Origin of the sequence: Streptomyces sp. DH41, from assembly GCF_029813785.1 — a bacterium.
Classification (GTDB): domain Bacteria; phylum Actinomycetota; class Actinomycetes; order Streptomycetales; family Streptomycetaceae; genus Streptomyces.
Genome location: NZ_JARVKY010000011.1, coordinates 115,343 through 228,806, shown reverse-complemented (window position 1 = coordinate 228,806; position 113,464 = coordinate 115,343). Strand labels below are relative to the sequence as shown.

Genomic DNA, 113,464 nt, shown 5'->3' with positions numbered 1-113,464 from the left:
CGCGGGCATCCGCTGGGCGCTGACTCCGCCGCGCGAGGAGGCGTAGCCCCGGGTTCGCCGCCGGCGTCGGACCGGCCTGCCCGACGGGCCCGTCAGGCGCCCGGCCCCGGGTCCGGCCGTACCGGCGTGCGGATGCCCGCCCGGGCCGCTTCCAGCTGGGCGGCGAACGCGATGCCGAGGAAGAGCGCCACGGCGGTGAGGTTCGCCCACAGCAGCAGCGCGATGAAGGCGGTGAGCGGACCGTAGACGCTGCCGAAGGCGCCGCTTCGACCGATGTACAGGGCGAGCAGCCAGGTCGCCGAGACCCACAGTACGAGGTGGACCGCCGAGCCGAAGGCCAGCCAGGTGTAGCCGGGCTGGTCGCGGCGGGGCGACCAGCGCAGGATCACCGCCGAGGCGACCCAGGCCAGCAGCAGTCCCGCCGGTACCTGCAGCATCCCCCACCACCCGGCACCGCCGTCCCGGTCGCCCACGGAGCGGGCCACGGCGTCCCCGACGGCCTCGCCCGCGACGAGTACGAGGAAGCCCAGCACCATGGGCAGGCCGGCGGTGAGCGCCAGCACCAGCGCCCTCGCGTACTTGCGGGGGAAGGGACGGTCGCGCTCGATGCCGTAGATGCGGTTGGCGCCCCGCTCGATCTGTCCCATGGCGGAAGCGAGGTTCAGCACGGCGAACGCCAGGCCCAGCCACAGCGCGAGCGTGCTCCACGCGTCGCTGCCGGCGCTGCGCCGGGTGCCCTCGAACGCCTGCTCCACGACGTCGGCACTGGCGCCCGGCACGATCCGGCCGAGGGTGAGCTCGATGACCCGGCCCACGCCCTCGGTGTGCACCGACGTGGCGAGGCCCACGAGCGCGATGGTGAACGGCACCAGGCCGATCACCACCTGGAAGGCGAGGGCCCGCGCGTTGGTGAAGCCGTCCGCGTAGCGGAACCGGGCGAAGGAGTCGGTCAGCAGCCGCAGGCCGCCGTACCGGCGCAGGGCGGTCAGGGCTTCGTCGCCGGAGAGTTCTTCTCCGAGCATGTCCCGGGTCTGCGGGACGTGGACGGCGGTTCCCACGGTGCGGCTGCTCCTCGGGGCGGGGCGGACGAGGTCGGGGGCTTCCACTCAAGCGCATGCCCGGGAACGGGCCGGGCAGCGCGGCGCGGACGACTTTCGGCGTTCGCGGCGGCGTCCGGACCCGCTCGCCGTGTTGACCGGGGTAACCCGTGGGCGTGTATGTGTGCCGCGCACCGCCGGATCCCGTTTTCCGCGGCCGGCGGCTGGGCAGTCCCCCGGCGGGGGAGCCGAGGGGCGGTCCCGGACGTTCCGAACGCCGATACGTCCGGGGCCGCCCTCGCGGCCTTCCCGCGCGGCGCGGGAGGGACTACGCGCCGGTCCGCCCCTTGTCCCGGCCGGCGAGTTCCTGCAGCCGGGCCAGTTCGGCGGCGTGCTCGCTCACCCGCACACCGATGAGTCCGTAGGTGAAGAGCGCCGCGCCCGCCACGGACAGGGGCACCGAGAGGCCGAGCAGCGTCAGCGCCTCGGGCCAGTCCCGTTCGTCGCCGCAGGGGTCCTTGGTCGGTCCCTCGTTCGCGGTCCCGTCGTCGGTGAAGAGGCGGGACTCGCACTCAGTGGGGGAGGTCGAGTACTCGCGCTCGATCTCGTAAGGGGTGGCGAGCAGCACGCCGCACCACACCCACAGCACGCTCGCGACGGCCAGCAGGCCGAAACCGATGCTTCTTGTCCGGCGGCCGCGTTCACGGAAGCGCATGTCGAATACTTGTGGATGCACGAGGGTCGAACCTAGCAGCCGCACCGCGGAGGCCAGGCGGAACCCGCCCCCGCTCGAAACGGCCGAAGAGGCACGCGTCAGGCCGGGTTGGGGGCGTGCTCCTTCAGGAAGGCTCCCGCGTGGGCCGCGGCCTCCTCCTTCGTCGCGTACCAGGAGCCGGGGTCGGCCGCCCCGTGCGTCCCGTCCGCGCCTTCCCCGGTCCACCGCCAGCCCCCGGACGAGGGCTCCCGCGTCAGCTCGGCCGTTCCGCCGCACAGTTCGAGCGTGCCGCCGGCCGGCGCCGCCGTGCGGTCGACGGCTCCCGGCCACTTCTTGCGGGCGCCCTGCCGGGTGATGCCCCAGACGACGCCCATCTGTTGGTAGCTCGCGCCGTAGGACCCGGCGGTGTCCGCCGCGATCGCCGTCAGCCGTTCGACCTCCGCGTCGACCACCTTCCAGGCGGCCAGAACGGACAGCGTCACCTCAAGGGGGTCCGCCTCCCACATGCGGTCCTCCGGCAGTCCCGACGTCCGGGACCGCACGGCCGACGCGAGCGGGCCGAGTGCGTCGTAGAGAGCCTTGTCGAGCTCTGCCTGTTCTTCGGGAGTGATCTGAAACGAAGCCATGTGACAACCGTAGTTACCGCGTCGGGCGATGTAAACCTTTGTTGTCGATGATGGTGTCCAGGAAGGGCGGAATCTCAACTCCGCGTGCGCCGACCCGAGTAGGCGGACCAGCGGCCGTCGCGCCGGGCCACCGTGATGTCACGGCCGAAGCACGCGGTCAGGAGGGAGTCGGTCAGGACGTCGTCCACGGTTCCCCGGGACAGGGTCCGGCCCTCGCGCAGCAGCAGGGCGTGACCGACGGCCGGGAACAGCTCCTCCAAGTGGTGGGTGACCGTCACGGTGGCCAGCCGCGGGCGGCCCTCGGCCAGTTGGTGCATGGCCTCGACGAGGTCCTCGCGGGACGGCAGGTCCAGGGCGTTGAAGGGCTCGTCCAGGAGCAGCAGGGCCGGGTCGGCCATCAGCGCCCTGGCGATGAGGACGCGCGCCCGCTGCCCGCCCGAGCAGACGCCGTACGGCCGGTCGGACAGGTCCTTGACGTCGAGTTCGGTCAGGAGTTCGTGGGCCCGGAGACGGACCTCGTCGTCGTACGTCCGCCACAGGGGCTGCACGGTGCCGCTGTGGCCGGTGAGGACGACCGTGTGGGCGGTGAGGTCCTGCGGCACCCGCTGGGCGGAGGTGACATGGCCGATGCGTGCGCGCAGCTCGCGGACGTCGACCCGGCCGAGCCGGCTGCCGAGGACGTCGACGGTACCGGCCGTGGGGTGCATGAGCGCGCCGAGCAGCCGCAGCAGGGTGGTCTTCCCGGCGCCGTTGGCCCCCAGCAGGGCCCAGTGTTCTCCCGGCCGGACCGTCCAGTCGATCCCGTCGAGGATCAGCTGGTCCGTCGTGTGGCGGCGCACGCTCACGTCCTGGAGCCGCAGTACGGCCGCCTCGTGTTCGTTCGACGGGGATGTGGCTGACTGCCCGGCCATACCGGAGCTCCTTCGCGCGGGACGCCGATCGTTCACGCCGAACGCTAGGTGTAATCACCACGCGCTTGCCGGGCCGTCCGCTTCCTGGACGCCGGGCACCGGGGTTCGCCGGTCCTCCGGCCGCCACTGGTGACGGCCCGGGCCCCGCGCGCCTGCCTCCGCCGGGACGGAGGCAGGCAGGAGTCGGGCAGGAGCCCGGTTCGGTCGTCGGGGCGGGACGGGTCAGACGCCCGCGACGGACTGGATCCACGAGCGGTAGGCGGTCACGTTCGTGTACGCCGTGGTGGTCTGCCGGTCGCTGGTCGAGGCGACGCCCACCTGGACGCCGCCGGCCATCATCGGGCCGCCGGAGTCACCGCCCGCGGTGATGCCGTCGCCGGGGCGGGCGCAGATCGCCGAACCGTAGTAGGCGTCGTAACACCCACGTGTCACGCTGAGGTTCGCGACCTTCAGGCGCTGGGACTGGCAGTTGATCTCCGAGCCGCACCGGGAGGTGGCGCCCCAGCCGTAGACCTGCACGGTCTGGCCGACCCGTACCGTGCCCGGCTGCCCGAGCCGCGCGTAGGTGGCGGAGACGGAGCGGTCGAGCCGGACCAGCGCGAGGTCCGACGAGGCGTGCGTGACGGTCTGGACGCCGTTCGCCACGGTGCCGCCGGAGCTCTGGTCGAGGCTGCCGATGCGGAAGGAGAGGCCTCCGCCGCTCACGCAGTGCTTGGCGGTCAGGATCCAGGTGGGGGAGATGATGGTCGAGGAGCAGGTCTGGGCTCCGTTGGAGAACAGCCGGGCGGCCCAGGGGGCGTTCTGTGCGTAGCCGCCGCCGATGATCGGCTGGGGGCCGCCGTCACCGGGCCGGGGCTCCGCCGCCCAGGCGCTCGGCGCGAGTGTGAGGGCGGACAGCAGCGCTGCCATGAGAGCGGCCATCAAGGTGGGGACGAGTCTGGATATGCGCAAGGCTCCTCGATTCCGACGACACGCGTGGGGGCGCGTGTGGCTGTGTGGGGCGCCGCTCAGCATGTCCGGCGCGGATCCGGGGCCACCAATCCCGACTTCTCATAACGCGCCGTTATGCCGAAGGCCCGGGCCGGCCGGCGGAGCCCGCGGACCGGCCCGGCACGTCGGTTCAGCGGGTGGACGGGGCCGCGGTGTCCCTTCTGTCGCGTACGGTCATCAGCAGGGTCCGGGGCCGCACGGTGGCCGCGGCGACGGGCCGTACCGTCTGGCCGGGGGCGAGTTCCAGCCGTACCCGCCGGGTGATCGTGGCGACGGCGGTGACGAGCTCGGTGAGGGCGAAGCGGTCGCCGATGCACTTGTGCTTGCCCGCGCCGAAGGGCAGGAACGCGTGCGTGGGGCGTGGCTGCTCGCTGTCCAGCCAGCGGTCGGGGTCGAAGCTCAGTGGGTCCGTGAACAGTTCCGGGTCGCGGTGCAGAGCGTGCTGGCAGTAGGCGAGTTCGGTCCCGGCGGGCACGGTCCAGGGACCGAGCCGGGTCTCGGTGACGGTGCGGCGGGTGACGAGCCATCCGGTGTGGTGCAGTCGCAGGGTCTCGTCGACGACCCGGCCGAGGTAGGGCAGCCGGCCCAGGTCGTCGAACGTGACCGGTCGGTCGCCGAGGACGTCGTCCAGTTCCTCCAGGACCCGCGCCTCGATGCCGGGGTTCCGGGCGAGTTCGTACAGCACCCAGGACAGCACCGACGCGGTGGTCTCGGTGCCGGCCACGGCCAGGGTGAGGATCTCGGAGGAGATCTGGTGCCCGGTCAGCGGCCGTCCGGTCTCCTCGTCGGTGGTGCGCAGGAGCAGGGACAGCATGTCGCCGGTGTCGTGGCCGGAGGTCTGGAGGTCGGTGACCGCCCGGTCGATGGTGGCCCGTACGGCGTCGCGCGCCGCGGTGAAGCGGCGGTTGACGGGCAGCGGCAGCCGCTCGACCCAGTCGGGCAGCATGACGCGGGCGCCCACGCCGTTCATCACCACCGACAGGTCCGCGCGCAGCCGGCGGAAGGTGTCCTCGTCGAGACTGCCGGAGAACACCGTCTTGGCGAGCATGTTCAGGCTGAGCCCGACCATGGCCTCGCGCACGTCGAGTCTCCGTCCCGGGGCCCAGCCGTCGAGGGCGGCCTCGGTCTCGCCGCGCATGGTGTCGACGTAGCGGGCGATCCGGTCGCGGGCGAAGGCCGGTTGCAGCTGGCGTCGTTTGCGCACGTGGACCTGGCCGGCGGCGGTGACGACGGAGTCGCCCAGCAACTGGCCCATCTTCTCGAAGAACCGGCCCTTGTCGAGGCTCGGTCCGAGGTCGGTCAGCATGGTGCGGATGAGTTCGGGGTCCTGGACGACCAGGGTGCGGGTGCCGGGCTGGAGGGTGATCTCGACGAGCGGTCCGTAGGCGGTGCGCAGCGAGGCGATGAAGCCGAGGTTGTCGCGCAGGAGCTGTATCGCGTGACCCAGAAACGGGAGCGAGCCCGCTGCCCTGGGTATGGGGGGAGGCGCTACGAGCGTCACGAGGGCGTGTCCCTTCGAGTCGATCTTGGGCGCCTCCATGGCTTCCCTGATCACTCCCCGGGGCAATCCGCGCCACGGCGTGGTGTATGCCACGCGCCCCGCGGGCGCGGGAAGGGTTGGGAGGGGGAGCGGTGGGGCAGATGCCGCCCTCGGGCGCCCTTCAACCGATGGCGGCCGCCCTGCGGCCGGCGGTCCGCGAGAGCCGCGGCCCGGCCGCCGGGTCAGCGCAGCAGCAGCTGTACGAGGGCGAAGGTGCCGACCGTCACGACCAGGATCCGCAGGACCGGAGGGCTGAAGCGGCGGCCCACCTTGGCTCCGGCGTAACCACCGAGGGCCGAGCCGACCGCGATGAGCGCGACGGCCGTCCAGTCGAAGTCCGCGGCGAAGAGGAAGAAGAGCGCGGCGACGGTGTTGACGAGGGCGGAGAGCACGTTCTTGACGGCGTTGAGGCGTTGCAGGGACTCGTCGAGGAGCATGCCCATCAGGGACAGGTAGATGATCCCCTGCGCGGCGGCGAAGTAGCCGCCGTAGACGCTGGCGAGCGTCAGTCCGGTGAACAGCAGCGGGCCGCCGTCACGACGGGGGGAGGCGCCGGTGCGTTCCCGGCGGCGCTGGACCAGCCTGCCGAGCTGGGGCTGGAGTGCCACCAGGACCAGGGCCAGACCCACCAGGGCCGGCACGATCGTCTCGAACGCGTCGGCCGGCAGGGCCAGCAGCAGCGTGGCGCCGACGAGACCGCCCGCCAGCGCGCCCACGCCCAGTTTCAGGACGCGGGAGCGCTGGCCGCTCAGTTCCTTCCGGTAGCCGATGGCCCCACTGACGGAACCGGGGATGAGGCCGAGCGCGTTGGAGACCGTGGCGGTGACGGGCGACAGTCCCGTGGCCAGCAGGACCGGAAAGGTGATCAGCGTTCCGGAGCCGACGACGCTGTTGATCGCGCCGGCCCCGAAGCCCGCCGTGAACACCGCGGCCATGGCCTCCGGCGTCACGCCGTTCCGTCCCGCGCCGGCCCCGGGCCCGGCCGGAAGGTGTCTTGTGCGTCTTTCACGGGGCCGACTGTACCCATCGTTCACGACCCGCCGAGAGCCGGTCTCCAACCGGTCCCGGCTGGGCACTTCTTGACGTGAATTCACCTGATCATGCGGTGATACGATCACCGCGTTTGCGGAGCGGGCGGATGGGTCAAAGGACGCCATTCCCGACTTCAGGGACAGCCCGGGCGGCAAGGCCGGTGCGGGCAGTCCACCGGACCGCCCGCGTAGACGGGAACTCAGCAAGCCGGCCTTCAGTCGCCTGAAGAGAGTCTTATGACGGAATACATGGGGAACCCCTTGCTCTGGGTCGCCCTCGTCGCCCTCGTCGCCGCCGTCGCGCTCATCAGCCGCCAGCGCAGGGCGGCGCGAGCTTTGCGACAACAGGTCCAGGGGCTCAGGGATCACTACACAGAGCTGGAGAACGATTACGGCAAGTCCGTGCGGGCGGCTCAGGAGCGGGCCGAGGACGAGACGAAGACCGTCCTGAAATCGGCCATGCGGACCCTTCAGGGCCTCGCCGCCGAACAGCAGCTGGTGCTCTCACGGCTCCAGACCAAGTACGGCGACTCGGCACTCCTCCAGGACCTGCTGGAGATCGACCACACCAACTCGCAGTTCGGCCGGCGTGCCCAGTCCATCGCGGTCCTGTGCGACGGCTGGCTCGGTGGCCGGCGTGACACCGCCTCGGTGTACGACGTGGTGCGCAGCGCGCAGGGGCGCATCCGGCACTTCCGCCGGGTGGAGATCCTCTCCCAGGTCGACTTCGGCATCACCAGCCGGGCGGTCGAACCCGTCGCCCTGGCCCTCGCCGAGCTGTTCGACAACGCCACCAGCTACTCCAGCCCGGACACCGTCGTCGAGATCAACATCCGGACCGTGCCCAAGGGCATCTGCGTCGTCGTCGACGACGCGGGTGTCGGTATGAGTGACGAGGAGCGCACCCGCGCCGACAGGCTGCTCGCCACCGAGCGGGCCTCGGGCGTGGCGGGCCTCGGCAATCCGCCGCAGTTCGGCTTCGCCGTCATCGGCCTGCTGTGCGAGCGATTCGGCTTCGAGGTGTCGGTGGACTCCTCTTCCCCCTACGGAGGTGTACGCGCGGTGGTGCTGTTGCCGCACGAACTGCTCACCGCCATGCCGGAGAAGAAGGCACCCGCCCCGGCCGCCCGTGCCACGCCCCGGGCCGGCCAGGACGGCGGACCGGAAGCCGCGCTCACCTCGTCGCAGACCGACGACGGTCTGCCCCGGCGGCGCCGCAAGCGCCCGATGGCCATCGTGCCCGGCAGCGCGTCCACCCCGCGCTCCGCCGGCCGCTCCGACTCCGAGCAGGCGCAGATCATGGCCGCCTTCCAGCGGGGCACGCAGACCGGCCGTGTCACCCGGCCCGAGGAGACGGACCGGACGAGCAGAACACCCGGTGCAAGAAGCGAAGGACATGAGGACTCGTGAACGACGATCTGTCATGGATGCTGGACAGCGCCCTGGAGATTCCCGGGGCCCTGCACGCCGTCCTGATATCCGCCGACGGACTGCTGATGGCCCGGACGCAGGACTTCGACAAGGACGACGCCGACCGGGTCGCCGCCGCGATGAGCGGTGTGCAGTCGCTCAGCCGCACTCTCGCCTTCTTCTGTGAGGACCCGAACCAGGCGTGGCGGCAGACCCTGGTCGAGTTCGACGGCGGCTGGGTCTTCCTGATCTCCGCCGGCGAGGGCGCCTACCTCGGCGTCTCCGCCTCCCCCGAGGTCGACATGGCGGACATCACCTTCCGGATGCAGCAGCTCGTGGCCCAGCTCGGCAAGCGGCTGACGACACCGCCGCGCGAGAACCTCGGCAACCGCTCATGAACGGCCACGACGGCTGGGAGCCCGAGGCCGCCGAATTAGTGCGGCCGTACGTCATCACCAAGGGCCGCGGCCTGCCCGACGAGGAGCACCTCTCCCTCATCACCCTGGTCACCGCCTCCGCCGAGGACACACGACGGCCGGTCCGGCTGTCCCCCGAGGAGCGGAGCCTGCTGGATCTCTGCTCCGCCGGCTACCTCTCGGTCGCCGAGATCGCCGGTTACACCCACTTCCCGCTCGGCGTGGTGCGGATCCTGCTGGCGTCGCTCATGGAGGGCGGCCATCTCACGACCCGCCCGCCCGTGGCCCGTGCACGCCTGGCCGACAAGGAAATCCTGGAGGAGGTGCTCAATGGTCTCCGCGCCAAGTTTGGATGAGCAGGACTACGTACGCGGCGGGGCGACCCAGACCGCGGTGAAGATCCTCGTCGTCGGCCACTTCGCGGTGGGCAAGACCACGCTCATCGGCTCCATCTCCGAGATCGAGCCGCTCTCCACCGAGGAGACGATGACGCAGGCCGCCGAGGCGGTCGACGACCTCAAGGGCGTCCAGGGCAAGACCACCACCACGGTCGCCATGGACTTCGGCCGCCTCACCATCAGCGACCGCGTCGTGCTCTACCTGTTCGGCACGCCCGGCCAGCAGCGCTTCGTCCAGATGTGGGAGGACATGGCCCGCGGCGCGCTGGGCGCCCTGGTACTGGTCGACCCCGAGCGGCTGGCCGACTCGTTCCCCGTGATCGACCTCATCGAGCACTACGGACTCGACTACGCCATCGCCGTCAACCACTTCGACGGCGTACCGCTGCGCGACGAGCGGGCGCTGCGCGAAGCACTGGACCTGCTCGACGACACCCCCGTCGTCACCTGCGACGCCCGCGACGAGAAGTCCTCCGCCGCCGCACTGACCACCCTCGTCCGCTACTTGCTGGACCGCACCCGCTAGGAGCTGGGAGCAGACATGAACGCCCACGACACCGCCCCGGTGCCGCCGCCCGGGTGCCCGGCCCACGGCTCCGGGGCCCGGGTGCCGCTGCACGGGCCGGAGTTCGCCGCCCACCCGCAGGCGTACTACGAGTATCTGCGCCACTACGGCGCCGCAGCGCCCGTCGAACTGGCCCCCGGCGTCGAGGCGACGCTGGTCACGGACTACGCCGCCGCGCTCCAGCTGCTGCAGGACTCCGGTTCCTTCCGCAAGGACGCGCGTCGCTGGCGGGCCTTCAACGAGGGCAAGGTGGGCCCGGACAGCCCCGTCGCGCCGCTGCTGGCCTATCGGCCCAACTGCATGTTCGCCGACGGCGCCGACCACCTGCGCCTGCGGCAGGCGGTCACCGACAGCATGGCGCGGGTGGACAGCCGCCGGCTGAGCCGGAGCACCGAGCAGATCTCCGGCTACCTCATCTCCCAGTTCGGCGGCCGCGGCTCGGCCGACCTGCTCGGCGACTACGCCAGGCAGCTGCCGCTGTTCGTGTTCAACGAACTCTTCGGCTGCCCCGCAGACATCGGCGACCGGGTGCTGTTCGGCATCTCCGGCATGTTCGACGGAGTCAACGCCGACAAGGCCACCGCGGTGCTGTTCCAGGCGGTGGAGGAGCTGGTCGCGCTCAAGCGGAGCAAGCCCGGTGACGACGTCACCTCCTGGCTGATGCGGCACGAGGCGCGGCTGACCGACGAGGAGATGGTCCACCAGCTCGCGCTGCTGCTGGGCGCGGGCGCCGAACCGCTGCGCAACCTCATCGGCAACACCCTGCACCGGCTGCTCACCCACGAGCGGTACGCCCGTGAGGGCGGCCTGATCGACGAGGCCCTCGACGACACGCTGTGGGAGAACCCTCCCATGTCGAACTACGCGCCGCACTACCCGGCCGCCGACACGGAACTGGCCGGACAGCACCTGCGGGCGGGCGATCTGGTCCTGGTCAGCTTCGCCGCGGCCAACACCGGCCCGGCCCTGAAGGCATCGCGCCAGGCGGGCAGCAACCGCGCGCACCTGGCCTGGAGCGCGGGTCCGCACGCCTGCCCGTCCAAGGAACCGGCCCGGCACATCACCGTCACCGCCATCGAGCACCTGTTCAACGAGCTGCCCGACGTCGAACTCGCCGTTCCCGAGGACAGCCTGACGTGGCGTCCGGGTCCTTTCAACCGGGCTCTGGCCACGCTCCCGGCCCGCTTCACCCCGGTGCGGTCCGGACGGCGCGGCGACCAGGAGTCGGGCACCGGGGCAGCCGCCCGGGAGGACGCGGCGAGCCCGGCCCGCCCGGCCGAACGCAGCGGCATGTGGAGCCAGTTCCTCAACTGGCTCACCAGGTGACGTGCGTAACACCCTTCACCTCTGCCCCTCCCGCATGAAGATCCAACGGCACGGGTAGTGAGCAACGCGGCATTCAAGTTGCTTACGAGTAAAAGGAGGTGTCGTGGACCACATATCCACGAACGCCGCTTACCCGCCGCCGCACCCCCCGATACCCGCCTCCCCAGGCGGGTATCACTTTGTGCGGCTGCGACGGGGGCCGGGCAGGTGACCGCCAGAGCGACGGGCGACGGACTGCGAGGCACACCGACGCTCGGAGCCTTCACGGGCGGTCAGTTGCGAAGACTCGGCGCGGTCGCCGGCCTGTCGGAGGCCGACGCCGAGACCTACGCCCGGGTCCTGACGGACACCCTGGGCGCGGTGGCCGAGCGACCGCTGAACCTGCCGCCGCCCACCCGCAGCTTCCTGTCCGACGACCACACCCCCGTCGAGTTCTCCCTCTCCTTCCAGCCGGACGCGGCTCCCGCCCTGCGGGTGCTCCTGGAACCGGGCTGCGGCGCAGACAGCCTGGCCCACAACGGCCGCGTCGGACTCGAGGCGATCAGGGCGATGGCGCGGCGCTGGCACTTCTCCACCGGCCCGCTCGACGACCTGCGGGACCTCTTCCTGCCGCCCGCACCGCAAGGTCCCCTGGCCCTGTGGTGCGCCCTGGAACTGAGGCCCGGCGGTGTGCCCAAGGTCAAGGTCTATCTCAACCCGGCCGCGAACGGGGCGGACCGTTCCGCCGCGACGGTGCGCGAGGCGCTGCACCGGCTGGGCCACCGGCGGGCCTTCGCCGGCCTGCCGCAGGGAGTCGGATACCCGTTCCTGGCCCTGGACCTGGGGGACTGGTCCGAACCCCGGGTGAAGGTCTACGTGCGCCACGACAACCTCACGGCCGGTCAGGCCGGGCGGCTGTCCCGCATGGAAGCGGGTCCGGGCCCCGCGGGCATCGAGGGCTTCTACCGCACGGCCGCGGGCCTCGGCCCCGACATGACGGGGCTCAGCAGGCGGCCGGGCCTGTCCTGCCACTCCTTCACCGACACCGCCACCGGGCGGCCGAGTGGCTTCACCTTGCACATCCCGGTCAGGGACTACGCCCGGCACGACGGCGAGGCCCTGGCGCGGGGTGAGCGGGTGATGCGCCACCACGGCATGGACGCCTCGGTGCTCGGCCGCGCCCTGGCCGCCGTCACCGAGCGGCGGCCCCAGGACGGCGTGGGGCTGATCGCCTACCTGGCGCTGGCCCATCAGCAGGACCGCCCGCCGCGGGTGACGGCCTACCTCTCCTCGGAGGCGTACGCGGTCAGGCCGCCGGTCGCTCAGGCCGTCCCGCATCCGGTGGCGGTGCGCTGAACCGACCGTCCGGACACCGCAGGGCTCCCGGTGGAACGCACCGGGAGCCCTGGTCGTGAACGTGGTGGCCGGGCGCCGGCGCCCGGCGGGCGGTCACACGGGCAGCGACTCCCGGAACTCCGCCAGATACGGGCCGACGTCCACCTGGATCGAGGCGCCCCGCGTCCGGCCGTAGCGCTGGACGATGCCGGCCAGATACGTGCCGATCTCCTCGCGCATCTCGTCCGCCGCGGGCAGCTCGGCCTCCCCGCCGATGATCCGCGCCACCCACCGCGCCTGGGCCTCCACCAGCCGGGTGATCGCGCCCACGGGCCGGACGAGCCCGACGAAGTACAGGCCCGGCCGGTCGGCCGGGACGACCCGTCTGTACAGCTCGACCGAGCCGTCCGCCGCCACCGGACAGCCGGCGGGCAGGAAGGGGAAGGTCATGTGGAAACCGGTGCAGTACACGACCGCGTCCGCCGCCACCCGGGTGCCGTCGGTGAACACGACCCGGTCGCCGTCGAAGGAGGCGATCGCGGGCTTCGGCGTCACCGCGCCGTGCCGGATCCGGCTGAGGATCTCGTCCGAGAGGGTCGTGGCGGAGGAGAAGAGCGGATGGTCGGGCTCGGGCAGGCCGTAGTCCGCCAGCCTGCCGCGCGCGACGAGCAGGGCCTCCTCGGCCCACTTGCGCCGCTCGGCGAAGGACATCTCGTTCCACCAGGGCGCTTCGGCGATCTCGTCGAGCGACTGCCCGTACAGCTGCTTGGGCACGATGTGCAGACCCCGGCGCACCGAGAGGACGGTCTCGGCGGCGTGCCGGGACAGGTCCGCGGCGATGTCCACCGCCGAGGCTCCGAGGCCCACCACGACGACGCGCTGTCCGGCGAAGTCGCCGCCGTCGCGGTAGTCGAGGGAGTGCAGGATCCTTCCGGCGAAGGTCTCGGAACCCGCCGGGAGCGTGTCGGGCAGTGCGGGGTCGGTGTGGTGTCCCGACGCGACGATCACGCGCTCGAACCGCCGCGACGTCGTCGCGCCGTCCGCGTCCCGGCTGACGACGGTCCACATGCCGTCCGCGTCCTGTGCCACGGACACGACCTCGGTCCGCAGCTCGACGTTCTCGCGGATGCCCGCCCACTCGGCGAAGGACCGCAGATAGGCGGCGACCTGGCTGTGCCGGGGGTAGAGCGGGTACGAGTCCGGCATCGGGAAGCCGGCGTAACCGGTCAGCTGCTTGGCGGTGTTGAGGTGCAGCGACTGGTATCCCGGGCCCCGCTCGCCGGCCTCCGGCTGACGCCAGATCCCGCCCACGTCGGCAGCCCTCTCCAGGCAGACGAACCCGATGCCCCGCTCCTTGAGGGCATGGGCCACAGCCAGCCCCGACAGACCTGCACCGATCACACACACACGCACGGGATTTACCCCCAGGACGTACTCAATCTCCCCCGATCATGCATTCACTGCCCATCCGTATCGCCGCGCACACCAGTCCGAGGGGCGAACAGACGTGTCGGTGCTCACGTTTCTCCCCTCTGCGGGCCGAAGGGTCAGGCCCGGCGCAGGTCCCTGACCCTGCGGAGCTTGCCGAGTGAGCGCTCCAGGGTCTCCGGGCCGACGATCTCCACCTCCACGGTGACGCCCACGCCGTCCTTGACGCCCTGGCCGATCGCCCTGGCGGCGGCCTCGCGCTGCTCGGGACCGGCGTCGGGGCGGGCTTCGACCCGCACGGTCATGTGGTCCATCCGGCCGCGCTCGGTGAGCAGGATCTGGAAGTGCGGGGCGACGCCGGGGGTGCGCAGCACGATCTCCTCGATCTGGGTGGGGAAGACGTTCACCCCGCGCAGGATGATCATGTCGTCGCAGCGGCCGGTGACCTTCCGCATCCGGCGGAAGGCGGGCCGGGCGGTACCGGGCAGCAGCCGCGACAGGTCGCGCGTGCGGTACCGGATGACCGGGAGCGCCTCCTTGGTGAGCGAGGTGAAGACCACCTCGCCCTCCTCGCCCTCGGCCAGCACGGCGTCCGTGAGCGGGTCGACCACCTCCGGGTAGAAGTGGTCCTCCCACACGTGCAGCCCGTCCTTGGTCTCGGCGCACTCCTGCGCCACGCCGGGGCCGATCACCTCGGACAGCCCGTATATGTCGACGGCGTGGATGTCCATGCGCTCCTCGATCTCGCGGCGCATCTCCTCGGTCCACGGCTCGGCGCCGAAGATGCCGACCTCCAGTGAGGTGGTGCGTGGATCGACGCCCTGCCGCTCGAACTCGTCGAGCAGGGTGAGCATGTAGGACGGGGTGACCATGATGATCTCGGGCCGGAAGTCCTGGATGATCTGCACCTGCCGCGCCGTCATGCCGCCGGATGCCGGGATCACCGTGCACCCGGCGCGTTCGGCGCCGTAGTGCGCGCCGAGGCCTCCGGTGAACAGGCCGTAGCCGTAGGAGATGTGCACCTTGTGGCCCGGCCGGCCGCCCGCCGCCCGGATGGAGCGGGCGACGACGTCCGCCCACATCGAAAGGTCGTTGTCCGTGTAACCGACGACGGTGGCACGGCCGGTGGTGCCGCTGGAGGCGTGCACGCGCCGCACGTCGGCCATCGGGACGGCGAACATGCCGAAGGGGTAGGTGTCCCGCAGGTCGGCCTTGGTGGTGAAGGGGAACCGGGCCAGGTCCGCCAGGCCGCGGCAGTCCTCGGGCGTCACCCCGGCGGCGTCGAACTTCTTCCGGTACAGCTCCACGTTCTCGTAGGCGTGCCGCAGCGTCGCGCGCAGCCGGTCGAGCTGCAACTCCCGCAGCCCCTCTCGGGACAGCCGCTCGGCCTCGTCCAGCAGGTCGTGGGGGAGGGGCTCTCCCAGGCGGGGTGCCGGGGACGCCCCGGCGGTCGGCTCGCTGCTCATCGCGACTCCTTCGTCGTGCCCGGCGTCTCGCGCGCCGTAGTGTCCCGCACACTGCGGCTGCGTCCGCGGAACTCCGCGATCACCTCTCCGGCGCGCCGCACGGTCACGTCGTAGACACCGCTGCGGCCGAACCGGGCGCGCTCCTCTGCGCGCGCCACGAGCACGTCGCCCGCGCGGGCCGGCGCGACGAACACGATGTCGGCCCCCGCCGCCACGGTCACGGGGCCGTGGCTGTTGCACGCGCAGGCGAAGGCGGTGTCGGCGAGCAGGAACAGGTAGCCGCCGTGGGCGATCCGGTGCCCGTTCACCATCGCCGGGGTCACGGTCATACGGAGCACGGCGGTCCCCTCACCGTGCTCGACCAGCTCGATGCCCAGTCGCCGGGACGCCTCGTCCGCGGCGAACATCACCTCCGTGGGCGTCGGCTCAGCGGCCTGCGACACCTTTCCCACCACGTGGTCCCACCACCTTGTTTCCCGACCGATCATTCGGTCAGCTCGCGGCAGGGCCCAGTAATCCAGCCGTGCGGTCGCCGTGTCAAGTGTGCGGTCGGTGTGCGTGCGGGTCTTGCCCGGCACCGGGAAACGCGTCACACTGATACCGAACGAATGGTCGGTTGGGAAGCTGGTGACGATGACCACGACACACGCCGCCGAGGCGCCGCCCCCGGACGGGCTGCAGGAGCACTTCGACGCGACGATCGCGCGCGACCAGCGCGTCGAACCGCGCGACTGGATGCCGGACGGCTACCGGAAGACGCTGATCCGGCAGATCGCCCAGCACGCCCACTCGGAGATCATCGGCATGCAGCCCGAAGGCGAGTGGATCACCCGGGCGCCGTCGCTGCGCCGCAAGGCGATCCTGTTCGCCAAGGTCCAGGACGAGGCCGGCCACGGGCTGTACCTGTACTCGGCGGCCGAGACGCTCGGCGCGGACCGCGACGACCTCACCGAGCGGCTCATCGAGGGGCGCCAGAAATACTCGTCGATCTTCAACTACCCGACCCCGAGCTTCGCCGACGTCGGTGTGATCGGCTGGTTCGTGGACGGCGCCGCGATCTGCAACCAGGTACCGCTGTGCCGCAGCTCCTACGGGCCGTACGCGCGCGCGATGGTGCGCATCTGCAAGGAGGAATCCTTCCACCAGCGGCAGGGCTACGAGCTGCTGATGACGATGATGCGCGGCACCGACGCCCAGCGAGAGATGGTCCAGGACGCGGTGGACCGCTGGTGGTGGCCGTCCCTGATGATGTTCGGCCCGCCCGACGACGCCTCGCCCAACTCCGCGCGGTCGATGGCCTGGAAGATCAAGCGGCACAGCAACGACGAACTGCGCCGCCGCTTCGTCGACATGACCGTCCCGCAGGCCGAGAAGCTCGGCGTCACCCTGCCCGACCCTCAGCTGCGCTGGAACGAGGAGACGGGGCACCACGACTTCGGCACTCCGGACTGGGACGAGCTGACGCGCGTCATCAAGGGCGACGGCCCGTGCAACGAGCAGCGGATCCAGCGGCGGCGGACCGCCCACGAGGAGGGCGCCTGGGTGCGCGAGGCGGCCACCGCCCACGCGGCCAAGCAGGCGGCCCGTACGGAGAAGGGAGCGGCGGCATGAGCGCCGAGAAGCAGGGCTGGCCGCTGTACGAGGTGTTCGTGCGCGGCAAGCGCGGCCTCAACCACGTCCACGTCGGCTCGCTGCACGCCGCCGACGACGCCATGGCCCTCACCCACGCCCGCGACCTCTACACCCGGCGCAACGAGGGCGTGAGCATCTGGGTCGTGCGCTCCGAGCACATCGCCGCCTCCACCCGCGACGAGAAGGACCCCTTCTTCGCCCCCAGCGCCGACAAGGTCTACCGCCACCCGACCTTCTACGACATCCCCGACGACGTCCCCCACATCTAGGAGCAGGGCATGAGTGACGACCACGTCTACCTGACCCTGGCCGAGGGACACGAGGACGACACCCGCTGGGCCTACGGCACCGGCTTCGAGGACCCGCTGCACGGCGTCGACACCACCGTGCCCGAGGGCGTCGACGCCGGTGGACTGGCCGCGGACTGTGTGGCGCTGGCCGACGACGCCCTGGTCCTGGCGCAGCGGCTCGCCGAGTGGGTCACGCGTGCGCCGGAGCTGGAGGAGGAGGTGGCGCTGGCCAACATCGGCCTCGACCTCCTCGGCCAGGCCCGCCTGCTCTACTCCCGCGCGGGTCAGGTCGACGGCACCGGCCGCGACGAGGACGCCTACGCCTACTTCCGGGACGCCGGTGACTTCCGCAACGTGACCCTGGCCGAACTACCCGGCGGCGACTTCGCGTTCGCGATCGTGCGGCTGCTGGTGCTCTCCAGCTGGCGCCTGGCCCACTTCCAGCGTCTTCAGGCCCACCCCGACCCCGTCCTCGCGGCGGTCGCGGCCAAGGGCGTCAAGGAGCTGACGTACCACCGGCAGTACGCCGCCGAGTGGGCCGTGCGTCTCGGCGACGGCACGGACGAGTCGCACCGCAGGATGCGCGCGGCGCTGGAACAGGTCGCCCCGTACCTCGGCGAACTGCACACGGCGTACGACGTCCGGGACGAGGTCGCCGACGTCCTGCGCCAGGTCACCGAGGCGGCAGGGCTGACCCTGCCGGTGTACCGCCCGCTGCCCGGCTCCGGCCGCGCCGGCGAGCACACCGAGCATCTGGCCCCGCTCCTGGCCGAGTTGCAGAGCGTCGCACGCGCCCACCCGGAGGCGACATGGTGACCGGTGGCCTGGGGCCCTTGGAAGCCCACCGCGCCCGGCACGTCGCCGAGCAGGTGCCCGACCCCGAGCTGCCCATGCTGACCCTCGCCGACCTCGGCGTGCTGCGCGGCGTCGAGGTGACCGGGGACGGCACCGTGGTCGCGAGCCTCACCCCCACCTACTCGGGGTGCCCGGCCATGGCCGAGATGCGGGCGGGCGTCGCCGCGCGCCTGCGGGACGCGGGCTACGCGCGCGTGGAGATCCGTACGGTCCTCGACCCGCCCTGGACCAGCGACTGGATCACCGAGGCCGGCCGCCGCAAGCTCGCCGAGCACGGCATCGCCCCGCCCGGTGCCGCGCCCCGCGGCCCGGTCTCCCTCGTCCTGTCGCCCGTCCGGCCCGCGGTGCCCTGCCCCCGGTGCGGCTCGGCGGACACCGAGGAGACCTCCCGCTTCGCCGCCACGTCCTGCAAGGCGCTGTGGCGCTGCCGGGCCTGCCGCGAGCCGTTCGAGTACGTCAAGGAGATCTGATGGCCCCGACCGCCCCCGCCTCGGCGACCGCCTCCGGCCCGGCACCGGCGCGTGCCCGCCGCCGTCCCGCCTTCCACCGCCTGCGCGTCGCCGCCGTGCAGCGGCTGTGCGCGGACGCGGCGGCCGTGAGCTTCGAGATCCCGGACGAACTGGCCGGGGAGTTCGCCTTCGCGCCGGGTCAGTCGCTCACCCTGCGGCGTGAGGTCGACGGCCGGGACGAGCGCCGCTCGTACTCGATCTGCGCACCGGCCGGCACGGACCCGCGCATCGGTGTCCGGGTGGTGCCGGGCGGTGTCTTCTCGTCGTGGCTGGTGAACGAGGTGCGTCCCGGCGACACAGTCGAGGTGATGGCCCCCACCGGCCTCTTCACACCCGACCTGACCACCCCCGGCCACCATGTGCTGATCGCCGCCGGCTCGGGTATCACGCCCATGGTGTCCATCGCCGAGTCGGTGCTGGCCGCCGACGACCGCTCGGCCGTCACCCTCTTCTACGGCAACCGCCGCACCGACACGGTGATGTTCGCCGACGAACTGGCCGACCTGAAGGACCTCCACCCGGCCCGTTTCCACCTGGCCCATGTGCTCTCCCGCGAACCCCGCGAGGCCGAGGTGCTCTCCGGCCGCCTGGACGCCGGACGGCTCGCGGCGCTCATCGACTCCCTGGTGGACGTCGAGAGCGCGGACCACTGGTGGCTGTGCGGCCCGCAGGGCATGGTCGCCGACGCGCAGCAGGTCCTGACCGGCCTCGGCGTCCCGGCGGGCCGAGTCCACCGGGAGCTGTTCTACGCCGAGGACGAGCCCGTGCGCGAAGTCCACCACGAGGAGGCCGGCCCGCGGGGGCCCGTCAGCGAGGTCGTCATCACCCTGGACGGCCGCTCCACGACCTCCGCCCTCTCCCGGGAGCGGTCCGTCCTCGACGGAGCCCAGCAGACCCGGCCCGACCTGCCCTTCGCCTGCAAGGGCGGAGTCTGCGGCACCTGCCGCGCCCTGGTGACCGACGGCAGGGTCGACATGCGCCGCAACTACGCCCTCGAAGCGGCGGAAGTGGAGGCCGGCTACGTCCTGACCTGCCAGTCGTACCCGGTCTCGGAGAAGCTGACCGTGGACTACGACAGCTGAGCGGACGGCACCCGCCTTCGGCCGGCGCGCCGGGGCGGCGCTGTCACCGCCGGTGAGGGCGCGAGCCGGCTTCAGGCCCTTGCCGTACGCCGGGCCCTTGCCGTACGCCGGGCCGTCCGGGCGGGGGCGACGCTCAGTCGTCCTCCTCCAGCACCGCCCGGATCACATGACGGGCGTTGCCGGCCATCGCGGGATTGGTCTCCCGGTAGTACGGCAGCGCGATCAGCGCCTGGGAGAGCGTCCGTCCCCGGCCACGCCGCCAGGCCGCGTCGTCCACTCCGAGCGCCTCCCGGAAGACCCCCCGCGCACCGGCCGGCAGCAGGTTCCACGCCGGGAAGAGATCGCAGGCCGGGTCGCCCACCCCCATGCACCCGAAGTCGATCACCGAGGACAGTCTGCCCCCGTCCACCAGCAGGTTGCCGGGCATCAGGTCGGCGTGCAGCCAGACCGGCGGGCCGTCCCGGTCCGGGGCCCGCAGCGCGTCCTGCCACACGGCGGCCGCGGCATCGCAGTCGATGCCTTCCTGGGGGAGGCCGCGCAGCTCCCCGATCGCGGCCCGGGTCGCCGCGTCGAGGGTGGCGAGCGGTCCGCCGCGATGGGCATTGGGCGCTCCCGGCAGAGTGATGCCCCGCATCGCTGCCACGAACCCGGCCAGATCCCGGGCCAGCAGCCCGGGCTCGGTCAGTGCTCCGGCCACCGGGACCTCGCCGGGCAGCCACCGGTACACCGACCACGGCCACGGATATCCCTCGGCGGGTTCACCGGCCCCGAGCACCTCGGGGACGGCGGTGGGCAGCAGGGGCGACAGGCGGGGCAACCACTCCCGCTCCGCCAGCACGTCCCCGGCCCCGCCCTTGACCAGCGGCAGCCGTACGACCATGTCGTCGCCCAGCCGGTACATCGCGTTGACCGTGCCCCCGGACGGGAAGCGCTCGACGGGCAGTCCCGCCCACTGCGGGAACTGCCCGGCGACCAGGCGCCGTACGAGACGGTCGTCGAGAGGTTGGAGGCCCGGATGCATCGGCTGCCCTGAACTCATGGACGTCATCCGATCCTTCGGCGCCGACGGCCGTCAAGCGCGTTTCCGTCCGCGGGACGGGCCAGGGATCAGACGCCGAACTCCGAGGGAGACACGCCGAGAGCGGTGCACGCCTCGCGGATCGCGTACTGCTCGGACGGCTCGAAGACGCCGTCGGCCCCGGCGATGACCATGCCGGTCTGGATGACCGCGCGGGCCTCCGCGGGCTTCTTGGCGGCCTTGGCGATCACCTGCAGGGCCTCGCTCTTGCCCAGCTCGAAGTTGCCGACGAGCCGGTCCACATGCTGGTTGAACCGCTGACGAAGCTGGTCCGCCGGGAAGTTCTGCAGGACTTCGTTGGAAACGATCAGCTCTTCCACGCGCTGTCGCTCCGCCGGCTCAACCTGCCCGTCGGCCGCGGCGACCAGCGCGCACATGGCCATGCTGGCGTCCCGGTAGGCGCCGCTCTTGAGTTCGGTCTTGACCGATGCGAGCTGGGTCTTGAACATCCCGATCAGCTGGGCCTTGGAGCCGCCGGAGGACGAGCCCGGCTGGCCGGACCCCTGGTGCGCCTGATGTCCCTGCGGTCCCTGATACCCCTGCGGTCCCTGCCCGGTCCCGCTCGCTCCCCGAGTGCCCTGGGACTGCTGGAAGGTCTTGGCCTGGTCCTTGATCTTGTCCCACATCGCCACTCGTGCCACCTCGGCTTCTGTTGCTGCTGCTTGTCCGTCTTGATCTGTCTTGACCCTCGGTCGCGATCTCTCGCGGCTACCAGGATGAACGCACCCGACGGCCGCGCGGTTCCCGCAAGGCAAAGACCAGGCAAAGTGTCTCACGGTGGCGTAGTAGGCTGCGCGGAATTCCAGCAGTTGACGATCGGTCGGTCGGCCGGGTGGGAGCGTGGCGCGTGGCTCGGCTGAAGGCGTCATCGGCCGCGGCCGGGCCCGGCGAGCCGCTCGGCGCTTCGACCGCTCCCTCCACACGGCGCACGATGTGGTCGCGGGAGGTCGGCTGGTTCGTCGCGATCGGCGTCGTGTCGACGGCCGGGCAGGCACTGCTGTACTGGGCGCTGCGCCTGTGGTGGCCCCCGGCCGCCGCCAATCTGGTCTCCCTGTTGGTGCTGACCGTGCTGAACACCGAAGCGAACCGGCGACTGACGTTCCGGCACGCGGCCGCGGGGCCGGCCCGGGCCCACCTGGGAGCCGGTGGCCTCTTCCTGCTCGGCTATCTGTTCACGTCCGGTGCGGTGCTGTGGTTCAAGCACGCGCAGCCCGCCGCCTCGCCGGCCGCCGAGACCGGGGTCCTCGCCGCCACGTCGGTCGCCGTCACCGTCGTACGCTTCGTCGTCCTGCGGCTGGCGGTCTTTGGCAGCCCCGCTCGCCGGCGAGGCTGACCCGCTCGCCGCCCGCGCCGGACCGCGCGCCGTCCGTCAGGCGCCGAAGCTGCGCCGGGAGGCCTCGATGTGGCCCAGGTACCGGTGGGTCCAGTCGCACATGTAGTGCGTCGTCTTCAGCAGTCCCCGGCCCGGTTCCGTGAGGGTGTACTCGACCCGCGGCGGCACGGTGGGGTGCACGCACCGCTCCACCAGCCCGTTGCGCTCCAGCATGCGCAGGTTCTGCGTGAGCATCTTGTGGCTGACCCCCTCGATCTCGGCGCGCAACTCGCTGAAGCGCAGGGTGCGGTCGCCCAGCGTCTCGATGATCAGAAGCGCCCACTTGTTGGCGATGTCCGAGAAGATCTCCCGAGCCAGGGAGTCCGCGCGGGTCAGGTCCGCGTCGTCGAGCGAGCCGGTGTACTGCTTGGTCACCATCGGGTTCCCCAGTTACTGAAAAGTGCGTTCTTCCATGTCAGCGGTCACTCTCTTACGGTTCCCGAGTAACCACAAGAGAGCGAACGGGCAAGGAGACAGAAGTCATGGCCATCACCCTGATGAACCCCGCCGGACTGCCGGAAGTCGACGTCTACCGGCAGGTGTCGATCGCCTCCGGATCGAAGCTGGTCTTCATCGCGGGCCAGGTCGCCTGGGACGCCGACGGAAACCCGGTCGGCGGAGGCGATCTGGCGGCGCAGGCCGAACAGTGCTACCTCAACGTCGGCATCGCTCTGGCCGAGGCCGGTGCCTCCTTCGACGACGTGGCGAAGGTGACCGTTTACGTCGTCGACTGGACCCCCGACAAGATGCCCCTGCTGCTGGAGGGGATCGCCCGGGGGACCGCGAAGCTGGGGGTCACCGCGGCGCCGCCGGCCACCCTGCTCGGCGTCGCCGCACTGGACGTGCCCGAGCACCTGATCGAGGTCGAGGCCACCGCGGTCGTCGACTGAACAGCCGTACCGTGGCCCGACCACACGCTCCGAGCGGCTCAGCCCTGGGCCGGCAGGGGGAGTGTCAGGCGGAAGCGTGCGCCCTCGCCGACCCCTGTCTCCAACTCGATGTCGCCGCCGTGTGCCCGGGCGAGGGAACGGGCGATGGCGAGACCGAGCCCGGCGTTGGTGCCGTCCGAGCGGCTCCGGGAACGGTCGGCCCGGTAGAAGCGGTCGAAAACGCGATCCGCCTGCTCGGCCGTCAACCCCGGGCCCTCGTCGGCTACTTCGAGCACGCCGCGACCACCCTCCGTGCCGACGCCGATCCTGACCGGTGTGCCCGGCGGGGTGTGGGCCACGGCGTTCCCCACCAGGTTGGTGACGACCTGCCGCAGCCGGGCCTCGTCGGCGTGGACGGGGGCCGGGCCGGGCGGGCCGACGCCTCCCGGCCCGGTGAGTTCCACCGGTCGGGACGGGTCGAGGGCGCGTAGGTCGTGGCGGGCGCCGCCCGCGAGAGTGCGCAGGTCCATCGGGGCCGGGTCGAGCTGTCCCTCGGGCGCCTCGTCGAGCTGGGCGAGCAGCAGCAGGTCCTCGGTGAGGGCGGTGAGCCGGGTGGCCTCCCGCTGGATGCGGTGCATCGCCTCGTCGACGTCGGACCGCTCCGGCACCGCGCCCATCCGGTAGAGCTCGGTCGTCCCCTTGATGCCGAAGAGCGGGGTGCGCAGCTCGTGACTGACGTCCGCGACGAAGGCACGCATCCGCGCCTCGGAAGCGGCCCGGTCGGCGAAGGCTCGCTCGAGCTGGCCGAGCATCGTGTTGAGCGACGCCGCGAGGTGGCCGATCTCCGTACCGGGCGGAGCGAGCCCGGGCACGCGCCGGGTGAGGTCCCCGTCGGCGATCGCGGCCGCTGTGTGCTCGATGCGGCGCAACGGACCCAGGCCTCGGCCGAGCGCGAACCAGCCGACTCCCGTCAGCAGCACGAGCAGGACGGCACCGCTGATCACGCTGCTGGTGCGGAGCCGGTCGATGGTGGCGTCGGCCTCCGCGAGCGGCGCCGCCGCGACCACCGTTGCGTCCCTCGCGTCGGTCGGCCGGGCGACGGCCCGCCAGCGTTCCGAGCCGTTCGCGGACCGGAGATCGACGGCCGTGGCGTCGGTGGGGACCGTGCGCAGCTCGTCGGACGGCGGCAGGAACGAGCTGTCCAGTCCCGGCGTGTGGACGCGCCGCGTCACCTCGCCGTCCGCGTCCAGGAACACCAGGTACGGGGCGCCGAGCAGGTCGAGGCCGGGGCCGAGTAGTTCGGGGCGGGAGGCGGGGTCCTCGATCTCGGACGGCCCGATGGCGGAACTTCGCTGGACGAGCGCGGTGAGCGAGCGCAACTGGCTGTCGAGCCGGTCGAGTTGGTAGTCCTGCAAACGGTCGGAGACGGCCGCGCTGATCAGGCTCAGTCCGGTCAGCAGCAGCCCGGCGGTGAGCAGCAGCAGCCTGGCCCGCAGCGAGAACCGGCTCAGCAGGCGCCTCATCGCCGGGGCTCCCGCATCACGTAGCCGACACCGTGCACGGTGTGGATGAGCTTCGGCTCCTCGGTGTCGACCTTGCGGCGCAGATACGAGATGTAGGTGTCGACGATGCTGGCGTCCCCGCCGAAGTCGTAACGCCACACCCGGTCGAGGATCTGTGCCTTGGACACCACACGCCCGGCGTTCTCCATCAGATACCGCAGCAGCCGGAACTCCGTGGCGGAGACGCGGACGGGCAGCCCCGCCCGCGTCACCTGGTGCCCCTCGGCGTCGAGCGTCAGCGTGCCCACCGTCAGCACATCGGTCTGGTGGCCCGTGGTACGGCGGAGGATCGCGCGGATCCGGGCGATCAGCTCCTCCAGGTCGAACGGCTTCGTCACGTAGTCGTCGGCGCCGAGGGAGAGCCCGGTGACCTTGTCCGCCTGCCGGTCCCGGGCGGTCAGGAAGAGGACGGGCACCGGTCCGCCACGGCCGGCCGGGCGCTGGTCGCGCAGCCGCCGGACCACCTCGAAGCCGTCCATGTCCGGCAGCATGACGTCGAGCAGCACCAGGTCCGGGGGCTCCTCGGTGGCCGCGGCGACCGCCTCGGTGCCGGTCGCCGCGGAGGTCACCCGGAATCCGGCGAAACGCAGTGCCGCGCAGAGCAGCTCCCGGACGGTGGCCTCGTCGTCCACCACCAGCAGCTGCTCGGTACCCCCTCGGGGCGTCACCGTCCCACCCGACCGTTCCATGCCGGCCAGGATACGGAGGCCCGGCCGCGGAACCCGTACCCTCGTGGCGCCGCGGTCCCGGTCACCCCGGCCATCCCCGGCGTCACACGTCGCGGCGTCGGAAGACGACGAACGCGGAGACCAGCACGGCGGCCACTCCCAGGCACATTCCGCCCAGGTTCAGCCAAGGGTGCGGAAAGTCGGGGTTCGGGACCGTCTCCAGGACCGCCGCCGCGCCCGCGGTCGGCCAGAAGTCGACCAGGCCCTGGAACGCCGAGGGGAAGAGGCCGGCCATGCCGGGGACCAGGAAGACGATCCCCACCAGGGTGGCGAGGGCTCCCGCCGTGGCCCGCATGATCGTGCCGAGACCTACGGCGAGCAGTGCGATGGCCGAGAGATAGAGGCCGCCGCCCGCCACGGCGGAGATCACACCGGGGTCGCCCAGCCGTGCGTACGGCACGTCCTGCGTGGTGAGGAGGGCCTGTCCCAGGAGGAAGGCGGCGAACATCAGCGCCTGACCCGCCACCAGGGTGACGGCCGCGGCCAGCACCACCTTGGCCGCCAGCAGCCGATGCCTGCGGGGCGTGGCGGTGAGCGACGTCTGCATCAGGCCGGTCGCGTACTCGGAGGTGACGACCACGATGCCCAGCACGCCGATGATCAACTGGGCGACGATGTACGTCGTCAGGCTGAGGCTGGTCGGATCCCAGGTCTGCCGTTCCGCGGCCGTCGCGGTCTTGTACTCCTGACCGGCGGAGCTCATGGACACGGCCGTGATGCCGAGTCCGACCAGGAAGAGACAGGCCAGTGTGTACCAGGTGGAGCGCAGGCTGCGGAGTTTGATCCACTCTGCGCGGAAGGTGTGGGCGAAGGTCACCCCGGACGGGGTCGGCGCGCTCATGCCGCGGTCGCCCCCTCGTATTCGAGGCTGTCCTTGGTCAGTTCCATGAAGACGTCCTCCAAAGAGGGGCGCTGCGGGGCGAGTTCGCTGAGCGCGACACCGTGGTGGACGGCGAGCCTGCCGATGTCCTCACTGGTCATGCCGGAGACGACGAGCGAGGACTCGCGGCCGTCCCGAACGGTGGCCCCGGCGGCGGTCAGTTGTCGTGCGAACGCGCCGGGTTCGAGCGTGCGGACGAGTACGCTGCTCACCCCGTTGGTCCGCAGGAACTCGCTCATGCCGGTGTCGGCGATGATCCGGCCCCGGCCGATGACGACCAGATGGTCGGCGGTCTGCGCCATCTCGCTCATCAGATGGCTGGAGACCAGTACCGCCCGGCCCTCGCGGGCGAGGGAACGCATGAAGTCCCGGATCCAGCGGATGCCTTCGGGGTCCAGTCCGTTCACCGGCTCGTCGAAGATCAGCACCTGTGGGTCGCCCAGCAGCGTGGCCGCGATACCGAGCCGCTGACGCATACCGAGCGAGAACCCGCCGACCCGCTTGCCGGCCACACCCTCCAGCCCGGTCCGGGCGAGCACCTCACCGACCTGGCCACGGGAGAGGCCGTTGCTCACCGCGAGGGACAGCAGATGGTCGTACGCCTTCCGGCTGCCGTGGACGGCGCCGGCGTCGAGCAGCGCGCCCACCTCCGTCAGCGGCACGGGAAGGTCGCGGTAGCCACGACCGCCGATGGTGACCGAGCCCCGGGTGGGGGCTGCCAGACCCATGATCATCTTCATGGTGGTGGACTTGCCCGCGCCGTTCGGGCCGAGGAAGCCGGTCACCTGCCCGGGTTCCACGGTGAACGACAGGTCGTCCACCACGGTGTCGGGCCCGTACCGCTTGGTCAGTCCCTGTACGTCGATCCTTGTCATGGGCGAGATCCTGACGGGCCGGGCCGACCGGTTCCTGGGAGCTTCTGGGAGAACTCTGGGAATCCGGCGCTCCCGCGGCGTACCGCCCGCCGGCCATCCACGGCCGGGGCACCTCACTCACAGGAAACGCCAAGTGCGGCCGACTGGGATCCAGGTTGCACGCCACGCCAGGAATGACGGCACCGCGCGCCCCGGCCTTCCTGGACCCGGCGTGTGTCCAGGACGGCCCTCGGCGGCATCCAGGCCGTTGCCCGGCCGGCTCTGCTCTCCCGCGGCCTCCGACGTGACGTGTTTGAGTGCCTGAGCTCGGGACATCCGAATGCCGGGCGCCGCCGGACGGTGGCGCCGACCGTGCGTGCGATCGTGTGGAGGCCAGATGGCGGAGAGGAACGGAACGGGGAGCGGACCGCTCGACCGTCCGGCGATGCCCCAGGAGGAGGCGGAGCTCTCTCCGCCCTACCGATTCCAGCGCCAGCAGCGCCCCGGGCTGGAAGAGCGGATGGAAGTGCGCCCGCGCTACCTCGCCCCCAACTACCGGGGCTCCGGAAAGCTCGCCGGGAAGGTCGCGCTGATCACCGGGGGAGACTCGGGGATCGGCCGTTCGGTCGCTGTCCTCTACGCCCGCGAAGGGGCCGACGTCGCCATCGTCTACCTGCCCGAGGAGCAGAGAGATGCCGACGAGACCCGCAAGGCGGTCGAGAACGAGGGCCGCACCTGTCTGCTGCTGCCGGGCGACCTGTGCGAACCGGCCTTCTGCGCGGATGTCGTCGAACGCACCGTCGCGGAGCTGGGCGGCCTGAACGTCCTGGTCAGCAACGCCGCCTACCTCAACAGCCAGAACAGCCTCTCCGACCTGACCGCCGAGGACTTCGACCGGGTCTTCAAGACGAACGTCTACGCCTACTTCCACCTGGTGATGGCGGCCCTGCCACACCTCTCCCACGGCGACGCCGTCATCGCCACCGCGTCCGAGGAGGCGCTCAAGGGCAGCGAGATGATGATGGACTACGCCGCCTCGAAGGCGGCTCTGGTCGTCTTCACCAAGTCCATCGCCTCCCACCTCGCCGAGCGCGGCATCCGCGCCAACATCGTCTCCCCGGGGCCGACCTGGACGGTGCTCAACCTGGCCGGCCAGCGGTTCCCCGACGACTATCTGACCGACCTGGGAAGCTCGGCTCCCATGGGGCGGGTGGCCCAGCCGGAGGAGGTGGCTCCCGCGTACGTGTACCTGGCCTCCGACGCGGACTCCAGCTTCACCGTCGGTGAGGTCATCGCCGTCACCGGCGGTCTGACGGACACCCGCTGACGCGGCACCGGGGCGCCCGGCCGAGCCCCGCTGTGCGTCGAGCGAGGTCGGTCTGCCGGAGCGGGTGGCCGTCGCGAAGTCGTGGCGCAGGACGGCCGGCACTCCTCGTGGTCGGTGCCGGCCGTGTCGTGGACCAGCGGGTGGGACCCACCGCGGTGAACGGCCGGACGGGCCCACCCGTTGTACGCCGTCGTCGGCGCGGCCGAGGGGAGGACCGGGCAGCGGTTCACCTCCGCCGCCGGGTCCGCCGGCCTCTCGGGCGGCCGACGGTCCTACTGCGGAGTCGTGCCGGCCCGGTCCTCCCACGAAGCACCGGCGTACCGTCGGCAGCCCGCGTCGTGCCGTGCGCCCAGAGACGTCCACCACCGCTCGCAGCAGTCGTCCCGGAGGGGGACGCGCGCGGCGGCGGGGCGGGTGCACTTCGGGCCGTGCACGGCGCCGTCGGACTGCTGCCAGAACGCGCAGCACGGTGCGAGGACGACGAGCGGCCGCTGCCGGCGGGGGCGTGCCAGCCGCTCGGCGCGCTGTGCCCGCGCGAGACGCAGCCGGTGCTCCGTCCGAGCTCGGGCGGCGCACCAGGCGAACACCGCGGCGGCGTACAGGCCGGGCAGGGCGAGCCAGGGGTGGTGGGTGGCCGCGTAGCCGGCGGCGGCGAGGAGGAGGGCGGCGGCGGCACGGCACGCGCGGGCGGTGCGCAGGCTCGGCGTCACAGGGAACTCCCGTTGGTCGGCGACGGAGAGGGCCTCGGGACATCCGTATGCCCCCGGTTCGCCGTCCTACGTGCCCGGATCGGCGCCGGCATCACGACGGGGCCGCACGCGGGTGCCGCGGCCGGCGGAAAACCCGTTGCGGCAACCCACCGGCACCCACAACCCTGCATCCATGTCCCCTGCTGAGCCGCGTTCGGCCACCCTTGCCGACGCCCCCGCCATCACCGAACTCCTCAATGAGATCGACCGGATCGAGATCGGCCGGCCCGAGACCGACCAGCACACCGTCGAAGCCGACCTGAAGCATCCGCGGACGGACCTGGAGCGGGACTCGTGGCTGGCCTTCGACGGCGGCCGGCTGGTGGTGTACGGGCTGCTGTGGGACGAGTCCGGCGGGGAGCGCGTCGACATCGACCACTACGTGCTCCCCGACCACCAGCGGACCGGGCTGCGCGTGCTGGCGGCCATGGAGGCCCGCGCCCTGGACCGGGCACGGGCCAACGGAGCCGCGCGGGCCGTCGTCCACCTGCACCTCGCCGCCCGGCCCACGACCGACACCGAACTCCTGACCGCCCGGGGATGGAGCATCGTCCGGCGTCACCAGGTGCTGCGCCGAGCCGTGGACCCGACGCGTGACCTCCCGCCCGACGTCCCGGCGGGAGTGCGGCTGCGGGCCTGCGCCACGGAGGCGGACCGGGTCCGGGTGTACGAGCTGTACCAGAAGGCGTTCGCGGACCACTTCGACTTCCAGCCGCGCGACTACCGGCTCTGGCTGAACGACATCCACGCCGAGCGGCTGGACTGGTCCCTGGTGTGGATCGCCGGCACCGACGACGCTGGGGACGCCGGCTTCCTGCTGGCCCGGGACGACCGCGAGGCCATGGGCTGGATCCGGAGCATCGGTGTCCTGCGCGAGGCCCGCGGCCGCGGCCTGGGCGCGCTCCTCCTGCGCCACGCCTTCGCCCACTTCGCCGCCCGGGGCCGGGACACGGTGGGCCTCGGTGTCGACACCGAGAACGCCACGGGCGCCCCCCGCCTCTACGCCCGCAACGGCATGATGGTCCATTACGCCGTCGACACCTGGGAGGCCGTGATCGCCTGACGGCCCCGGCGCCGGACCTCAGCGCCGCGCCAGCGCCAGCACGCTCAGACCGAACATCAGGACGCCCAGGGGGAGATGGACCGACGGCACGTGGGCGATGCCCACCACCACCTGGACCGAGGCGAGGACGAGGAAGCCGGACGCGTGCCAGACGGGCCGGGGCGAGCCGCCGCCCGGCTTCCACGCCAGCACCGCCGCGAGCACGTACAGCATCGACGCCCCGTACATCACGCGGGCTCCGGCACTGTGCAGCACCTCTCCGTAGGACGAGGACATCAGCAGTCCGGCGGAGACCGCCTGGAGGAAGATGGTCAGGGTCTGCACGGCGATCGCGATCCGCAGAAACGAGAAGCGGCGCTGTGTCGTTGCCGAGGCTGCCATGTCACGGTCCCCTCTTTCCGCCCACGGGCGGTAGATCGGTAAGGTCTCACCAGCCCGACGACGCGGGCCCGCGAAAGGTAAGGCGAGGAGGCGGTCGGGAGTATGGGGGCGGCGGGGGCGCGCACCGATGAGACAGCCGGTGAGCGACGCCAACTGATCAATGTGGCCTACCGGTTGCTCGGCTCACTGGCCGAGTCCGAGGACGCCGTGCAGGAGGCCTACGCGCGCTGGTACGCGCTGCCACAAGGCCGGCGGGAGCAGATCGTGTCCCCCGGCGCCTGGCTGACGACGGTGACCGGCCGCGTCTGCCTGGACGTGCTCGGCTCGGCGCGGGCCAGGCGGGAACGCTACGTCGGCGCGTGGCTGCCCGATCCGCTGCCCGACCACGCCGAGTGGGACCACGGCCATGGCACCGACCCCGCCGACCAGATGGTCCTGGACGAATCGGTGGCCATGGCCTTCCTCGTCGTCCTGGAGTCGATGACACCCGCCGAGCGGGTGGCCTTCGTCCTGCACGACGTCTTCCGCTACCCCTTCGCCGAGATCGCCGACGTCCTCGGCCGGACTCCCGCGGCCTGCAAGCAGCTCGCGGCCTCCGCCCGGCGGCGGGCGCGCGCCGCGCGCGCTCCGACGGCGGCGGCCGGGCAGGCCGACGCGGTACGGCAGGTCAAAGCGGCATGGGAGACCAAGGACATCGCGGCCCTCGTCGACCTCCTCGATCCGGCCGCTGTGATGACCGCCGACGGGGGCGGCATGGCCGGTACCGCCCTACGTCCGATCGAGGGCGGCACGCGCATCGCCCAGTACATGGTCGCCATCGCCGACAAGGCTCCTGGGCTCGAACTCCTGCGGCGGTCGGTCAACGGTGTGCCGGGCCTGGTGGCCCGGCGCGACGGCGCCGTCGTGACCGTGGCCTCGTTCGAAGTCACCGACGGCCGCGTCACCCGGATCTGGGTGGTCCGCAATCCGGAGAAGCTGCGGCCGTGGATGCGGGAGGGCCGGGATCCGTCCGGGGAGTCGTGATGTCACCGCCGTCCGGCCCGCGTGGTCAGGACCCTCCCTCTCCCTGCGCCTGCTCCGCCGGTCCCCGGCTCTCCCGTTGCTCCCGCGCGTGATGGCCCAGGGCCGCGCTGCGGCTGGTCGCCAGGTGGTGCAGGACGAGCGCCTGTACGCGTTCCACGTCGCGCTCCGCGATGGCCTGGCAGAGGGCCTCGTGTTCCAGTGCCACGCCCAGCAGGTCGTCGTGCTGGCCCATGAGCCACCGCAGCCGGCTGCGCAGGACGCGCTCGAGCTCGTTGAGCAGCTCGTTGGCTGCCAGGGAGATGACCGTCTGGTGGAAGTCGGCCGCCGCCCTGCGGGCCCGTACCGCGTCGCCCGCGCGGGCCGCCTCCAGTTCGGCGTCCACGGTCGCGCGGAGCTTGTCCAGCCCGGCGCGTGTGTGCCGCTGGGCGGCGAGCCGGAAACCCAGGGTCTCCAGGCCCGAGCGGACCTCGTCGAGGTCGGCGATGTCGCTCGTGGTGAACTCCCGTACCACCGCCCAGGTCCGCGGTCGCGGCGTCACCAGGCCCTCGGACACCAGGGTCTTGAGAGCCTCCCGGACAGGCAGCCGACTCACGCCGAGTGCCTCGGCCAGCTCCCGTTCGACCAGGCGGCTGCCCGGCCGTCGCGCACCGTCGATGATCTCGTCGCGCAACTGCCGCGTGACCCGATCGGACTCGGGCATGAAGCCCTGTGACGCAGCCATCGCCGTCCTTCGTCTGTCTCCCCGTTCCGAGTCGCGCCGGCCGCGCCGGTGCGGAGCGTCGGTCGGGCGGCTCGTCAGAATACCCCGCGGCCGGCATGACCCGTGGTCGGCCGCAGGCCGGGGGCGAGGGACGGCACGGGACGTGTCATCCGGCCTTCGGGGGCCAGTTGACGATCCGCTTGGGGCGCGGGCGTGCGTAGGTGCGTACCTTGGACGTGGTCAGGCCGAGACGGACCAGTGACTCGGCGATCGTCACGGCGGCGGCGACCCCGTCGACCACGGGGACACCGGTACGTGCCACCACGCGTTCGACGAGGCCGGCCATGCCGCCGCAGCCCAGGCAGATCACCTCGGCCCGGTCGTCCTCGACGGCACGGGCGGCCTGTTCGGCGATGGCCTCCACGGCGGCCTGTCCGTCCCGCTCCAGTTCGAGGACGGCGAGCCCGCTGGCGCGTACGGAGGCGCATCTGGCGCCCAGCCCGGCCACCTCCAGCCGCTCCTCGATCAGGGGGACCGTGCGGTCGAGGGTGGTGACGACGGAGTAGCGTCGGCCCAGGAACTGGGCGGTGCTCGCCGCGGCCTCGGTGATGTCGACGACGGGGACGTCGAGCAGTTCCTGCAGCCCTTCCCTGCCGTGTTCACCGTATCCGGCCTGGATCACCGCGTCGAAGGGCTCCGGATGGGCGAGGACGGTCTCCATGACGGCGACCGCGGCGAGGTAGCTCTCGTAGTTCCCCTCTACGGACTCGGCGCCGAAGGCGGGCGTGAGCGGAACGATCTCGGTCCCCGGACAGGCGGCATCGGCCGCCTGCTTGCCGATCGCGTCGGTGATGGACTGCGTGGTGTTGACGTTGACCACGAGGATGCGCATGGGTGGGCCTTCCGCTGAGGTGGGCTATTCCGCGGCGACGGCGATGGTCTCGCCGTCCACGTCGCGGATCGGCGAGGCACGGTCGGCGATGACCGCGTACAGCGCGGCGGCGATGATCGCGCCGACGAACCAGGAGAACCCGGCCGCGGCGTGGAAGAAGGGCACCAGTGCGACGACGACGGCGATCGCGGCGCTGGGGACGAAGGCGGCGACGGCCCGCGGGTTGTAGCCGCGGCGGTAGTGGTACTCGGCGCCGGTTTCCTCGGTGTACAGGGCCGGCACGTTGACCCGGGACTTCCGCAGCAGCCAGTAGTCCGCCATGATCACGCCGAAGAGGGGACCGAGCAGGGCGCCCAGCCCGCCGAGGAAGTAGTTCACTACGACCGGGCTGTTGTAGAGGTTCCAGGGTGTGATCACCAGGCCCAGGACCGCGCTCACCAGGCCGGCCCGGCGGAAGTCGAGCCGGTGCGGGAAGAGGTCGACCAGGGCGTAGATCGGTGCCACGAAGTTGGCCAGCAGGTTCACCGCCACCGTCAGCGCGATGAGGGCGAGTGAGGCGACGGCCAGCAGGAACATGTTGGGGATGGTCCGCACGATGTCCGTCGGGCTGGTGATGACGTGTCCGTCGAGAGTGAACTGCGCGCCGCTGAGGACCGCCACGATGCCGGCGAAGAAGAGCATGTTCACCGGGATGCCGACCACGTTTCCGCGGACGATGGCGCCGCGGCTCCTCGCGGACCGGGTGAAGTCGCAGAAGTTCAGGACGAACGTCCCGTAGATCACGACCCACAGGGCGGCGGCCTGCAGCACCTGGAGCCACATCGCGCCGCCGGTGAACGGCTCACCGTTGGACAGGGAGACCGAGCCGTCCGCCCGGACGAACATCCACACCGCGAGGGCGCACATGGTGAGCAGCGTGGTGGGCGCCGCGAAGGCCATGTACCGGCGGATCATCTGCATCCCGTAGCTCACGATGAGCACCTGCAGGCCCCACAGGAGAAGGAAGGTGATCCACCCGAGCGTCGACTGGCCGAGCAGGGAGTTCGTGTCCAGGCGGGCCAGGCCGGGGAACATCGCCACCAGGAGAGTGCTCAGCACCGCGGCGGCGAGATAAGTCTGGATACCAAACCAGGCAATGGCGACGATGCCTCGGACGGCGGCCGGGATCTTCGCCCCTTTGATGCCGAACGCGATGCGGCTCATCACCGGGAACGGCACGCCCGTCTTGTGCCCCATGAACCCGGACAGCGTCAGCAGCAGGAAGAGCAGGACCGACGCGAGCGCGAAGGCGGCCAGGATGCCCCACACGTTCAGTCCGAGGGCGAACAGACCGAGGGCGAACGCGTAATTGCCCAGGCTGTGCACGTCGTTGGCCCAGAGCGTGAAGACGTTGTAGGCCCCCCAGCGGCGCCCTTCCCGTTTCGTCGGCGCCAGGTCGTACGTGTAGAGGCCGGAGCTGGTGGCGGTGTCGCTGGTCTCCGTGGACGAGCGGCGGTCTTCCAGGGCAGTCATACGGGACTCCTGGGATCAGGATGCGGGGAGTTGGAGAGTTCCACAAAGCGGAAGCGGCGTTCCGATGAACAGAACGTAGTTATCGCCGAAGAACATCGTCAAGAGGTCTGCGACAAATGGAATACCATTTTGCGGCCCTGTTGACAGTGATGCGAGGCGTCCCTAGCCTGGCGCCCCGCCATTACATCGATGTAAAGAGCTGTGGAAAGGACCACCGTGCTTCTTCCCAGCCCCTCGCACCGTCCCCGCGTGCACGTCGGCCTGCTCGTCGCCGCCCTCCTCGGCCTCGTCGTGGGCCTGCTGCCCGCGCTCACCGCGCCGGCCGCCGCGGCTTCGCGGTCACCGGCACCCCGTGCGGACGCCGCTGCGTCCGGCACGTTCCGCAACCCGCTCAACACCGGGCCGGACCCGTATATGACGCACTGGAAGGGGAACTACCACCTCACGACGACGCAGGGCGACAGCATCAAGATGTGGCGCTCCCCGTCGCTGGGTACGCTGGCGACCGCCGACCCGGTCACCGTGTGGACGGACACCGACCCGTCCCGCGACCGCAACATCTGGGCCCCGGAGTTCTACCGCTTCGGCGACCGCTGGTACCTGTACTACACGGCCGACGACGGCGTCGACGAGCACCACCGCCTCTACGTCCTGGAGTCGGAGCGCGACGACCCGGCCGGCCCGTACCACTTCAAGGCGAAACTCGCCCCGCCCAACCACGCGGACGACTTCGCCATCGACGCGGGCATCCTCCAACTCGGAGGCCGGCTCTACCTCGCGTACAGCGGCATCAACCAGTACCAGCACAACGGAATCAACATCGCCCCGCTGTCCGACCCGTACACCGTCTCCGGCGACGCCGTCGCCATCGACGCCGCCGGCGGATGCCCCGAGGTGCGGGAGGGACCGGAGTTCCTCTACCGGGGCGGCCGGGTCTGGATGACGTACTCCACCTGCGACACGGGCAAGCCCGACTACCAGGTGTGGATGATGTCGATGCCGCTGGACGCCGACCCGCTCGTGCCGGGGAACTGGCACCAGCACCAGGGCGCGGTGTTCTCCCGGGCCGACGACCGGGGCGTCTTCGGGCCGGGCCACCACGCCTTCTTCACGTCCCCGGACGGCACGGAGGACTGGATCGTCTACCACGCCAAGAGCACGTCCGCGTACACCTACACCAACCGCACCACACGGGCACAGAAGTTCACCTGGCGAGCCGACGGCAGTCCCGACTTCGGCCGGCCGCTCGCCACGGGTGCCACCCAGAACCTGCCGTCCGGCGACCCGGGAACCGGCAACTACTGGATCAACGACGACGGCCGCGCCGCCGGCCCCGGTGGCGTCACCTACACCGGTGCCTGGAACTCCGGCACGGGCTGCGCCACGCAGTGCTTCTGGGGTGACGACCACTGGAGCGATCGGGCCGGTGCCACGGCCACCTTCTCCTTCACCGGTACCCGCATCGTCCTGCTCTCCGTCAAGGACACGGGCAACGGCTACGCGGCCGTCAGCGTCGACGGCGGCCCCGAGCGGCGGCTGGACTTCCACGGCCCGATCCGCGTCGGCGAGGCGGTGCAGTACGTCAGCCCACGGCTCGCGTACGGCGACCACACCCTGCGGATCCGGGTGACGGGCGAGCACAACTCCCAGTCGGGGGCGTCCTTCGTGAGCGTCGACCGCGCCGAGGTCTACGTGAACTGACACGCCCGGCCGACCACCACGTCAGAGCCGCTCGCGGCCCTCCGTGCTCTCCCTCAGGACGAGCCGGTGGGCCACGATGCGGTCCTGCGGCGACAGCACCCCGGACTCGGTGGCCGCGCTCGCGCCGTCCGGTCCCGTCGCCTCCTCGATGCGACGCCGCAGCAGTTGTACGGCGACCCTGGCCACCGCCGCCTTGTCGGGGGCCACCGTGCTCAGCGTCGGTACGGAGAACCGCCCGCCCTCCACGTCGTCGAAGCCGATGACGGCGACGTCCTCGGGCACCTTGGCCCCGTGCTCGTGCAGGGCGCGCAACGCGCCCAGTGCCAGCTGGTCGTTGAGGCAGAGCAGGGCGTCGGGCCGGGCGCCGTCGCGCAGCGCCCGCGCCACGGCGTCCGCGCCGTCAGGCATCCTGAAGGAGTCGACCGGCAGCAGGGCGGCCGGATCGTAGGCGATGCCCGCTTCCGACAGGGCGGCACGGTAGCCGCGGGTGCGGGCCTCCGCGGTCCCCAGGCCCGAGTCGTCGCGCCCGCCGACGGCGAGGATGGTGCGGCGTCCGAGACCGATCAGATGGTGGGTCGCCTCGCGTGCGGCGCGCTCGTTGTCGATGGCCACATGGTCCGCGCCCTCCTCCAGCAGCTCCCCGAGCAGCACGGTGGGCGGGGCACCCACGCGATCGCGCAGGTCGTCGGCGGTCAGGGCGAGCGGACTCAGGATGATCCCGTCCACGAAGGTGGAACCGAAACCGGCCAGCGCCGCCAGCTCATGGGCGCGGTCCGCCCCGGACTGATGGATCAGGACGGTCAGGGAGCACTGCTCGGCCTCGCGGATGACATGCCGGGCCAGCTCGGCGAAGTACGGGATGTCCAGTTCGGGAACGACCAGGGCGATGATGCCGGTACGGCCCTTGCGCAGATGACGGCCTGCCAGATTCACCCGGTACCCGAGCTGCTCGATGGCCTCGCGCACCACCTGCCTGGTCCGGTCGGAGACATGGGCGTAGTCGTTGATGACATTGGATACCGTCTTCTCCGAAACGCCCGCATGACGTGCGACGTCCTTGATCCTGGGCCGTGCCACCGAGACCTCCCTGCCTCTCACGCGACTGCCGAGTCTATGTCCCGGAACCGCACGGACCGCCCCAGCTCTTTACAGCCAATGTACATCGATGTAAAAACAAGCCACCGCATGAGCGTCCGGCCGTCGAAAGGTCCGCGATGAGTTCCCGTTTGCCTGCCCAGGGGGTGTCGTCCGTGTCCGATCCGGTACGCCGCCTCAGCCGCCGTCGGCTTCTGCGCCACACCATGGCCGGAGCGGGAGCCCTGCTCGCCGCGGCCCCGCTGTCCGGCTGCGCCTCACGGGCCTCCGCCTCCGGAGCCTCCGCGCTGAGCGTCTGGGACCTGTTCCAGGGCGGCGACGGCATGCTGATGGACGAGATGATCGAGGCCGTGTCCACGGGGTCCGGGGGCACCAAGGGGCCCGAGGGAGCCAAGGGCTTCGAGATCGACCGCACGATCCTGGACTGGGGTCCGTCCTACTACACCAAGCTCGCCATGTCCGCCGCCGGCGGCCGGGCCTCCGACGTGGCCGCCATGCATCTGTCCCGGCTGGCGGGCTACGCGCCCGGCGGTCTGGTGGACCCCTTCGACCTGGACCTGCTCGCCGAGTTCGGTGTCACGCGGAAGGACTTCACGCCGGCGGTCTGGGAGCGAACGCAGCACGACGGGACCGTCTACGCGATCCCGCTGGACGTCCACCCGTTCATCGTCTTCTACGACAAGGAGGCCGCGGAGAGCGCCGGGCTCCTGGACCCCTCGGGTGAGCTGGCTCCGATGGGATCGCCCGAAGCCCTCCTGGACGCGGGCAAGGCCCTCGCCGAGGCGACCGGCCAGGCGGGCATCCTGTTCGGTCACGTCACCGACACGGCACAGAACTGGCGCCTGTTCGCCGGCCTCTACGCGCAGACCGGCGCCGAGTTCACCCTGCCGGACGGCGGTGCGCCGCAGATCGACACCGACGCCGCCATACGCGTCGTGACGCTGATGAAACAGCTCTTCGACGGCCGGACCAACCCCAACAACCTGGACTACAACGCAGCGCTGGCCGCCTTCACGAGCCGCCGCGGCGGCATGGCCATGCTCGGGGAGTGGGAACTGCCGACGCTGAAGAAGGCCGGCTTCCCCCTGGGCGCCGCCCCCTTCCCGCAGGTCTTCGACAGGCCGGCCGTCTACACCGACAGCCACAGCTTCGTCCTCCCGCACCAGGAGAACCCCGACCCCGCGCGGCGCCGCGAGGCCCACCGGTACGTCGCCGAGATACTCAAGCAGAGCCTCACCTGGGCGAGCGCGGGCCACATACCCGCCTATCAGCCCGTGCTCGCGGAGCCGGGGTACGCCGCCCTCGAGCCGCAGTCCTCCTACGCGGACGCGGCGAAGGTGGCGGTGCTCGACCCGCCCAACTGGTTCGTCGGCGCCGGTTCGAACTTCCAGAACCGGATGTGTCAGCCGCTCCAGTCGGCGCTGCTGGGCAACACGTCCGCCGAGAAGGCGGTACGTCAGATGGTCCGCGAGGCGGACGCGCTGCTGCGGCAGCCCGACCCGGTGGCCTGACCAGGAGAAGGAGTGACCGACGTGACCACCACCGCACCCCCCGGCGCCGAGGTGAAGACCGATCCGCCCCAGGCACGCGCGGGCGGCCGCCGCGCCGTCCTGCGCCGCCTGCGCGTCACCCCGGGCTCGGGCTCGGGCTTCGTCTTCGTCCTGCCGTTCCTGCTCGTCTTCGGCCTCTTCATGGTCTGGCCGATCGTGCAGGGGCTCTGGATGAGCTTCACCGACAGCTCGCTCGCCCTGCGCGACACGAGCTTCGTCGGCTTCGACAACTACACCGAGGCGCTCGGCGATCCGGACGTCTGGAGCAGCCTCGGCAACACGCTCTTCTTCACCGCCATCTCCAGCGTGCCACTGGTGCTGGTCGCGCTGGCGATGGCACTGCTGGTGCACAGCGGGCTCGCCGGACAGTGGGCGTGGCGACTGGCGTTCTTCGCCCCCTACCTGCTGCCCGTCACCGTGGTGACCATCATCTGGACCTGGCTCTACCAGCCGGACCTCGGCATGGGCAACCAGCTTCTCGGCGCGCTCGGCATGGAGCCCGTCGGCTGGCTGTCCGACGAGTCCGTCGCCATGTGGTCCGTCACCGCCCTCACCGTCTGGTGGACGGTCGGCTTCAACTTCCTGCTCTACCTCGCGGCGCTCCAGTCCCTGCCCTCGACCTTCGACGAGGCGGCGGCGCTCGACGGTGCAGGCGCCTGGCGGCGCCTGTGGTCCATCACCCTGCCGCAACTGCGCAGGACGACCGCGCTGGTGGCCATGCTCCAGATCCTCGCGTCGCTCAAGGTGTTCGACCAGATCTACATCCTCACCAAGGGCGGACCGGGCGGCTCGACCCGGCCCGTCCTGGAGTACGTCTACGACGTCGGCTTCACCGGCTACCGGCTCGGCTACGCCTCGGCCATCTCCTACCTCTTCTTCGCGCTCATCGTCGTCGTCTCGCTCGTGCAGCTCCGCCTCTTCCGCCAGGAGGACTGACCGTGTCCGCAACCGCAACGACCGTCCGCCCGCGGCGCCGTCCACCCCGTGCGGAGACCGGCGCCCCCCTGCTCCTCGGCCACGGCCGGCTGCCCCGCGTCCTGGCCGGCACGGCACTGACCGTCCTGGCAGTCGTCTGGCTGGTGCCCTTCCTGTGGGCGATCATCACCTCGCTGCAGAGCGAGAAGGACATCGCCACCGCCGGCCTGTCCCCGTTCAAGGGCGCCTTCACCCTGGACGCCTACCAGCAGATCCTGGAACGCGGGAACGTCACCGTCTGGGCCTTCAACAGCTTCCTCATCGCCGGCCTGGTCACACTGATCACGGTGGTGGTCTCCACCCTCGCGGCGTACGGCTTCTCGCGCGGCACGTTCCGAGGGCGCCGGGCACTGCTCGCCGTCACCGTCGCCGCCATCATGATCCCGCCGCAGCTGCTCGTCGTGCCGCTGTTCGAGCAGATGCTCCTGTTCGACCTGGTGGACACCTACGCGGCGGTCATCCTGCCCCAGGTCGTCGCACCCATGATGGTGTTCATCCTCAAGCGGTTCTTCGACGGCATCCCCAAGGAGCTGGAGGAGGCGGCCCGGATCGACGGCGCCTCCGAGTTCCGCGTCTTCCGGTCGATCGTGCTGCCGCTCTCGCGGCCGATCGTGGCCGCCGTGGCGATCTTCGTCTTCATCGGGGCGTGGAACAACTTCATGTGGCCGTTCATCGTCACCAACGACCCGGACCTGATGACCCTCCCGGTGGGCCTGGCCACGGTCAAGGACGCCTACGGCATCCAGTACGCGCAGTCCATGGCCTCCGCGCTGCTCGCGGCACTCCCGCTGATCGTGGTCTTCCTCCTCTTCCAGCGCCGCATCGTCAACTCCGTCGCCACCACCGGCCTCGGCGGTTCCTGAATCACACCCCCACAGCCGTACACACGGGTCCGGCGCTCGCGCCGGCCCACCGATCGACTGGAGCATGTGTGCCCACTCACTCCGCACCGCGCCCGGAGTACCCGCGACCGCAGTTCGTGCGCCGCGACTGGCTCAACCTGAACGGCGCCTGGCAGTTCGAGACGGACCGGGGGGACAGCGGACTCGAGCGCGGTCTGCTCGACCGGGAACTGCGCGGCGAGATCCTCGTACCCTTCCCGCCCGAGTCCGAACTGTCCGGCATCGGCGACACCGACTTCCTGGAGGCCGTCTGGTACCGGCGCGCCATCGCCCTGCCGGCGGCGTGGGCCGGACGCCGCGTGCTGCTGCACTTCGGCGCCGTCGACTACGACACCACCGTATGGGCCGACGGCAAGGAGGTCGCCCGGCACCGCGGCGGCTTCACCCCCTTCACCGCCGACCTCGGCGACGTCGCCGGGGCGGGGGACGAGGTCGTCGTCACCGTCCGCGCCCGCGACCCCAGGTCCGGCCCGCAGGCGCGCGGCAAACAGGCCGTGCGGTACGCCAACCACGACTGCAACTACACCAGGGTCACCGGCATCTGGCAGACCGTCTGGCTGGAGCCCGTCCCCGACCTCCACCTGCGCCGCCCCCGCGTCACGCCCGACCTGGCCGGTTCCGCCTTCCACCTCGAACTGCCCCTGTCCGGCAACCGGCCCGGCCACCGGGTACGTGCCGTCCTCGGCGACGCCCACGGCGAGGTGGCCCGCGCCGAGGCACGTGCCGACCTGGACCTCGCCCCGCGCCTGCACCTGCCGGTGCCGGACGACCGGCGACGCGAGTGGAGCCCCGGCGACCCGCACCTGTACGACCTGCGCCTCGAACTCCTCGACGCCGCCGGGCAGGTCGTGGACAGCGCCGAGAGCTACGCCGGGCTGCGCGCCGTGGGACTGCGCGGCAAGGCCGTCACCCTCAACGGGCGCCCGCTCTTCCAGCGGCTCGTCCTCGACCAGGGCTGGTACCCGGACGGGCTGATGACCGCCCCGACCGACGAGGCGCTGGTGAGGGACATCGAGCTGGCCATGGAAGCCGGCTTCAACGGAGCCCGGCTGCACCAGAAGGTCTTCGAGGAGCGTTTCCTGTACCACGCCGACCGTCTCGGCTACCTGGTCTGGGGCGAGTTCGGCGACTGGGGCTGCGAGACCGGCGGCTCCTCGGGCGACAACCAGCAGCCCGACGCCTCCTACGTCGGCCAGTGGCTCGAAGCCCTCGAACGCGACTACTCACACCCCTCGATCATCGGCTGGTGCCCGCTCAACGAGACCTACCAGAAGCTGCACGACCGCGTCACCCAGCTCGACGCCGTGACCCGGGCGATGTTCCTGGCCACCAAGGCCATGGACACCACCCGGCCGGTCATCGACGCCTCCGGCTACGCCCACCGGGTCGCCGAGACCGACATCTACGACGCCCACAACTACGAGCAGGACCCGGCCGCCTTCCGGCAGCTGATGTCCGGCCTCGCCAAGGACGCCCCCTTCGTCAACGCCTACGACGACGGAGCCCCCTACTCCCAGCCCTACCGCGGCCAGCCGTACTTCGTCAGTGAGTTCGGCGGCATCTGGTGGGACCCCGAGGCGGCCGCCGACCGCTCCGGCGAGGACCGCACCGAGTCCTGGGGCTACGGGGAACGGGTCCGCAACGAGGACGAGTTCCACGAACGGTTCAGCGGCCTGACGGAGGTGCTGCTGGGCGACCGCGACATGTTCGGCTACTGCTACACCCAGTTGACCGACGTCTTCCAGGAGCAGAACGGCATCTACCGGTTCGACCGCGGCCTGAAACTCGACGTCGGACGCATCCGTGCCGCGCAGCTGCGCCCGGCCGCGATCGAGGACCAGGACCCGGCCTAGCGAACCTCCGGGGGCCGAAGGCGGCGATCGCCTCCGGCCCTCCGGTCGCGCGGTGTCAGAAGGGACGGTCGCCCTCGATGGCGACGCGTTCGGCGATGCGCCGGTCCGAGCCGTAGTCGCCCACGGCGTAGTGCTGCGTGGCGCGGTTGTCCCAGAAGGCGATGTCGCCGGGCTGCCAGCGGAAGCGCACCTGGTACTCGGGGACGTGTGCCTGCTGGAACAGGAAGCGCAGCAGCCGGTCGCTCTCGTCACGGTCCATGCCGGTGATGTGGGTGGTGAAGGAGGTGTTGACGAACAGCATGCGCCGCCCGGTCTCGGGGTGGACGCGCACGACGGGGTGCTCCACGGGCGGGAACAGGTCCTGGTGCGGGATCAGCCGCTCGGGTCCGTAGAACCTGGCGAAGCCGGGGATGAAGTCGTGCACGGCCCGGGCGCCGTCGATGCGGTCCTTCACCTCCTTGGGGAGGTTGTCGTAGGCGGCCGCCATGTCCGCCCACATGGTGTCCCCGCCGAACGGCGGCACCTCGCGCAGCTGCAGGACGGCGCCGAGCGCGGGCCGTTCGCGGAAGGTGACGTCGGTGTGCCACACGTTCTCGTACGTCGGGGCGGACCCGGCGCTCTTGTCGAAGCGGACGACGTCGTCGCTGGAACCGGCGGCGAGCAGGGGGTTGGTCTCCAGCTCGCCCCAGTTGCCCGCGAAGTCGCGCTGCTGGTCGGAGGTGAGGTGCTGAGCGCGGAAGAAGAGCACCTTCCACTCCAGCAGGGCGCGGTTCAGTTCTTCGCGCAGGGCGGCACCGAGCGGGCGCGAGAGGTCGGCGCCGCGGATCTCGGCCCCGATGGTGCGCGCCTGCGGAACGACCTCGAAGTGTTCGTAGGGCCGCTCCTCCCAGCCCTCGGGCAGTCGGCGCAGTGTGCGCCGGCCCTCGTACATACCGTCCCCCGGAATGTGTGCTTCGCGAAGATCGACGGTCGGGCCGGCGGTCGTGACGGTCATGGGAGTCCTCCCCTTGCGGTGGGCCGGGTCAGCCGGGCCATGGCGGTACGCGTCATCGCCGACTGGCCAGGGAAAAGAAATGGGAAACGCAGATGCTCCGGGCTGTTCGCCGGAAAGGAAGGCCGGTCGGTTCGGGACGCGGCGCGCGCGTCGGGACCTCGGCTCGCGGACGGCCGTTATCGGCCGGAGCGCTCACACCCGGTTCGTTCGGGCACGCGGGGACACTCCGCCGTGATGCCGAACCGGTATGTGGTCATGGCACCGATTGTGTGATCTTCCAGGGTCCCTGTCAACCGGGCCGGACCGGCCGCGGGGTGAAAGGGAGCATGACGTCCCCCTCGGGCTGGACGACGCCGTAGCTGCTCTCGGGCACCTTGTTCCATACGCCGGGCAGATCGCCCAGGGGCTCCGAGACGATGAGGCGGGTCTCGTCGGACGCCTCCCGGAGGAAGGGCAGGTCCGGGTGGAGCGCGCGCAGGCTCTCCACCCGCGAGCTGTAGTAGAGGGACCGTGAGGCGCCCTGGCTGGAGTAGCGGAAGGCCCACAGCCGCCGTCCGTCGGTCACGGCGACCGTCATCTGCAGCGGGTACTGGACGCCGTGCTCATGACCGACCTCCTCCACCAGCCCCGCCATCCGTGCCACGGCCGCCGGAGGGTCCTCCTCCAGGCCGAACGTGAGCGCCAGGAAGAACATCATCTCCGAGTCCGTCGAACCCTCGATGTCCAGGAAGAGCCGAGGGTCGACGGCCAGCGCGAGTTCGCGCCGGACCCGGTGGAAGTCGGCGATCGCGCCGTTGTGCATCCACATCCAGCGGCCGTGGCGGAACGGGTGGCAGTTGGTCTGCTGCACCGGGCTGCCCGTGGAGGCCCGGATGTGAGCGAAGAACAGGGATGAGCGGACATGGCTCGCGATCTCCCGCAGATTGCGGTTGCTCCACGCCGGCCCGATCTCCCGGACGATCGCGGGGGTCGTCATCTCCGGGCCGAACCAGCCGACGCCGAACCCGTCCCCGTTCGTCGTCTCGACCCCCATCCGGGCGTGCAGGCTCTGGTCGATCAGAGAGTGCTCGGGCTTGTAGAGGATGGTCTCCAGCAGCACGGGCGTTCCCGAGTAGGCAAGCCATCGGCACATCGTCTGCCGCCTCCCTGGTCTTCGGCGCGCGCCGCGCGGGTCGCCCCGGACGTTCAGTCGACCGGCCAGGTGTGCACCGGGGCGTTGAGATGCATGTAGTCCATGTACTGCTGTGTCATCCGGCGCAGGGCCTCGTGACGGCCCGGATGGGCGCCGGCGTCGATGTGGTGGAACATCTCCTTCTGCCAGACGGCGCCGTTGCGCCCGGTGACGCACCGCTGCTCGATGATGCCGAGCAGCGGCTCCCGCCAGGCCGCGTCCATGCCGGAGAGCTCCAGTCCCCGGTGCGCCAGCGGCAGCAGCCGCCGCAGCACGAGCTCGGGCACGGTCACCTCGCCCATACCGGGCCAGTACAGCCGCGCATCGATACCGTGCCGGGCGGCGGTGTGCAGGTTGTCCTCGGCGACCGAGAAGGACATTCGCGACCACACCGGCCGCTCCTCCTCCACCAGGGCGCGGGTGAGCCCGTAGTAGAAGGCGCCGTTGGCGAGCGTGTCGGCGACGGTCGGACCGGCGGGCAGCACCCGGTTCTCCACCCGGACGTGCGGTTTGTCGTGGGCGACGGCGTACACGGGCCGGTTCCAGCGGTAGATGGTGCCGTTGTGGAGGGTGAGCTCACCCAGGTCGGGGATGTCGCCGCGGTCCAGCGTCTGGGCGGGGTCCTGCTCGTCGCACAGGGGCAGCAGTGCGGGGAAGTAGCGCAGGTTCTCCTCGAAGAGGTCGAAGACGCTGTTGATCCACCGCTCCCCGAACCACACCCGGGGCCGCACCCCCTGTGCCTTGATCTCCTGCGGCCGGGTGTCGGTGGCCTGCTCGAACAGCGGGATACGGCTCTCGTGCCACAGTTCCTTGCCGAGCAGGAAGGGCGAGTTGGCGGCGAGGGCCACCTGGACCCCGGCGATCGCCTGGGCCGCGTTCCAGTAGTCCGCGAACTCGTCGGGGGACACCTGGAGGTGGAACTGGGTGCTGGTGCAGGCGGCCTCCGGCATGATCGTGTCCGCGTAGGCCCGCAGCCGGTCGACGCCGTCCACCTCGATGTGCAGGTCCTCGCCCCGGGCCGCGAACACCTGGTCGTTGAGCAGCCGGTAGCGCGGGTTCTCCGACAGGGCGGCCTCGCCCACGTCCGCCTCGCGCAGCGTGGGCAGGATGCCGACCATGATCAGATGAGCGCCGATCGACTCGGCGCGGTCCTCCGCGTGGTTCAGGGCGGCGCGGATCTCGGTCTCCCAGGAGTCGGGGCCGCCCGCCGTCAGCCGGCGGGGCGGGATGTTGATCTCCAGGTTGAACCGGCCCAGCTCGGTGGCCCAGGCGGGGTCCGCGATCGCTTCGAGCGCGTCGCTGTTGCACATCGCCGGCTCGGCCTCGTCGTCGACCAGGTTCAGCTCGATCTCCAGCCCCACCTGGGGCCGCTCGGTCTCGAACCGTGACTCGCCCAGCATCTGCGCGAAGGCCTCGAGGCACTCCTGCATCTTGATCCGGTACCGGCGGCGGTCCTCGCGGGTGAAGACCAGCGCCGGGACGTCCCGTCCCATCGGTCCTCCCGGGGTCGCCTTCCTCCAACGCTCTCCACCCCAGCGTCGCACCACCTGGCGCCCCTCACCAGACGGGACGGGACGGGGCCCACCGCACCGTGTGCGATGGGCCCCGTCGGGTTCACGTCCTTGTGCGGCCGATCAGCTCTCAGAGCTTGCCGGACTCCCGCACCGTGATCTTGGCGGAGGTGCGGCCGGCCGGGGAGGAGCCGTAGCCCTCGATCTTGTCGACCACGCCCGTGCCCTCGACGACCTTGCCGAAGACGACGTGCTTGCCGTCCAGCCAGGGGGTGGGGACGGTGGTGACGAAGAACTGCGAGCCGTTGGTGTTCGGACCCGCGTTCGCCATGGACAGCAGGTACGGCTCGGTGTGCTTCAGCTGGAAGTTCTCGTCCGCGAACTTCTCGCCGTAGATGCTCTTGCCGCCGGTGCCGTCGCCCCGGGTGAAGTCACCGCCCTGGAGCATGAACTGCGGGATCACGCGGTGGAACGAGGAACCCGCGTAGCCGAAGCCGTGCTCGCCGGTGGACAGCTCGAGGAAGTTCTTGGCGGTCTTGGGGGTGACGTCCTCGAAGAGCTCGAAGACGATGCGGCCCGCATCCTGACCGTCGATGTCGATGTCGAAGTAAACCTTGGAATTGCTCATCGCACCATTGTGACCTGTGAGCCCTCGTGATGTCGCACCGGCCGTCCTTTCAGCGTGTGGCGAGCAGTCCGAGCGTGTCGATCACCCGGTTCGAGAAGCCCCACTCGTTGTCGTACCAGGCGACCACCTTGACGTGGCGGCCGTCGACGCGGGTCAGGGCCGAGTCGAAGATCGACGAGGCGGGGTTGCCCGTGATGTCCGAGGAGACCAGCGGGTCGTCCGAGTATTCGAGCACGCCGGCGAGGGGGCCCTCGGCGGCGGCGCGGTAGGCCGCCAGCACGTCGTCACGCGTCACGTCGCGGGCGACGGTCGTGTTGAGTTCGACGATCGAACCCACCGGTACCGGCACGCGGATCGAGTCGCCCGACAGCCTGCCGTCGAGGTTCGGCAGCACGAGGCCGATCGCCTTCGCGGCGCCCGTCGTGGTCGGCACGATGTTGACCCCGGCGGCGCGGGCCCGGCGGGGATCGCGGTGCGGACCGTCCTGCAGGTTCTGCTCCTGCGTGTAGGCGTGCACCGTCGTCATGAAGCCGTGCTCGATGCCGGCGAGCTCGTCGAGCACCGCGGCCAGCGGCGCGAGCGCGTTGGTCGTGCAGGACGCGTTCGAGACGATCGTGTGCGCGGCCGGGTCGTACGCGTCGTTGTTGACGCCGAACGCGAGGGTGACGTCGGCACCGTTCGACGGCGCGCTGACCAGGACCTTCTTCGCGCCCGCGGTGAGGTGGGCGCGGGCGGCGTCGGCCGAGGTGAAGCGGCCGGTGGCCTCCAGCACGATGTCGACGCCGAGCTCGGCCCACGGCAGCCGTGCGGGCTCGCGCTCGGCGAGGACCCTGATGCGGTGTCCGTCGACGACGAGGGTGTCCCCGTCGACGGTCACCGGCCGGCCGAGCCGGCCGGCCGTGGAGTCGTAGGCCAGCAGCCGGGCGAGGGTGGCGGGTTCGGTGAGGTCGTTCACGGCGACGATCTCGAGCTTGCTGTCGCGTTCGAGCAGCGCGCGCAGCACGTTGCGTCCGATGCGGCCGAATCCGTTGATGCCGATGCGAGTCATGAGGGATGCCCTTCCGTTGCGCCGTGCGGTGCCACCAGGTTCGCGCGCGGCGTCCGCCCGCGGCAGCGGCGTGAGTGCCACGGTTCGCAAGGTTCTCGCCAATCCGGGGACCGTGCGGAGGCGGCGGCTACCCGCCCTGGGCGAAGGTGCGCCGGTAATCGCTCGGTGTCGTGCCCAGGATGCGCTGGAAGTGCAGCCGCAGGTTCGCACCGGTGCCGAGACCGACGTCGGCGGCGATTTGCTCGACACTCCGCTCCGAGCGCTCCAGCAGCTCACGGGCCATGTCGATGCGGGCGCGCATGACCCACTGCATCGGTGTGTATCCCGTGTCCTCCACGAAGCGTCGCGAGAACGTGCGCGCCGACACCGCCGCGTGCCGGGCGAGTGTCTCCAGGGTGAGGGGCTCGCCGAGCCGGCGCAGCGCCCACTCGCGGGTGGCGGCGAACCGCTCGCCCAGCGGCTCCGGAACGCTGCGCGGCACGTACTGCGCCTGACCACCGCTGCGGTACGGGGCCGCGACCAGGCGACGGGCGGTGTGGTTCGACGCGGCCACCCCGAGGTCGCCGCGCAGGATGTGCAGGCACAGGTCGATGCCGGAGGCGGCGCCGGCGGAGGTCAGCACGCTGCCCTCGTCCACGAACAGCACGTTCTCGTCGACCCGCACGCGAGGATGCCTCGCCGCGAGCGCCCGCGTGTAGTGCCAGTGCGTCGTGGCGCGTCTGCCGTCGAGCAGGCCCGTGGCGGCGAGCGCGAAGGCGCCCGTGGAGATGGCGGCGAGCCTCGCGCCCCGGTCGTGGGCCGCCGTCAGCGCCTCGACGACGGTCCGCGGCGGATCGTCGAGGTCGGGGGACCGGTACCCGGGGAGGAAGACCACGTCGGCCCAGGCCAGCGCGTCGATGCCGTGGGCGACGTGGTACGACAGGCCGTCACCGCCGGTGACGAGGCCGGGCTCCGCGCCGCACACCCGTACCTCGTACGGCATGCTCGCCCGCGTCGTGAACACCTGCGCCGGGATACCGACGTCGAGCGGCTTGGCACCCTCGAGCACGAGGACGGCGACGCGACGCAGGGGGGAGGACGGCACGCGGGACAGCGTACGTGGGGACGCCGATCAGCTCAGGCCGAGGACCTTCATGGTGTGTTCGGCCATGCGCCGCTCGCCGAGGGCGTTGGGGTGGACGGGGACGAGGCTGTGGCCGAAGAGGAGCGGTTCGATCCACCGGGTTCCGACGGCCTCGCAGGCGTCGTGGCCCTCGGACACCTGTGAGAAGTCCACATAGGTCACCCCGGTCTCCTCGGCGGCACGCTCGACGACGGCGTTGAGGTGCGCCTGGATGCTCCGCAGGTAGGGCACGTCACCGGCGGCGATCGGCAGCTTCGCGAAGCAGGACGGATCGGCGGAGGCCGGCGTGATCCACGGGTAACCCAGGGCTGCCACGCGGGCGTTGGGAGCCTTGGCGCGCACGCTGCGCAGAGCGTTCTTGAGCGCCGGATAGGTGTTGGCGTCTATCTCGTCGTCGAAGGACGTGCCGTGTCTGTCCTTGCAGGGGCTGCCCTTGCCGCCGCTGAGGACGCCCGCGGAGCCGCAGGCCGTGATGGCGTTGATGAACGTGCTGTTGTCGTTGCCGCCGATGGTCAGCGTGACCAGGTCCGTGCCGGAGGTGAGGGCGTCCACCTGGGGAGCGACGCCCGGGTACTGGGCCTGCGTGAAGTGGGCGGTCTGGGCGGCGCCGCAGGTGACGTCCTTCAGACGGGCGCCCGTGGTGTCGGCGATGACGTGGGGGTAGTTCGCCGTGGAGCGCAGGCAGAGCAGGTTGGTGAGGTCGACGGGCAGGACACCCGAGCCGGCGCTGTAGCTGTCGCCGAGAGCGACGTAGTCCAGGGAGGGCGTGGCGTGCGCGGTGGCGTCGGTGAGACCGAGGGCCAGCGTGCCGACGGCGGCTACTGTCGCGGTCATGACACGGCGCAGGGCATGCTTCGGCATGGGCTCTCTCTTCTCGGGACCTGGGCGGGGGAGGGGTGCGGGAGTACGACCGGTGGTTACCGATCAGTTCTACTTTTAAGTAATGTGCACGTGCCCTGACTTTGCGTCAACGCTGTCGACGCAACTTCTTGCAGCGGATCGCCCGGAGTCGAACGAACTTCCGGACCCGTGGAGGGGGAGTCGGCCGGACGCGGAAAGACGTTGCCCACCCTCGAGGCGTGCGGTGAGGATATGCCGACAAGGCGAGATGATCATTGGCGCGGACGCGCTCCCGCCCTCGAACTCCTCCTGGAGGAACACCGTGCCCGACCCCGCGCCCCAGGTCCGCCCCGCGACCCACGACGACGTACCCGCCGCCGTACGGACGCTGGCCCGTGCCTTCGCGGACTACCCCTTCACCCGGCACGTGGTCGCGGCCGACGACCACCAAGAACGCGTGCGCCGCTTCCAGGAACTCTTCCTGGCGCGGGTCGCGATGGCGTACGGGCGTGCCTGGGTCACCGACGACCGACGGGCCGTCGCCGCGTGGACGACCCCGGACCGGGACCCGGGGCCGGCCTTCGCCGAGGTCGGGCCCTTGGTCGCCGAGCTGGCGGGCGACCGGGCGGTGGCACTGGAGTCCGCCGAGCGCGCGCTGGCGCCGCACCGGCCCGGTGAGCCGGTGTGGTTCCTCGCCGCGGTGGGGGTGGAGCCGCGGGCCCAGGGCGCCGGTCTGGGCACCGCGGTGCTCCGGCCCGGTCTGGAGGCCGCCGAGCGCGCGGGGTTCCCGGCCTTCCTGGAGACCTCGGACACGGGCAACGTGCGGTTCTACGAACGCCTCGGCTTCGAGGTGACGGCGGAGGTGAGCCTTCCGGACGACGGCCCGCGGACCTGGTGCATGCTCCGGAAGCCCGGCCGCTGACGGAGCGGGGCCGGCACCGTCCGCCGGCGAACGGCGTCTGGAGCCGGCACGGCTCCTGTCCGAGGCACGGGGAGACCTCCGCGCCCTGCCCGACGGTGAGTGGGAGGCGGAGTCCGACCTGCGGCCGCGGGCGAGGGAGACGGCCGTTGCCCCGCTGGACGCGGCGGCGACGGGAACCCGGGCTGTTCTAAGGTGACTACCGTCAGTTCACACGACCGCGGACCCGTGAGGTACTCACCAGCCATGTCGACCGAAACGTTTGAGTTCCAGGTAGAGGCGCGTCAGCTCCTGCAGCTGATGATTCACTCCGTCTACTCGAACAAGGATGTCTTCCTGCGCGAACTCGTCTCCAACGCCTCGGACGCGCTGGACAAGCTGCGCCTGGCCGCCCTGCGGGACGACGCTCCCGATGTCGACGTGACCGACCTCCACATCGAACTCGACGTCGACAAGGAGGCCCGCACCCTCACCGTGCGGGACAACGGCATCGGGATGTCCTACGACGAGGTCACACACCTCATCGGCACCATCGCCAACTCGGGTACGGCCAAGTTCCTGCAGGAGCTGCGTGAGGCCAAGGACGCCGCCGGGGCCGACGGGCTCATCGGACAGTTCGGTGTCGGCTTCTACTCCGGCTTCATGGTGGCGGACGAGGTCACCCTGGTGACCCGCCGCGCCGGTGAGACGAAGGGCACCCGCTGGACGTCGCGCGGTGAGGGCACGTACACCCTGGAGACGGTCGACGAGGTGCCGCAGGGGACCTCCGTCACCCTCCACCTCAAGCCGGCGGACTCCGAGAACCAGCTCCACGACTACACCTCCGAGTGGAAGATCAAGGAGATCGTCAAGCGCTACTCGGACTTCATCACCTGGCCGGTCCGCCTGCTGCCGGAGCCGGCCGAGGACGGCGCCGAGGCGGCCGAGGCCGAGACGCTCAACTCGATGAAGGCACTGTGGGCACGTCCCCGCGACGAGGTGTCCGACGACGAGTACCACGAGCTGTACAAGCACATCGCCCACGACTGGCGCGAACCGCTGGAGACGATCCGGCTGCAGGCGGAGGGCACCTTCGAGTACCAGGCCCTGCTCTTCGTGCCCTCGCACGCCCCGCACGACCTGTTCACCCAGGGATACCAGCGCGGCGTACAGCTCTATGTGAAGCGCGTCTTCATCATGGACGACTGCGAGGAACTGCTGCCGCCGTACCTCCGCTTCGTCAAGGGCGTCGTCGACGCGCAGGACCTCTCGCTCAACGTCTCCCGCGAGATCCTCCAGCAGGACCGCCACATCCGCATGATCCAGCGCCGCCTGACGAAGAAGGTCCTGGCCACGGTCAAGGACCTGATGGCGTCCGCGCCGGACCGCTACGCCACCTTCTGGCGGGAGTTCGGCGCCGTCCTCAAGGAAGGACTGGTGACCGACTCCGACAACCGCGACGCGATCCTCGCCGCCTCCTCCTTCGCGAGCACGCACGACGCCGACGAGCCGACCACGCTGAAGAGCTACGTGGAGCGGATGAAGGACGGCCAGGACGCCGTCTACTTCATGACGGGCGAGTCCCGGCAGTCCATCGAGAACTCCCCGCACATGGAGGCCTTCCGGGCCAAGGGTGTCGAGGTCCTGCTGCTCACCGACGCCGTCGACGAGGTGTGGGTCGACGCGGTGGGGGAGTACGAGGGCAAGCCCCTGCGCTCGGTGGCCAAGGGCGAGATCGACCTCGGCGGCGCCGAGGACGAGAAGACCGACGCCGAGAAGGACAAGCAGGGCGAGGAGTACGCCGGCCTGCTCGGCTGGATGACGGAGCACCTGGGCGAGGACGTCAAGGAGGTCCGCCTCTCCTCGCGCCTCACGGTCTCGCCGGCCTGTGTCGTCTCCGACGCGAACGAACTCACGCCCGCGCTGGAGAACATGTACCGGGCGATGGGCCAGGAGGTGCCCCACGCCAAGCGGATCCTCGAACTCAACCCGGAGCACCAGCTGGTGAAGTCCCTCAACCGGGCCTACACCGGGCAGCAGGACCGGACGGAGCTCACCGAGACCGCCGAACTGCTCCACGCCCTGGCGGTACTCGCCGAGGGAGGCCGGCCGCAGGAGCCGGCCCGCTTCGTGAAGCTGGTCGCCGACCGCCTGGAGCGCACGCTGTAACCACGCCGGTCCGTGCCGGGCCCGCCCCGAACGCCACGAGATCGTGGCGTTCGGGGAACGGGGCTACGGCAGGAACCCCGGCAGGGGCAGGCCGGTGGTGATCGAACGCGCACGCCGCAGGCGCGTGCGACGGTCGGCCGCTGACCCGTGAGGAACGGAGGGCGGCGTCGCCCGGGAGGCGCTCCGGGACGCCCCCTGTCCACCTCGCCATCCGCATGGCGAGACAGCCTGGCGTGCGGAGCGCCGCATTCCGTATATTCGCACGCATGTATGCATCGGCTCCGCTGCTGTGCCTCGCGCTCTTCGCGAACTCGGCGTGGTGCGTCGACGACGGCCTCTGTCGCCGCTGACCCCCACACCGGCCGCGTCATCCATGCCGCCGGTCCGTCAGCGCCACCGCCCGCCGTCCCCGCGCACCACCCCGGAGATCTTCCGTGACCACCGCGCCCCCAGCCGGGTCGACCCCGGCCGCGCCGCCGCGCGCGCCCGCCGCCCTGTTCTCCCCGTCCCCGACCTCCTCGGCACGGCCCGAGGCGCCGCCCCTGCCCCCGGTGCGGCGGACGCCACTCGCGGTGTCCGGCCTGCTCGCCGTGGCCCTGACCGCCTACGTGTGGTCCGCGCACGGCGCCAAACCGGGCGTACTGCTCCTGCTCGGCCTCGGCCTGGGCGTCGCCCTCTTCCACTCCCGGTTCGGCTTCACGTCCGCCTGGCGGCAGCTGGTCGCCGTCGGCAACGGAGCCGGGCTGCGGGCACACGCCCTGCTGCTCGGCACCACGGCCACCCTGTTCGCGCTGCTCATCGGCACGGGCACCGGACTCTTCGGCTCCCAGCCGGCCCCGTCCGCCGGGTCGATCGGGGTCGGTCTTCTCGCCGGCTCGGTGCTCTTCGCGATCGGCATGCAGCTCGGCGGCGCCTGCGCCTCGGGCACCCTCTTCGCCGTCGGCTCGGGACAGGGGTCGGTGGTGCTGACCCTCGGCGGCTTCATCGCGGGCGCCACCCTCGCCGCCTGGCAGTTCGACCTGTGGAAGGACCTCCCGGCCTGGGAACCCGTCGTCATGTCCGACCACATCGGATGGCTCGGCTCCTGGGCCGTGACCATCCTCGCGCTGCTCCTCGTGGTGCTGGTCACGCGGCGCGTCCAGGCCCGCCGCAACCCGCCGCCCCTCGGGGCCGTGCCCTCGGCGCGCGGTGCGGCCGTCCGGGCGCTGCGCGGCTCCTGGCCGCTGGCCGCCGGCGCCCTCGCGCTGGCCGTGCTCGGCGCGGGCGTCCTGCTGGTCTCCGGCGGCGCCTGGGGCGTCACGAGCGCCTTCAGCCTGTGGGGCTCGGAGCTCGTGGGCGCGCTCGGCGGCCACCCGGAGAACTGGACGTGGTGGCAGCGGCCGGGCAACGCGGAGATGCTGGCGGGCCCGGTACTCGCCGACAAGACCAGCCTCACCGACATCGGCATCATGATCGGCGCGGCTCTCGCGGCCGCGGTCGGCGGCACCTGGGCCCTGCACCGGCGCATCCCCTGGCGCACGGCGCTCGCGGCGGTCCTCGGCGGCGTGCTGATGGGCATCGGCGCCCGCCTGGCAGGCGGCTGCAACATCGGCGCCTATCTGGCGGGCATCGCCTCGGGCAGCCTCAGCGGCTGGCTGTGGGGAGCCTTCGCGCTGGCCGGTACCTGGGTGGGCCTCAAGCTGCGTCCCCTGTTCGGCCTGGGCAACCCCAAGCCGGGCGACGGCGTCTGCTGACACCCGAGCCGGGCGACGCCGATCACCGGAACAGGGGGTGCCCGTGCGGCACAGGGGTCAGGTTTGTGCCGCACGGGCGGCTACGGGGCGCGCCGCTCCGTGGTGGTGACGCGGGCGATGGCCTCCAGGGTGAGTGCCCTGCCGTGGGGCTCACGGGCCAGCGCACGGTGCAGCGTCAGACCCTCGATGAGGGCGTCGAGCTGGCGGGCGGTGTCCGGGTCGAAGTGCTTCTCCAGGTGGACACGGCTGCGGCGCATCCACTCGTGGGTGAGCTCCCGGTAGGCCGGCTGGCGCGCGGCGAGGGTGTACAGCTCCTGGGTGAGCACCAGGTCCCGCCGGCTTCCCTCGGACAGGAGGTGTACGAGGTCGGCCACCGCTTCCCGGGCCTGCTCGCGGTCGGCCGCCGCGCCGAGGTGGGCGTCGAACACGGCGACGATGTGGTCGGTGAAGCGGCCGAACGCCTCCCGCAGCAACTGGTCGATGCCGCTGAAGTGGTAGGTCATCGAGCCCAGGGGGACCCCGGCGCGGGTGGCGATCTTCCGGTGGGAGACGCGCGCGATGCCCTCCTCGGCGATCAGGTCGAGTGTGGCGGCGATGATGCGTTCGCGCCGCTGCGGATCCGTGTGTCCCGTTGCCATGGGAGCAGGCTTACACCTTCCGCACCGGGCGGGCCGGGTTGCCGACGGCGACGACGCCCGCGGGCACGTCCTTCGTCACGACCGCTCCGGCGCCGATGACGGAGTTGTCGCCGATGGTCACGCCGGGCAGGACGACGGCGCCACCGCCCAGCCAGACGTTGTCACCGATGGTGATGGGCCGGGCGGCCTCCAGCTTGTCCCGCCGGGGCTCGGCCTCCAGGGGATGCGTGGGGGTGAGCAGCTGGACGCCCGGCCCGATCTGGCAGTCCTCGCCGATGGTGATCGCCGCGACGTCCAGCGCGGTCAGGTTGTAGTTGACGAAGGTGCGCGCGCCGATCGTGATGTTGCTGCCGTAGTCGACGTACAGCGGTGGCCGCACGTGCGCCTCGGCGCCCAGAGAGCCGAGCAGTTCGGCGAGGATCGGCTGCGCGGCCGCCGCGTCCTCCACATAGGCGGCCTGGTAGCGGGCGGCCAGCCGCACGGCCTGCTGCTGCCTGCGGGCGATCTCGGGATCGTCGGCGATGTAGAGGTCGCCCGCCTCCATGCGTTCGAGGTTCGTGCGAGGGTCCTGCGCGAAGTAGTCCGTCGGCATGCGCACGATCGTACCCCTGAGGCGTACGAACGTACACTCCTGGGTGGCGTGTCGCCTGGGGAACGCCCCGCCCGGTGGCTGCGCTCAGCGCCGGCGGGACTGGAGCACACCGGAGCACGCGAGGACGAGAACCCCCGCGAGCGGCACCACCAGCAGCCCCGCCCGCAGGCTCGCCGCGTCGGCGACCAGCCCCACGATCGGCGGGGAGAGCAGGAAGCCCAGCCGCATGAGCCAGGAGACCATGGTCAGCCCCGACCCGGGCTTCAGGCCGGGCAACTCGTCGGCCTCGTGCATCGCCGCCGGAACCAGGGTCGCCACCCCGAATCCGGCCGCCGCGAACCCGAGGATCGTCCCGGGCACCGTGGGCACGGCCAGCGCCAGGCCCATGCCGGCCGCGGCGACGAGAGCGCCGGAGCGGGCCACCGCGCGCTGGCCGAACCGGTCCACCAGCCGGTCACCGATGAGCCGGCCGACGAACTGGGCCCCGACCAGGGCGACATAGCCGGAGGCGGCCAGCGCGACCGACGCGTGCAGTGAGTCGGAGAGGTAGAGGGTGGCCCAGGAGCTCCCCGCGTCCTCGACGAGCGTGCCGGCCGTGGCGATGAGGACCAGCGCGGCGAGTACGTAGCCCGTACGCGCCCCCGGCGCCGCACGCCGGGCCTGCCGCGGCGCGTGGCCCTCGGCGCCGGCCTGCTCCTCCGGTTCGGCCTCGGGACCGGGCAGACAGAACCGCAGGGCGACGCACGCCGCGACCGCGAACACCACAGCGGAGAACAGCAGGTGCCCGCCCCGGGAGATGTCGAGCGCGATCGCGGCGGCGGCCATGGACCCGCCGGCGACGGCGCCGATGGACCAGATGGCGTGGAAGGAGTTGATGATGGAGCGTCCGTAGCGGCGCTGTACCCGCAGACCGTGGGCGTTCTGCGCGACGTCGGTGAAGGCGTCCGCCGCTCCGGCCAGCAGCAGGGCGCCCGCGAACAGCACCACCGAGTCGGCCAGGCCGGCGGCGAGGATGCCCACTCCGGTCAGCAGCGTGCCACCGACCGCCACCCGCGCCGAGCCGAACCGGCGGACGACCAGGCCGGCCGCGAGCCCGGCCGCGATGGCGCCCGCCGGGAACGCCGCCACGGCCAGCCCGTAGGCGGCGTTGCCGATACCGAGGTCCGCCTTGATCTGCGGATACCTCGGCAGAAGGTTGGCGAACAGGGCCCCGTTGGTGAAGAACAGCACGGCGACGGCCACGCGAGCCCGCCGTTCGGCCAGGGTGGGCCGGCGCAGAACGTCAACAGTCATGCGCGGAGACTACAGGCGCAAGCGTACGAACGTACACTCGTGACAAACCGGTGTACCGCGAGCTCCGAAGCGGCGATCATGGGGCCGAGTCACCACACGCGATCCTCGAGGAGCCGCCCGACATGCCCGTGCCCGCAGACCCGACGGTGCTCCGTCCGATGCCCGGGCAGCCGAGGGTGGTGCTCCTCAAGCCGCTGGTGACCTCGCCGCTGATCGAGGTGGGGGAGTACTCGTACTACGACGACCCGGACGACGCGACGGCGTTCGAGACGCGCAACGTGCTCTACCACTACGGCCCGGAGAGGCTCGTGATCGGCAGGTTCTGCGCGCTGGGGACCGGCACCCGGTTCATCATGAACGGCGCCAATCACCGTATGGACGGCCCCTCGACCTTCCCGTTCCCCACGATGGGCGGCTCCTGGGCCGAGCACTTCGACCTGCTCGCCGGCCTGCCGAACCGGGGCGACACCGTCGTCGGCAACGACGTCTGGTTCGGGCACGGCGCGACGGTCATGCCCGGCGTACGGATCGGACACGGCGCGATCGCCGGCGCGGGCTTCGTGGTCACCCGGGACGTGCCCGACCACGGGATCGTCGGCGGCGATCCCGCCCGTCTCATCCGCACCCGTTTCGGCGACGGGGACATCGCCCGGCTGCTCGCGGTGGCCTGGTGGGACCGGCCGGCCGACCACATCACCCAGCATGTGCGGACCATCATGTCGGGCACCGTCGCCGACCTCGAAGCGGCCGCCCCACCTCGTTAAACTGGCGCTCGCCGTAACGCACAGCGCACTGAGGAGCCCCGGATGCCGGCACACGACCCGTCCGTCTCCGACGATGCGTCCGGGGCGAGAGGGGCGCCGGCGGTGCCGGTCCGGCAGGTGCTGTCCGACAGCGTCTACGAGGACATCAAGGCCATGGTCATGGACCATGAGATCGCCCCCGGCGCCCGCGTCGGCATCGAGGCCCTGGCCCGCACGCTCAACGTCTCACCGACCCCCGTGCGCGAGGCCCTGGCCCGGCTGGAGTCCGACGGTCTCGTCGTCAAGCGCTCCCTGTCCGGGTACCGGGCCACCGAGTTGCTGACCCGGCGGGGGGTGGAGGAACTGTTCGAGATGCGGCTGCTCCTCGAACCGCGAGCCGCCGCCCTGGCCGCCCGCAACGCCGACGAGTCACAGCTCGACGCGGTCGAGGCGATCCTGGAGGACATGCAGGCCCACCCCGGCCCCGCCGGACCGTACGCCGCCTACCGGGACTTCGCCGCTCAGGACCAGCGATTCCACGACGCGGTCGCCGAGGCCGCCCATCGGCCCCTGCTCGCGGACGCGGTGGAGCGGCTCCACTCCCATCTGCACATCTTCCGCCTCAGCAACCTCCAGAGCGACGGTGCCCCGACCCTCGCGGAGCACGAGCGCGTGGTGCGCGCGATCCTGCGCCGCAGGGCCGAACGCGCCGCCGAGGCGATGGCGGACCACCTCACCCGGAGCCTGGAGCGCCGGCTCAGCCGGCTCGGGCCGGGCTGACTCCGGCCGGGCCGACACGGCGTCGGCCACCCGCCGTGGACGCCGGTGCCGGTCGCCCGGTCATGCGCTGACGCGGTAGACCCGCCGGGCGGTGCCCGACCACACCTCGTCACGCTCGGGCTCGGTGAGCGAGCCGGTCAACTCCCGGGTGGCGGCGAGGACATCGCCGTAGCGGGCGGCGAGGGTGCTCACCGGCCAGTCGGAGCCGAACATGAGCCGCCGGGGACCGAAGGCGTCGAGCACCGTGTCGGCGTACGGCCTGAGGTCGTCGACCGTCCACGACCGCCGGTCCGCCTCGGTGACCATGCCGGAGAGCTTGCAGACCGTGTTCGGCAGGGCGGCCAGCGCACGCACATGGCGGGCCCACGGTTCCCGGCGACCCGACGCGATCGGTGGTTTGCCCAGGTGGTCGAGGACGAAGGTGAGTCCGGGGACGGCGGCTGCCGCCCGCGTCGCCGACGGCAACTGGTGCGGGAGGACGACGAGGTCGTGGACGAGTCCGGCCGCCGCGACCGCGCGCAACCCGCGCAGCACCTCGGGCCGGGTCAGCCAGTCCGGGTCCGGCTCCGCCTGGACCTGGTGCCGGATGCCGCGCAGGAAGCCGCCGCCGGGCAACGAGCGCAGCCGCGCCAGTTCGTCGGCGACCCCGGCTGACGTCAGATCGGTCCAGCCGACGACCGCGCCGACCACCTCGCTGTCCGCGGCCAGCGCCAGCAGCTCCGGGGTCTCCTCGGCCACGGTGACCGTCTGCACGAGCACCGACGCCACCACCCCCGCCTCGCGGGCCTCGGTCTCGAAATCCGCGAGGAGGAACGAGCGGCGCAACGGGGCGAGTTCCGGACCGGTGATCCACTCCTGGTCGCGTACACCGAGGTCCCAGACGTGGTGGTGGGCGTCGACGACACTCATGACACCGCCCCGGCCGGGACCGGCACCTCACCCGGCAACAGTCCCCGCGCCCGCAGGCCCTCCCACACGGAGTCGGGGAAAGGCCGGCGGAACTGCTCGGCCGCGTCCCGGACCTGGGCGGCCGACCGAGCCCCGACCAGGACGGAGGCGACCGCCGGGTGTCCGAAGGGGAAGCGCAGCGCGGCCGCGCGCAGCGGCACGCCCTCCGACTCGGCGACGTCGCGCATCCGAACGGCCCGGTGCAGCAGGTCCGGGGGTGCCGCCGCGTAGTCGTAGGTGGCGCCCGGCGAGGGGTCGGCCAGCAGGCCGGAGTTGAACACTCCGCCGACGATCACGCTCTTGCCGGCCGCCGCCGCGGAGGGCAGCAAGCCGTCCAGCGCGCCCTGTTCGAGGAGGGTGTAGCGCCCCGCGCAGAGCACGGCGTCCACGTCCGTGTCCGTCAGGAAGCGTGTCAGCATCCGCGTCCGGTTCATTCCCGCGCCGATCGCCCGTACGACTCCCTGCGCCCGCAGCTCCTCGAGGGCCGGATAGGCCTCCCGGAACGCCTGCTCCTCGTGGTCGTCCGGATCGTGCAGCAGGACGAGGTCGACGTGGTCGAGCCCGAGGCGGGTGAGGCTGTCCTCCAGCGAGCGGCGTACACCGTCGGCGCTGAAGTCCCACCGCCGCCGGTGGGTGGCCGGCACGGCGAAACCGTGGGCCAGGTCGTCACCGCCGCCCTCGTGCGGGACGAGTATCCGTCCCACCTTGGTGGACAGGGTGAAGGTGTCGCGGGGCCTGGCCCCGAGGGCCTCGCCCAGTCTGCGCTCCGACAGGCCGAGGCCGTAGTGCGGGGCGGTGTCGAAGTAGCGGACGCCCGCTTCCCAGGCGGCGTCCACGGCGGCCGCGGCCTCCTCCTCGCCCACGTCCTCGTAGAGACCGCCGACGGCCGCTGCGCCGAAGCCGAGGGCGGTGACGGGCACGCCGCTGCGGCCGAGGACGCGGCTCGGCAGCGCCGCGTCACCGCTCCCGTCCGGCCGCGTCACCGTCCCTCCGGCCGTAGCCGCAGGCCCTGCATCCCGCCGTCCACCGCGAGCGCGGTGCCGGTGACGGAGGCGGCGGCCGGACTCGCCAGATACACGATGGCTGCGGCGACCTCCTCGGCGGTGACCAGCCGGCCCATGGGCTGCCGGGCGTCCAGCGCCGCCCGCTCGGCGACCGGGTCCGCCGCCCGGTCGAGGAGTCGGCCGACCCAGGGCGTGTCCGCCGTACCGGGGTTGACACAGTTGACGCGGATGCCCTCCCGGACGTGGTCCGCCGCCATGGCCAGGGTCAGGGACAGGACCGCGCCCTTGCTCGCGCTGTACAGGGCGCGCTGCGGGAGCCCGGCCGTGGCCGCGATCGAGCAGGTGTTGACGACCGCGGCGTGCGCGGAGGCGCGCAAATGGGGGAGGGCCGCGCGCGTGGTGCGGACCATACCGAGGACGTTGACGTCCAGGACCCGGTGCCACTCGGCGTCGTCGTTGTCCTCGACCGTTCCCACCGCGCCGATGCCGGCGTTGTTGACCAGGATGTCGAGGCCCCCCAGCTCCTCGGCGGCGGCGGCGACGGCGAACCGTACGGAGGCGTCGTCGGACACGTCCGCACGGTACCCGCGCAGGGGTTCGCCCGCAGCCGGCGGACCGAGGCCGAGCGGGTCGGAGTCGAGCGAGTCGAGGTCGAGCGGATCGAGGCCGAGCGGATCGAGGTCCAGTACGGCGACGTCCGCGCCGCGGGCGGCCAGCAGACCGGCGGTGGCCCTGCCGATGCCGGACGCGCCGCCGGTCACCAGGGCTCTGAATCCGGAGAGTTCGCTCATCGGTCCGTCTCCTTTTGGGGTTGGGCGAGGCCGGCGGCGTCGGTGACCCAGAAGGCGCCGCCCGGATAGTGATACGCCGCGATCGACGCGGCGTGCATCTCCGAGGAGAAGCCGGGCGCCGTGGGAGCCACGTAGTGCCCGTTCACGAGGGTCACGGGGTCCTTGAAGTGCTCGTGCAGATGGTCCACGTACTCGATCACGCGGTCCTCGGTCGTACCGGTCAGTGCCACGTAGTCGAACATCGACAGATGGCGCACCAGCTCGCACAGGCCGACGCCGCCGGCGTGCGGGCAGACCGGGACGCCGTACTTGGCGGCGAGGAGCAGGATCGCCAGGTTCTCGTTGACCCCGCCCACCCGTGCCGCGTCGATCTGCAGTACGTCGATCGCCTCCGCCTGGAGGAGTTGCTTGAAGACGACGCGGTTGTGGACGTGCTCACCGGTGGCGACCTTGACCGGGGCCACCCCCCTGCGTACGGTCGCGTGCCCGAGGATGTCGTCCGGGCTGGTGGGCTCCTCGATCCAGTACGGGGCGTACTCGGCCAGCGCGTTGGTCCACTCGACGGCCTCGGCGACGTTCCAGCGCTGGTTGGCGTCGAGGGCGATCCGGACACCGGGGCCGACGGCCGCGCGCGCCGCGCGCATCCTGCGGACGTCGTCGGCGAGATCGGCGCCGACCTTCAGCTTGATCTGGGTGAAGCCGTCCGCGACCGCCCGCTCGGCGAGCCGGACCACCTTGTCGTCACAGTAGCCGAGCCAGCCGGGAGAGGTGGTGTACGCCGGGTAGCCGCTCGCCAGGAGCCGGGACTCGCGCCCGGCGGCGCCGTCCTTGCCCTTTCGGAGCAGGGCCACGGCCTCCTCGCGGGTGAGGGCGTCCTCGATGTAGCGGAAGTCCACCTGGTCCGCGAGCCATTCCGGTTCGGCGTCGGAGAGGAGCCTCCACACGGGTTTGCCCGCGCGCTTGGCCGCCAGGTCCCACACCGCGTTGACGACGGCACCGATCGCCATGTGCATCACGCCCTTCTCCGGGCCGAGCCACCGCAGCTGGCTGTCACCGACCAGGGCCCGGGAGAGCGAACCGGGATCGGCGCACACCGCCTCGGCGGACAGACCCACGACGTGATCGCGCAGCGCGGCGATGGCCGCGGCCTGCACGTCGTTGCCGCGCCCGATGGTGAAGGCGAACGCGTGGCCCTCCAGTCCGTCGCCCGCGTCGGTCCGCAGGATCACATACGCGGCCGAGTAGTCGGGATCGGGATTCATCGCGTCGGAGCCGTCGAGCTCGCGCGAGGTGGGAAAACGGATGTCGATCACGTCGACTTCGGTGATGCGCGCCGCGGTCATGGTCGCTTCCCCATTGGAATCAAATAGGATTCTGCCGCCCTGATGGTGTGACAGGTGGGATCGCCTCGTCAAGAGGGCGGCAGATCCCATAGGATTCTTCGAAGTCGGAGGTCGGTGTCGCGCCGGCTCAGTCGAGGAGGCCGGCGACGAGTATGGCGAACTCGTCCGGCGTGGCGAGGCGGATGCCGAGCTCTTCGGCCTTGGCCCGCTTGGAACCGGCCCCCTCGCCCGCGACGACGAGCGTCGTCTTCTTCGAGACGCTGGAGGAGGAGCGCCCGCCGGCCCGCTCGATGAGTTCGTTCATCTCGTTGCGCGAGAGCTTCTCCAGACTTCCGGTCATCGCACCGGTGACCACCACCCGCATCCCCGCCAGCGGGCCGCCCTGTGCCGGCGCCGCGGCCGCACCTTCCCCTTCGCCCGAGGCTTCGCCTTCGCCTTCGCCTTCGCCGTCGGCGCCGGCGGCCGGGGGCGCGGTGGCGCCGGGCTCCGTCATGTTGACACCGGCGGCGGCGAGCTTGTCGATGAGCGGGGCCAGTTCGGCGATCTCCGCGACGATCGAGGGCGCCTTCTCCGACCCGATGCCGTCGACCTGCCGCATCGCGTCGGCGTCGGCGGCGCGGATGTGGTCCATGGTGGCGAAGTACCGGGCGATGCGCCGGGACATGGACCGGCCCGTGCCCCGGACGCCGAGCGCGCACAGCACCCGTGACAGCGGCTGCTCCTTGGCCTTGGCGATCGCGTCGAGCAGGTTGTCGGTGCTGGTCTCACCCATCCGCTCGAGGCCGAGCAGTTCCTCGCGCCGGAGGGTGAACAGATCGGCGAGGTCGGCGGTGAGACCGGCTTCGACGAGCTGGACGACACGGGTGGTGCCCAGGCCCTCGATGTCCAACTGGTCGCGGCCCGCGGCGTAGGCGAGAGAGGCGACCAGATGGCAGTTGCGGCCCTGTGCGCAGCGCCAGCGCTCCTCGCTCGTGTCGATGTCCGAACCGCAGCGCGGGCACAGCTCGGGGAACGTGATCGGCCGCTCCTCACCCGTGCGCAGGTGGGCGACCGGTGCCTCGACGCGGGGGATGACGTCACCGGCGCGGTGCACCATGACGTGGTCGCCCAGGCGCAGACCGCGACGGGTGATGTCGGCCGGGTTGTGCAGGGTGGCGTAGGTGATCGTGGAGCCGTCGATGACCACCGGTTCCAGGACGCCGCGCGGGGCGATGATGCCGGTGCGGCCGACGTTCCACTCCACCTCCAGCAGCCGGGTGATCTTCTCCACGGCAGGCAGCTTGTAGGCGATCGCCCACCGTGGCGCCCGGGAGCCCGATCCGGCGGCCCGCCGGTCGGCGGCGAGGTCGGCCTTGACGACGATCCCGTCGATGCCGAACGGCAGTTGAGCACGCAGCGCGGCGATCTCCCGGACCCGGGCCACCACCTGTTCCGGCGTCTGGACGACGACGTCCGGGACCGCCGTCCCGGCGCTGGTGTGCACACCGAGCCCGGCCGCCGTCGCCATCAGGTCGCTGTGCGCGAGCTCCTCCAGGCGCCCGGCGAGCGTGGCCTCCGTCTCGGGCAGGGGCAGCATGCCGTACCCGAAGAACGTCATCGGGACCGTGTAGGCGCGCTCCTTCGCCCGCAGCGTGCCCGCCGCGGCGTTGCGCGGGTTGGCGAACGGCTGGCCGCCATGGCCTGTGCGCACCTCGTTGGCGTGCTCGAACTGGGCCGTCGTCATGAGGATCTCGCCGCGCACCTCCACGGTGACCGGCTCGGCCAGCGTCTCGGGCAGTCCCTCGACGGTGCCGATGGCATGCGACACGTCCTCCCCGGCCGTGCCGTCCCCGCGTGTGATCAGCCGGGTGAGGCGGCCACCGCTGTAGCGGGCGGCGACCGCGAGCCCGTCCAGCTTGGGACCCACGGAGAACCGGGTGACTTCCCGGTCCAGCCGACGGGCCAGGGACGCCGTCCAGGCGGTGAACTCCTCGGGTGAGAACACGTTGTCGAGGCTGAGCATCGGCACCATATGCGGGACGTCGCCCTCGGCCGCACCGCCGGCGACCTTCCCGGTGGGGGAGTCGGGCAGCACCTCGTCGGGGTGCTCGGCCTCCCACGCGGCGATACCTCTCGCCAGCCGGTCGTAGGTGTCGTCGTCCAGTGGCGAGGAGCCGCCCGCGTAATAGGCGGCCGCCGCACGCGCGGCATCCTCGACCGCCTGTGCGTAGGCGGCGGCGTCCACGATCACTGCTGCGGGAGTCGTCATGGGGGGCATCATGCCGCCCACCACTGACAATCGGCCCGGCCACCGCCCGCCGCATCGTGAGACGGCCCTTCGCGGGGGAATGGAGGGAAGAAGCGCTTCGTTGACATCTGTCATGCCCGCATCTTCCGCACGGCCCGCAGCATCCCGCATGCCGCTCGCCGTCTACATTCTCGGCCTCTCCGTCTTCGCGCTCGGCACGAGCGAGTTCATGCTCTCCGGACTGCTGCCGCCCATCGCCGACGACATGGACGTGTCCATCCCGCAAGCCGGGCTGCTGATATCCGCGTTCGCGATCGGCATGGTGGTCGGCGCGCCCCTGCTCGCGGTCGCGACCCTGCGGCTGCCGCGGAAGATCACGCTGGTCGCGCTGATCTCGGTGTTCGGCCTCGGCCAGATCGCGGGCGCGCTGGCGACCACGTACGAGATCCTCTTCGTCTCACGGGTCGTGAGCGCCCTGGCGTGTGCCGGTTTCTGGGCGGTGGGTGCCGCCGTGGCCATCGCGATGGTGCCGAAGACCTCGCGCGCCCGCGCGATGGCCGTGATGATCGGCGGACTGTCGATCGCCAACGTCCTGGGTGTCCCGGTGGGCGCGTTCCTCGGTGAGCACCTCGGATGGCGGTCCGCGTTCTGGGCCGTGGGGGCGGCGTCCGCCGTCGCGCTCGTGGGTGTCGTGACCCTGATCCCGCGGATTCCGCTGCCCGAGCGGCGGCCCCGGCTGAAGAGCGAGCTGGCGATCTACCGCGACCGTCAGGTCTGGTTGTCCGTCGTGATGACCGCGCTCGCCGCCGGTGGCGTGTTCTGCGCCTTCTCGTACCTCGCGCCGCTGCTCACCGATGTGGCCGGACTGGCCGACGGCTGGGTGCCCGGCGTGCTGGCGCTGTTCGGTATCGGCGCGCTGATCGGCACCACGGTCGGCGGCCGGGTCGCCGACGCGCACCTGTTCGGCGTGCTGCTCTCCGGCATCACCGCCTCGACCGTGCTGCTGGCCGCTCTGGCGCTGTTCGCGTCGAGCCCCGCCGCCGTGATCGTCCTTTCCCTGCTGCTCGGTGTCTCCGCCTTCTACACCGCGCCGGCGCTCAACGCGCGGATGTTCAACGTCGCCGGCGTCGCGCCCACCCTCGCGGGCGCGACGACGACCGCCGCGTTCAACCTGGGCAACACCGGCGGCCCTTGGCTCGGCGGCACGGTGATCGACGCGGGCCTCGGCTACACCGCCACGGCCTGGGCGGGCGGAGCGATGACCCTGGTCGCGATCGCGTTCGCCGCCGTCTCGCTGCGGCTGCACAGCCGGTCGCGCATCGTGATGGGCGGCCTGGCCACCGAGCCCGCCGGCGCGGAAGGCGGCCTGGCCACCGAGCCCGCCGGCGCGGAAGGCGGCCTGGCCACCGAGCCCGCCGGCGCGGATCAGACCCAGCGGGTGTGACGCGTACCGGAGCGCGGACGCGGCACTCGTCGTCATCGGCCCGGCGCCCGCCGGGACGCTTTCCCGGCGCCTGGGTTCACACCTTGCCGATGCCGAGCGTGGTCTCGCGGGGCAGCAGTCCGGAGCCGAGCACATCCAGCCAGACCGGTCCGAGAAGCTCGGCGAGCCGCGCGGTGTCCTCGGCGCCGAGTGCCTGCCAGGGCGCGGCGGCCAGTTCGTCGGTGCGGCGCTCGACCTCGGCCCGCAGGGCGCGGCCGGCCTCGGTCGCGGTGCCGTCGGCCGCCAGGAGTCCCCGGCTCCGGAGCCGTTCGCCGGCGGCAGCCCACTCGTGCTCGCTCCAGCCGCGGCTCGCGAAGACGCCGGCCGGTGCCGCGCCGACCGCGGCGAAGGACACCAGTGCCTCCACCGGGTCGAGACCCGCGGTCAGGAGAGCGGCGAGATGACCGTCGCCGCGGTGCTCGCGCAGGATCGTCGCGGCCTGCCACAGCACGAGGTGCGGCTCCCGGGGCCAGGGCAGCGCGGCGTTGGCGGCGGCGAGTGGGCGGCCCTCGGTGGGCGCGGCCTGTGCCGCCCGGCGGGCGAGTGCGGCGGCCTCCCTGATGTCGGGGCCGCCCGTCCGCTCACCGATGAGCGCGCCGTACGCCCGGTCGACACCGCGCGTACGGGCCTCGATCACCTTGTCCGGTGCGGCGGTCTCCCAGGCGCCGGGAACGTGCTCGGCGACCAGGCCCGGGCTGAAGCTGTAGAACGCGGAGGTCACCCGACGGCATCCGGGCGCCCCGAGCGGAGCCGCCCGCCAGGCGAAGTAGCTCGGCCAGCGCTCGCCGGTGTCGTAGCCGAGCGACTCGGCCTCCTCGAAGACCTGCGGCGCGTAGTAGACGACGGCGTGCAGGGGCTCCAGAAGGTGCCACATCTGCCGAACACGTCCGTGGTCGATACCCGTGATGTCCATGACTCTTCTCTTCTCGCGACCCTCACATCTTGTCAGTGACCAGATTGGCATTCGGGGCCGAGTCTAGTCAATGACTAGATTGCGCTAACCTGCTCCCATGACCGCAGAACGCGCCGCCTACCACCACGGAGACCTGCCACGGGCCGTGCTCACCGCGGCCCTCGACGTGATCGCCACCGAGGGCCCGGCAGCCCTGTCCCTGCGCGGCCTGGCCCGTCGCGCGGGCGTCTCCCATGCCGCGCCCGCACACCACTTCGGGGACCGCGCGGGCCTTCTCACCGCCATCGCGACCGAGGGGTACGGCCTCCTGTCCGCCACCTTCGGCGAGACGAGGAACCTGCGTGACCTGGGCGTCCGGTACGTGCGGTTCGCCATCGCGCACCCGGCGCACTTCCAGGTCATGTTCCGGCCGGAACTCCTCCGCCCGGACGACCCGGAACTGCTCGCGGCGCGCGAGCGGACGCGGAGCCGGCTCCGCGTGGCGGTGGCGGGCTACGCCGACGATCCGGCCGTCGGCTTCATGGCGGCCTGGTCGATGGCCCACGGCTTCGCGTCGCTGCTGCTCTCCCACAATCTGGACGGCCTGCTGGACGGGCAGGACCCCGAAGAGGCCTTTCGCGCGCTGACGGGCGACATGTTCCGGCCGGCCGGAGACTCCGCGACGGGTTGACTCGTCCGTACGGCGCCATGCGGCAGGTGCCGAGGGAGCGAAGGCAACCCGGTGCGCGGCACTCAGCCGCCGGACGGAAGGCCCGCCGCCGGCGTCGAAGGCACCCGCGTCCGCGCCGTGGTCAGGGGTGGGCGTTCCGGGCGCCGCGCAGGATGCGCGGGAGTCCGATCTCCGGGACGTTCTTGGTCAGTTCGACGTTGACCCAGCCCGCCACGTCCGCCAGGGACATGCCCGCGCCCCGGGGAAGGGTCGCGGTCCTCTCGGTGGAGTCGAGTTCGGCGTCGGTGAGGCCGTCCAGCCGCGCCCACCACCGCTCGTGCAGTCCGCGCAGTCATTCCACGGCGCCCTGGGCGGTGCCCGGCCCGAACACCTCGTCGTGCTCCGACGGCGCCGGATCCCGGAAGCAGTGGCGGAGGGTGGCCGTCCCCCAGTAGCCGATGCGCCAGGTGACCCGTCCGGGGGGACGGAGCGCGCATTGCGCCTCCGGAGCACCGTACCCACGGCGGACGCACTCGGGGACGCGGGAGTTCCCGATGCGGACGAGGGCCCGCCGCGGACCGGACAGGCAGCGCGACCCGGTGACCGGCTGAAAGGCATCGGCTGCCCGCGGCAACGAAGTGCGGCGTACACACATCGCCGCGGTCTACACCCGGGGGAGAGGGGCGCCGGGGCGCACTACACCCTGTGGAGTACGCCGGTCCAGACCCAGGGTCGGATCAAACGCGGGACCCCCCGGGTGAGCATGGAAACGTACCCCGGTCAGCGCCTCCGCCTTCCCCCCATGTGCCGGGTCTTCGTCCTGCCCATAATCCGAAGGTTGGTCCCAGGTGGCTACGTTCCTCTACCGGCTCGGCCGACGCGCGTTCCGGCGCCGCGGCCTCGTCGCCCTGCTCTGGGTGGCCATACTCGTGGGCGCCGGCGTCGCCGCGTCCACGGCGCCCGCCCCGCCCGAAGACTCCTTCTCCATGCCCGGCACCGAGTCCCAGAAGGCGTTCGACCTCCTCGACGAGCGCTTCCCGGCCGCCAGCGCCGAGGGCGCCACCGCGCGCGTCGTCATCCGCGCCCCCGACGGCGGGAAGATCTCCGACCCGGCCGGCAAGGACCAGGTCGAGGAACTGGTGACGGCCCTCGGCAACGGACCGCAGGTCGCCTCGGTGGCCGACCCGTTCGAGGCGGACGCCGTCAGCGAGGACGGCACGACCGCGTACGCCTCCGTGACGTACAAGGTCAACGCCATGGAGCTGACCGACCAGGCCCGGGACGCGCTCACCGCCGCCACCGACGACGCGCGCGGCGACGGCTTCATCGTCGAGACCGGCGGCGACGCGGTCATGGCCGAGCAGGAGATGGGCGGCACCGCCGAGCTGATCGGCATCGGCGTCGCCGCGATCGTGCTCCTGCTGACCTTCGGCTCGCTCGTCGCGGCGGGCATGCCCCTGCTCTCGGCGATCATCGGTGTCGGCATCGGCATCTCCGGCATCGGGGCGCTCGGCAGCACGCTCGAACTCTCCGCCACCACCTCCACCCTCGCCATGATGATCGGCCTCGCGGTCGCCATCGACTACGCCCTGTTCATCGTCTCCCGCTACCGCGCGGAGATCGCCGAGGGCCGCACCCCCGAGGACGCCGCGGGACGCGCGGTCGGCACCGCGGGCTCCGCGGTCGTCTTCGCGGGACTCACCGTCATCGTGGCCCTGGGGGGCCTCGCGGTGGTCAACATCCCGATCCTCACCAAGATGGGCCTGGCCGCCGCGGCCACGGTCGGCATCGCCGTGCTGATCGCGCTCACCCTCACCCCGGCGCTGCTCGGCTTCGCCGGCAAGAAGGCGCTCAGCCGCAAGGACCGCAAGGCGCCCGCCGGACAGCGCGACGAGTCCGCCAAGCCGAAGCTCGGCACCCGCTGGGCCCGGTTCGTACTGCGGCGACCGGTGACCGTGCTGCTGACCGCGGTGCTCGGCCTCGGCGCCATCGCCGTGCCGGCCGCGAGCATGGAGCTGGGCCTGCCCGACGAGGGCAGCTCCGCGCCCGAGACCACCCAGCGCAAGGCCTACGACATGCTGTCCGAGTCCTTCGGCGCCGGGTTCAACGGCCCGCTGATGGTCACCATCGACACCCGGGACGCGGACGACGCGAAGGCCGCCGCCGACACCGTCGGCAAGGAGATCACGGGCCTTGGCGAGGCCGCGGCCGTCACCCCGGCGAACTTCAACGAGGCGGGCGACACCGCCGTCCTCACGGTCGTGCCGAAGACGGGGCCGAGCGAGGCGGCCACCGAGTCGCTGGTGAAGGACATCCGCGGGCTGTCCGGCGGCATCAAGGACGAGACGGGCGCGACCATGCTGGTCACCGGCGCGACCGCGATGACGATCGACTTCTCGCAGACCCTGGACGACGCGCTCATCCCGTACCTGGCCCTGGTCGTCGGCCTGGCCTTCCTGCTCCTGATGCTGGTCTTCCGCTCGATCCTCGTCCCGCTCAAGGCGGCCCTCGGCTTCCTGCTCTCGGTGGCCGCGGCGCTCGGCGCGGTGGTCGCGGTGTTCCAGTGGGGCTGGCTCGCGGACCTCTTCGGGGTGGACCAGCCGGGCCCGATCATGTCGATGATGCCCATCTTCATGATCGGCGTGGTCTTCGGCCTGGCCATGGACTACGAGGTCTTCCTGGTGACACGCATGCGTGAGGCGTACGTCCACGGTTCGTCCGCCGCCGAATCCGTGACCACGGGCTTCACCCACGGAGGCCGGGTCGTCGCGGCGGCCGCGGTCATCATGATCAGCGTCTTCTCCGGCTTCATCATGGAGGACGACAACATGATCAAGATGATGGGCTTCGGCCTCGCGATCGCGGTCCTCTTCGACGCCTTCGTGGTCCGCATGGCCATCGTGCCCGCCGTGCTGGCCCTGCTCGGCACCAAGGCCTGGTGGCTCCCCAAGTGGCTGGACCGACTGCTGCCGAACGTCGACGTGGAGGGCGAGAAGCTCCACAAGGAGCTCGGTGACACCGCCGCGCCCCCGGAGCCTGCCCGCGAGCCGGAGACGGCCGGAGTCTGACATCCACGCGTAAGGCCCCGGTGACCTGGAACCCTTCCAGGCCACCGGGGCCTTCGCGTGCCGGTGTGCTCGACGGCAGGACGGCAGGACGGCAGGACGGCAGGACGTCAGGACGGCAGGACGCAGAGCGGCAGGCTGGCAGGACGACAGGAAGGACGGCCGAGCGGTCGCGGACGGAAGCCGACCGCGACGCCTCGGACGTCTCCCTCGTACGGGGGAGACGCGCCCCGCCCGCGGGGGATCCCCCGGGACTCTCCGGCGGCTGTACTGGAGCGGTCGGCAACAGACGGACGGACCCCGGCCGCGGTGGGCACCGCCCACCGCGGCCGGGGCGGGGAGGGAGATCAGGATGCGTGTCTGGAGAAGGCGCCTGCTGAAGGCGACGGCCATGGGGGTGCTGTCCCTCGCGCTCGTGCCCGTGGCGCCGGGGACGACGACCGCCCGGGCGGCAGCCGTGACGGTGGCCGGCGACGGCGGAGGGCAGTGGCAGGGCGACGTGCTCGACGCGCTGCGGGCCCTGCCGGGGCTCAGGGTCGTCGAGGAGCGGCCGGGGGCCGAGGCGGGGTACCGGTTCTTCGTTCTCGGCCTGCGCCAGCCCGTCGACCACACCGATCCGTCGGCCGGCACCTTCGAGCAGCGTCTGACCCTGCTCCACAAGTCGACGGACCGCCCCACGGTGCTGTTCACCACGGGCTACGAGGTGCCGCTGTCACCGCGGCGGGCCGAGCCGACCGTGCTGCTCGACGGCAACCAGATAGGCGTCGAGCACCGCTTCTTCGGCACCTCGCGCCCGGCGACCGTCGACTGGTCCCACCTGACCGTCCGCCAGGCCGCCGAGGACCATCACCGTGTGGTGCGGCTGTTCCGCGGGCTCTACCGCGGCACCTGGATCTCGACGGGTGGCAGCAAGGGCGGCATGGCATCCGTCTACCACCGCCGCTTCCATCCGGACGACGTGGACGGCACCATCGCGTACTCCGCGCCGAACAACGTGGACGACCGCGACGACTCCTCCTACCTGCGGTTCCTCGACACCGTCGGCACCGCCTCCTGCCGCGACGCCCTCAAGACGGCGCAGCGACAGGCTCTTCTGCGCCGGGAGGAGCTGGTCACCCTCTACGAGGCATGGGCGGCGTCCACCGGCCGGACCTTCCGCATCGTCGGCAGCGCCGACAAGGCCTTGGAAACGGCCGTGCTGCGCGCCCCGCTGATGTTCTGGCAGGGCCGGGGGGCGTCCGCCTGCCCCGGTGTTCCCGCGCCGGACGCGACGAGCGAGGAGCTCTACCGCTGGCTGGACGCCACCGCGTTGCTCTCCGCCTACACCGACCCGGTCGTGGAGCAACACGTCCCGTACTTCTACCAACTCGGCACCCAGCTCGGGTACTACGACGTCCAGACCGCCCATCTGGCCGGCCTCCTGCGCTATCCGGACGCCGTCGAGCCCCGCAACTTCGTGCCCCGCGACATCCCGATGCGCTTCGACCGCCGTGCGATGCCCGACGTCGACCGCTGGGTCCGCAGACACGGCAGCCGCCTCCTCTTCGTCAACGGGGACCAGGACCCGGCCGTCGCCGAGCACTTCCGTATCGGCCCCGGCACCCGCGACTCCCGCGTCCACTGGGCGCCCGGCGCCAGTCACAGCGCGGGCCTGGAGGACCTCCCGCCCGCCGCCCGCGCCGAGGCCACGGCCACCCTCCGCCGGTGGGCGGACGACCCGGCCGACGCGGCGGACTGACAGGAGGCGAGATCCTCAGAGGTCCCGGGCGGCGTCGGTCAGCGCCTCGTCGAGGATGGCGGCGCCCCGGGCGATCTCGTCGTCGCTCGCGGTCAGCGGGGGCGCGATACGGAAGATGCCCCCCATCCCGGGCAGCTGGACGATGTTCATGTGCAGTCCGAGCTCGAAGCAGCGCCGGGTGACGTCCGCACCGAGCCGGTCCGCGCCACCGGCGCCCAGGACCTGGTCCCCGACCAGTTCCACTCCCAGGAGCAGCCCCCGGCCGCGGACGTCACCGACGACGTCGTGGCGGGCGGCGAGCTTGTCCAGGTGACCGCGCAGTGCCGCGCCGAGCCGGCGCGCACGCTCGTCGAGCCGGTCCCGCACCAGGACGTCGAGGACCGTGTTGCCCACGGCGGCCGGCAACGGGTCGTTGACGTGGGTGGTGAAGAACAGGAACCCCCGGTCGTGGGCCTGCTGCTCGATCTCCGGGCTGGTCAGCACCGCGGCCAGCGGCAGGCCCGCACCGAGCGTCTTGGACAGCGTGAGGATGTCCGGGACGACGCCCTCGTGCTGGAAGGCGTACCAGTCGCCGGTGCGGCACAGGCCGGTCTGGGCCTCGTCGATGATCAGCAGCATGCCGCGTTCTCGGCACTTGAGCGCCAGGGCGGCGAGATAGCCCGGCGGAAGCTCGACGACGCCGCCCGAGCTCAGGATCGGCTCGACCAGACACGCGGCCAGACTGCCGACCGACTGGGCGTCGATCATCTCGAAGCCGAGGTCGAGCTGGCGACGCCAGTCCAGTGAGCCGTCGGCGTCGACGACACCGGGACGGTAGCGGTCCGGCACCGGCAGCGCGAAGTTGCCCGGTGCGGCGGGCCCGTAGCCCTTGCGGCCGGCGCTGTAGGTGGCGTTCGCGGCGGCCTGCGTCATGCCGTGCCACGACCGGGCGAAGGAGACGATCTCGTGGCGGCCGGTGACGAGCTTCGCCATCCGCACGGCGGCCTCGTTCGCCTCCGCCCCGGTGGTCAGGAGCAGCGCCTTCTCCAGCGGATCGGGCAGGGTACCGGCGAGCCGGCGCGTCAGCTCCACGACCGGACGGCTCAGCATGCCGCTGTGCAGGTGATCGAGGTGCGCGACCTGCTCGCGCACCGTCGAGACGATCGCCGGATGGGAGTGCCCGAGGATCGCACTCATCTGACCGGAGGTGAAGTCGAGCAGCTCACGACCGCTCTCGGTGAACACCGACGTGCCCGCGGCGCGTACGACGACCTCCGGCGAGAAGTCGGCGTGGCCGGAGTAGCGGATGAGGTGGCGCTCGGGGTCGGCGCGGGATGTCTCGTCGGAAGGCATGCGACCGACCGTAGGAGAGCACCACTGCGCGTGTCCATCGCACAAGTTCGACATAGCTGTACGGCAGAACCGTACAATCGCGGGATGCTCAACTCGGGACGGCTGCAACTGCTCAGCCTGCTGGACACGCTCGGCACCGTGCGCGCGGTCGCCGACACACTGCGTCTGAGCGCGTCCACGGTGTCCCAGCAACTGGCGGTGCTCGAGACCGAGACCCGGTGCCGGCTGCTCGAGCGGACCGGGCGGCGGGTACGGCTGACCCCGGCCGGTCTTCTGCTGGCCCGCCGGGGCCGGGAGATCCTGGACCGCATGGCCGAGGCGGAGGCCGAACTGCGGGCCCTGAACGAGGAACCCATCGGCACCGTCCGGCTGGGGGTGTTCCAGAGCGCGATCTACACCCTCGCGGTCCCGGCGGCGACGCGCCTGGCCACCACCCATCCGCACCTGCGCCTCGAACTGATCGAGATGGAGCCGCACGAGAGCGGACCCGCCCTGCGCTCGGGGGAGGCGGACGTCATCGTCACCACGACCGACTACGCCGGTCTCTCCTGGGGCGCGGACATCGAGGTCATGTCCCTCGGGGCCGACCCGGTCGTGCTGGTGCTGCCGCGCGGCCACCCGCTCGCCTCCCGTACGGCGGTGAGCCTCGCGGCGTGCAAGGAAGAGACCTGGGCGTGTGACCGACCGCAGTCGTACATGGCGGACCTGACAGTGCGGCTGTGCCGGGAGTCGGGATTCGAACCCCGGGTGGCGTGCCGGTTCAGCAACTATCTGATGCTGCTGCGGCACGTCGAGTCGACCGGCTCGATCGCCCTGCTGCCCGCCCTGGCCGTCACCGCGGACCACGCCGTCGTCACCCGGGAGCTCAGCCCCCCGGTGCACCGCAACGTCGCCGTCGTGGTGCGGCACGGCACCACGCGGCGCGCGGCGGTGAACGCGGTCATCGCCGCACTGCGCGCCCATCCGGAGATCCCGGCCCTGGCCGGGCCGCGTGACGACGCCCGGCAGCCGTGAGAGACCGGAGTCCGTCGGCGTGCCGGAGCTCGTCGGCCGGCCGGAGCCGGCGTCACCCGGCCCCGAAGGCGGGCACCGGCGTGTCCTACCCCAGCCGCGGCGTCGGTCCGCTCGCCGAGCTTTGGGCGCCTACCTCTCCCACCGGTCTGAACTCCACCGCGACGACGCCGTCGACGCGTCGGCAGTGCTCCTCCAGCGCGGCGACGGACACGTGGCCGGGGAGCCGGCCACTGAGGACGACATGCCCGTGCTCCACGTCCACCTGCACCGACGAGGGAGCCAGACCGAGGGCGTTGACCAGAGCCTCTTCGATGATCTCGGTTCGGATCGCCCGGTCGGTGCGCAGGAAGACCCGCAGCAGGTCGCTTCTGCTGACGACTCCGACCAGCCGCCCCGCTTCGTCGACTACCAGGAGCCGCTTGATGCCGTGCCGGGCCATCACCCGGGCGGCGTCGACGACGCTCCAGCTCTCCCGGGCGCAGACCGCGGGTGAGGTCATGAGCCCCGCCGCGTCCGTGGCGAGCGCCTTGCCGCCGCCGGGCCGGGACCGCTCCTCGTGCGCGGGCGAACCGTCGGGGTCCGAGCCCCACATCTTCTGCAGGAGGTCCGCCTCGGACACCACCCCCACGGGACGGTCCTCCTCGTCCACGACGGGCACCGCTGTGATGTCGTACTCCTGCAGCAGGTGGGCGATCTCCTTGAACGGTGTGCCGCGCTGGACGCGGACCACGGCGTCGCTCATCAGATCGCACACCTTCTGGTGCTTCATCAGGGGTCTTCTCCTCCGCTGCCGGCCCGCGTCGACCGGCGTCCGTCCTGGTTGCCTGTGAAACGATCCGCCCCTCTGGGGAGTGCCCGGCGTCACGCACCGGGACTGATGAGGAGCAGGGCGATGTCGTCGCCCGGGGTGGGCGCGTGCCGTATGAGGGTGTCGGCCATGGCGTCGAGGTCGCTGGGGTCGGCGTGCTCGAGCAGCCCGGCGAGGGCCGCGATCGCGTCGTCGAGGTCGACTCCGGGGGCTTCGACGAGTCCGTCGGTGTAGAGGGCGAGCACGCTGCCGGGCGGCAGAGCGAACTCCAGCGCCGGGTAGAGGGTGTCGGGCTCGATGCCGAGCAGGAGTCCGGGTGGTACCCGCAGGAGTTCGGTGCGTCCGTCGGCATGGCGCACCAGGGGCGGCGGGTGGCCGGCGGTGGCCAGGCAGGCGCGGTGCGTGGCGAGGTCGAGGTGGACGTAGAGGCAGCTGGTGAACAGGCCAGGGTCCAGGTCGGTGAGCAGGCGGTTGGTGCGGGCCAGGACGTCGTCCGGGGTCGCCCCGACGGTGGCGTGGGCGTGGACGGCGGTGCGGACCTGCCCCATGAGGGCCGCGGCGTCCACGTTGTGGCCCTGCACATCGCCGATGGTCGCGCTGGCCGTGTGCTCGTCGAGGCGGATCAGGTCGTAGAAGTCGCCGCCGATGCCCAGGCCCCGGGCAGCCGGAAGATAGCGGGCGGCGACCTTCAGACCGGGCACGTGGGGAAGGGTGTGCGGCAGCAGGGCGGACTGCAGGCGGTGGGCGAGGTGGTGTTTGGCGTCGTAGAGGCGGGCACGGTCCAGAGCCTGCCCGACCAGGCCCGCCAGTGAGGTGAGAGCGGCTCGTTCGCCGGGCGGGAAGGCATGGGGACGTTCGTAGGACAGCAGGAGGGACCCGATGGGGCGGCCGGACGCGATCAACGGCAGTACGGCCCACGCGGCCATCCCGTCCTCGTGCACGGTGGCCGGGTAGGCGCGCCGCATCTCGGCGAAGGACGCGAAGAACCCCGGGACCCCGGTGGCCAGGACGTCGGCGCCGGGGATGTCCGAGCTCAGGGGGATGGCGTCGAAGCTGTCCATGAGTTCGGAGCGGTGGCCGCGGTAGCCGCGGTGGCCGAGGATCTTCAGGCGTCCGTCCTCCGCGGCCATCAGCACCATGGCCTGCGCCCCCAGCGCGGGCAGCAGCTGTTCGGCGGTCTGCTCGACCACGTCCTGGACACCCACGGCCTCGGTGAGGGTGGAGGCCAGATGCATCAGGTGGTACAGAACGGTGGCGCGACTGGGTCCGGCGGTCGGTACGGACCCCGACGGGGGAGCGTCCTCGGCCGGACCGCCGCGGGTGATGCGGACGCTCAGGCCGGTGGCGTCCGGGTACAGCTCGAAGGCCAGCCATGTCTCCGGGGGACGCAGGACAGTGAAGGCCTGGGGGCGGCGGCTGACCAGCGCGGCCCGGTAGCGGTCCTCGACGTGGGGGACGTCCATCCACGGCAGCGCCTCCCACGGCAGGGCACCCACCAGGTCGGCTCGGCCGGCACCGAGCAGGTCTGCCGCGGCCGGGGTGAGGAAGGTGATGCGTCCGTCGATGTCCAGCGAGCAGGACCCGCCCGGCAGGCGGTCGACGAAGGCCGACAGCGAGGCCGCCTCGCCGGGGGAGGGAGCGCGCACGGCCGGCGGCGGCACCGCCCGGGGCCGGTCCGCGGGCACCAGCGGGTCGCCGCGTTCCGCCGCCTGCTGAAGCAGCCCGCCCAGGTGGCGGCAGCCCCTCTGGACGACATCGCGTTCCTCGGGGCTCAGCCGCGCCGAATGGGCCCCGGGCCACAGCAGCACCAGCCCGCCCCGGAGGATGGTGCCCGAAGCGAGCGGCGTGGCCGCCAGCGCGAAGTCGTACGGCAGTACCAGCGCCGGCCGCGGATACCGGCGCGCCATCTCCTCCCGGCCGCCGACCCACACCAGGCGCCGCTCGCGGACGGCGTCCGCCACCGGCATCGGATCGGTGAGCGCGACGCGCCGCCACGGAGTGGCGAACTCCTGGGGGACCCCCGCCACCAGGACCTGCCAGAGGGCGTTGTCACCCGGCGGCAGCACATACAACAGCCCTCCGAACGCCCCGCTCTCCCGCATCACGGCGGCCATCGCGGTGTCCATCAGAGGTCCGCCCGAATCCGCGCCGGCTCCGGCAGGGCTGCTCGACGCCAGCCACACCGAACATCGCACATATGAGGACACTACGCCCGTATCGTCGTGATGGCATGCGAGGGCGGTGATGGGCCGGTGTACGGCCGGCGCCGACGGCGCGTGCGGGCGGCCGTGCGCGTGCGGGGCCGTCCCGCCGCTCCTAGTCTGGTGCTGCTCGGGGCTTGCTGCGGAGAGGTCTGTCCATGCCCCGGTCGATCTGGAGCGGTGCCATCTCGTTCGGTCTCGTCACCGTGCCGATCCACGTGGTCGGCGCGACCGAGGACCACAGCATCCGGTTCCACCGGTACCACCTGGCGGACCAGGGGAGGATCCGGACCCGGAAGATCTGTGAGCTGGAGGACCGGGAGGTCGGCTCCGACGAGATCGGCCGGGGCTACGAGCTGACCAGGACGCAGATCGTGCCGGTGACCGACGAGGACCTGCGCGAGCTGCCGCTGCCGGCCGCGAAGGCCATCGAGATCGTGGCGTTCGTTCCGCTGGCGTCCGTGGATCCGATCCGGATCGGCGACGGCTACTACCTGCAGCCCGACGGTCAGGTGGCCGCGAAGCCGTACAAGCTGCTGCGGCAGGCGCTGGCTCGGTCGTCGAAGGTGGCGGTGGCGAGGTACGCGTGGTCGGGCCGGGAGCGGCTGGGCCTGCTGCGGGTGCGGGACGAGGCGATCGTGCTGCACGCCATGCGCTGGCCCGACGAGATCCGCGATCCCTCCTCCCTCACCCCACCTGAGGTCGAGGTGTCCGAGGAGGAGATCGAAGGGGCGCTCGCGCTGATGGACACGATGACCCGCGACGACCTGGAGGGTGAGGAGTTCCGGGACACCTACACGGACGCCGTCGCGGAGCTGATCGAGGCGAAGCGTGAGCACAAGGAGCCGCCGGCGGCGGTGGAACGCGAGGAGCAGCCGGGTCAGGTGCTGGACCTGATGGCGGCCCTGCGGCAGTCCGTCTCCGAGGCGAAGGAGTCCCGGGGCGAGGACGGGCACGCCGAGGTGCACGAACTGCCCGCGCCGAAGGAGAAGGCCGCGGCCAAGAAGACGCCGGCCAAGAAGACGCCCGCCAAGAAGACCGCGGCCAAGAAGGCGACCGGGGAGAGGGGGACGACCGCGCCGAGGGAGACGGCCGCGAAACGGGCGACCGCGAAGAGGTCACCCGCCCGCAAACCCCCGGCCCGCAAGCCGAGAAGCGCCTAGCCGGCGCCTCCACCGGGTTGCCCCGCCTCCTCGGCCGATCAGAATCTCAGGCCGTACGGGTGAACGTCACATGGGTGACCCCGCTGGGCGAGGAGACGGTCTCGACCGCGTAGTCCTTGTCGAGGCCCTCCAGCCCGTCCCAGAGGCGTACGCCTCGGCCGAGCAGGATCGGGACCACCACCACGTGCAGGTGGTCGATGAGTCGGGCGGCGAGGAAGTCACGGACCACGGCGGGCCCTCCGCCGATGCGGACGTCCTTGCCGCCCGCGGCCTCGCGAGCCGCCGCGAGGGCCTCGTCGGGGGTGGCGTCGAGGAAGTGGAACGTCGTGCCGCCCTCCATCTCGATCGACGGACGCGGACGACGGGTGAGCACGAAGGCCGGTGTGTGGAACGGCGGGTCGGCCCCCCACCACCCCCTCCACTCCGGGTCCTCGTGCCATCCGGGAGGACCGAACTTGCCGGCGCCCATGATCTCGGCGCCGATCCCGGCGGCGAACCGCCGTGCGAAGGCGTCGTCGAGACCCCCGGTCCCCCCGGCCCGGCCCGTCATCTCGTGCCACCACCGCGTGGCGAACATCCACTCGTGCAGCCTTTCACCGGCATGGCCGAACGGCGCGTCAAGGCTCTGGCCCTCACCGGTGCCGAAGCCGTCGAGCGAGACGGAGAAATTGTGGACGTGGCAGAGTGACATGACGGGGGCTCCTTCCATCTGCCGATCGAACAAGGTCGGGTCGCCTCGGTCGCGCTGGAGCAGGGCGTCTGCCGGAACCGGGGGAGGTTCGTCGTCGGGACGATGTTCTCCATGCCACGACTCCTACTGCAACCGCTACCGGGTCGCCGCCCGCTCCTCCGGCACCCCGGACTCCTCCTGCGGAAACCTGGAGGTTCCGCCGCGCCGGCGACCCGGCGCCGGCCTGACCGGTCGCCGTGGCGGGGCCGTCCCGGGCCGCTATGTGCGCAGCAGCCGCTGCGTGATCTCCCGGTACTGCCGCAGCGCGATCCGGAGTTCTTCGGCCTGCGTCTCGGGGTCCCCGTCCTGCCAGCTGTCGTGAAGGGCCTGGCGCCGCTGCGCGAGGGCGTCCACGAGGTGGGCGACGGCGTCGTCGAAGGCGCCCTCGGCTTCTTCCAGCGATTGACGCGGGGTGTCGGCGAAGGTGTTGATGGCCTGGCGAAGGCGTAGCAGGACCGCGTCGCGCTCGTCCGACGGCAGGAGGGCGTCCGGCGCCGTGGAGTGGTGCTCGGGGCGGCGCGGGGCCTGGTCCGATGGTTGCCGTGCGCGTGTCTGGTCGTACATCGTCATCAGCCGCTTTCCTGGGTTGCTTGGATCACCGGGTTCCCCGGGGCGGCATGGCTCTGGCGCCGTACCGGTAGTCAACGCCCGATGGCGGTGTGTGTCAAAGCAGTGACTTCCGGTCGCCCTGGCCGGCCCGGCGGCTGAGCCGGACGGGTGAACGCCGATCGAGGAGACCCGGGCTCGCCCCGGGGCGCCTTACCTCGGGGGTAATCGACCGTTCTCCCTTCCCCCGGCAGGATCACGTGTGTCGACGGGAACCCCCGCCGGAATCCGGCCGCAGTCGCTAGGAGAGCAGGATGTCCACCAAGCCCACCGCCACCGAGGCGAGTTCCGTCGGCAGCGCCACCACGGTCGCCGAGGCCACTCGGGCCGTCGTGCGGGAGTTCCTCGCCGCCCGCGTCGCCGGGGACACCGGGCGGCTCGTCGAGCTCTTCGCCGACGAGGTCGACTGGCTGCTCGCCGAGAACCCCGCCGTTGCGTGGATCAGGCCCCGGTCCACCGCCGCCGAATGCGCCGCACAGTTCACGGAGTTGATGGAACACACCGTTCCCGAGGACGCGCGTGCCTCGGTGGACGCCTTTCTCGTGGACGGTACCGACGCCGTCCTGACGGGGCACCTGTCGGGGGTCGTGCGCGCCACGGGAAAGCCCTTCGAGGGGCCGTTCGCACTCCGCCTCACCGTCGAGGACGGCCGGATCACCCGGCATCACCTCTACGAGAACAGCCTGTCCATCGCCGAGGCCTGCACACCGTGACAAAGCTCGGTGGCCCGGGAAAAGCCGCCCGTCGGAGGGGCGACTGGGCCGAGTCGCGGGAGCCGAGGCGTTCGCCCCGCCGGCGTCCCGGTGGCTGCACGGCACGGCCGGGGTCCCGCCGGAACTGGCGCGCGAGGGGGGATCGGCGGCGTGCGGCGACGGGGTCTCCACGGCCGACCTGAACCGGGCCGGCGTCGACGGCCTGTTCCGCCCCGGCAGAGCGGCGGGCGCGGCCACCGATGTCCATGACCGCGGAAGCGGCCGCTCCGGCCCCCGGCCGCGCCCCGAGGCTTAGCGGCGTGTGTACCTGGAAACGACTACTCCCGAACGGTCGTCGCAACGACAGTCGGTCGACACGGGGAGGGGTCTTTCGTGGATGTGCCCTTATACCTGAGGCCGCGGGTGGACCAACCGCTGGCCTCACTGCTGGGGGCCGCACCGTTCCTGCACTCGCTCGTCGACGCGCTCGGGTCTCCGCTCAACGTGCTGCTCCCCGAGACCGTCGCCGCGAACGCCGAGCGCTTCCGGGCCGTCTACCGCCGCCACCATCTCGCCGGACGGGTGTACTTCGCGCACAAGGCGAACCGCTCCAGCGCCCTGGTGCGGCGGCTGGCGGCCGAGGATCCGGCCGCCGTCGGTGTCGACGTCGCCTCGCTGGAGGAATTGCGGCACGCCCTGAGCTGCGGTTTCACCGGGGATCGTGTCATGGCCACCGGTCCCAAGGACCGGGAGTTCCTGTGGCTGGCGGCCCGCGTGGGAGCGACGGTGAACCTGGACTCGCCGGGCGAGCTGGAACAACTCGCCCGCCTGGTCCGCGAGTACGGACTCGGCCGGACCGAGGTGCTGCTGCGCCTGTCCGGATTCGAGTCGGCCACCGGCCACGGGGGAGCGGGCACCCGGATGCTGTCGCGCCGCAGTCGCTTCGGCACCCCGGCGCGGGACGCCGAGGCGCTCCTGGCGGCCGTGGAACGGCACGCGGACGCCGTCGAACTGACCGGCCTCGCCTACCACCTGGACACCACCGGCCTGGCCGAGAAGGGGCGGGCCCTGGAGCAGTGCGTGCTGCTCATGGACGCATGCCGGGCGCGGGGTCTGGCACCGCGTGCCGTCGACATCGGCGGCGGGTTCGGCGTCGGCTATGTCGCCGACGCCGAGGAGTGGGAACGCTGGACGACCGCGCTCAGCGAGGCGGTCCTCGGCGGCCGCCCGCCCCTGACCTGGCGCGGCCACGGCTACGGGCTGCGCAACGAGGGCGGCACGGTGCGCGGGTCCGTCGCCCTGTACCCCGGCCACCGCCCCACCGCCGGCCCCGGTTACCTCGACGAACTCCTCTCGCTGCCCGCACCTGTCCTGGGCCGGGGGCCGGGCACCCTGCTCCTGGAGCACCTCCACGACCTCCACATCGAGCCCGGCCGTTCCCTGGTCGACCAGTGCGGGCTGTCGCTGGCCCGGGTGCTGGACGTGCGGCGCACCGGCGAGGACTCCGCCCCGTACCTGGTGCGTCTCGGCATGAACGCCGGGGACGTGAGCCTGGAGGAGCACGGAGTCCTCATGGACCCCGTACTGCTGCCCCGCGGCGCACCGGAGAAGGACGACGACGAGGGGCCGGTCGGAGTCCACCTCGTCGGCAATCTGTGCCTGGAGGCCGATCTGATCACCCGCCGTATGGTCTTCCTCCCCAGACTGCCGCGCGCCGGCGACCTGCTGGCCTTCGCCAACACCGCCGGGTACGCCATGGACTTCCACGCCCACCACGCGCAACGGCAGCCCCTCGCGCGGACGGTGGCGGTGGAGAAGGACGGCGACTCCTGGCGCTGGTGCCTGGACGAGGACTACTGGCCGATCACAACCCCGGGGGGAACGCCCGCATGAGGTACGACAGCATCACGGAGGCCATCGGCAACACACCGCTGGTACGCATCGACCCCGCCGTGCACGGGCTGCGCAACATCGACCTCTACGCCAAGCTGGAGATGCTCAACCCCTTCGGCTCCGTCAAGGATCGCCCCGCCTGGCACATGGCCCGCCCCCACCTGGAGGGCGCGGCCGAGGGGGAGGGGACGGTCGTGGAACTCTCCAGCGGCAACACGGCCAAGGCCCTCGCCCTGCTGGCCGGCATGCACGGACTGAGGTTCAAGAGCGTCACCAACCGCATGCGGGTACCGGAGATCAAGGAGCTGCTCCTGCTCCTCGGCGCCGAGATCGAGGAGCTGCCGGGGCGCAGCGAGTGCCTCGACCCGACCGACACGGACGATCCGCTGACCCACTTCCACCAGGCGCTCACGCAACCGGGAAGCACGTACCTGCACACCGACCAGTACTTCAACCCGCGCAATGTGGAGGCGCACGCGGAGGGGACCGGCCCCGAGATAGTCAAGGACCTGGACGGGCGCGCACCGGACTGGTTCGTCGCCTGCGTGGGCACGGCCGGTTCGTCGACCGGCGTCGCCAGGGTGCTGCGCGAACACGACCCGGACGTGCGGGTGCTCGGCCTGGTCGCCCACAAGTCGGACTTCATCCCCGGTATCCGCACCATCGACGAGGTCCATCAGGTCGGCCTGTTCGACCCTGCCACGTACGACACCATCGAGTCCGTCACCTCGGGTGAGGCCGTCGACGGCATGCTCACCCTCATCCGCCGCTGCGGACTGCTGACGGGCCCGACCGGGGGCGCCGCCTACCAGGGCGCGGTCCGGCATCTGCGGGACGCCGACGCGGCGCTGGAAGGGTCGGGGCGCCGGGAGACCGCGGTGTTCATCGTGTGCGACCGGGCGGAGAGCTACCTGAGCTACGTGCGCGCCCGCCGCCCCGAGCTGCTGGGGAGGGCGAGCCGAGGGCCCACCCTCGCCACCCTCACCGAGGACGAGGTGCGGGCGGGCGGCCGGTCCGCGACCGTGGACGAGGCCCGCCGCTGGATCACGGAGGGAGAACCCCGGCCGCTCGTCGTCGATCTGCGCAGTCCGCACGCCTACGCCGCCCTGCACATCGAGCGCTCGGTCAACATCGTCGACGAACTGTTCGAGGAACTCGTCCGCGGCGGGCTCCCCTTCAGCAAGCGAACACCGGTACTGCTCGCCTGTCCCGTCGGCGAGAGGTCACTGCGCTACGCCGCCCTGCTGACGCGCCTGGGCCACCCCGACGTGCGCAGCCTGACCGGCGGCATCGTCGCCTGGCGGGACGCGGGCGCACCGCTGGTGCGCGAATGAGCGCGGCCGGTCCGCTCCCCGGGGCGGAACACGACGAGAACAGCGGCGATGACGCCGCCTGGCAACGGGAACTGAGGGAGCAGTTCCCCATCGTCACCGCACATCCGGAGTCGGCCTACCTCGACAGCGCGGCGACGTCCCAGAAGCCGCGAGCCGTACTGGACGCCGTCCAGAACTACCTCACGACGTCGAACGCCAACGCGGGCCGCGGCACCTACCCCTGGGCCAACCGGACCACGGAGCTGGTGGAGGGGACCCGGGAGCGGGTCAAGGAATTCCTCCACGACCCGGAACCGGACCACTCCACCGTCCACTTCACCAGCGGCACCACCGAGGGCCTGCGCACCGTCGCCCGCGACTGGCTGGTGCCGTACCTCACCGACGGCGACGAGATCCTCGTGCCGTTCGCCGACCACCGGGCCAATCTGGACCCCTGGCTCGAGACGCGGCGCCTGCTGGCCGCCCGCGGCGTCGACGTACACGTACGTGCCCTGCCCCACCAGGCGGTCTCGGGCGACTACGACCACCGAGCCCTCGGCGACCTCGTCGGTCCGCGGACCCGTTTCGTGGCCGCCACACACGTCCACCACGTCTACGGCGGTGACATGAACGTGCATCGCCTCCGCGCGGCGGTCGGCCCGGACGTGCCGATCTGCCTGGACGCGGCCCAGAGCGTCGGCCATCTGCCCGTCGACCTGGCCGATCCCGCGCTCGACGTCGACTTCGTGGTCTTCTCGGGGCACAAGACGATGGCCCTGCCGGGTACCGGAGCGGTCTGGGCGCGCAACGCACGGGGGCCCGCGTTCCGGCCGGCCGGCTGGCAGGGCACACCCAACACGGTGGGCATCGTGTCGCTGCGGGCGGCGCTCGACTGGCTCGACACGGCCGGTCCCGACCGGATCGCCCGCTGGACCTCCGGCCTCACGACGCGGCTGACCGACCGGCTGAGGCACCTCGACGCGTACGAGATCCTCGGCTGCCCCACCAGTCTGGCCGCCGGCTCCACGCTCCCCGCGGCCCAGCGCCGCCACGGCATCGTCACCTTCCGGCACCACGACATCCCGTCCGACGACCTGGGATTCATCCTCTACAGCCACGGTTTCATGGTGCGGGCCGACAGCCTCTGCCAGGCCGGCGCGGCGGAGAAGGACGGGTCGGTGCGCGTGAGCCCGCACGTCTACAACACGGGGGAGGAAGTCGACCGCCTGTTCACCGTACTGGCGTCATTGGCGTGAAGCGCGAGCCATATGGCAAGTGATAACCGTTTCCACCTGTAGATTCGGTCGCGTCCGCGACGGGTGAGCAACGGAAGAGGTGGCGCGACCAGATGGGCATCAGCATGGCGATGGCCAGGACGTGGGTGGAGCGCTGGGAGCGACAGCAGCAGCGCTACGCCGTGGACCGCGAGGAGCGGTTCACGGTGATCACGGATGTCGTCGAGTACGTGACGGCCGGCCGCACCCGGCCGCTCCTGCTCGACCTCGGCTGCGGGCCGGGCTCCCTGGCCGCCAGACTCGCCGGCCGCCTGCCGGACGCGGAGATCGTCGCCGCCGACATGGATCCCCTGCTGCTGGAACTGGGACGGACCCACCACGCGAACGCCGCCCGCTACGTCGACACCGTGATCGGCGCCGACGGCTGGACCGACGACCTCGGACTCGATCGCCCCCTGGACGCCGCCGTCTCGACCACGGCTCTGCACTACCTCCCCGAACCGGTACTGCTGGACACGTACCGCCGCCTGGCCGCGCTGCTGCGTCCCGGCGGCGTACTCGTCAACGGCGACCACTTCCCGCCCGCCGAAGCACCCTGCTCGGACATCACCGCGTACGTGGGCCGCCGCCGCGCCGAGCGGACGGGCGGCCACGCCCACGAGGACTGGCGGGAATGGTGGGCCGCGGCGGCCCGGGATCCCGAACTGGCCGACCTGTTCGCCGAGCGCGCCCAGCGCCGCGCGGCCCATGAGGGGACCGGGGCCGACGAGGACCTCGCGGCGGACCGCCACGCCGAGTTGCTGCGCCGGGCGGGCTTCCGGCATGTCGCGTCGGTCTGGCAGTTCGGCGACAGCGCCGTTCTGGTGGCGGTCAGGAGCGACTGACCCCCCACGGGTCTCATCAGGATCTCGTCACGGTCGTCACAGGGTGGCGGGCGCCGGGCGCGGCACGCGCCCGGCCTCCGTCGGCCTGCCGGGACCCGCCGACCGTCGAAGATCATCGGGCGGCCAGAATGATCGGTATGTCGATGACGAGCATTCCGAAGACGGCAACGGTCGACGACGCGGCACTGGTCGGCCGAACTCTGGCACGTGCCTTCGACGACGACCCGATGATGCGCTGGTTCTTCCCCGACGACTCCGCGCGCGAGGCGTCGTTGGGCCGTTACTTCACCACCCTCTTCACCCGGCAGTACGCCCGGCACGGTGTGTGCGAGCGCACCGATGAGGCGGCTGCCTTCTGGGTGCCGCCCCAGGGACAGGCGCAGGCCGTTCCCGACGCGGAGACCGTTCGGGAACTCCAGAACATCCTCGGCGACCGGGCGCAGCTGTTCCGCGAGGCCGTCGAGGCCGCGGCCGGGCACACACCGCGCGAACCCCACTGGTACCTGGCGGTGATCGGCGCCGACCCGGCCGCGCAGGGCGGGGGACACGGAGCCGCCTTGTTGCGCTCGGGCCTGGCCAAGGCCGACGCGGCGGGCCTGCCCGTCGCCCTGGAGTCCTCCAAAGCGTCCAACCTCCCCTTCTACGAGCACTTCGGCTTCACCGTGCGCGACGAGTTCCGACTGCCGGGAGGAGGGCCGGTGTTGTGGGCCATGCGGCGTGACCCCCACTTGTCGGCAGGCGCCCGAGGGAAGTGACGTACCGCCGTGAGCGAGGTGTTCGCCTCGTGGTGACGCGCCGTACACATGGTGATCCGGCGGGCTGGAGATCCTCGGCTCCGTGACGGGGGACGTCGAGGCCGGCTCCGGGCGAGGAACAACTGGCCACCTCACAACCGGCCACCGGCGTGGAAGGCGACGCTTCGGTGTCGTCTTCCACGCCCCCGCGTCGCCGACACTGCTCGCCTGTCTGTGGGGGATGGGCGACCGGAGCGCCTGGCGGGACGAGCACGCCACCTGGTGGGCGGCATCGCTGGCCTTTCGGGACCTGTACGAGCTCACGCTCCACGTCGACCTCGTTCTCGCGCCCTACTACGTGTTCACGCACCTGTGGATGTCGGTGTTCGGCGACTCCCTCACCGCCCTGCGGCTGGCCTCCGCACTCGCCATGGCCGTGGCGGGCGGACTGGTAGGACTGCTCGGCCGCCGGGTATCGGGCAGTACGCGGGGCGGACTGGTCGCCGGCGCCCTCTTCGCACTCGTCCCGACCGTCGCGCGGTACGGGCAGGAAGCGCGGCCGTACGCCTTCGCCATGACGGCGGCACTGCTGAGCTTCCTCGCGCTGCTGCGTGCGCTGGAACGGCCGGCGCCGCGACGGTGGGTCCTGTACGCCGTGACCGTCCCTCTCATGGGCTGGCCCCACCTGGTGGCCCTGACGGTGCTGGCCGCCCACCTCGGCACAGTGCTGCGCGTGCGGCGTCGGGGCGATCGAGGTGTCGTCACCGCGTGGTGCGCCTCGGCGCTCGGTGGTCTGGTGCCCGTCGTTCCGTTGGTCGTCCTCGCCCGTGAGCAGGCTCGGCAGATCGCGTGGAACACGCCGGCCTGGAACGACGCCGCCGCCATGCCGTACATGCTCTTCCGGTCCCCCGGTGGTGACCACCGTCGTGGCCGCGGGCGCGGCCGTCGTGTTCGCCAGGGCGAGAGAGCGGCGCGGACACCGAGGGACGGGAACCTGCCCCGACCCGGATCCGTACCTCACCCCGCTCACGCTGTGGGCTCTGGCCCCGTCCCTGATCACCCTGGTGACAGTCCAGTGGCTGCATCTCTTTCTCGACCGCTACCTGCTCTTCACCGTCCCGGCCTGGATCCTGCTGGCGGCCATCGGCATCGAGTGGCTCACCACCCGGCTCGCTCCCCGGCCCGCCGTGGCCCGAGGTGTCACCCTCACGCTGATCGCCGTCCTGTGCGCCTCCGTGCCGTCCGGCCGGAGCGACATCGCGCGCAACACCCCCCGCGAGCCGGACTACCACGCCGTCGCCACCGCGGTCCTCGCCGACCAGCGCCCGGGCGACGGCATCGCCTACACCCACCGCCGCAAGGCGCGCCGCGCCCTCGACCACGAGCTGCGTGAAGGCCCGAGACCGAGGGACGTCTTCCTGCACGAGACCCCGCAGCGGCGCGGGGACTACGAAGCCGGAGAATGCCCGGACCCCGGTCGTTGCGCCGTCGGACACCAGCGGATCTGACTCGTCTCCGCAGGCCGGGGCAGCAACCCGCTCGCCGGCATGGAGGAGCGGAAGTCACGCCTGTTGAGACAGTTCCGCACCACACGCACCATGGTCTTCGCGAATGTCCAACTGCTGCTGCTGGAACGCGTCCCGTGAACATCCACACCCGCGCCCCACGGTCCGCGGGCGGCACGGATGTCCTCCTGAGGAGTGAGGGTCCGATGGCGCGGTTCGTCCGGACTGACCAGCGCCCTTTGCGTCCATTCGGTGATGTAATAGCCGGTTTCACGTGAAACGCTGGACATATCAGCAGGTCGCAGGCCTTACGAGGTTCGGGCCGCTCACCGGGACAGGACAAGGAGTCACACGATCATGGCCACCGTGCGACCGTTCGACCGCGTCAACGTCACTCACGAATGGGGAGTCCTGAAGGAGGCCGTGGTGGGCCGCGTCATCGACTTCCGCGTTCCGGAACGCCTCGGTGCGGGGCTGCCGGACTCACTGCGTTTCCTCCCCGGCCCGACCCGGCGGGACCTGCCGCGCTGGGCGGGAAGGCTCTGGTCCGAAGCGGACCCGGAGGGATACACGAGAAGCGTCGAGCAGATCGACGGACTGGTCCGCTTCCTGACCGGTCGCGGAGTGAGCGTGCGCCGGCCGCGGAAGCTGACCGAACACGAACTGGGCGTGTACGAGAACGACGGCGACCGGTTCAGCATGCAGACCTTCGTCCGTGACCCGATGATCGTGGTCGGCGACCACGTCATCGAGGCCGCCCTGCGGCTGCCCGCCCGTTTCAAGGAGCGCTTCGGGCTGCGTCCCGTCTTCGCGGAGACCGTGTCCCGCGGCGCGCGCTACTCGGTGATGCCGCCGCCGTCGCCGGTAGCGGTGCCCGAGGTCGCGTCTGCGACGGGTCCCTTCCTCGAAGGCGGTGACGTCATGGTCCTCGGCCGGGACATCCTCGTCGGCCACGGCCGGGGCGGCGCGGCGTCCGACGCGGAGGGCGCGCGGTGGCTGGCGCGGCTGCTCGGGGACGGCTACCGCGTCCACGAGGTGCCGGTCAGCGACCAGGTGATCCATCTGGACGACGGCCTCACCACCGTCCGTGAGGGTCTGGCGGTCGTCTGCCGCGAGCAGTTCGTCGACGGCTTGCCGACGCCGGTCGCCGACTGGGAACTGATCGACGTCAGCCTGCGGGCCGCCGTGGACCTCCTCGCGGGGAACAGCCTCGTCATGAGTCCCGGGGAGGTGCTCGTCGATGAACGTCTGGCGGAACTCGCCGAAGCGCTGACCGCCCGGAACGTCACCGTCCACACGTTTCCCTTCGACGCGGTGGCCGCGTTCGCCGGCGGCTTCCGCTGCGCGCATCACCCTCTGGTCCGCGAACTGGACGAGTGACCGGAGAAGCGAGCCTCCGCCCGGCACCCGGTGCCCGGCCCCGAAAGCCACCGGCAGCCGCCCGCCGACGTGCCTGAGCGAACCGCCGCCCGGCACCATGTGCCGCATCCCTCACCAACTCGCCCGCCCGCGCCTCACCCCGCACAAGACCAGACCGTGGCGGTGGCTGGACGCGGTGCGTGAGGAGAACGCGTGCCGGCCGACGTGGGCCGACCGGAGGAGACGGTCAAGCAGCCGGCGGGTGCCGCCCGCCCGGCCCGGGCCGACCGCGTAGGCGGGAAGGCTAGCCCAACCAGGTCACATCCCCGCCCAACCCTCCCTCGGCCGGTGCGTCCGCATGACCGGTGCCGGTCCCTCGGACGATGTTGGTGCCAGGTGTGCCGTGCCGGTGGCTGTGTCGGCACCGGACGGGTACGAGCGAGGGAGCCTGCGATGCCGGAACTGTTCATCGACGGCGAGTGGACGGGCGCCGTGAACGGCGCGCGCCGGGACGTGATCAACCCCTTCGACGCGTCCGTCATCCAGCAGGTGGACGACGCCGACGAGGCCGACGTCGACCGGGCCGTACGAGCCGCCCGGCAGGCCTTCGACCGGGGCGACTGGCCGTCGGCGCCCACCCGGGAGCGGGCCGATGTGCTGCTCAGGGTGGCGCGGTTCCTGCTGCGCGACCAGGAGGAGATCGCCCGCGTCGAGACCCTCGACACAGGCAAGACGCTCGCCGAGGCACGTATCGACATCGAGGACGTCTCCAACGCGTTCCGCTACTTCGCGGAGATCGCCGACAAGGACGGCGGCCGGGTCGTGGACGTCGGCCCCGATGTGCTCAGCCGGGTCACCTACCACCCCATCGGCGTCTGCGCCCTCATCGCACCGTGGAACTACCCGCTGCTGCAGGCCTCCTGGAAGGTCGCCCCCGCCCTGGCCGCGGGCAACACCTTCGTGCTCAAGCCCAGCGAGACGACACCCCTGTCCACGATCCACATGCTCAGGCTGATCGCCGAGGCGGGAGCGCCGTCCGGGGTCGCGAACCTGGTGCTCGGCCCGGGCGGCACCGTGGGCGCGGCGATGTCCTCCCACCCCGAGGTGGACCTGGTCTCCTTCACCGGCGGCCTGGCCACCGGGCGCCGGATCATGGAGGCGTGCGCGCCGGGAGTGAAGAACCTCGCCCTGGAACTCGGCGGCAAGAACCCCAACGTGGTCTTCGCCGACTGCGACTTCGACGCCGCCGTCGACCACGCCCTCGAAGCCTCGTTCCTGCACTCGGGGCAGGTCTGCTCGGCGGGCTCGCGGCTGCTCGTCGAGGACAGCCTGCACGACCGTTTCGTCGAACGGCTGGCCATCCGCGCGCGGACCATCCGGCTCGGCAGCGGTCTCGAGCCGACGACCGAGAGCGGGCCGCTCAGCTCGGCGCAGCACCGGGAGAAGGTCGAAGGCTATCTGGAGATCGCCCGCGAGGAGGGCGCCCGGCTGGTGTGCGGCGGCCGCCGCCCGGACGACCCCGAGCTCTCCCGCGGCTTCTTCCTGCTGCCCACCGTCTACGCCGACTGCGACCGCTCGATGCGCATCGTGCGGGAGGAGGTCTTCGGCCCGGTCGTCACAGTGGAACGCTTCCGTACCGAGGAGGAGGCCGTGGAACTGGCCAACGACACCCGGTACGGCCTGGCCGGCGGCGTCTGGACGAACGACGCGAGTCGTGCCCAGCGGGTCGCCGGCCGGCTGCGGCACGGCACGGTCTGGATCAACGACTTCCACCCCTACGTACCGCAGGCCGAGTGGGGCGGCTTCGGCCGTTCCGGTTTCGGCCGGGAACTCGGGCCCACCGGCCTGCGCGAATACCAGGAGGCCAAGCACATCTACCAGAACCTGCGGCCGGCCGTCTCCGGCTGGTTCAAGGGCTGAGCGGGCAGGGCGAGAGAGAAGGCGACGCCATGGACGACGAGACGACGACCTACGACTACCTGATCATCGGCGGCGGTACCGCCGGCTGCGTACTGGCCGCACGGCTGAGCGAGGACCCGGCCTGCCGTGTCTGCGTGGTGGAGGGCGGCCCCAGTGATGTCGGCGACGAACGTATCCTGCGGCTCCGCAACTGGATCAACCTGCTCGGCTCCGAGTTCGACTACGGCTACACCACCGAGGAGCAGCCGCGCGGCAACTCGCACATCCTGCACTCCCGCGCCCGCGTGCTCGGCGGCTGCTCCTCGCACAACACGCTGATCAGCTTCCTGCCGTTCCCGCAGGACCTCGACGAGTGGGTGGAGCGCGGCTGCGCCGGGTGGGAGCCCCGAACGATCCTGCCGTACCGGACACGACTGCAGAACACGATCGTGCCCGTCGGTGCCGACGACCGCAACGCGATCGCCGAGGACTTCGTCACGGCGGCCACCACCCGGCTCGGCGTACAGCGCGTCGAGGACTTCAACGCCCGCCCCTTCACCGACGGCGCCGGCTTCTTCTCCCTCGCCTACGACCCGGCGACCAACACCCGCTCCTCGGCCTCCGTCGCCTACCTGCACCCCGTCCTGGACCGGCCGAACCTGACGCTGCGTCTGGAAACCTGGGCGTACCGGCTGCTGCCGGACAGCGAGGGCCGTTTCACCCGCGTCCAGGTGCGCAACCCCGACGGCTCCCTCTCGACGCTGGAGGCGGACGCCGAGGTGCTCCTGTGCGCCGGGGCGATCGACACGCCCCGACTGCTGATGCTCTCCGGCATCGGCCCGGCCGGCCAACTGCGCGATGTGGGCATCGAGGTCCGCGCGGACCTGCCCGGGGTGGGGGAGAACCTGCTGGACCACCCCGAGTCGGTGATGGTGTGGGAGACCCGTGAACCGCTGCCGCCCAACTCGGCCATGGACTCCGACGCCGGCCTCTTCCTGCGCCGCGACCCGGCGGGCGGACCGCGCCCGGACCTGATGTTCCACTTCTACCAGGTGCCGTTCACCACCAACACCGCACGGCTGGGCTATCCCGTCCCCGAGCACGGCGTCTGCATGACTCCGAACGTGCCGCGTGCCCGTTCCGTCGGCCGCATGTGGCTGCGCGGCGCGGATCCGGACGTCAAACCGGCGCTGGACTTCCGCTACTTCACCGACCCGGACGGGTACGACGAGCGCACGATCGTCGACGGCCTGCGGATCGCCCGCGAAGTGGCGTCCACCGCCCCGCTCAGCGACTGGCTGCTGCGCGAGGTGGCGCCGGGACCGGACGTACGCTCGGACGCCGACCTGTCCGAGTACGGGCGCCGCGCCGCCCACACCGTCTACCATCCGGCAGGTACCTGCCGGATGGGTGCCGAGGACGACCCCATGGCGGTCGTCGATCCCCAGTTGCGGCTGCGTGGACACGACGGGCTGCGGATCGTGGACGCGTCCGTCTTCCCCACCATGCCGACCATCAACCCGATGGTCACCGTGCTGCTCGCCGCCGAACGCGCGGCGGACCTCATCACAGCCCGGCCGGCCCCGCGGCCGACGGCCCTGGAAGGGTAGACCCGACGGCCGTTCCCGGAACGCCGGCCGGCAGCGCGGACGCGGGCGCGGGCCGCGGCATCGCACAGCCGCCCCCGGCGACGGCCCCCCTCGTGAGACCACCCCCGGCTTCCGGTATGAGCGGAGGCCGGGGGCGGTTTCGTGCGCCGGGTCAGTTGCCGGGTCAGTCGAGCGGGTCGAGCGTGAGCCGCGCCTCGGCCGGATCGCCGTCGTGCACCAGCGACTCGTGGTGGCCGACGTCGTCGAAGGCGAAGGCGTACGCCTTGCCGTCGGCCATCCGGTCGTGGATGACCCGGGCGTAGTGGTTGGTCACGGACTCCTTGTAGAAGTCCGCCGCCGAGGCGTCCGGCTGGTCCGGGTTGCTCAGCAGCGTCGAGCGGTTGAAGCCGGCGCACAGTGTGCGGGAGATCGGCCCGCGTACCTGGTCGTTGGGGGCGTCCAGGAGCTTGTGACAGCCGAAGACACTGGAGGCGTCGGGCTTCTGGAAGCTCGTGACGACCGCACCGGCGCTGTCGGTGAAGTGCATGACGCCGCCCGAGACGCGCCCGGAGTACTTGGTGTTCGGCCGGTCCGCGAACGGCGTGACGGTGAGGGTGGTCGTCGTGTACTTCTGCCAGACGCCGTTGATGTGGTCGTCCATGACCGACGCGGGCAGCGCCCCGGTCTCCAGCCCGTACAGCGGGGACAGCGCCCGCAGGACGGTGCCGTCGGACCGTGTCTGGATCAGCCCGCCCCAGCCGGGCTGCGCGCGCAGAGCGTTGAACACCGCGTTGTACCCACCGGCCTTGAGCCGCCCGGCGCTGCTCACGCTGCCGTCCGCCCGCTGCACGCCGACCGTGTAGGGCGCGGAGAACATGTCGACCTGGGTGCTGTTCAGCCACAGCCCGGAGTCGTTGAGCGTGTACTCGGACCAGTTGAACAGGATGTCGCGGTTGGGGTCACTCGGGTTCTGGACGGCCGGTTGCACCAGGCCTCCGGTGGCCAGCCGGAAGTCGAGCTTCTGGCCGTACGAGAAGTAGACGCGTCCTGAGAGCTTGGGTATCCGGATCGTCTTGGTCTGTCCCGCGGCCGGCCCGGGGATGGAGGCGTCCGGGGCGGGAGTGGGTGGATTGCCGCCGGCGGGCCAGGCGTGGAAGGTGCCGTTCGCGTCGGCCCAGCCCTGCTGCCCCGTCGTCAGCGAGGTGCCCAGGTTGTAGATGTGGACCGGCTCGCCGCGACTGGAGTTGTTGGTGATCTTCAGGGGGATGGTGGCGGGCACCGCGGCGTCCGCGGGTGGCGCGGCGCCGAACGTGAGCAGGGCGCCGGCCAGGCCCGCGGCCGTGGCCACGGCGAGCAGACGGTGTTTGAGGCTTGCGAGCACTCTCCACCTCCGTGCGGGTGTGGGGGGAATTGGTCCGTACCGATTCTGAGAGCGCTCTCAGCGTTGCGCTGAGACGCGTTCATGTCAATGCGTGAGGGGCGCGGGATCGGGGTGGGTGACCGCGACGGTCGCGCCGAGTGCCGCGGAGGCGTCCGGGTGCGACCGGTCAGGGGCGCCGGCGGGAGTTGAGCCGGGCCGCCTGGCGCGTCAGATGGTCGCGCTCGGCGAGGTTGGGTGCCTTCCGGGCGGCCTCGGCGTACAACCGCGCCGCGGTCGCCAGGTCGCCGTCGCGCTCGTGGAGGTACGCCGCCACCGCGGTGTGGCGAGGCAGCGAGCCGTCCAGCGCGGCGAGCGCGGCGAGGCCGGCGCGTGGCCCGTCGGCCTCACCGACGGCCACCGCACGGTTGAGACGGACGACCGGGCTGTCGGTCAGCCGCGCGAGCTCGTCGTACCACTCGACGATCTGTGCCCAGTCGGTCTCCTCGGCGGTGGGCGCGTCGGCGTGGAGTGCCGCGACGGCGGCCTGGGCCTGGAACTCGCCCAGCCGGTCGCGGGCGAGGGCCGCCCGCAGAATCGCCACGCCCTCGGCGATCGACTCGGTGTCCCACCGCTCGCGGTCCTGCTCGGCCAGCGGCACCAGGCTGCCGTCGGGCGCCGTCCGGGCGGCGCGCCGGGCATGGTGCAGCAGCATGAGCGCGAGCAGCCCCGCCACCTCGGGGTGGTCGATCGCGGCCGCGAGCTGCCGGGTGAGCCGGACGGCCTCGGCGGCGAGGTCGACGTCCCCGGAGTAGCCCTCGTTGAAGACCAGGTAGAGGACGCGCAGCACGGTGGCGACGTCGCCGGGCCGGTCGAAGCGCACCCCCGAGACGGTGCGCTTGGCCCGGCTGATCCGCTGCGCCATGGTCGCCTCCGGCACCAGGTAGGCCCGGGCGATCTGGCGCGTGGTCAGCCCGCCGACGGCGCGCAGCGTGAGGGCGACCGCGGACGACGGCGTCAGCGACGGGTGGGCGCACAGGAAGTACAGCTGGAGGGTGTCGTCCACCGCCACCGCGGGACCGGGCGCCGGCTCCTCGTCGACGAGGTCCTCACGGCGGCGCCGGGCCAGTTCCGCCCGGGTCGCGTCGAGGAACCGCCGCCAGGCCACGGTGACCAGCCAGCCCTTGGGGTCCCGGGGAGGGTCGGCCGGCCAGACGCGGACCGCTTCTGCCAGCGCGTCCTGCACGGCGTCCTCGGCCGCCGCGAAGTCGGCTCCGCGGCGGACGAGGATGCCGAGCACGCTCGGCGTGAGGCTCCGGAGCAGGGCCTCGTCCATCGACGAGGTCACTCCGTGACGGTGGGCGGCGCGGCGAGGAACGGGCGCAGCTCTAGCCATTCGTGGATCGGCTCCCCGCCCGCACCCGGGGCGGCCGACAGCTCGCCGGCCAGCTCCAGGGCGCGCTCGTAGCCGTCCACGTCGATCACCATCCAGCCGGCGATCAGGTCCTTGGTCTCGGCGAACGGGCCGTCGGTGACCGGCGGGCGCCCCGCACCGTCGTACCGGACGAACGTGCCCTCGGGGGCGAGCGCCTGGCCGTCGACGAACTCGCCGGTCTTCTCGAGCCGGGCCGCGAAGTCGTTCATGTACTGCACGTGGGCCGAGATCTCCTGAGGCGTCCACTGGTCCATGGGGACGTCGTTGACCGGAGCCGGGGCGCCGCGGTAGTGCTTCAGCAGCAGGTACTTCGCCATGGTGTCTCTCCTCGGTGCTGGTACGACCCATTGTGGTCGCGTTCACCCCGGGGACGGAGCCGACAACGGGTTCTCGACATCACCGCCGAATCTTTTCCGGCCCGGTTCGCGGGAACACCGCCACCTCCGGGGCATGACGGCGACCGACGAGAGCCTCTTCCGGGGTGCGGCTCGCACGGCCCTGAGTACCGGCGTCGCGGTCTCCATCCGCTACGGGAACGACGCCGTGCACGACCTCGGTGTCGTCCTGGACGAAGAACTTCCCGCCGGCCGCGTCGCCGTCGGCGGACTCGACCGCAAGGACGCCGTCGCCGCCCGGCGCGCCCCTGGAGGTCGCCCGGCGCGGTGCCTACGCGGCCCTCGACCACGTCGGCGTGGCGAACGAGGACACGGAATATGCCCAGGCCGGTGCCGTGAGGCTCGCCCCGCCTCGCGATCACGGGGCGGATCCCGCGCTGCCGGAGCGGGCACCGTACTTGCCATGGTCGTAGCCGAGCGTCGGCCGGCGCGCCCCGCGACGGCCGGGACCCTGCTGCTGCGAGGAGTTGAAGGGTTCGCAGCCAGCGGTGGGCAGGAAGCGGCCGTCCTCGGGGACGGTCAGGCACTGGCCGGTGGGCCCGTTCTGGAACGTCGAGAGGTCGTGGCTGTGCCGCTCGTGCGGTACTGAGTGCCCGTCACCTGTCTCGCCTTACAGTCGCAGCTGGACGCCCTCTCGGTGTACGGAGCGCCTGGGCGGTGCCGGACGCCTGGGCGGCGACGCCGGGAATGCTCGAGGTGATGAACGAGCCGCCGCCAGTCAGGTCTCCGATCACATGTACGCGCGGGTCGGCGGGGGTCAGGCCGCCGGCCGGGTGGAGCGTGGCCAGGCCGGTGCTCACCAAGGACCGGATCAGGGGTCGGGCCGCGGCCGGCACCGCTTGCGGTGGCGGGTTCACGGCGTTGACGACGATCTCCGCGGTGCGTTCGCCGTCGTCATGCCGGACCCGGAACCGCCCGTTCACCGGCTCGATCGCGTGGACGCCGTCAGCGACGGAGAGCTGGCCGGAATCCAGGAGCCGCATCAGGACGGACGCGTTCACCGGAATCATGGGCGAGGCCACGCTGGTGGCCGTGCGGAGGTGGCGTCGAAGCCACGCGCGATCGGATTCGGGCAGCAACCGCCACGCGTACGGGCCGACGCTGTGCGCCGTCTGCTGCAGCACACGGCGGCCGATGCGGGGGTCGTCGATGGCGGCGATCTGCCGCCGGAGCCGCTGGACCGGGTCCTTGGCCTCGGTGTCCAGCAGCTCGGCCGCGAACTCTTCGAAGTCCTCGCCCGCGTCCGCCAGCTCCGTGCGCAGCAGCCCGATGAGGTCGTCGAGCACGATCTTCCCTCGAGCCTCGTGCAGCCCGTCACACGTTCGGCGGTCACGTGCCGCGGGCGCCGGCCGTCAGGGCGCTGCCAGACGTGTGGCAGCACCCCGCTGCGTGAGAGGAGCGTGATCCGCCCCCGGTGCCCGCGCGCGGCGAGCGACACGACGACGTCCACGGCGGTCAGACCGCTGCCGACGATCGCGACGTCACCCCCGGCGGGGACGTGGTCGAGCGTGTCGGCCACCGGGTAAGGGTCGGCCGTGAAGCCCTGGTTACCGGCGAGGCCGTACAGGTCCGGGGGTGTTCCTCCGCCCACGCACAACGCCAGACGGGTGGTCTCGTGCTCTTGCGCGTCGTGCGTGCGCAGCACGAGGCGGGCTCCGCGTCGGGCGACCGCGGTCACGCGGGTGGCCACGACGCGCACAAGCCAACCCTGCTCACCCAGGGCCGCCATGGCCTTCTCGGCGGTGTGCGCCAGGTACTCGCCGTAGAGCGCACGCGGGACCAGTGGCTGGCCCAGGAGCTCGTCGACGTGGTCGGCGCCCCGCGCTCCCAGCCAGGCCGCGTAGTGGCCGAAGTCGCCGTGGCGGATCGACATGAGGGCGGGGGGCGAGTTCACCAGCACCGAATCCAGGTCCGGGCCGTACGGTCGCCCCCGCCACAGCTGCGGCGACGGCTCGAAAACCGTGATCGTGCCGGGCTCGCCCCCGTCGGCGGCTTCGCCCTCCAGGCCGGCCAGCGCGTCCAGCAGGCCGACCGCTGCCGAGCCCCCTCCGACAATCGCGGTATCCATGGTCTCCCTCTCCGTGGTGGTGTGCCACTGACCTTCGCCAACGCCGTCGAAGAACCCCATCCCCCGGGCGGGGGCGGTCGGCCTGGGACGACCCCCTCAAACAAGGGGTTGGCGCCGTGCAGAAGGCCAGGCAGGCTGACCGGCGGAGGGGATGCGCATGACCGATCGATGCCGGCCGGTGCTGTTGGCCGCGGAACGGGCGACCGACGCGGTGGAGTTGTTCAGCCGGGCTTCGGCCGGGCTGCGGAGGCTGGTGCCGTTCCACTCGGCCGTGTGGACGGCCGCCGACCCGGAGACCGGGCTGATCACGGCGCCGATGCTGGTGGAGAACGTCGGCTCTGGTGAAGGCTGTGCCGCCTACTGGGAGAGCGAACTTCTCGAGGAGAACGTCGTGCCGTTCCGTGAGCTGGCCCGCGCCTGTGTACCGGCGGCCGGCCTGCGCGCGGCCACCGGCGGTCTGCCCGCCCGCAGTGCCCGCTTCCGGCGCATCCTTCTCGGCCAAGGCGTGTACGACGAGCTGCGCGCTGTACTGCGGATCGGCGACCGGCCATGGGGCATGGTGAGCCTGTTCCGCACCGCCGACGCGTTCCGTCCGGACGAGGTCGTGCTGCTCGCCGACCTCTCTCGCCCGCTGGCCGCGCGGCTGCGCGACTTCGCCCGGCCGCCCGATTCCGTACCCCGTGACGACTCGCCAGCGCCCGGCCTGATCCTCTTCGACGAGTCCGGGGAAGCCATGTCGATCAATGACGAGGCGCGGCATCACCTCGCGCTGCTGCCGAAGGGGCCGTCCTTCCCTTCACCGCTGGGGCTGAAGCTGCCCATCTGGGTGCTCGGCACGGCCCTCCAGGCAAGGGCCATCGCCAACGGCCGCGACCACGGCAACGCCCGGGTGCGTATCCGTAACACCGAAGGCCGGTGGCTGAACTGTCACGCCTCCTCTCTCACCGGCCCCGGCGGCCGGCCCGGCCCGGTCGCCCTCGTCATCGAGCCCGCGGCACCCGCCGACCTGGCGGTCCTGGTCGCCGAGGCGTACGGCCTGACCTCACGGGAGCTCCAGATCACTCAGCTCGTCGCGCGCGGGACGACCACCGCCGAGATCGCCACCACGCTGACCATCTCCCCGCACACGGTCCGCGACCACCTCAAGACCATCTTCAACAAGGCGTGCGTCTCCAGCCGAGGCGAGCTGGTCGCCCGCCTGTTCACCGAGCATTACTGGCCCGCCCTGCCAGAGCCGACCCAGGTCCAGCGCCCCGGCCGGCCCCCCGCCCAAGCCCGAATCCCCGCGGCTGAGGCACCCGCCTCTCCATCGATCGTGCGCGAGGTGCCTGTCCGTACGATCCGGGCGTGAGGTGCGCCCGGCGGCCAGGGATGCTGGACCGGACCTTCGTGAGCTGATCACGGCCCGCTGGGCCGGACCGGAGGGGCGGGCGGAGAAGTGGGCTGTTCCGACGCGGGCATGTTCCCCGACGGCCGGAAGATTCGGACAACCCGAACCGCGAAAGCGCCGATCAGATTGGCGGCTGAGGTGCGTGTCGGCGCCGTGGCACGATCCTGTGGAGATCATGCTGGAGGCGGCGCGGGACACGGTGGCGCAGGTGGAGGACTGCCCTTCGCGATGAGCTTTGCGGTGATCGGGAGTCTGTGTCTCTACGAGGTCAACAAGCCGATCATTGAGGAGAGATGGCCATGGGGAATCCGGAGCACGTCAGAGATGTCTGGCAGATCGTGCACGCGGAGCGTGCGGCACTGATCCACGACCTTGAGGGTCTCGATGACAAGCAGTGGGAGCGGCCGTCACTTTGTGAGGGGTGGACGGTCCATGACGTCGTCGCCCACCTGGTCGACTCAGCTCGCGCGACGCGTCTCGGCTTCGTGGTCGGCCTCGCGCGGGCACGGTTCGACTTCCACCGCCAGAACGCTCACGGTGTGGCGCGCGAGCACGGTGCCTCACCGCTGGAGACGTTGGCGCGGCTTCGTCAGGTGGCCTCGCGGACGTCGACGCCTCCGGCGCCCCTCGACAGCCGGATCGTCGAGCAGGTCGTCCACGGTGAGGACATCCGCCGCCCGCTGGGACTCATCCGCTCCTACCCCCAAGATGCCGTCGTCAGGGCGCTTCGCTTGCAGGCTCACACCCCGGTGTCCTTCGGCGGCGCCAAGGAAGTCGTAGCCTCTCTCCGGCTCACGGCAACGGACGCCGATGTGTCGATTGGCGATGGTATGGAAGTAACCGGGCCTGCGCTTTCACTGCTTCTCACCATCATGGGACGGCGCGTGGCGCTCAACGACCTGGAAGGCCAGGGAGTGGGTTCGCTGAGGCAGCCGACCTGACGATCGTGGCCTTGCGCTTGCCCGCCCAGTTCCGTGACGGCTTCTTGCCGGTCGGGCGCCGGGTCATCATGGTGATGAGCGCTCCCGGCCACTCTGTGCGAGCGGTCCGAGGGCGACGTCGGCGCCACACTCAGAGCACGCCACGGTTCCCGGGGAGCGCAATGCCTCGAACGCGGTGAAGACGTCCACCTCGCCCCGTCGGCCGGCGCCTCCGGGCAATCGAGGCGATTGACAAGGAACCCCAGCCGTTCGGTCCTTCTTGCCTGCGAACCCAGCCGTGGGACGGGTCGTGCTGGGAGTACCGGGCGGCGACGGCTGCTCCGCGGACCGGACCGCCGGATACCGAACCGGTGAGCCGTGGCCGACGTTTCACCGTACGGGCGGGACGGTCTGCCCGGTGGGGAATTGCTGGGTGCCGAGTACCCGCAGCAGATCCAGCCGCTCGCGGGTTTCTGCGTCCGCCGGGGTGAGCACCAGCAGTTGCTGACCCCGGTCGGGAGTGACCAGGGTCTCGCAGTCCATCAGCAGGCGACCCACCCCCGGGCGTAGGAAGGTCTTGCGGTCGGCGCGCCGGACCGCCACCTCGTGCTCGGCCCAGAGCCGGCGGAAGTCGGCACTCGCGGCCTGCAAGCGGTCGACGAGTCCGGCGACCGTGGAGTCGCCGGACCGGCGGCCGACGGCCGCACGCAGGTCGGCCACGAGCTGGCGGGCGTGGTACTCCTGCTCCTCGGGCGGGCAGACGGCGCGGGCAGCGGGGTCGGTGAACCAGCGGTGCACGACGTAGCGGCGGTCGCCGGACAAGCCGGTGTGGTCGCCCATGAGGAGGAGGGCGGCCCGGTTCTGGGCGAGAACCTCACCCAGGTCGGACAGCACCAGGGCCGGGGTATCGCCGAGCAGGTCGAGCATACGCATCAGGCCGGCGCGGGCCAGGCGGGCCACCCCGTCGGCGGGCGGGGGCCGGTGGCCGGCCAAGTGGAACAGGTGGTCGCGCTCGTCGTCCGAGAGGCGCAACGACCGGGCCAGCGCGCCGAGCAGTTGAGTCGAGGGCTGACTGCTGCGGCCCTGTTCGAGGCGTACGACGTAGTCCACCGACATGCCGGCGAGCATGGCCACCTCCTCCCGGCGCAGGCCCTTGGTGCGACGGCGAGGGCTGTCGGCGATGCCGACCTCGGCCGGGCGGATCGCCTCGCGGCGGCGGCGCAGGAAGTCGGCGAGCTCGTCACGTTCCATGGCCCCATGATCCCGCGCGAGGGGGAGCCGAGCCAGGGAGCGGCTCTCCCATGATGAACGCTCCGCTCCCGCACATCGCGACGTGGGCGCACAGTGGGTGATGGGTCCACGACGAAGGAGAACTCGATGCAGATACGAACCCTGGGCAGCACCGGCCCGGCCGTTTCCGGGCTGGGCCTGGGCGCGATGGGCATGTCGGGCGCCTACGGCGCGGCCGACCGCACGGAGAGCATCGCCACCGTGCACGCCGCGCTGGAGGCCGGCGTCACGCTGATCGACACCGCCGACTTCTACGCCATGGGTCATAACGAGCTGCTGCTCGCCGAGGCACTGCGCGGCCGGGACCGGGACAGTTACCGGCTGAGCGTCAAGTTCGGCATGCTGCGGGGGCCGGGCCCCGAGTTCGGCGGGCAGGACGGCCGTCCCGCAGCGGTGAAGAACTTCCTGGCCTACTCGCTGACCCGTCTGGGCACCGACCACATCGACATCTACCGTCCCGCCCGGCTGGACCCGGCGGTACCGATCGAGGAGACGGTGGGCGCGATCAAGGAGATGATCGACGCCGGGTACGTGCGGCACCTCGGCCTCTCCGAGGTCGATGCGGCGACGATCCGCCGGGCGCACGCCGTGCACCCGGTCGCCGACCTGCAGATCGAGTACTCCCTCCTGTCCCGCGCGGTGGAGGGGGACATTCTGCCTACGTTGCGGGAGCTCGGCATCGGCCTGACCGCGTACGGCGTCCTCAGCCGCGGCCTCATCTCCGGGCACTGGTCCGCCGGCCACACCGCGGGCCCCGGCGACTTCCGCGCCTTCAACCCGCGGTTCTCGAGCGGGAACGTGGAACACAACCTCGCCCTCGTAGAGGCGCTGCACCGGGTCGCCGAGACGAAGGGGTGCACCGTCGCCCAGTTGGCCATCGCCTGGGTGGCCGCACAGGGTGAGGACATCGTGCCGCTGGTCGGCGCCCGCACCCGCGAGCGGCTGTCCGAGGCGCTGCCCGCGATGGAGCTGGACCTCACCGCAGACGACCTCGCCGAAATCGAGAAGGCAGTGCCGCCGGGCGCGGCGCGCGGCGACCGATACCCGTCCGCGTTCATGTCCAGTCTCGGCGTGGGGAATTGAGTCCGGTTCTCCGGGAGTCGTGACCGTGCCATCGGTGTCGGTGATGGCGTCGCTGAAGGGGCGGGTCTGTCCGTGGTGGGCGGGGAGAGGGCCGAAGCGCCGTTCTCGGCGCCTACCGTCTTCCCGGCGGGAATCTCCGCGAAGCGCTCGGCGCTGATGCCGCCGACAAAGACGACGCCGACGCCGACGACGACGCCGATCCGCGCCGTGTCGTGGATCCGGTCATCGCTGGCCAGGGTGTCCTCGTCCACCAGCCGCTGACTCATCGAGCGGATCGGCTTGCCGCGGGAGCGCTGTCCGGGCCCTGTCCGGCCGTGTGGAGGACCGACCGGACGAGGGCTGGGGCGGCACCGGATCAGTGCGAGTCGGCGGGGACGGGCGAGAGGCGGTAGGCGCCCTCGTGGGTGATGACACGGCCGGCGGTGGGCGGCGCGAAGTGGGTGCCCAGGACGAGGGTGTCCGTGCCGGCGAGCGAGTCGAGCAGCGTGCGGCGCGAGGCCTCGGACCGCTCGGGTTCGATGTCGACGCAGGCCCCGATGCTGGGGTGAGCGAGCTGGACGGGGTGGTGGACGCAGTCGCCCGTGATCAGCGCCGTCCCTGTGCGGCTGGTCAGCTGGAGGGCGACGTGGCCGGGGGTGTGCCCGGGGGTGGGGATCAGGCGCACGCCCGGGATGACCTCGACGCCGTCGGCGGGGACGTCGACGAGGTGGAGCAGCCCCGCCTCCTCCACCGGGACCACGGAGTCGCGGAACATCTGCTCGCGCGCCTCCTCCATGTCGTAGCCGGCCCAGAACTCCCGCTCGACGCGTGAGGTGATGTAGCGGGCGTTGGGGAAGGTGGGGACCCACTCGCCGTTCACCTCGTGGGTGTTCCAGCCGACGTGGTCGGCGTGCAGGTGGGTGAGGATCACCAGGTCGACGGAGTCCGGGGGGAATCCGGCGGCCGTGAGGCGCTGAAGGTAGTCGGTGTCCAGGTTGTGCCAGGCGGGGTTGGCCCGCTCCTTGCCGTTGCCGATGCCGGTGTCCACCAGGACGCGCAGTCCGCCGACGGTGAACGCGAAGCTGTGGCTGTCGAGGTGCAGGACGCCTTCGTCGTCGGCGAAGTGGGGGCGCAGCCAGTCCTGCCCGGTGACGACGTCCGGCGTGGCGCCGGGCAGGAGCCACGGTCCGGTGGCGGGCGGCAGGAGGACCTCGTCGATGCGGTGGACGGTGATGTCGCCCATGGTCCAGGAGGGGATGGCGGACGGGTCGGTGGCCGGTTCGATGCTCATGGTCGGTCGTTTCCTCGTGTCTCGTTACGGAAGGACGTTGTGTGCGCTGTGGGCTGCCTTGCCCCTCGATACGGCGAGTGCCGTCAGGGCCGCGACGGTGAGCAGGGCGGCGGCGATGGCGTAGGCGTGGGCGGTGGTACGCAGCCCGTAGTGCTGGGTGGCGGCGCCCGCGGCGATGGCGGGCAGGCTCATGGACAGATAGCTGAGGACGTAGTAGGCGGCCAGGGTCGCGGCGCGGTGCTGCCCGTCGAGCGAGGCGAGCGTCATGCGCAGCGCCCCTTGGGAGACGGCGCCGAAGGCGACGCCGGCCAGGGCCGCGCCACCGTAGACGGCGGGCAGGCCGGCGCCGTGCAGACCGAGCAGGCTCAGGGCCGCGGACGGGATGACGGCCAGGCTTCCGCCGGCGGCGGCGACGCGCGGCGCCGTGCGCCGCAGTATCCACACGGTGAGCGTGGCCGCGGCGGTGAGCACGAAGAAGACCATGCCGCCGGCCGCCTGTGAGGCACCCGGGGCCACGAGGCGCACGAGCGCCGGTCCGAGGGAGGAGTAGAAGCCGCCCAGCGCCCATACGGCGACGACAGCGGTGCCGACCGTCGGCAGGGCGCTGCGCGCCGACGGCGGCACGGTGAGGTGAGGGCGCAGCGACCGCAGGGCGCCGGCGTGCGGGCGTGCCGTCTCCGCGGTGAACGTGACCGCGATCGCCTGGGTGGCGAAGAGAGCCGCCAGCAGGACGTACACGGTGACCGTGGGCGCGGGGGCGAAGTGGACGAGGAGGGTGGAGGCCAGGACGCCGACGGCCATGCCCGCCACCGGGACGATGCTGTTGGTCAGGGCTGAGCGGCCCGGACGCAGGGGATCCTGAAGGTCGAGGAGAGCCGCTCCCGCGGCGCTGGTGGCCACGCCGGTGGCCGCTCCCTGCAGGATCCGGGCGGTGATCAGCGCTCCGGCGCCGTCCGCCGAGGCCAGCAGCACCATGGAGGCGGCCTCCAGCAGCATGGCGCCCGCCAGGACGGGGCGCCGCCCGAGGTGGTCGGAGAGCGCTCCGGTGGTGAGCAGGGCCAGCAGCAGCGTCAGGGAGTAGGCGCTGAAGACCACGGTGACGGTGAGCGCGGACAGGTCCCAGACGTCCTGGTAGTGGGGATACAGGGGCGTCGGCGCACTGGATGCCGCGAGGAGCGCGGCCAGGATCGAGGCGTCCAGGACGAAGGATGCCGCGCGGTGGGCGGTCGCGGTGCGGGCTCCCGGGTGGCTGGATCGCGCAGGTGCGCGGGGGGTGGCGGTGGACATGGGACTCCTCGCGCTAAACGCAATTGGTTTGCTTTAAAGCACCGTAGGCTCTACAGTCAGCTAAAGCAAACCCTTTGCTTTAGAAGTCGAGGGTCGCTCCACCCTCCAGCCCTGAGGAGAGAACCTCCATGTCCTCCGCTGAACTCACTCCGCCGGAAGCGGCCCGCTGGGCCGCCCGCGCCGGGCTCCCGCTGCCGGACGGCCGCCACACCGCGGTCGCGGCCACCGCCAACCACATCCACTCCGTCGTCGCGGTCCTGCGAGAGCTGGACTTCGGGGACACCCCGCCCGCCCCCGCCTACCGCGCGGAACAGGAGAACCACGATGCAGCCGTATGAACTGTCCCTGAGTGCGGCCGCGGACCTGATCCAGGCCCGGCAGCTGTCCCCCGTCGAGCTGGCCGACTCCGTCCTGGAGCGCGTCGAACAGGTGGAGCCGCACCTTCAGGCCTACGTCACCGTCACCGCCGAGCACACCCGCCGGGCCGCGCGCCAAGCCGGGAACGACATCGCGGCCGGCCGCTACCGCGGTCCGCTGCACGGCATCCCGATGGGCCTCAAAGACCTGATCGACGTCGCCGGCGCGGCTACGTCCGCCAGCTCCCGCGTCCGGGCCGACCACCGCGCGCAGGCCGACAGCACCGTCGCCGCACGTCTGTCGGCGGCCGGAGCCGTCCTGGTCGGCAAGACCCACACCCACGAGTTCGCCTACGGGCTGACCACCCCGCAGACCGGCAACGCCTGGGACACCGGCAGGGTCGCCGGCGGCTCCAGCGGCGGATCCGCCGTCGCCGTCGCCGCCGGCACCGCGACCTTCGCCCTGGGCACCGACACCGGCGGATCGATCCGCGTGCCCGCCGCGCTGAACGGGGTGGTCGGCCTCAAGCCGACCTACGGCCTCGTCCCCCGCCACGGCGTCACGTCCCTGTCCTGGTCGCTGGACCACGCCGGCCCGGTCACCCGCACCGCCGAGGACGCGGCCCTGGTCCTGACCGCCCTGGCCGGACACGACCCCCGAGACCCCGCCTCCCTGGCCACACCCGGTACGGACTACCGGCCGGCCCCGGACGCGGACCTGACGGGGCTGCGCGTGGGCGTGCCGCGCAACTACTACTTCGACCACGTCGACGAGGAGGTGGAAGCCGCCGTACGGCGCGCGATCGACCAGCTTCGGGCCCTCGGCGCACGCCTCGTCGAGGTCGAGATCCCCATGACCCGCTACATCCACGCCACCCAGTGGGGCCTGATGGTGCCCGAGGCAACCGCCTACCACGAGAACACCCTGCGCACGGTCCCCGAGCTCTACCAGACAGACGTCCGCGTCCTCCTCGAGGCCGGCGAACTCATGCCCGCCGGGGACTACCTGCGCGCCCAGCGTGCCCGCACCCTCATGCGGCAGGAGTGGGCGCGGATGCTGCAGGAGGTCGACCTGATCGCCGCCCCCTCCGTCCCGGCGACCGCGGTCAAGGCCGGCCAGGAGACCATCACCTGGGCCGACGGCACCGTCGAGGGCGTTTCCGACGCCTACGTACGCCTCTCGTCCCCTGCCAACATCACCGGGGTGCCGTCCCTGTCCGTCCCCATCGGTCACGATGCGGCGGGCATGCCGATCGGCATGCAGCTGCTCGGGCGACCGCTCGGCGAGAGTGTGCTCCTGCGGGCCGGCCACGCCTACGAGCGGACGCAGCCCGCCCGTGAGCTCGCGCGCGCGGCGTGACCGAGTGCCTTGGGCCCGGCCTGATCACTCCGGCCGGGCCGAAAGCACCGATCGTCCGCGACCGGCCGACTGTGACCGGCCGACTGCGACCGGCCGGCTGCCGCACGGAGAGGACCACCGCACGGAGGTATGGCGGGTGGCTCGCTAGACGCAATGATTTTGCTTTAAGATGGGTTCTATGAGCAGGCAGATGGTGCGCCCTGGGGGGCGCAGCGCCCGGGTGCAGGCATCGGTCCACACCGCCGTACGCGAACTCGCGTCGGAAGTCGGCCGGGACGCCCTGACCGTACCCCTGATCGCCCAGCGTGCGGGAGTAACACCGTCGACGATCTACCGCCGCTGGGGGGACCTGCAGGAGCTGTTGTCGGACGTAGCGGTCGAGCGGCTGCGGCCCGACACCGCACCCAACGACCACGGTGCCATGTCGTCCGACCTGACGGCCTGGGCCGAGCAGTTCCTCGACGAGATGGCCTCCCGCACCGGCCGGGCCTATATCCGCGACGCTCTGCTCGGCGACCCGGACGGCAGTAACGCCGGCCAGTGCTCGGCCTACGCCGCCGAGCAGATCAACCTCATCCTCACCCGAGCAGCTGAACGTGGGGAGAAGACGCCCGACGTCGAGGCGGTCATCGACCGCGTCGTCGCGCCCATCATGTACCGCATCCTCTTCCGCCCGGACGGACTCGACGCCGCGTACGCGCGCCGACTCGTCGCAGAGGCCCTCGGCCGGACCGGCTCATGACCAGGTGATCGCACCGGCGCGCCCCACCGGCAGCGCCTGCGATGCCCGGGCCTCACAGCCCGGCAGGACCTCGCCGGGTCCCCAGTCCTGCGGCGGACGGTCCCGAGGGCGTACCCGGAACACTTCCCGAGCACGCCGATGCAAGTCATCAGCCGGTGACACGTTGCCGGATCTGGTTCGCACTTCGGAGTACGTGCCGGAGGAGGGCGAGTGCCGTTGGTAGCTTTCCTCCCGGCCCGGATGGGCGCAGTCGATGCCGACCGGCTACCCGGCCTCACCGGCTGCGCACTCCACCTACCCCGGGACCTCGACGCTGTGACAGCCGGGCACACCCTGGACGGGAGCTCGGGCGGCACCGAGGGCGCCGTCAACGGGATCAAGAAGATCGAGACAGCTCTACGGTCGAGCCGGATTCGAGCTACTCCCCAAAATGATCTCGCTCCAGTGGCTCTCCGTGACGGTGTCGCTCTGGCGCCGGCCGGCACGTTCGACACCAGAGTTCGGCCGTCAGGACCCCGGCACTGAACTCTTTCACGCCCGCCCAGGTGCGCACGGCCGCCGAGCAGAGCGTTCTCGCGCTCCCGCCCGGCACCTTCGCCCAGACCACCGCCGACTCCCTGATACCGGCGACCCTCCAGTACGAACTGGCCGCTGCCGTCCCCGGCGCGCAGCCCACCGAGCCGGCCACCGGACACCTGCCGTTCCTGGAGCAGCCGAACCAGTGGACGGGCCAGGCAGTGCGCCCGTCACCCGGCCCGCCACCGGAAGCCACCACCCGCCCGGAAACGCCCGCATATGATCACCTGACCGGCCCGCGAACCAAGACGAGCAACCTGGACACTTCCCATGACTACCGCATCGCTGCGCAAGGACGCCGCCCGCAACTGGGAACGGATCGTCGCGATCGCCCGTGCCCTGGTCGACCAGGGAACCCCCCTGCAGCTCAACGATGTCGCACACCGGGCCGGCCTCGGGGTCGCCACCGTCTACCGGCACTTTCCCACCCCCGAGGCACTGCTGGAGACCGTCGCCGCCCCCTGCCTCGAAGACCTCGTCGGCCATGGTAAGCAGGCCCTGGCCGACGCCGACCCCTGGCGGGCGCTGGAAGGTTTCCTGTCCCGCGTCCTCGAAGCCCAGCTCACCGATGCCGCGCTGCCCCCGGTCGCCTCCGCCGCCGTGGACGCCCTGCCGCGGACCACGGAACTCAAAGAGTCACTCGCGTCGGTCGGAACCGAGCTCCTCGACCGGGCCCGTGAAGCCGGAGCCGTCCGCCCGGACCTCGCCGCCCGCGACCTGGTCCCGCTCATGTGCGGCATCGCCCATGCGGTGACCGTCCACGGCGGCACCCCCGCCGACAAGACCGAAACCGCCCACCGCTACCTTGACACCCTGCTCGAAGGCATGCGCCCCGCGCCGTCGGACGCGTGACGTCGGGGGCGGGCCTCTGGTCCTGCCGACGCAGGTTACGACGTCGCCCGCCTGGCCCGGGTCCTGCGCTGTCCGCCCGTTGAACTGGTCGGCCGGGTCCGGTCAGACCGCGTCATGCGCCTGCCGAAGCCACTGCGGACGCAAGGCGTCAACGATCGGCCGCCCGAACAGGACGCTGCCACCTCGAGGTGGGGCTGGGGCTTGAGTCCTGCCCCACCTCGGCCCGCAACGCGAGAATCGTCCACCGACTCCGTCGGCAGACCATCACAGAACTTCGAGGCTAGGAGAATGTGCTCCAGTCGGGCAGCGGCTTGGCAGGGCCGTTCGACGTGTCCGAGTAGTCTTCGCTGTCGAGGCGGATCCTGAGGTACTTGTCGCCGGAGAACACCCAGTAGTCGCTCTCGGATTCCGGAACCGGCAGAACCGCGTCGATCTCGCGCTTGAAGTTGTCGTAGTACTTGAATGTGCCCGACCAGTTGCTGAGCGGCGTCCGGCCGATGACGCAGGTCCCGCCGGCCTCCGTGGCGTCGAGAGTCGTCCTGACGTAGCTGTTGCCCGCGAAGACCCAGGCTTGTGCCGGATTGCCCGGGACCGTCATCACCGCGTCGATGCCCTCCACGAAGTCGTCTTCCCCGCAGAACGCCTCGCGCCACTGCTCGAGCGGGGCGGGGTCCGTCAGTTGCGTGACGCTGTGATCTCCGTCGGCGACGTGCAGGCGAATGTACTCCGCGCCGGAGAACACCCAGTATTCGTTGAGCACCCCGAAGACGGGCAGCACCGCGTCGATGCCGTCGCGGAAGCCGGGAAGGTCCTCGAAGATCCCGGTCCAGTCCGTCACGGGGGCGGGGCCTTTTTCCCTGTTCTGTATGGGTTCATCATGGGTTGACACGGAGACGAACAGGTACTGGTCGCCCGAGACCAACCATGCCTTGTACGGGTCGTCCGGCGCGGGCAACGCGGCATCGATCCTCGTCGACGTCGGCACGACGGTCGACCGCTCCGGTGATTCCACACCCGCCTCGCCGTCTGCCCCGGCTCCCTGCTGCTCGGACGAGCGGTTGGCCAACAGGGCGGTGACGGCACCGCCGGTGAGCAGTACCGCCGCCAGCAGGGCCGCCCAGCGGCCCGTCCGGAGAGGGCGACGGCGACGCTCCTTCGGTGTGGACAACGTTTCACCGATCACCATGGGGCGCTCCGGCTGGACGGAGGGCCCGGGCAGTGCGGCCACCGACCGCAGCGCGGTGGCGATCTCGTCGGACGACGGCCGCTCGGCCGGGTTCTTGCGCAGCAGCCCGGCGAGCACCGGGCGCAATGCCCCGGCTGCCTCGGGCAGCACCGGCGGCTCGTTGACCAAGGCGTACACCGCCGCGGCGGGCTCCGGCCTGGCGAACGGCGAGCGGCCGGTGAACAGCGCACACAGGGTGCTGCCCAGGGAGAACAGGTCACTGGGTGGCCCAGCCTGCCGGCCCTCCATGCGTTCCGGAGAGAGGTACTCCACGGTGCCGATCACCCCGCCAGTGGTGAGTGACTCGGTGTCGGCCAGTTCCACGATCCCGAAGTCGCAGAGCACCACCCTGCCGTCGGCGCGCAGCAGGATGTTCGCCGGTTTCACGTCCCGGTGCAGAGCGCCGGCGGAGTGCACCGCGTTGAGGGCGCCCAGCAGCTCAAGGCCGATCTCGGCGACCCGTTTCACGGTCGGGGGACCGTGCGCGGCTACGTGTTCGGCCAGGGACGGGCCCTCCACCAGTTCCATGACCAGCCACAACCGGTCCTCGTGGTGGACCAGGTCGTGGATGTTGATGACGTTGGGATGGGAGATCCGGGCGATAGCACGTGCCTCACGGTGCGCACGACGCAACCGCTGGGCGAGATCCTCTCCACCGCCGTGCAGGTGCACCTCCTTCACCGCGACGGTGCGCTCCAGTAATCGGTCGGTGGCACGCCAGACCGTACCCATGCCTCCACTGCCCAGACGTTCCAGCAGGAGGTACCGACCGGCGATCTCCTCTGCATGTTTGCCAGTCACCCACACAAACCTACCGGTCCCTGATCAGCGGGACAGCAGTGACTGGGCATTCAACTGATCGATGCTCAGGCGGACATGCTCTTCCAGGAAGGCGACCCTCCATGCCTTCCCCGCAGGGCAGGCCGGACGGCTCGCGCGGCGGGCGCGGACCTGGCAGGTCCAGTCGTGCCGCTTGAGCAGGGCGGCCACCCCTTGCACGGTGCAGCTCTTGGTGTAGCTCTTGCGGAACCGGCGCCCGAAGAGGGTCTTGATCCGCGACAGGGCCCAGGTCTGGTCCGGCCAGCCGTGTGCCACCGGACCCTTGAGCAGCTCACGCTCCAGCACAGCGAACAGTTCGTCGCTCAGCGGCGGCAGTGATGCCGTCCCTCTTGAGGCCGGGGCTTTCGGTCCGCCGCGGGACCAGGGTTTGCGCCGGCGCTGCACCGACCGGACGCTGACGCGCAGGTCGTGTGCGACGACCGCTCTCTCCTCGCCGTGCCGGAACCGCTCGGCAGCCACCAACCGCAATTTCTCGCGGAAGGCCCGGCGTTCGTCGGTCATGCCACCGCCCTGAGCATGTTTCAGGTACTCGGGACAGCGCGGGGATCATGGGGCGTCAGCCCTCCGACACCACGCTTCGCTTCGAAGGTCAGTAAGTATTCCCACCTTCCTGGCACCAACGTGACCCACTCAGCATCTCTATCGATGCGACGTCGTTGACGCGAGGCAGCCCGGCGACCTGTTGCGACCAGTGAACGAACAGGAGTCTGGGTCAACGTGCGCACGATCTTCTCCGGCCGCCTGATGAGCCGTCCGGTAGTCGCAGTCATGTCCGTGGTGGGGATTGTCTCCGGCGTCCTCGTCGCGTACGGCGGGATGGGGACCGTCGTCGGCTGTGGCAGCCCCGGCGGCGAGTACCCGTCACGGACGGCGGAGGACTGGATCGCCCACGCCGACCACGTCGCCGTGGTCACGGCGACGGCAGAACGCGACGGCGACCGCCGTGAGATGGCCGAGGGTCCGGTCAGGGCGGAGATCCAGCGGATGGTGACGTTCACGGTGGACGACGTCCTCTGGTCCGCCGGCCGTCCTCGCCACGTGCTGGGGAAGGACTTCGGAATGGTGGCCGCCGGGTGGTCGGAGTACCGGAAGAGCGGAAGGCGGGTCGCGAGAACGACGGGCGCCGCGCCTC

Annotated in this window: 103 protein-coding genes and 3 pseudogenes (2 of these 106 cut by a window edge); 52 read left to right on the top strand and 54 right to left on the bottom strand. The window is 71.6% G+C overall.

The genetic code is table 11. From position 1 onward, the window contains the following. Positions 1-46 carry the final stretch of an oxygenase MpaB family protein gene (locus QC283_RS20030; RefSeq protein WP_279562946.1) on the top strand. Its footprint begins 830 nt before the window's first position, so 46 of the gene's 876 nt are visible here — the last part of the coding sequence; its start codon lies off the left edge, out of view; its stop codon occupies positions 44-46. Positions 47-92: 46 nt separating this feature from the next. On the opposite strand, the gene QC283_RS20025 is transcribed toward QC283_RS20030, so the two are convergent. The 7 genes from QC283_RS20025 to QC283_RS19995 form a co-directional block, all read right to left on the bottom strand. Then, positions 93-1,058, bottom strand: coding sequence for a YihY/virulence factor BrkB family protein (locus tag QC283_RS20025; protein ID WP_279562945.1), 966 nt, complete (start codon positions 1,056-1,058; stop codon positions 93-95). Between the two features lie 307 nt (positions 1,059-1,365). Further along, complete coding sequence (locus QC283_RS20020) at positions 1,366-1,773, bottom strand: hypothetical protein (RefSeq protein ID WP_279562944.1); 408 nt, start codon at positions 1,771-1,773, stop codon at positions 1,366-1,368. Positions 1,774-1,850: 77 nt separating this feature from the next. Then, the gene (locus QC283_RS20015; protein ID WP_279562943.1) at positions 1,851-2,378 is read right to left on the bottom strand and encodes a hypothetical protein; all 528 of its coding nucleotides are present in this window, start codon (positions 2,376-2,378) and stop codon (positions 1,851-1,853) included. A 74-nt stretch (positions 2,379-2,452) separates the two neighbouring features. Beyond that, a complete protein-coding gene (locus QC283_RS20010) occupies positions 2,453-3,289 on the bottom strand; it encodes an ABC transporter ATP-binding protein (protein WP_279562942.1) in 837 nt (278 codons plus the stop codon). A 222-nt stretch (positions 3,290-3,511) separates the two neighbouring features. After that, on the bottom strand, positions 3,512-4,240 hold the full coding sequence (locus tag QC283_RS20005) for a S1 family peptidase (RefSeq protein WP_279562941.1): 729 nt from the start codon (positions 4,238-4,240) through the stop codon (positions 3,512-3,514). 169 nt (positions 4,241-4,409) lie between these two features. Beyond that, positions 4,410-5,819 carry a cytochrome P450 gene (locus QC283_RS20000; RefSeq protein WP_279562940.1) on the bottom strand — a complete coding sequence of 470 codons (1,410 nt, stop codon included), beginning with the start codon at positions 5,817-5,819 and terminating at the stop codon, positions 4,410-4,412. A 182-nt stretch (positions 5,820-6,001) separates the two neighbouring features. Continuing rightward, complete coding sequence (locus tag QC283_RS19995) at positions 6,002-6,754, bottom strand: sulfite exporter TauE/SafE family protein (RefSeq protein WP_279562980.1); 753 nt, start codon at positions 6,752-6,754, stop codon at positions 6,002-6,004. Positions 6,755-7,087: 333 nt separating this feature from the next. Here QC283_RS19995 and QC283_RS19990 point away from each other — a divergent pair, with 333 nt between their 5' ends. The 6 genes from QC283_RS19990 (at position 7,088) to QC283_RS19965 (ending at position 12,300) form a co-directional block, all read left to right on the top strand. Beyond that, on the top strand, positions 7,088-8,260 hold the full coding sequence (locus QC283_RS19990) for an ATP-binding protein (RefSeq protein ID WP_279562939.1): 1,173 nt from the start codon (positions 7,088-7,090) through the stop codon (positions 8,258-8,260). Continuing rightward, positions 8,257-8,658, top strand: a complete 402-nt coding sequence (locus QC283_RS19985) for a roadblock/LC7 domain-containing protein (protein WP_279562938.1) — start codon at positions 8,257-8,259, stop codon at positions 8,656-8,658. The genes QC283_RS19990 and QC283_RS19985 overlap by 4 nt, the downstream gene beginning before the upstream one ends. Next, positions 8,655-9,032, top strand: a complete 378-nt coding sequence (locus QC283_RS19980) for a DUF742 domain-containing protein (RefSeq protein ID WP_279562937.1) — start codon at positions 8,655-8,657, stop codon at positions 9,030-9,032. Before QC283_RS19985 ends, QC283_RS19980 begins: the two co-directional genes overlap by 4 nt. Further along, a complete protein-coding gene (locus QC283_RS19975; protein WP_279562936.1) occupies positions 9,007-9,600 on the top strand; it encodes a GTP-binding protein in 594 nt (197 codons plus the stop codon). Before QC283_RS19980 ends, QC283_RS19975 begins: the two co-directional genes overlap by 26 nt. 15 nt (positions 9,601-9,615) lie before the next feature. Continuing rightward, on the top strand, positions 9,616-10,965 hold the full coding sequence (locus QC283_RS19970) for a cytochrome P450 (protein WP_279562935.1): 1,350 nt from the start codon (positions 9,616-9,618) through the stop codon (positions 10,963-10,965). A gap of 207 nt (positions 10,966-11,172) precedes the next feature. After that, positions 11,173-12,300: a tryptophan dimethylallyltransferase family protein gene (locus QC283_RS19965; protein WP_279562934.1), complete on the top strand. Its 1,128-nt coding sequence runs from the start codon at positions 11,173-11,175 to the stop codon at positions 12,298-12,300. Positions 12,301-12,393: 93 nt separating this feature from the next. Here the strand turns inward: QC283_RS19965 and QC283_RS19960 are convergent, their stop codons facing one another. The 3 genes from QC283_RS19960 to paaI form a co-directional block, all read right to left on the bottom strand. Continuing rightward, entirely contained in the window at positions 12,394-13,692 is a 1,299-nt protein-coding gene (locus QC283_RS19960) for a flavin-containing monooxygenase (protein ID WP_279562933.1), read from the bottom strand. 134 nt (positions 13,693-13,826) lie between these two features. Next, positions 13,827-15,173 (bottom strand): phenylacetate--CoA ligase PaaK, encoded by a 1,347-nt coding sequence (gene paaK, locus QC283_RS19955; RefSeq protein ID WP_279562932.1) that lies wholly within the window; start codon positions 15,171-15,173, stop codon positions 13,827-13,829. Continuing rightward, positions 15,170-15,628, bottom strand: a complete 459-nt coding sequence (gene paaI / locus QC283_RS19950) for a hydroxyphenylacetyl-CoA thioesterase PaaI (protein WP_279562931.1) — start codon at positions 15,626-15,628, stop codon at positions 15,170-15,172. Before paaI ends, paaK begins: the two co-directional genes overlap by 4 nt. Before the next feature lie 178 nt (positions 15,629-15,806). On the opposite strand from paaI, the gene paaA reads away from it, so the two are divergent. Genes paaA through paaE form a run of 5 tightly spaced genes read left to right on the top strand, consistent with a single transcriptional unit; the run spans position 15,807 to position 19,541 of the window. Then, positions 15,807-16,784: a 1,2-phenylacetyl-CoA epoxidase subunit PaaA gene (gene paaA / locus QC283_RS19945; protein WP_279562930.1), complete on the top strand. Its 978-nt coding sequence runs from the start codon at positions 15,807-15,809 to the stop codon at positions 16,782-16,784. Beyond that, positions 16,781-17,074, top strand: a complete 294-nt coding sequence (gene paaB, locus QC283_RS19940; protein ID WP_279562929.1) for a 1,2-phenylacetyl-CoA epoxidase subunit PaaB — start codon at positions 16,781-16,783, stop codon at positions 17,072-17,074. Before paaA ends, paaB begins: the two co-directional genes overlap by 4 nt. A 9-nt stretch (positions 17,075-17,083) precedes the next feature. After that, entirely contained in the window at positions 17,084-17,911 is an 828-nt protein-coding gene (paaC, locus tag QC283_RS19935) for a 1,2-phenylacetyl-CoA epoxidase subunit PaaC (RefSeq protein ID WP_279562928.1), read from the top strand. Then, positions 17,905-18,420: a 1,2-phenylacetyl-CoA epoxidase subunit PaaD gene (gene paaD / locus QC283_RS19930; protein ID WP_279562927.1), complete on the top strand. Its 516-nt coding sequence runs from the start codon at positions 17,905-17,907 to the stop codon at positions 18,418-18,420. Before paaC ends, paaD begins: the two co-directional genes overlap by 7 nt. Next, positions 18,420-19,541, top strand: coding sequence for a 1,2-phenylacetyl-CoA epoxidase subunit PaaE (gene paaE, locus QC283_RS19925; protein ID WP_279562926.1), 1,122 nt, complete (start codon positions 18,420-18,422; stop codon positions 19,539-19,541). The genes paaD and paaE overlap by 1 nt, the downstream gene beginning before the upstream one ends. Positions 19,542-19,674: 133 nt before the next feature. Here the strand turns inward: paaE and QC283_RS19920 are convergent, their stop codons facing one another. Together QC283_RS19920 and QC283_RS19915 are read right to left on the bottom strand one after the other, a co-directional pair. Further along, complete coding sequence (locus QC283_RS19920; RefSeq protein ID WP_443032650.1) at positions 19,675-20,580, bottom strand: aminoglycoside phosphotransferase family protein; 906 nt, start codon at positions 20,578-20,580, stop codon at positions 19,675-19,677. A gap of 68 nt (positions 20,581-20,648) precedes the next feature. Further along, positions 20,649-21,251: a tellurite resistance TerB family protein gene (locus tag QC283_RS19915; protein WP_279562925.1), complete on the bottom strand. Its 603-nt coding sequence runs from the start codon at positions 21,249-21,251 to the stop codon at positions 20,649-20,651. Positions 21,252-21,466: 215 nt separating this feature from the next. Between QC283_RS19915 and QC283_RS19910 the strand changes: the two genes are divergently transcribed. Continuing rightward, positions 21,467-21,952 carry a GtrA family protein gene (locus QC283_RS19910; RefSeq protein ID WP_279562924.1) on the top strand — a complete coding sequence of 162 codons (486 nt, stop codon included), beginning with the start codon at positions 21,467-21,469 and terminating at the stop codon, positions 21,950-21,952. A 36-nt stretch (positions 21,953-21,988) separates the two neighbouring features. Here QC283_RS19910 and QC283_RS19905 read toward each other — a convergent pair whose 3' ends face one another. Further along, complete coding sequence (locus QC283_RS19905) at positions 21,989-22,369, bottom strand: winged helix-turn-helix transcriptional regulator (RefSeq protein WP_279562923.1); 381 nt, start codon at positions 22,367-22,369, stop codon at positions 21,989-21,991. A 104-nt stretch (positions 22,370-22,473) separates the two neighbouring features. Between QC283_RS19905 and QC283_RS19900 the strand changes: the two genes are divergently transcribed. Beyond that, positions 22,474-22,881, top strand: a complete 408-nt coding sequence (locus QC283_RS19900) for a RidA family protein (RefSeq protein WP_279562922.1) — start codon at positions 22,474-22,476, stop codon at positions 22,879-22,881. A 38-nt stretch (positions 22,882-22,919) separates the two neighbouring features. Here QC283_RS19900 and QC283_RS19895 read toward each other — a convergent pair whose 3' ends face one another. The 4 genes from QC283_RS19895 to QC283_RS19880 form a co-directional block, all read right to left on the bottom strand. After that, a complete protein-coding gene (locus QC283_RS19895) occupies positions 22,920-24,383 on the bottom strand; it encodes a sensor histidine kinase (RefSeq protein ID WP_279562921.1) in 1,464 nt (487 codons plus the stop codon). Then, positions 24,380-25,111 carry a response regulator transcription factor gene (locus QC283_RS19890; protein ID WP_279562920.1) on the bottom strand — a complete coding sequence of 244 codons (732 nt, stop codon included), beginning with the start codon at positions 25,109-25,111 and terminating at the stop codon, positions 24,380-24,382. Before QC283_RS19890 ends, QC283_RS19895 begins: the two co-directional genes overlap by 4 nt. Before the next feature lie 82 nt (positions 25,112-25,193). Further along, entirely contained in the window at positions 25,194-25,991 is a 798-nt protein-coding gene (locus tag QC283_RS19885) for an ABC transporter permease (protein ID WP_279562919.1), read from the bottom strand. Further along, a complete protein-coding gene (locus QC283_RS19880; protein ID WP_279562918.1) occupies positions 25,988-26,905 on the bottom strand; it encodes an ABC transporter ATP-binding protein in 918 nt (305 codons plus the stop codon). The genes QC283_RS19885 and QC283_RS19880 overlap by 4 nt, the downstream gene beginning before the upstream one ends. Positions 26,906-27,329: 424 nt before the next feature. Between QC283_RS19880 and QC283_RS19875 the strand changes: the two genes are divergently transcribed. Next, a complete protein-coding gene (locus QC283_RS19875) occupies positions 27,330-28,211 on the top strand; it encodes an SDR family oxidoreductase (protein ID WP_279562917.1) in 882 nt (293 codons plus the stop codon). A gap of 272 nt (positions 28,212-28,483) precedes the next feature. Here QC283_RS19875 and QC283_RS19870 read toward each other — a convergent pair whose 3' ends face one another. Beyond that, complete coding sequence (locus QC283_RS19870; RefSeq protein WP_279562916.1) at positions 28,484-28,921, bottom strand: hypothetical protein; 438 nt, start codon at positions 28,919-28,921, stop codon at positions 28,484-28,486. A 172-nt stretch (positions 28,922-29,093) separates the two neighbouring features. Between QC283_RS19870 and QC283_RS19865 the strand changes: the two genes are divergently transcribed. Next, the gene (locus tag QC283_RS19865) at positions 29,094-30,023 is read left to right on the top strand and encodes a GNAT family N-acetyltransferase (RefSeq protein WP_279562915.1); all 930 of its coding nucleotides are present in this window, start codon (positions 29,094-29,096) and stop codon (positions 30,021-30,023) included. A gap of 18 nt (positions 30,024-30,041) precedes the next feature. Here the strand turns inward: QC283_RS19865 and QC283_RS19860 are convergent, their stop codons facing one another. Beyond that, entirely contained in the window at positions 30,042-30,404 is a 363-nt protein-coding gene (locus QC283_RS19860; RefSeq protein ID WP_279562914.1) for a hypothetical protein, read from the bottom strand. Positions 30,405-30,506: 102 nt separating this feature from the next. Between QC283_RS19860 and sigJ the strand changes: the two genes are divergently transcribed. After that, positions 30,507-31,427, top strand: coding sequence for an RNA polymerase sigma factor SigJ (sigJ, locus tag QC283_RS19855; protein WP_279562913.1), 921 nt, complete (start codon positions 30,507-30,509; stop codon positions 31,425-31,427). A 25-nt stretch (positions 31,428-31,452) separates the two neighbouring features. Here sigJ and QC283_RS19850 read toward each other — a convergent pair whose 3' ends face one another. The 3 genes from QC283_RS19850 to QC283_RS19840 all read right to left on the bottom strand — a co-directional run bounded on the left by QC283_RS19850 (position 31,453) and on the right by QC283_RS19840 (position 34,531). Then, complete coding sequence (locus tag QC283_RS19850) at positions 31,453-32,148, bottom strand: GntR family transcriptional regulator (RefSeq protein WP_279562912.1); 696 nt, start codon at positions 32,146-32,148, stop codon at positions 31,453-31,455. 145 nt (positions 32,149-32,293) lie between these two features. Then, a complete protein-coding gene (locus QC283_RS19845) occupies positions 32,294-33,019 on the bottom strand; it encodes an aspartate/glutamate racemase family protein (protein WP_279562911.1) in 726 nt (241 codons plus the stop codon). A gap of 24 nt (positions 33,020-33,043) precedes the next feature. Further along, a complete protein-coding gene (locus tag QC283_RS19840) occupies positions 33,044-34,531 on the bottom strand; it encodes an NCS1 family nucleobase:cation symporter-1 (protein WP_279562910.1) in 1,488 nt (495 codons plus the stop codon). Between the two features lie 216 nt (positions 34,532-34,747). Between QC283_RS19840 and QC283_RS19835 the strand changes: the two genes are divergently transcribed. Continuing rightward, a complete protein-coding gene (locus tag QC283_RS19835; protein ID WP_279562909.1) occupies positions 34,748-36,232 on the top strand; it encodes a family 43 glycosylhydrolase in 1,485 nt (494 codons plus the stop codon). Positions 36,233-36,253: 21 nt separating this feature from the next. Here QC283_RS19835 and QC283_RS19830 read toward each other — a convergent pair whose 3' ends face one another. Further along, positions 36,254-37,309 carry a LacI family DNA-binding transcriptional regulator gene (locus tag QC283_RS19830; RefSeq protein ID WP_279562908.1) on the bottom strand — a complete coding sequence of 352 codons (1,056 nt, stop codon included), beginning with the start codon at positions 37,307-37,309 and terminating at the stop codon, positions 36,254-36,256. A gap of 137 nt (positions 37,310-37,446) precedes the next feature. Here QC283_RS19830 and QC283_RS19825 point away from each other — a divergent pair, with 137 nt between their 5' ends. The 4 genes from QC283_RS19825 (at position 37,447) to QC283_RS19810 (ending at position 42,607) form a co-directional block, all read left to right on the top strand. Beyond that, complete coding sequence (locus QC283_RS19825) at positions 37,447-38,838, top strand: extracellular solute-binding protein (RefSeq protein ID WP_279562907.1); 1,392 nt, start codon at positions 37,447-37,449, stop codon at positions 38,836-38,838. A gap of 21 nt (positions 38,839-38,859) precedes the next feature. After that, entirely contained in the window at positions 38,860-39,813 is a 954-nt protein-coding gene (locus QC283_RS19820) for a carbohydrate ABC transporter permease (protein WP_279562906.1), read from the top strand. Between the two features lie 2 nt (positions 39,814-39,815). After that, positions 39,816-40,715, top strand: coding sequence for a carbohydrate ABC transporter permease (locus QC283_RS19815; RefSeq protein WP_279562905.1), 900 nt, complete (start codon positions 39,816-39,818; stop codon positions 40,713-40,715). 68 nt (positions 40,716-40,783) lie between these two features. Beyond that, positions 40,784-42,607 carry a glycoside hydrolase family 2 protein gene (locus QC283_RS19810; RefSeq protein ID WP_279562904.1) on the top strand — a complete coding sequence of 608 codons (1,824 nt, stop codon included), beginning with the start codon at positions 40,784-40,786 and terminating at the stop codon, positions 42,605-42,607. A gap of 55 nt (positions 42,608-42,662) precedes the next feature. On the opposite strand, the gene QC283_RS19805 is transcribed toward QC283_RS19810, so the two are convergent. The 7 genes from QC283_RS19805 to QC283_RS19775 form a co-directional block, all read right to left on the bottom strand. After that, positions 42,663-43,601: a TauD/TfdA dioxygenase family protein gene (locus QC283_RS19805; protein ID WP_279562903.1), complete on the bottom strand. Its 939-nt coding sequence runs from the start codon at positions 43,599-43,601 to the stop codon at positions 42,663-42,665. Positions 43,602-43,890: 289 nt separating this feature from the next. Continuing rightward, positions 43,891-44,733, bottom strand: a complete 843-nt coding sequence (locus QC283_RS19800; protein ID WP_279562902.1) for a class II glutamine amidotransferase — start codon at positions 44,731-44,733, stop codon at positions 43,891-43,893. Between the two features lie 53 nt (positions 44,734-44,786). Further along, positions 44,787-46,265, bottom strand: coding sequence for a glutamate-cysteine ligase family protein (locus tag QC283_RS19795; protein WP_279562901.1), 1,479 nt, complete (start codon positions 46,263-46,265; stop codon positions 44,787-44,789). A 148-nt stretch (positions 46,266-46,413) separates the two neighbouring features. Continuing rightward, a complete protein-coding gene (locus QC283_RS19790) occupies positions 46,414-46,911 on the bottom strand; it encodes a peptidylprolyl isomerase (RefSeq protein WP_279562900.1) in 498 nt (165 codons plus the stop codon). A gap of 49 nt (positions 46,912-46,960) precedes the next feature. Beyond that, a complete protein-coding gene (gene gap / locus QC283_RS19785; RefSeq protein ID WP_279562899.1) occupies positions 46,961-47,959 on the bottom strand; it encodes a type I glyceraldehyde-3-phosphate dehydrogenase in 999 nt (332 codons plus the stop codon). Positions 47,960-48,086: 127 nt separating this feature from the next. Beyond that, entirely contained in the window at positions 48,087-49,043 is a 957-nt protein-coding gene (locus QC283_RS19780) for a GlxA family transcriptional regulator (RefSeq protein ID WP_279562898.1), read from the bottom strand. Between the two features lie 27 nt (positions 49,044-49,070). Further along, entirely contained in the window at positions 49,071-49,943 is an 873-nt protein-coding gene (locus QC283_RS19775) for an SGNH/GDSL hydrolase family protein (protein ID WP_279562897.1), read from the bottom strand. 301 nt (positions 49,944-50,244) lie between these two features. Between QC283_RS19775 and QC283_RS19770 the strand changes: the two genes are divergently transcribed. From QC283_RS19770 to QC283_RS19760, 3 genes are all read left to right on the top strand, one after another. Then, positions 50,245-50,844 (top strand): GNAT family N-acetyltransferase, encoded by a 600-nt coding sequence (locus tag QC283_RS19770; RefSeq protein ID WP_279562896.1) that lies wholly within the window; start codon positions 50,245-50,247, stop codon positions 50,842-50,844. A 243-nt stretch (positions 50,845-51,087) separates the two neighbouring features. Then, positions 51,088-52,989: a molecular chaperone HtpG gene (htpG, locus tag QC283_RS19765; RefSeq protein ID WP_279562895.1), complete on the top strand. Its 1,902-nt coding sequence runs from the start codon at positions 51,088-51,090 to the stop codon at positions 52,987-52,989. A gap of 434 nt (positions 52,990-53,423) precedes the next feature. Next, complete coding sequence (locus tag QC283_RS19760; protein WP_279562894.1) at positions 53,424-54,722, top strand: YeeE/YedE family protein; 1,299 nt, start codon at positions 53,424-53,426, stop codon at positions 54,720-54,722. A gap of 80 nt (positions 54,723-54,802) precedes the next feature. On the opposite strand, the gene QC283_RS19755 is transcribed toward QC283_RS19760, so the two are convergent. From QC283_RS19755 to QC283_RS19745, 3 genes are all read right to left on the bottom strand, one after another. Continuing rightward, positions 54,803-55,360, bottom strand: coding sequence for a TetR/AcrR family transcriptional regulator (locus QC283_RS19755; RefSeq protein ID WP_279562893.1), 558 nt, complete (start codon positions 55,358-55,360; stop codon positions 54,803-54,805). A 10-nt stretch (positions 55,361-55,370) separates the two neighbouring features. Next, a complete protein-coding gene (locus tag QC283_RS19750) occupies positions 55,371-55,952 on the bottom strand; it encodes a sugar O-acetyltransferase (protein WP_279562892.1) in 582 nt (193 codons plus the stop codon). Positions 55,953-56,036: 84 nt separating this feature from the next. Beyond that, on the bottom strand, positions 56,037-57,245 hold the full coding sequence (locus QC283_RS19745) for an MFS transporter (RefSeq protein WP_279562891.1): 1,209 nt from the start codon (positions 57,243-57,245) through the stop codon (positions 56,037-56,039). Between the two features lie 122 nt (positions 57,246-57,367). Between QC283_RS19745 and QC283_RS19740 the strand changes: the two genes are divergently transcribed. Both QC283_RS19740 and QC283_RS19735 read left to right on the top strand, forming a co-directional pair. After that, positions 57,368-58,009 carry a CatB-related O-acetyltransferase gene (locus tag QC283_RS19740; RefSeq protein WP_279562890.1) on the top strand — a complete coding sequence of 214 codons (642 nt, stop codon included), beginning with the start codon at positions 57,368-57,370 and terminating at the stop codon, positions 58,007-58,009. A 42-nt stretch (positions 58,010-58,051) separates the two neighbouring features. Continuing rightward, complete coding sequence (locus QC283_RS19735; protein WP_279562889.1) at positions 58,052-58,768, top strand: GntR family transcriptional regulator; 717 nt, start codon at positions 58,052-58,054, stop codon at positions 58,766-58,768. Positions 58,769-58,828: 60 nt separating this feature from the next. Here the strand turns inward: QC283_RS19735 and QC283_RS19730 are convergent, their stop codons facing one another. The 5 genes from QC283_RS19730 to ligA form a co-directional block, all read right to left on the bottom strand. Continuing rightward, on the bottom strand, positions 58,829-59,677 hold the full coding sequence (locus QC283_RS19730) for an amidohydrolase family protein (RefSeq protein WP_279562888.1): 849 nt from the start codon (positions 59,675-59,677) through the stop codon (positions 58,829-58,831). After that, positions 59,674-60,666 carry an aldo/keto reductase gene (locus tag QC283_RS19725; RefSeq protein WP_279562978.1) on the bottom strand — a complete coding sequence of 331 codons (993 nt, stop codon included), beginning with the start codon at positions 60,664-60,666 and terminating at the stop codon, positions 59,674-59,676. Before QC283_RS19725 ends, QC283_RS19730 begins: the two co-directional genes overlap by 4 nt. A 29-nt stretch (positions 60,667-60,695) precedes the next feature. After that, positions 60,696-61,511 carry an SDR family NAD(P)-dependent oxidoreductase gene (locus tag QC283_RS19720; RefSeq protein ID WP_279562887.1) on the bottom strand — a complete coding sequence of 272 codons (816 nt, stop codon included), beginning with the start codon at positions 61,509-61,511 and terminating at the stop codon, positions 60,696-60,698. After that, entirely contained in the window at positions 61,508-62,854 is a 1,347-nt protein-coding gene (locus QC283_RS19715; RefSeq protein ID WP_279562886.1) for an enolase C-terminal domain-like protein, read from the bottom strand. The genes QC283_RS19720 and QC283_RS19715 overlap by 4 nt, the downstream gene beginning before the upstream one ends. 127 nt (positions 62,855-62,981) lie before the next feature. Then, positions 62,982-65,102: an NAD-dependent DNA ligase LigA gene (gene ligA, locus QC283_RS19710; RefSeq protein ID WP_279562885.1), complete on the bottom strand. Its 2,121-nt coding sequence runs from the start codon at positions 65,100-65,102 to the stop codon at positions 62,982-62,984. Between the two features lie 148 nt (positions 65,103-65,250). On the opposite strand from ligA, the gene QC283_RS19705 reads away from it, so the two are divergent. Continuing rightward, positions 65,251-66,525, top strand: coding sequence for a Cmx/CmrA family chloramphenicol efflux MFS transporter (locus tag QC283_RS19705; protein WP_279562977.1), 1,275 nt, complete (start codon positions 65,251-65,253; stop codon positions 66,523-66,525). 76 nt (positions 66,526-66,601) lie between these two features. Here the strand turns inward: QC283_RS19705 and QC283_RS19700 are convergent, their stop codons facing one another. Next, positions 66,602-67,477, bottom strand: a complete 876-nt coding sequence (locus QC283_RS19700) for an SCO6745 family protein (protein ID WP_279562884.1) — start codon at positions 67,475-67,477, stop codon at positions 66,602-66,604. Positions 67,478-67,574: 97 nt separating this feature from the next. On the opposite strand from QC283_RS19700, the gene QC283_RS19695 reads away from it, so the two are divergent. The 3 genes from QC283_RS19695 (at position 67,575) to QC283_RS19685 (ending at position 72,929) form a co-directional block, all read left to right on the top strand. Beyond that, complete coding sequence (locus tag QC283_RS19695; RefSeq protein WP_279562883.1) at positions 67,575-68,147, top strand: TetR/AcrR family transcriptional regulator; 573 nt, start codon at positions 67,575-67,577, stop codon at positions 68,145-68,147. Between the two features lie 827 nt (positions 68,148-68,974). Continuing rightward, a complete protein-coding gene (locus QC283_RS19690) occupies positions 68,975-71,194 on the top strand; it encodes an MMPL family transporter (RefSeq protein WP_279562882.1) in 2,220 nt (739 codons plus the stop codon). 349 nt (positions 71,195-71,543) lie between these two features. Further along, positions 71,544-72,929, top strand: a complete 1,386-nt coding sequence (locus tag QC283_RS19685) for a S28 family serine protease (RefSeq protein ID WP_279562881.1) — start codon at positions 71,544-71,546, stop codon at positions 72,927-72,929. Positions 72,930-72,944: 15 nt separating this feature from the next. On the opposite strand, the gene QC283_RS19680 is transcribed toward QC283_RS19685, so the two are convergent. Next, positions 72,945-74,261, bottom strand: coding sequence for an aspartate aminotransferase family protein (locus QC283_RS19680; protein WP_279562880.1), 1,317 nt, complete (start codon positions 74,259-74,261; stop codon positions 72,945-72,947). An 84-nt stretch (positions 74,262-74,345) separates the two neighbouring features. On the opposite strand from QC283_RS19680, the gene QC283_RS19675 reads away from it, so the two are divergent. Beyond that, a complete protein-coding gene (locus QC283_RS19675; RefSeq protein ID WP_279562879.1) occupies positions 74,346-75,275 on the top strand; it encodes a LysR substrate-binding domain-containing protein in 930 nt (309 codons plus the stop codon). A gap of 85 nt (positions 75,276-75,360) precedes the next feature. Here the strand turns inward: QC283_RS19675 and QC283_RS19670 are convergent, their stop codons facing one another. Further along, a complete protein-coding gene (locus tag QC283_RS19670; protein WP_279562878.1) occupies positions 75,361-76,044 on the bottom strand; it encodes a CBS domain-containing protein in 684 nt (227 codons plus the stop codon). 92 nt (positions 76,045-76,136) lie between these two features. Then, positions 76,137-78,209, bottom strand: a complete 2,073-nt coding sequence (locus tag QC283_RS19665) for a SpoIIE family protein phosphatase (protein ID WP_279562877.1) — start codon at positions 78,207-78,209, stop codon at positions 76,137-76,139. Between the two features lie 233 nt (positions 78,210-78,442). Between QC283_RS19665 and ku the strand changes: the two genes are divergently transcribed. Then, a complete protein-coding gene (ku, locus tag QC283_RS19660) occupies positions 78,443-79,447 on the top strand; it encodes a non-homologous end joining protein Ku (protein WP_279562876.1) in 1,005 nt (334 codons plus the stop codon). A 46-nt stretch (positions 79,448-79,493) separates the two neighbouring features. Here ku and QC283_RS19655 read toward each other — a convergent pair whose 3' ends face one another. Together QC283_RS19655 and QC283_RS19650 are read right to left on the bottom strand one after the other, a co-directional pair. Beyond that, entirely contained in the window at positions 79,494-80,138 is a 645-nt protein-coding gene (locus QC283_RS19655; RefSeq protein WP_279562875.1) for a dihydrofolate reductase family protein, read from the bottom strand. A gap of 258 nt (positions 80,139-80,396) precedes the next feature. Next, positions 80,397-80,741, bottom strand: a complete 345-nt coding sequence (locus tag QC283_RS19650; RefSeq protein ID WP_279562976.1) for a hypothetical protein — start codon at positions 80,739-80,741, stop codon at positions 80,397-80,399. Positions 80,742-81,037: 296 nt separating this feature from the next. Here QC283_RS19650 and QC283_RS19645 point away from each other — a divergent pair, with 296 nt between their 5' ends. The 11 genes and pseudogenes from QC283_RS19645 (at position 81,038) to QC283_RS19600 (ending at position 93,907) form a co-directional block, all read left to right on the top strand. Then, positions 81,038-81,496, top strand: a complete 459-nt coding sequence (locus QC283_RS19645) for a nuclear transport factor 2 family protein (RefSeq protein WP_279562874.1) — start codon at positions 81,038-81,040, stop codon at positions 81,494-81,496. A gap of 402 nt (positions 81,497-81,898) precedes the next feature. Further along, complete coding sequence (locus QC283_RS19640; protein WP_279562873.1) at positions 81,899-83,368, top strand: Y4yA family PLP-dependent enzyme; 1,470 nt, start codon at positions 81,899-81,901, stop codon at positions 83,366-83,368. After that, the gene (locus QC283_RS19635; protein ID WP_279562872.1) at positions 83,365-84,702 is read left to right on the top strand and encodes a pyridoxal-phosphate dependent enzyme; all 1,338 of its coding nucleotides are present in this window, start codon (positions 83,365-83,367) and stop codon (positions 84,700-84,702) included. Before QC283_RS19640 ends, QC283_RS19635 begins: the two co-directional genes overlap by 4 nt. Continuing rightward, the gene (locus tag QC283_RS19630) at positions 84,699-85,937 is read left to right on the top strand and encodes an aminotransferase class V-fold PLP-dependent enzyme (protein ID WP_279562871.1); all 1,239 of its coding nucleotides are present in this window, start codon (positions 84,699-84,701) and stop codon (positions 85,935-85,937) included. The genes QC283_RS19635 and QC283_RS19630 overlap by 4 nt, the downstream gene beginning before the upstream one ends. 92 nt (positions 85,938-86,029) lie before the next feature. After that, positions 86,030-86,800 (top strand): class I SAM-dependent methyltransferase, encoded by a 771-nt coding sequence (locus QC283_RS19625; protein WP_279562870.1) that lies wholly within the window; start codon positions 86,030-86,032, stop codon positions 86,798-86,800. A gap of 137 nt (positions 86,801-86,937) precedes the next feature. Further along, positions 86,938-87,555, top strand: coding sequence for a GNAT family N-acetyltransferase (locus QC283_RS19620; RefSeq protein WP_383525789.1), 618 nt, complete (start codon positions 86,938-86,940; stop codon positions 87,553-87,555). Between the two features lie 220 nt (positions 87,556-87,775). Next, a pseudogene (locus QC283_RS39620) lies at positions 87,776-88,330 on the top strand (glycosyltransferase family 39 protein); the annotation flags it as partial. 115 nt (positions 88,331-88,445) lie between these two features. Beyond that, positions 88,446-89,042: a hypothetical protein gene (locus tag QC283_RS19615; protein WP_279562868.1), complete on the top strand. Its 597-nt coding sequence runs from the start codon at positions 88,446-88,448 to the stop codon at positions 89,040-89,042. 354 nt (positions 89,043-89,396) lie between these two features. Then, positions 89,397-90,419, top strand: a complete 1,023-nt coding sequence (locus QC283_RS19610) for an amidinotransferase (RefSeq protein ID WP_279562867.1) — start codon at positions 89,397-89,399, stop codon at positions 90,417-90,419. A 432-nt stretch (positions 90,420-90,851) separates the two neighbouring features. Then, on the top strand, positions 90,852-92,318 hold the full coding sequence (locus QC283_RS19605; RefSeq protein WP_279562866.1) for an aldehyde dehydrogenase family protein: 1,467 nt from the start codon (positions 90,852-90,854) through the stop codon (positions 92,316-92,318). A gap of 29 nt (positions 92,319-92,347) precedes the next feature. After that, positions 92,348-93,907: a GMC family oxidoreductase gene (locus QC283_RS19600; RefSeq protein ID WP_279562865.1), complete on the top strand. Its 1,560-nt coding sequence runs from the start codon at positions 92,348-92,350 to the stop codon at positions 93,905-93,907. Between the two features lie 163 nt (positions 93,908-94,070). On the opposite strand, the gene QC283_RS19595 is transcribed toward QC283_RS19600, so the two are convergent. The 5 genes and pseudogenes from QC283_RS19595 to QC283_RS39615 form a co-directional block, all read right to left on the bottom strand. Next, entirely contained in the window at positions 94,071-95,267 is a 1,197-nt protein-coding gene (locus tag QC283_RS19595) for a glycoside hydrolase family 64 protein (protein WP_279562864.1), read from the bottom strand. A 166-nt stretch (positions 95,268-95,433) separates the two neighbouring features. After that, on the bottom strand, positions 95,434-96,579 hold the full coding sequence (locus tag QC283_RS19590) for an RNA polymerase sigma factor (protein WP_279562975.1): 1,146 nt from the start codon (positions 96,577-96,579) through the stop codon (positions 95,434-95,436). An 8-nt stretch (positions 96,580-96,587) separates the two neighbouring features. Beyond that, positions 96,588-96,995 carry a YciI family protein gene (locus tag QC283_RS19585; protein ID WP_279562863.1) on the bottom strand — a complete coding sequence of 136 codons (408 nt, stop codon included), beginning with the start codon at positions 96,993-96,995 and terminating at the stop codon, positions 96,588-96,590. A gap of 674 nt (positions 96,996-97,669) precedes the next feature. Continuing rightward, a complete protein-coding gene (locus QC283_RS19580) occupies positions 97,670-98,359 on the bottom strand; it encodes a hypothetical protein (RefSeq protein WP_279562862.1) in 690 nt (229 codons plus the stop codon). 359 nt (positions 98,360-98,718) lie between these two features. Continuing rightward, positions 98,719-99,141: pseudogene (locus tag QC283_RS39615) on the bottom strand (FAD/NAD(P)-binding protein); the annotation flags it as partial. 157 nt (positions 99,142-99,298) lie between these two features. Here QC283_RS39615 and QC283_RS19575 point away from each other — a divergent pair. Both QC283_RS19575 and QC283_RS19570 read left to right on the top strand, forming a co-directional pair. Further along, complete coding sequence (locus tag QC283_RS19575; protein ID WP_279562861.1) at positions 99,299-100,492, top strand: helix-turn-helix transcriptional regulator; 1,194 nt, start codon at positions 99,299-99,301, stop codon at positions 100,490-100,492. A gap of 332 nt (positions 100,493-100,824) precedes the next feature. Next, complete coding sequence (locus QC283_RS19570; RefSeq protein WP_279562860.1) at positions 100,825-101,472, top strand: maleylpyruvate isomerase family mycothiol-dependent enzyme; 648 nt, start codon at positions 100,825-100,827, stop codon at positions 101,470-101,472. A 369-nt stretch (positions 101,473-101,841) separates the two neighbouring features. On the opposite strand, the gene QC283_RS19565 is transcribed toward QC283_RS19570, so the two are convergent. Beyond that, positions 101,842-102,702 carry a helix-turn-helix transcriptional regulator gene (locus QC283_RS19565; protein WP_279562859.1) on the bottom strand — a complete coding sequence of 287 codons (861 nt, stop codon included), beginning with the start codon at positions 102,700-102,702 and terminating at the stop codon, positions 101,842-101,844. Positions 102,703-102,828: 126 nt separating this feature from the next. On the opposite strand from QC283_RS19565, the gene QC283_RS19560 reads away from it, so the two are divergent. Then, the gene (locus QC283_RS19560; RefSeq protein WP_279562858.1) at positions 102,829-103,824 is read left to right on the top strand and encodes an aldo/keto reductase; all 996 of its coding nucleotides are present in this window, start codon (positions 102,829-102,831) and stop codon (positions 103,822-103,824) included. A gap of 355 nt (positions 103,825-104,179) precedes the next feature. Here QC283_RS19560 and QC283_RS19555 read toward each other — a convergent pair whose 3' ends face one another. Together QC283_RS19555 and QC283_RS19550 are read right to left on the bottom strand one after the other, a co-directional pair. Beyond that, on the bottom strand, positions 104,180-105,094 hold the full coding sequence (locus QC283_RS19555; protein WP_279562857.1) for an MBL fold metallo-hydrolase: 915 nt from the start codon (positions 105,092-105,094) through the stop codon (positions 104,180-104,182). Between the two features lie 24 nt (positions 105,095-105,118). Next, positions 105,119-106,381, bottom strand: coding sequence for an MFS transporter (locus QC283_RS19550; protein WP_279562856.1), 1,263 nt, complete (start codon positions 106,379-106,381; stop codon positions 105,119-105,121). Positions 106,382-106,509: 128 nt separating this feature from the next. Here QC283_RS19550 and QC283_RS19545 point away from each other — a divergent pair, with 128 nt between their 5' ends. From QC283_RS19545 to QC283_RS19530, 4 genes are all read left to right on the top strand, one after another. Next, positions 106,510-106,719, top strand: a complete 210-nt coding sequence (locus QC283_RS19545; protein ID WP_279562855.1) for a hypothetical protein — start codon at positions 106,510-106,512, stop codon at positions 106,717-106,719. Continuing rightward, a complete protein-coding gene (locus QC283_RS19540; RefSeq protein WP_279562854.1) occupies positions 106,706-108,097 on the top strand; it encodes an amidase in 1,392 nt (463 codons plus the stop codon). Before QC283_RS19545 ends, QC283_RS19540 begins: the two co-directional genes overlap by 14 nt. A gap of 178 nt (positions 108,098-108,275) precedes the next feature. Next, positions 108,276-108,839, top strand: a complete 564-nt coding sequence (locus tag QC283_RS19535) for a TetR/AcrR family transcriptional regulator (protein WP_279562853.1) — start codon at positions 108,276-108,278, stop codon at positions 108,837-108,839. Positions 108,840-109,685: 846 nt separating this feature from the next. Next, positions 109,686-110,267: a TetR/AcrR family transcriptional regulator gene (locus QC283_RS19530; protein ID WP_279562852.1), complete on the top strand. Its 582-nt coding sequence runs from the start codon at positions 109,686-109,688 to the stop codon at positions 110,265-110,267. A 280-nt stretch (positions 110,268-110,547) separates the two neighbouring features. On the opposite strand, the gene QC283_RS19525 is transcribed toward QC283_RS19530, so the two are convergent. After that, the gene (locus QC283_RS19525; RefSeq protein ID WP_279562851.1) at positions 110,548-112,293 is read right to left on the bottom strand and encodes a serine/threonine-protein kinase; all 1,746 of its coding nucleotides are present in this window, start codon (positions 112,291-112,293) and stop codon (positions 110,548-110,550) included. Between the two features lie 132 nt (positions 112,294-112,425). Continuing rightward, positions 112,426-112,857, bottom strand: a pseudogene (locus tag QC283_RS19520) (IS630 family transposase); the annotation flags it as partial. Between the two features lie 192 nt (positions 112,858-113,049). Between QC283_RS19520 and QC283_RS19515 the strand changes: the two are divergent. Then, positions 113,050-113,464: the 5' portion of a hypothetical protein gene (locus QC283_RS19515; RefSeq protein WP_279562849.1), read on the top strand. Its footprint extends 275 nt past the window's final position; the window shows 415 of its 690 coding nt (coding positions 1-415); the start codon lies at positions 113,050-113,052; its stop codon lies beyond the right edge, outside the window.

Bases quoted from the DNA above. Each gene is read 5' to 3' on its own strand.
- QC283_RS19550 (WP_279562856.1), bottom strand. From the start codon at position 106,381: ATGTCCACCGCCACCCCCCGCGCACCTGCGCGATCCAGCCACCCGGGA.
- QC283_RS19750 (WP_279562892.1), bottom strand. From the start codon at position 55,952: ATGCCGACGGACTACTTCGCGCAGGACCCTCGCACGAACCTCGAACGC.
- QC283_RS19535 (WP_279562853.1), top strand. From the start codon at position 108,276: ATGAGCAGGCAGATGGTGCGCCCTGGGGGGCGCAGCGCCCGGGTGCAG.
- QC283_RS19610 (WP_279562867.1), top strand. From the start codon at position 89,397: ATGGCCACCGTGCGACCGTTCGACCGCGTCAACGTCACTCACGAATGG.
- QC283_RS19665 (WP_279562877.1), bottom strand. From the start codon at position 78,209: ATGGACACCGCGATGGCCGCCGTGATGCGGGAGAGCGGGGCGTTCGGA.
- QC283_RS19990 (WP_279562939.1), top strand. From the start codon at position 7,088: ATGACGGAATACATGGGGAACCCCTTGCTCTGGGTCGCCCTCGTCGCC.
- QC283_RS19540 (WP_279562854.1), top strand. From the start codon at position 106,706: ATGCAGCCGTATGAACTGTCCCTGAGTGCGGCCGCGGACCTGATCCAG.
- QC283_RS19645 (WP_279562874.1), top strand. From the start codon at position 81,038: ATGTCCACCAAGCCCACCGCCACCGAGGCGAGTTCCGTCGGCAGCGCC.
- QC283_RS19905 (WP_279562923.1), bottom strand. From the start codon at position 22,369: ATGGTGACCAAGCAGTACACCGGCTCGCTCGACGACGCGGACCTGACC.
- sigJ (WP_279562913.1), top strand. From the start codon at position 30,507: ATGGGGGCGGCGGGGGCGCGCACCGATGAGACAGCCGGTGAGCGACGC.
- QC283_RS19840 (WP_279562910.1), bottom strand. From the start codon at position 34,531: ATGACTGCCCTGGAAGACCGCCGCTCGTCCACGGAGACCAGCGACACC.
- QC283_RS19740 (WP_279562890.1), top strand. From the start codon at position 57,368: ATGCCCGTGCCCGCAGACCCGACGGTGCTCCGTCCGATGCCCGGGCAG.
- QC283_RS19545 (WP_279562855.1), top strand. From the start codon at position 106,510: ATGTCCTCCGCTGAACTCACTCCGCCGGAAGCGGCCCGCTGGGCCGCC.
- QC283_RS19720 (WP_279562887.1), bottom strand. From the start codon at position 61,511: ATGAGCGAACTCTCCGGATTCAGAGCCCTGGTGACCGGCGGCGCGTCC.
- QC283_RS19590 (WP_279562975.1), bottom strand. From the start codon at position 96,579: ATGGACGAGGCCCTGCTCCGGAGCCTCACGCCGAGCGTGCTCGGCATC.
- QC283_RS19795 (WP_279562901.1), bottom strand. From the start codon at position 46,265: ATGGGACGGGACGTCCCGGCGCTGGTCTTCACCCGCGAGGACCGCCGC.
- paaB (WP_279562929.1), top strand. From the start codon at position 16,781: ATGAGCGCCGAGAAGCAGGGCTGGCCGCTGTACGAGGTGTTCGTGCGC.
- QC283_RS19875 (WP_279562917.1), top strand. From the start codon at position 27,330: ATGCCCCAGGAGGAGGCGGAGCTCTCTCCGCCCTACCGATTCCAGCGC.
- QC283_RS19700 (WP_279562884.1), bottom strand. From the start codon at position 67,477: ATGGACATCACGGGTATCGACCACGGACGTGTTCGGCAGATGTGGCAC.
- htpG (WP_279562895.1), top strand. From the start codon at position 51,088: ATGTCGACCGAAACGTTTGAGTTCCAGGTAGAGGCGCGTCAGCTCCTG.
- QC283_RS19995 (WP_279562980.1), bottom strand. From the start codon at position 6,754: ATGGCCGCGGTGTTCACGGCGGGCTTCGGGGCCGGCGCGATCAACAGC.
- QC283_RS19605 (WP_279562866.1), top strand. From the start codon at position 90,852: ATGCCGGAACTGTTCATCGACGGCGAGTGGACGGGCGCCGTGAACGGC.
- QC283_RS19650 (WP_279562976.1), bottom strand. From the start codon at position 80,741: ATGTACGACCAGACACGCGCACGGCAACCATCGGACCAGGCCCCGCGC.
- QC283_RS19975 (WP_279562936.1), top strand. From the start codon at position 9,007: ATGGTCTCCGCGCCAAGTTTGGATGAGCAGGACTACGTACGCGGCGGG.
- ku (WP_279562876.1), top strand. From the start codon at position 78,443: ATGCCCCGGTCGATCTGGAGCGGTGCCATCTCGTTCGGTCTCGTCACC.
- paaC (WP_279562928.1), top strand. From the start codon at position 17,084: ATGAGTGACGACCACGTCTACCTGACCCTGGCCGAGGGACACGAGGAC.
- QC283_RS19970 (WP_279562935.1), top strand. From the start codon at position 9,616: ATGAACGCCCACGACACCGCCCCGGTGCCGCCGCCCGGGTGCCCGGCC.
- QC283_RS20015 (WP_279562943.1), bottom strand. From the start codon at position 2,378: ATGGCTTCGTTTCAGATCACTCCCGAAGAACAGGCAGAGCTCGACAAG.
- QC283_RS19900 (WP_279562922.1), top strand. From the start codon at position 22,474: ATGGCCATCACCCTGATGAACCCCGCCGGACTGCCGGAAGTCGACGTC.
- QC283_RS19845 (WP_279562911.1), bottom strand. From the start codon at position 33,019: ATGCGCATCCTCGTGGTCAACGTCAACACCACGCAGTCCATCACCGAC.
- QC283_RS19575 (WP_279562861.1), top strand. From the start codon at position 99,299: ATGACCGATCGATGCCGGCCGGTGCTGTTGGCCGCGGAACGGGCGACC.
- QC283_RS19565 (WP_279562859.1), bottom strand. From the start codon at position 102,702: ATGGAACGTGACGAGCTCGCCGACTTCCTGCGCCGCCGCCGCGAGGCG.
- QC283_RS19625 (WP_279562870.1), top strand. From the start codon at position 86,030: ATGGGCATCAGCATGGCGATGGCCAGGACGTGGGTGGAGCGCTGGGAG.
- QC283_RS19670 (WP_279562878.1), bottom strand. From the start codon at position 76,044: ATGAAGCACCAGAAGGTGTGCGATCTGATGAGCGACGCCGTGGTCCGC.
- QC283_RS19585 (WP_279562863.1), bottom strand. From the start codon at position 96,995: ATGGCGAAGTACCTGCTGCTGAAGCACTACCGCGGCGCCCCGGCTCCG.
- QC283_RS19895 (WP_279562921.1), bottom strand. From the start codon at position 24,383: ATGAGGCGCCTGCTGAGCCGGTTCTCGCTGCGGGCCAGGCTGCTGCTG.
- QC283_RS19635 (WP_279562872.1), top strand. From the start codon at position 83,365: ATGAGGTACGACAGCATCACGGAGGCCATCGGCAACACACCGCTGGTA.
- QC283_RS19880 (WP_279562918.1), bottom strand. From the start codon at position 26,905: ATGACAAGGATCGACGTACAGGGACTGACCAAGCGGTACGGGCCCGAC.
- QC283_RS19850 (WP_279562912.1), bottom strand. From the start codon at position 32,148: ATGGCTGCGTCACAGGGCTTCATGCCCGAGTCCGATCGGGTCACGCGG.
- QC283_RS19680 (WP_279562880.1), bottom strand. From the start codon at position 74,261: ATGCCTTCCGACGAGACATCCCGCGCCGACCCCGAGCGCCACCTCATC.
- QC283_RS20010 (WP_279562942.1), bottom strand. From the start codon at position 3,289: ATGGCCGGGCAGTCAGCCACATCCCCGTCGAACGAACACGAGGCGGCC.
- QC283_RS19860 (WP_279562914.1), bottom strand. From the start codon at position 30,404: ATGGCAGCCTCGGCAACGACACAGCGCCGCTTCTCGTTTCTGCGGATC.
- QC283_RS19555 (WP_279562857.1), bottom strand. From the start codon at position 105,094: ATGAGCATCGAACCGGCCACCGACCCGTCCGCCATCCCCTCCTGGACC.
- QC283_RS19655 (WP_279562875.1), bottom strand. From the start codon at position 80,138: ATGTCACTCTGCCACGTCCACAATTTCTCCGTCTCGCTCGACGGCTTC.
- QC283_RS19600 (WP_279562865.1), top strand. From the start codon at position 92,348: ATGGACGACGAGACGACGACCTACGACTACCTGATCATCGGCGGCGGT.
- QC283_RS19630 (WP_279562871.1), top strand. From the start codon at position 84,699: ATGAGCGCGGCCGGTCCGCTCCCCGGGGCGGAACACGACGAGAACAGC.
- QC283_RS19735 (WP_279562889.1), top strand. From the start codon at position 58,052: ATGCCGGCACACGACCCGTCCGTCTCCGACGATGCGTCCGGGGCGAGA.
- paaD (WP_279562927.1), top strand. From the start codon at position 17,905: ATGGTGACCGGTGGCCTGGGGCCCTTGGAAGCCCACCGCGCCCGGCAC.
- QC283_RS19865 (WP_279562915.1), top strand. From the start codon at position 29,094: ATGTCCCCTGCTGAGCCGCGTTCGGCCACCCTTGCCGACGCCCCCGCC.
- QC283_RS19755 (WP_279562893.1), bottom strand. From the start codon at position 55,360: ATGGCAACGGGACACACGGATCCGCAGCGGCGCGAACGCATCATCGCC.
- QC283_RS19920 (WP_443032650.1), bottom strand. From the start codon at position 20,580: ATGAGTTCAGGGCAGCCGATGCATCCGGGCCTCCAACCTCTCGACGAC.
- paaK (WP_279562932.1), bottom strand. From the start codon at position 15,173: ATGAGCAGCGAGCCGACCGCCGGGGCGTCCCCGGCACCCCGCCTGGGA.
- QC283_RS19805 (WP_279562903.1), bottom strand. From the start codon at position 43,601: ATGACCGTCACGACCGCCGGCCCGACCGTCGATCTTCGCGAAGCACAC.
- QC283_RS19570 (WP_279562860.1), top strand. From the start codon at position 100,825: ATGGCCATGGGGAATCCGGAGCACGTCAGAGATGTCTGGCAGATCGTG.
- QC283_RS19825 (WP_279562907.1), top strand. From the start codon at position 37,447: ATGAGTTCCCGTTTGCCTGCCCAGGGGGTGTCGTCCGTGTCCGATCCG.
- QC283_RS19745 (WP_279562891.1), bottom strand. From the start codon at position 57,245: ATGACTGTTGACGTTCTGCGCCGGCCCACCCTGGCCGAACGGCGGGCT.
- gap (WP_279562899.1), bottom strand. From the start codon at position 47,959: ATGACTCGCATCGGCATCAACGGATTCGGCCGCATCGGACGCAACGTG.
- QC283_RS19560 (WP_279562858.1), top strand. From the start codon at position 102,829: ATGCAGATACGAACCCTGGGCAGCACCGGCCCGGCCGTTTCCGGGCTG.
- QC283_RS19675 (WP_279562879.1), top strand. From the start codon at position 74,346: ATGCTCAACTCGGGACGGCTGCAACTGCTCAGCCTGCTGGACACGCTC.
- paaE (WP_279562926.1), top strand. From the start codon at position 18,420: ATGGCCCCGACCGCCCCCGCCTCGGCGACCGCCTCCGGCCCGGCACCG.
- QC283_RS19715 (WP_279562886.1), bottom strand. From the start codon at position 62,854: ATGACCGCGGCGCGCATCACCGAAGTCGACGTGATCGACATCCGTTTT.
- QC283_RS19885 (WP_279562919.1), bottom strand. From the start codon at position 25,991: ATGAGCGCGCCGACCCCGTCCGGGGTGACCTTCGCCCACACCTTCCGC.
- QC283_RS19705 (WP_279562977.1), top strand. From the start codon at position 65,251: ATGCCGCTCGCCGTCTACATTCTCGGCCTCTCCGTCTTCGCGCTCGGC.
- QC283_RS19890 (WP_279562920.1), bottom strand. From the start codon at position 25,111: ATGGAACGGTCGGGTGGGACGGTGACGCCCCGAGGGGGTACCGAGCAG.
- QC283_RS19800 (WP_279562902.1), bottom strand. From the start codon at position 44,733: ATGTGCCGATGGCTTGCCTACTCGGGAACGCCCGTGCTGCTGGAGACC.
- ligA (WP_279562885.1), bottom strand. From the start codon at position 65,102: ATGACGACTCCCGCAGCAGTGATCGTGGACGCCGCCGCCTACGCACAG.
- QC283_RS20000 (WP_279562940.1), bottom strand. From the start codon at position 5,819: ATGGAGGCGCCCAAGATCGACTCGAAGGGACACGCCCTCGTGACGCTC.
- QC283_RS19685 (WP_279562881.1), top strand. From the start codon at position 71,544: ATGCGTGTCTGGAGAAGGCGCCTGCTGAAGGCGACGGCCATGGGGGTG.
- QC283_RS19980 (WP_279562937.1), top strand. From the start codon at position 8,655: ATGAACGGCCACGACGGCTGGGAGCCCGAGGCCGCCGAATTAGTGCGG.
- QC283_RS19620 (WP_383525789.1), top strand. From the start codon at position 86,938: ATGTCGATGACGAGCATTCCGAAGACGGCAACGGTCGACGACGCGGCA.
- QC283_RS19530 (WP_279562852.1), top strand. From the start codon at position 109,686: ATGACTACCGCATCGCTGCGCAAGGACGCCGCCCGCAACTGGGAACGG.
- paaA (WP_279562930.1), top strand. From the start codon at position 15,807: ATGACCACGACACACGCCGCCGAGGCGCCGCCCCCGGACGGGCTGCAG.
- QC283_RS19790 (WP_279562900.1), bottom strand. From the start codon at position 46,911: ATGAGCAATTCCAAGGTTTACTTCGACATCGACATCGACGGTCAGGAT.
- QC283_RS19695 (WP_279562883.1), top strand. From the start codon at position 67,575: ATGACCGCAGAACGCGCCGCCTACCACCACGGAGACCTGCCACGGGCC.
- QC283_RS19775 (WP_279562897.1), bottom strand. From the start codon at position 49,943: ATGCCGAAGCATGCCCTGCGCCGTGTCATGACCGCGACAGTAGCCGCC.
- QC283_RS19730 (WP_279562888.1), bottom strand. From the start codon at position 59,677: ATGAGTGTCGTCGACGCCCACCACCACGTCTGGGACCTCGGTGTACGC.